The organism is Haloactinomyces albus (assembly GCF_031458135.1).
In the GTDB taxonomy this organism is placed as follows: domain Bacteria; phylum Actinomycetota; class Actinomycetes; order Mycobacteriales; family Pseudonocardiaceae; genus Haloactinomyces; species Haloactinomyces albus.
Map to the genome: position 1 here is coordinate 2,237,123 of NZ_JAVDXW010000001.1, position 115,343 is coordinate 2,352,465.

The following is a 115,343-nucleotide window of genomic DNA, read 5'->3' on the forward strand; positions in this document are numbered from 1 at the left end:
CTCGGCGTCCTGGTGCAGTGTCTGCAATCGCGCTACCGAGGACTCGAGTTCCCGGATCTCGTCCCGATTGCGACGGCAGAGTTCGTTGAGCCGGGCGACGTCGGCGGCAGCCGCGTCTCGTTGTTCGGTGATCTCCTCCGCGTGCACGCCGAATCCCGAGGCGGCACGCTGCACCAGCCGCAGCTCGGCATCGAGCAGCACCGCAGCCGCGGGCAGCTGCGGTAGTTGGCGATCCGAGGCCAAGCCCAGCAAGTAGGTGTGCGGGACGCCCTGACGTATCGACCAGGAGCCCGAGTCCTGCTGGTGCAGAGTCTGCAATCGCACACCGTCGACGGCGGTGTCCGGGTCACCGGGATCGGCGGGAGTCATCAGCGAACCGACCGCGACGTTCTGCTTCACCATCGCCACGTGCCGGAAGAAGTCCTCCAGTAACGACTCGAACTGCGGTCCGGCGAGTTCCTTGACGTGGAAGGGATTCTCGTTGCCCTGCTGATCGTGGTAAACCGCCGTATCCGGGGTGCTCGCGATGAGCAGGCCGCCATGGGCCAGTCGTGCACGCACCAGCCGTAGTACGGCCGCATGATCGGCGACGTGCTCGATCGCCTCGAAACACACGATCACGTCGAACGGCACGACCTCGGCGAGCAGTTCGGGGTCGGTGACCGAACCGGTGCGAAAGCTCAGATTGCGGCCACCGTAGTTGTGGTCGGCGTGCTCGACGGTATCGGCGTCGATGTCCACCCCGACGACCTCGGCGGCTTCGGCAGCCAGCATCGAAGCGCCGTATCCCTCACCACTGCCCAGATCGAGCACTCGCTTGCCCCGGACGAAACGAGCCGCCATCGCGTAACGGTGATAGTGCTCGTAGATGACCTGAGCATCGTCGGCCCACGGCACGCAGCGTTCTCCGGTCCAGTCGATCAATCGCTGCCGGTCGCGCCCGGTGCGGCCGCTGCTGTCGTTCATCCGGTCCCTCTTGGCACAGCCGTAGCCGACGCTTGTGCGTCACTGCACGCTCTCAGTACAGACTACCGCTATCGACCAGGGGATTTGTGCTGAAGCAACCCGAACGAAAGCCGTGCGGATGAAAGGATCTTCATCCGCTTTTCATCTCCGGGCACTCCCGGCCGGGACAGAGTGGGAGTTGTCCAGGAGGTGAGGAGAGCATGTCGGCTTCCCGAATCGCGTTGCTGATCGCAGCGGTGGCACTGCCGATCGCGGTGGTCCTCGGTAGCTATGCGGTCACCAGTGGCCCACGTCCACCGCAGGTCCCCACCGAGGTACGGGTCGGCGTCTCCGCCGGCCCCGATCCGTCCCCACCCTCATCCGGCGATCCCACGACATCCGCGCCGACTCCCCCGGGTGGCATCCCACCACCGCCTCCCGCCGATGATGACGGCGAGAGCGACAGGGACGACAAGGACGACGGGGACGACCGCGACGGCAACGAGCGCGATGACGACTGACCGGCAACGGGACGAGCGCACCGGCAGCGAACCGCACAGGCCACCTCGGCGGGGAACTCGGATTCCCGCCCGCGCCCAGATCATGGGATGGATGCTGCTGGTGCTGCTCGTGGTGCTGGTGGCCGTCGTCCTGCTCGTGCGGCAGTTCCTGCACACCGACGCGAGCAGCCAAGTGACCAGTGCGCTCGAACAGGAGGTTCAGGAGTTCGTCAACTTCGCCACGACCGGCCGCGATCCCGCGACGGGACAGTTGCTCACGGAACCGGCCGCACTGTTCGGCTCCTACCTGCAGCGCCAGTACCCGGACGACTCGGAAGTCCTCATCGGCACGTGGCGGAGCCCCACCGACCTGGAGTCACTGGCCCAGGCGCAGAACGCGCGCATCAAGGAGATCGCCAGAACTCCGGCACTGCTGCGCAAGGTCATCACCGCACCGGACCAGTTCGGCACCGTGGACACGCCCGCGGGCCCGATGCGCTGGGTCAAGGTCGGTGCCGTGGCACCACGGACGGCCAACGCCCCACCCGCGTGGTTCATCAGCGGCCACTTCACCGCCGGTGACACGGCCGAGGTCAACCGAATCGTCCGGACGCTACTGGTGGTCAGCGCACTCGGCGTGGTGCTCGCCGCAATCGCCTCGTGGGTGGTGGCCGGTGCGATTCTCGCGCCGGTGCGCCAGGTGCGGCGCACGGCCGCCGAGATCGGTGAGCGGGACCTCACCCGCCGCATCCCGGTCTCCGGCCGGGACGACATCGCGGCGCTGGCCGAACAGTTCAACGCGATGCTCGACCGTCTGCAGGAGGCGTTCGCCACCCAGCGGCAGTTCGTGGATGATGCCGGCCACGAGTTGCGCACCCCGATCACCATCGTGCGCGGCCACCTCGAACTGCTCGGCGACGACCCGGTCGAGCGCGCCGACACGATCCGGCTGTGCACCGACGAACTGGACCGGATGGCCCGCATCGTGGAGGACCTGCTGATGCTGGCCAAGGCCGATCGACCGGACTTCGTCACCCCGGAACCGGTGTCCCTGGCGGAGCTGACCAGCGACATCGACGCCAAGGTACGCACGCTCGCCGACCGGCGCTGGATGCTGGAGAACATCGGTGAGGGCGACGTAGCCGTCGACCAGCAGCGCCTGACCCAGGCGGTGGTGCAGCTCGCGCAGAACGCCGTGCAGCACACCGAAGAAGGTTCGACGATCCGCTTCGGTTCTTCGCTGAGCCTCGGCAGGATCAACCTGTGGATCACCGACCACGGCCCCGGAGTCGGACCGGAAGAGGTCGAGAAAATCTTCGAGCGCTTCGCCCACGGTGACAGTCGCGGCCGAGGTGGCGCGGGTCTCGGGCTGGCGATCGTCCGGGCCATCGCCGACGCCCACCACGGTCGCGTGCGCGTGCTGTCCGAACCGGGCAAGGGCGCGACCTTCGGTCTCGATCTGCCCATCGCGAGCAACCCGGACAAGGAGAGCACGGCATGAGCAAGGTGCTGATCGTCGAGGACGAGGCGCGCATCGCGGCGTTCGTGGAGAAGGGGCTGCGTGCCAACGGCTTCGCCCCGACAGTGGTCGCCGACGGCAACGCGGCGCTGAGGTCGGTGCTCACCGGGGACTTCGACCTGGTGGTGCTGGATCTCGGGCTGCCGGACATGGACGGTTTCGCCCTGCTGCGGACACTGCGCGAGAAAAGGCAGGGCGTGCCGGTGATCATCCTGACCGCGCGGGACACGGTCACCGACACGGTCGCCGGGCTGGAGGGAGGCGCCGACGACTACATGACCAAGCCGTTCCGGTTCGAGGAACTACTGGCGCGGATACGGCTGCGGCTGCGCCCGGCCGAGCGCACGCCGGAGGTGACGGTGCTCCGCGACGGTGATCTCTCCCTGGATCTGCGTACCCGCCGCGCGCAGGTGCCGGAGGCGACGGTGGATCTCACCGCGCGCGAGTTCGCCATGCTGGAGCTGTTCCTGCGCCACTCCGGTCAGGTGCTCTCCCGCGAGCAGATCCTGTCGCACGTGTGGGGCTACGACTTCGATCCCGGATCCAACGTCGTCGACGTCTACGTCCGGGCGCTGCGCCGCAAGATCGGCGGCGAACGCATCAACACCGTCCGCGGCATGGGCTACCGCCTCGGGAAGTGAGGCGCGGATGAGATCACCTCACCGCCCGGCGGCGTACCCCTGGGCACCGCGAGCATTGGCAGCCGCATGCAGCAGGCCGGTATCCGGATCGCGGGAGACGGCCGACAGCCGTCCGAGGGACCAGGGACCTGCATCGACGACGTCGTGACCGCGTCGCTCGAGTTCGGCGATGCGCCGCGCGCCGAGCCGCGACTCCACCATCAACCGGCCCGGCTGCCACGTGCGCGGATAGAACGAGAGCGGAAACGCACGGGAGTGCCAAGCGGGGGCATCGATCGCCGCCTGCAGGTCCAGCCCGCCGTGCACATGGGCGAGCCAGAAGCACAGCTGCCACTGGTCCTGCTGATCCCCACCGGGAGTACCGAAGGCGAGCACCGGTGTGCCCTCCCGCAGCACCAGCGAGGGGCTGAGTGTGCTGCGGGGCCGCCTGCCCGGCACGAGCGAATTCGGCAGTCCCTCCTCCAGCCAGCACATCTGCGCACGAGTTCCCAGGCAGAACCCCAACTCCGGAATCGCCGGTGACGACTGCAGCCATCCACCGGACGGGGTCGCCGAAACCATGTTTCCCCAGCGGTCCACGACATCGAGGTGCACCGTGTCGCCCCGGCTCTCCCCGGTCGGTGACACGGTCGGTTCACCGAGACCGACACCGCTCGGGTCCTCGGGACCACCGGCGCCCCGCCCTTCGTCGACGAACGCGGGGAGCCGCACACCGCGACCCCCGGGAGAACCCGGCCGCAACCGTAGCGACGCGTCCTCGCCGATCAGCTCGCGACGGGAGTCGGCATAGGCACGCGACAGGAGGTCCTCCGCGACGCCCGACTCGGCGGAATCGCCGTACCACGCCTCCCGGTCGGCGAAAGCCAGCTTGGCCGCCTCCACCGCCACGTGCACCGTGTCGGCGTCGGGCAGACCGTCGACACAGGAGATCCGGTCGCTCATGCCCTCCAAAAGGCGCAACTGCTGCGCCAGGACCGGTCCCTGCGACCACACCCCGAACTTCGCCAGCGTCCGGTCCTCCGGTAGGTCCACCGTCACCGGGTCCTCGTAGCTCGCACGGAACCCGGCCATGTCCTGTCCGGTGATCAACCCGGCATGGTCCCGTCCGGAGTTGTCCCGTACGGGTGTCCGCACAAACCTCTCGACGGCCTCGGCGACAAAGCCCTGTGACCAGGCACGACGTGCGGCGTCGATCCGTGCCTGGCGGTCACCGCCCGCCGCGTCGGCCTCGGCGAGCAAGCGTTCCCAGGTATCGGCCAACGTGGGGTTGCGCAGGAGGGTTCCGGGACGTGGAGCGGCCCCCTCGGTCAGCCACAACGCCGCAGAAGTCGGCCAGTGCTCGGTGAACATCCCACGCACCGTGTCGAGGGTGGTACTGATGCGCTCGACGACGGGGAAGCCGGTGCGCGCGTATCCGATCGCATGGGTGAGGACCTCGCGCAGCGTTTTCGTGCCGTGGTCGCGGAGCAGGGTCAGCCAGGCGTCCCACGCCCCCGGGACGGTGGCCGGAAGCAGACCACTGCCCGGAACGAGATCCAGCCCCGACTCGTCCCGCAGCCGCGGGATGGTGGCGGCTGCGGGAACGGGTCCCTGCCCGCTCAACGCGCGCGGGCGCGGATCACCTGCCGCGGCGAACAGGATGGGGACCTCTCCCCCCGGGCCGTTGAGGTGGGGCTCGACGACCTGGAGCACGAATCCGGCGGCGGTCGCGGCGTCGAAGGCGTTCCCCCCGTCCTCCAGGACGGCCATTCCGGCGGCGGAGGCGAGCCAGTGGGTCGTGGCGACCATGCCGTGCGTACCGGCCAGTTCCGGACGGGTGGTGAACATCCCGACCACCCTAAGGTGTCCATCCCCACGGGCGAACCCCTGTGGACAGGGATCCGGTCGCGGATATGCGCATCACCGCCCGGCCCGGTCGGGCGGATCCGTCGAGCCGGGTGGGCCGGTGCGGTGCTGCTGTGCCGCGGTGCGCTCGACCACGGATATCACCCGTTTCCCGGCCGTGACTACACGGTGATCGGCCGTTTAGGCTCACTGTCCGTGGAACAGCGACGTCTGGGCGAATCCGGTCTGGTGGTCAGTGCCGTCGGTCTCGGCTGCAACAATCTCGGCAGGCCGGGCACGGCGACCGAATCCCTCGCAGGTGCCCGAGCGGTGGTGGATCGGGCGCTGGAGTCGGGGATCACCTTCTTCGATGCGGCCGACGTGTACGGGGCTCCGCGTGGGCGCAGTGAGGAACTGCTCGGGCAGGCACTGTCCGGCAAACGTGAGCACGCCGTGATCGCCACGAAGTTCGGCATGGACATGCAGGGCGCCAACGGCCCCGACTTCGCCGCCCGCGGCTCCCGCCGCTACGTGCGCCGTGCCGTCGAGTCCTCGCTACGACGTCTGGGCACCGACTGGATCGATCTGTACCAGCTCCACCGCCCGGACCCCATGACTCCGCTGGAAGAGACCCTGTCGGTGCTCAACGATCTCGTACGCGAGGGCAAGATCCGCTACGTCGGGCACTGCAACCTGGCCGGATGGCAGACCGCCGACGCGGCGTGGACGGCCACCTCGGCCGGGCTGACCACCCCGGTCTCCGCGCAGAACCACTACTCCCTGCTGGAACGGGAAGCCGAGCGGGAGGTGATCCCCGCGTGCACCCGGTTCGGCGTCGGGATCATCCCGTACTTCCCGCTGGCCAACGGCTTACTGACCGGCAAGTACCGGAAGGGGCAGGAGCCACCGTCGGGCAGCAGGCTTTCGGGGCGTGACCGGTTGCTCGCCGACGCGCCGTGGGACCGCATCGAGCACCTGCGGGCGTTCGCGGACAAGCGCGGGCTGTCGATGATCGCGGTGGCGATCGGCTGGTTGGCGGCACAGCCCTCCGTCGGGTCGGTGATCACCGGTGCGACCTCGCCGGAACAGGTGGAGTCGAACGCACGTGCCGGGCAGTGGCGCCCGTCGGCGGCCGATCTCGACGAGATCGACATGATCTGCCCCCCGACGCGGCGATGAGCGGGATCGAGCAATTTCTCGCGAAATTTCCCTCCCGGCCCGGCGCGATCGCAGGTCGCGTCACAGGTCGCCGACGTAGGGTACCCGGTGCTCCGCCTCCGTGGTCATCCAGCGACGAATCGCCAGCGTCGCACGGACATCGTCCTCGTTGTACTGCAGCAGACGCCGCCGCTGCGACTCGCTCGGCGCAGCCCCGTCCAGCCCCACCGCGTCGCGATACCAGCGCATCGAGTTCTCGCCGCCGGCCTCGGCATCACGCCAGGAAAAGCCCGCGTTCGGAGCGATCACCTTCAGTCCCCTACCGTTCGGACACAGAAATTGGTCACGCACCGTAGCGAACAGGTCCACCCATTCGTCGGAATCGATGAACTCGCGGACCTCGTCCACGGTGGGGATACCGGGCTTACCCGCGAATCTCTCCGCCGAGGCGAGCATCCAGCGATTTTCGGCGAGCTCGTTGTAGCAGTAGGCACGGAAGCTCAAACCACGGTCATGGGCGCGGTCACGCACCGCGGTGAACCAGGACCAGAACTCGGCGAACGAGCGGGCCTCGTCGTCGGAGGGCAACGGATCCCACGTGGCGAAGCTTCGGTACCCCTCGGCCTCGTCGAAACCGCTGTCCGTGGCGGTGTCCGTCCGGGACAACCAGCACCCCCACAGGTAGGCACCGGAGTCGGCATAGCTTTCCATGTCGACATCGATCTCGACATCCGCCCGGGGGACGTCGAGGTGCGGGACGCGGCGCACCAAGGACAGATCCCGCAGCCACGCCTTGGCCAGCAGCACCGCATCCGAAGTCCTGGTGGCGGCCAACGGCAGCGCTTCGGCCACGTCCGGCGTCACCTCCGCGAGTTCGTCCACGGTGGAAACACCGGCGCGGCGCAGCAACACGGCATCCTCCCCACGCACCACCAGGCTCACGTCCCTGGTCGCGTGCAGCTCCTGCGCACAAACCGGCCACCACGGGCAGCCCTTGCAATCCGAGATCCGGGAAGGCCGCGCGAGCGGTTCGGCTTCCGATGCCGCCGCACCGGCCACGGCAAGGCGATCGGCGAAACGCTCGTCGTACTCGGACAGCACACTGCGCCCACCGGACCAGCTCGGTGCTTGCAGGTCATGCCAGAGCACCACATCGGCGTCCGCGCCGATGACCCCGCCGACCACCCGACCGGAGGCGCTCATGCCGCATGCCTGCAACAGCCGCACGCTGTGCGCCAATCGGAGCTGGTCACGAGACTGTGCGCGCCCCTTGCGCAGCGGATCCACCCGCGCCGATTCCGGCAACGGATCCGTCAGCGGTGACGTCCGCGCTCCGCGACCGGGGTCCGTCACCTTGTGGCGCACCACGAGGAGCGGCACGTAGCCGTCGGCACTTCGGACGAGCACGTCGACCGCACCACGGCGGCCACCCGTGGTATCGCAGGGCAACTGGGCTCCCGAGATGTAGGGCGCCGCGGCGCGCATGGCCGCCAGCGTCGCGCGCTCACGGCTGTGCACGCTCGCGTCCCGGGGAATCTCCGTCCAGTCCGACCCCAGCAGCCGACCGAGCTTGTCCGCGAGGGCACGGCGGTGTTCGGCAGCGTCGGCGATGCGCTGCTCGACCCCGGGGTCCGGCGGGGCCTTCGGCACCGCACGCACCGTCGGCTCGTGCTCGAGATGCACGCGTCGACGGCAACGCGTCACCACACCCCCGTCCAGCAGCACCTCGGAACCCACACTGGCAGGGTATGTCCTCGGTTCGGCTCCCGCGCCGGTCACCCCGGTCACCACCGCCTCACGTGCGGCCAATGTCACACGGATTGTTCCTGCCCGTGGTCGCTGTTGTCGTGCCGATCGGCGTAACGCTCTAGACTGATCACACGAGAGCCCAAGCACGTGGCCCGAATAGCCTGCCGGAGGTGTTCGCTGCGATGGCACGTTCCGTGAAGAAGCAAGCGGGCAAGCAGGACCCCGCCACACCCCAGCCCACCTCGTCACGCGAGCACCGCAAGGACGTGAAGAAGACGGCCAAGGCCGAACAGAAGGCGGCAAAGACGCGGGCAAGCACCGAGCAGAAGTCGGCAAAGGCCACGGCGAAGGCCGCGAAGAAAACGGCGAAAGCCCAGAAGAAGGGCGAGTACGGCCGTATCACACCGGGAAACACGAAAAAGATTCTCGGGATACTCAAGATCGCAGGACCGGCCATCGCCCCCTTCGCGGCGAAGGCCGCCTTCACCGCACGGGACGGCTACGATCGGATGCGAGCTCGCCGGATCGGCATCCCCGTCGAGGATCTGGGACGTTTTTCGGGCAGGGGCGCCGCCCTGCACGCGCGCATCGCCGGGGACGCCGATGCACTGCACGATCTGCGGATGAAAGCAGGCGGGCAGGGCGGCAACGGTGATTCCGCGGCCCGGCAGGTGGGCGTCGAACAGTTCACCGACCGTGCCGAGCAACGACTCAGCCAGCTCACCAGCGCAGTCCGTGCCGCGGAACGGATGCCGGGCAACCGCCGCAGGGCCGCCCACCGCGCGGTGGCAGGCGAACTCGACCGTATCGAGGCTGACCTCCTGCACCGTCTCGAGCTGTAGCAACACGCTCGCTCACCGGCACGGCGCAACCACACGCTCCTGCCCGTGGTGGGATTGCGGGAAAGGCCGAAAACCCCACCACGGGCCAATCGAACACGCCTCAGTTCCGCCCGGAGAGACTCGAGTCACTCTCGACACCGCCGGACCGATCGGTGACCTCGCCGTTGTCCCCGTTCTCCGAGGTACCGCCGTCCTCCGAGGTACCGCCGTCCTCCGAGGTGTTCGAGGTATCCGAGGTATCGCCGCCCTCCTCGGTGCTCTCCGCCTGGGAGATGTCCAGCTGGAACTCACCGGCGTGCTCCTCGGTGCCCTGCACCACGGCCGCCTCGAGAACCTCGGCGCCCTTGTTCACACGCAGGGTGATCGGGTCGTTGCGCAGGTCCTTCATCATCGCGAAGCACATCAGGACCATCACGACGGTGAACGGCAGCGCGCCGATGAACGTGAGGTTCTGGATACCCGTCAGGGCTTCGTCCCCGCCGCCTCCGATCACGAGCATGATCGCGGCGACCGCACCGGTGGCGGCACCCCAGAAGATGACGACCGGCCGACTCGGTTCGATGGAGCCACGCTGGGACAGGGTGCCCATGACGACCGACCCCGCGTCGGCGCCGGAGACGAAGAAGATCGCCACCAGGATCATCACCAGAACGGAAGTGATCATGGTCAGCGGAAGTTCGGCGAGCATGTCGAACGTCTGAGCCTGCGGGTTTCCCTCGCCGAAGACATCGATCCCGTTGCGCTGCAGGCCGATCGCCGCGCCGCCGAAGATGGCGAACCAGATCAGGCTGACCACGCTCGGCACCAGCAGCACACCGCCGACGAATTGGCGGATCGTCCGGCCCCTGCTGATGCGAGCGATGAACATCCCGACGAACGGCGTCCAGGAGATCCACCACGCCCAGTAGAAGATGGTCCAGCCCTGCAGCCACTCGTTCATCTCCTCGCCACCGGTGGCACCGGAGCGCGAGGCCATGATCCCGAAATGGCTGAGGTAGCTGCCGACCGAGGTGGGGATCAGGTTCAGCATGAACACGGTCGGGCCGACCAGGAACACGAACAGCGCCAGTAGCGCGGCCAGCACCATGTTGATGTTCGACAGGTACTGGATGCCCCGAGCGATACCGGATACGGCCGAAGCGATGAAGCAGATCGTCAGTACGACGATGATCAGGACCAGGATGATCGTGCCTGCACCGCTGATCCAGCCGGCCTCTCGCATGCCGGTGCGGATCTGCAGAGTACCGATGCCCAGGGAGGCCGCCGATCCGAACAACGTGGCGAACAGGGCGAGGATGTCGATCAGCTTACCGATCGGGCCCTCGGCGTTGCGCTTGCCGATCAGCGGGATGAACACCGCGCTGATGAGCTGCTTGCGACCCTTGCGGAAGGCGTTGTAGGCGATCGCCAGACCGGCCACCGCGTAGATCGCCCACGGGTGCAGCGTCCAGTGGAACAGCGAGGTCGCCATCGCGGTACGAACGGCCTGATCCGTCGCGTTGGGTGCGACGACAGGATCACCATCGGGACCGGGGACCGTGGGCACCGACCCCGGTGGGGGCTCCACGAAGTGCGAGAGCGGTTCGCTCACACCGAAGAACATGAGACCGATACCCATGCCGGCACTGAACATCATCGCGATCCAGGAAACCGTCCGAAACTCCGGTTTCTCGTCATCGGCCCCCAGCGGAATTCGGCCGAACCGACTGAATGCCAGATACAGGGCAAACAGGACAAACCCCGTGGCGGACAGGACGAAAAACCAGCCCACATTCGTGATCAACCACGTCAGTGCACCCGACGCGAAGTTGCTCAGCGAATCCGTCGCGATCCCACCCCAGGCAACGAGGGCGAACATGATCGCCGCGACGGTCCCGAAGACCACCCAGTCGGTGGGCTGGCGTACTTCCGATTCCGGAGTGGCCTGGCTACCCGGATCGGGCACCGAGTCGTCTCCGCTTCTTTGCTCTTGCGAGGTATCTGTCGACACAGGTATCGGCGCCGACTGTCGCGACGCCCCCTCCTCTCCAGTCTTCGGTTACGGCAACCCCGATCGCCCTGCGGCAAGTATCACTCGCGCCACATTCATGCCGAGCGTTTCCGGATGCCTGCAACCCGTAAACCGTGACCCATTCGAAGGAGTACGGCAAACCTGCCTGTGCTCAGCGTGGTTGAATCAACACTCGGGCTCACTCCATGGGTAGACTCCGTTCTCGGCGGTTCCCGGCGCAGGGTTCCCGGCGCAGTGCCTTTCGCAGGCTCCGCGGCATCGCGCTCATCACCACCGCACAGCACTCCGGTCAACGCTCTCACGGGCAATGCATCGGCAGGAGCGAATTCCGAACATCAGAGCGAGAAATTCTCACATTGTGGGAGAGCTCGTCCTGTCGCCGAGCGGTCATCAACATTCGGTGAGCTGTTCCACCGAGCGCGTCCCGGCGAACCGAGTCGAGTCAGCAAGCCCCGGCAGCACGAGCGCCCCGCTCGGATCCACGCGACCCCGTGTCCGCACACGGTCGGTGCCACCGCGCCGTGCACTCCGTCCGCACCGATACACCGGTCCTCATCGGTACGGAGCCCACTGTGTGTGGACATCGCCCCGGCGCATCGAGCGCAACCGGCGTCGGAGCTCGCCGCGAAGCCGCGGATTGCTTCGCAAAATCGGCAGCACACTGACTGTGATCTTGAGCTCTCGCAAGTCACGCAATACCGCAAAGCCCGGCCAGTTGGTGATGTCGAAGCCATAGGCCTCGGTCAACTGCCGGTATGCCTCCGAGGAGTGCCCCAGCCGCAGGTATCCCACAGCCATCGGCGTCAGGTCCCATTCGGGCGGCCCCGCCGACAATGAATCCAGGTCACACAGCACCGGGCCGTCCGGTCCCGCGATGAGGTTGCCCAAATGCGCGTCCCCGTGCACCGCGCTGCGGGGCATGGGAAACGTGAGATCGGACAAGCGCCGCTCGACATCGTCGCAGCGCTGCTCCAGGAAATCGCGGTCCTGCGGATCGAGTTCCTCGGCGTCCCGAAGCCTGCGCCGGACATCGGACATCGGCTGCCACTCCGGCAGCGCGGGTGGCAGCGGCAACCGATGCACCTGCCGCAGGAGCATGCCCAGCTCCCGCCCGCTGGGGGTGCGCCCGGAATCATCGACCGCCTCCCACAGCGTCGCCAGATGGTCACCGGTCCGCACCGGCTGCTCGACATCGGGCAGCAGCCGAACAGCGGGCACACCTTGATCGGCCAACCACCGCGCCGCCTCGACGACGTTCTCGGCACGGTAAGCAAACGACGGTGCCAGCACGATACGGACGACCACCGGGTGTTCACGCAGCAGGAACACACCGTTGTTGACGAAGCGCAGCAGTCGGGCGCCACGGTGATCGAGCCCGACCGAGGCGCACACCTCGGCCAGCGCCTCGGCGAGTTTCGGCCGGGTGTAACGCCCGTCCTGCACGGGACTTGTTCGGGAAGTCATGTTCGTGGGTGCTCGCGGCGGTCCTACTAGATCTCGCGGGACTCGCGGAACCGGAGCACTTCCTCCGAAAAGTCGCGTGCCTCCGAGTTCGTCCGGTGCTTGCCCGCTTCCACCTGCAACGGATACAGCCTGTCCGGTACCCGGGCGGATTTGACGTTGGCGCCGAACTCCAGAGCCCGCCTGCCGACCTTGATGCCCTCCTGGACGTCACCGGCACGAATGTGGTTGGTGGCCTGCAGGCTCAACCCGAATACGTGCGTGCGCTGCATCTCGGCACCGTAGGCCTGGTTGCACTTGATCGTTTCCGCCACGGCCATCGGGGCGTAGCGCTCCGGGTGGAATTCCGCGAGGGCGTCGTGGGCCGAGCCCGCCATGCCGTGCAGGTCGTTCTCATCGAAAAACCGCACCCATTCCGGAGCCTCGGACATATCCGCCCGGGCGAATTCGTCCTTGGTCCGGCCGAGCATTTTCTGGACCTGGTCGGGCCTGTCGAGCATCCCGTATGCCCATCCCTCGTTGGCGCACATGACCGCCACCGTCAGGGCCGACCCCGAGTCCTGGGCCGCGATCTGACCGAGCTGGAACAGCTTCAGCGCCTCGTTGGGCTGGTGATAATGCAGATACACCCGTCCCATCCGGTACAGCACGCTGGCGGCCAGGCTGTCGTCGTCGGCCTGCTTGGCAAAGTCCAGCGCCTTTCCGAAATGGCCACGCGCGGGGTCCATCAGACCGGTATCGAAGGAAGTCCACCCGGCGAGGCTGTGCATATCGGCCAGCGAAACGAACAGCTTCTGCCGGACCTGATCGCTGGCGTCGGCGCCCAGTAATTGCTGTGCCCAGGAAAGCTGTGCGATCACCGCGTCCCGGCACGTGCCTCCGCCATAGCGGTAATCGAGGTCACGCAATGCCTTGGTCGCGGCCTGTATCTGCTGCACGTCGGCCATGCCGATGCGCGAGGGCGCGGGTGTCTGCACACTGCTGGGCAACCAACCGCCTTCCTCCGCTCCGAAGACGGACGCTCCCATAGCGACCGCCGCAGCATGGGACAGAAACTTCCGACGCTTCACCGTCTCGTCCTCCTCAGCCTGGGAGTCGCTCGGGGAATCCGCGACTCTCACTGCCGTCGCCCCGTCATAGGCGAGGCCCATGTACCCCCTCGGTACGCCGAGCCCGTCGGCGATGCGGGCCAACACGTCATAAGCCATGACCTGGCGGCCCTTGAGGATCTCCGAGACCTCGGACTGCGACTGACCCGTTGCCGCCGCGATCTGGCGCTGGGAAACACCGTTGCGACGCAGCAGCTTGTAAATGTCGCTGATGTTTCTGCTGGCCAGCGCGTCACGCATTTCCCGACCGTTCCAGATGTCGGGTGTAACGAGCGAGCCGCTCGAACCGATGGTGTTCATAAGGACCCCTTTACGCTTTTCGGGCGTCGATCGCAGAGTAAAACCCCGTCCGCAAGCCGGTGAAGCACCTATCAGCAGAGGTGATCGGCGGGGCATAACTCCACCGACCGCTCGTCGGCACGGTTTGTCCGGTCGTCGCGTTCTCTCTAGCCAGACCGGGAGCACGGATTCCAATCTAGTCATCGGCAAGCAACCGAGCACGGAGAGGAATCCGCACAGTGAACTCCTTCGAGCAGGCGTACGGCGAGACCGACGCGAAAACCGGATTCCACCCGGTTCCTCGCACGGTCGAGCTCTCGACCGTTCCCGCCCGGAGGCGCCGCTGGTGGCGGATCAACCGCCGAGACGTGCGGACCACGTACCGGCTCTCCTCGCCGTGCTGCTCAACCGGGACAGGGTGGTTCTCGCCGGGCCGCCCGGTAAAGCCGTGGTGCCGCCGGATCGCACAGCCGACCGGTTTGTTTCGGCGCCACGGCACGCCGATGATCAGGCGAGAAAGTGACGGTAACGCAAAGATGGACGAGATATTGGGGCAGGTGCTGCGCAGCGCGGTATGGGAGCGGCTCGATGTTCTGACCGAGCTCGCGGATCGCGCGGACGCCCCGTCCCTCCTCTCCGTAGCGCGCTCCGAGCTGCCTCGGCTCACCGATGGATGGCGAGCGCTGCTGACCGCTCACGAGCCCGACGACCGGGGCCACTGCCCGGAGTGCTCGACACGCTGGCGCCAGCAGAAAGCACCGTGTTCGGTGTGGCGTTCGGCCTACGAGCATCTGGTGGCCGGTGGCCTCGCCCCCCGTCCCGCACGACACCTGCGCCCGGCGCATGCGCTGCGCCCGGCGACGCCGGTGTCGTAAAGCGGCGGCCTCGGTTCCGGACCGCACATCCCCGACCCGGAATCAGACCGAGGAACCGCCCGGTGACCGGCGATCGGCATGCCGTGACCCCCGACCGCGGCAAGGCCCATCGCCGGTCACCCCCGACCGGTGATCCGCCGGAGATACGTTCGACCGGCAAGCCCGGAACAATTCCACAGTGAGCGTTCTCGACGGGATGGCTCTGCTTTCCGCTGCCGTCGCGGTGTGGCCGTCGTGACCGCGATCTCCAGACTTCCGCGGGCCGGTGCTGACGTTACTCCCCTCCCCCGACCGGTATCGGCCTGCGGATTCCACCTCTCCGATGTCCGTTTTCCCCGAGCCGAGTGGACATCGGAGGTTGGACGGCCCCGAGTGCCCGTTTCCCCGGGCGGGCACTCGGGGTCCTTGTACCGGCGTTGTGCGTTTCCCGCACGAAATCGCACAACGCAGCAGGCCGCACGAGCCACTACTTTCGGCGGAGACGAGCACGGGCGGCGAATTCCTCGTCCAGTCGCATCCCGCCGATTCGATCCCCGCCGATTTGCTCCGCTGAGGAGCAGAGACGAGTGTACTGGGCGGGAACCATCATCCACGGTTGCCTGCGTCCCAGCAGCGGGGAATACACCGGCACGAACCCCTGATCGATGAGTGAGACGGCGAAGTCGACCGCGACGTGCCCACGCTGATCGAGCGTCCCCGTGCCCTGCCAGGGCAGCAACCCCGAACCACCGAGGTAGGTGAAACCGCACTTGCCCGGGGCCGCCGCGTTGACCGTGAGCCGAACACGGTCGGGAAACAGGTCGTCATAACCGAGTGCCTCGTCGGTGCGCAACGTGGCCAGATAGCGAATCACGTTGTGCCAAGCTCGGCGTAGCACCGCCGTCCTCGCCTGCCGGACCTCGAGCGAGACACCACCGTCGGTGAGGTTGTAGATATCGGCGTAGACCAGGCGCGACCACGCGAGTCGATCCACGGTGCCGGGTGCGGGAACGGGCACCGAGTACACCATGGACATCAATATCTCCCGGAACATGCCGAGTGATCGCGCGAGCAACGCGGCGTTCGGACCGCTCACTGCGCACGCGAATTCGGTAACGGCGTCCAGGGTGCGCAGTGGTTTGTCGGTGATGTCGAAATGACGCAGCGCGGTGTTGAGCAGGTGGCGATGCCGCATGAACAGCGCCGTGCGCTCCCTCTCCAGGCCCGCACCTCGCCGTTGCCCGGCCACCGCGTCGATCTCGGTGATCGACGTGCATCCGTCCATACCGGCGAGTTCCAGATACTGGCGAAGTTTTCCGCAGTAGGCACCGGTGGCCGAAGCCGGTCGAGGCCGGAAGTGGCGTCCGTCGGTGAGGATGTTGAAGTGCAACCCCGGTGGGTACACCCACCGCACCGCGCTCTGGAGTTCCCGGAGCCGGACCAGCGCGCCGAGCTCGGCGAGGTCCGGCAGCGGGCCGAAGGCCTTCAGCCGGCTGAGGGACTGTTTGATGGGGAAACCGAGCAGCACCACCTCGATCGGGCTGCCTCGCTCCAGAAACGGGGCAGCATCACGGTGCATGTCCGTCACCCGGTAATTCGACCGGGATCCCTTCAGGAACTGCTTGCGCGTGAACAGGTGGTGCAGTTGTCGCACCGTACGGTCTCGTTCTTCGACGTCGGCCGGAATCCCGGATTCGGCCGGTGACTCGGAACCGGACGTGAATTTCGTGCGCGCCCGCCGTGCCGCGCGCTCGGCCGAGCGATCGGTGTCGGCCACCAGAGCATCCACGATGGCCAGCGATTCGTCCGCCGTCAGGTGAACCGCCCACCGCTGGGCCGAGCGATTGCTGCGAAGGGCGGGAACCTGTACCTCTTCCAAGGAGTGCGCATGGGACAGCGTGGCCGTGCGGTGTTCCGAGGCCGCCGTCCCGGCACGTGGCCGGGGCGAGGTTTCGAAGGTGGCGATCACCGGCGCTGCGTCGGCGGCCGACTGATCCGACCTGCGCGCGGTCGCCATCCCGGGGATCTCCACCGCGACGGCCAGCGCTCCGGAAAATTCCTCGGTCATCGCGAGGCGGTGGGCGGGTCTGTCGTCGAACACGGCGACGAGGTCGATGTCGTCGAGTGTGCGGAGCAGCTGCGCCTTCAGTTCCGAGCTCGACCGGGAATGGTCGTCGGGCATGCACAGCAGCTCGGCATCCGGTACACCGGCCGTGTCCAGCACCTCCCGGGTGTATCCGCGAACATGCCCGCGACGACCGGTGCAGAAAACGACCCGGCCACCGGCATCGTGCACATCCCACACGAACCGTGCGAGGCCCGCGTTGACGGTGTCGGTCCGCAACTGCTCCCCCGGCTGTGCGAAAGCCCGGAAGAACTCGGTGTGGACCCGTCGCCAGTTCACCGCCGGGTACTTCGCGGCCAGTCCGCTGATCTCGACGAAGTTGCACCAGGCCGAACGCACATAGGCCGGGAGCACGGACAGCGATGTCGGCTGTGCCAATTCCTCGATCCCGTTCGGCGCGCCCGCACGAGGACCGGAGACCGCCCGTGCGGCATCGAGAGTGCGCTGCAGCGGGACGATCCCGCACAGGTCCAGGTCGATGACCACGGTGGGCTTCGGCCGCTGCGGTTCCCAGCGGCGGAGACGGGTGCGTTCCTGCACGGTGTGCAGTACCCGTTTGAGGATCTCGTCCTGCTCGGTGGGCACGGTGTGGACGAAACACTGCAGGGGATGCTCGCCGGAGAGCACGTCGGCGGTGTGTGCCTCCAGATGCCGCAGTTCCTCGGCGATCACCCGGTTGACGCCCGCACGCACTGCGGCTTCCGAGTAGTCCCCGCCCGGGGTCCTGCCTGCCGGGGTGCTGCCTGCCGGGGTGCTGCCTGCCGAAAGACTCCCGTCCGGGGAACTGCGGAATCCGGCACTGAGCGTGTCGAGTGTGTCGGCGAGCGCCCGAACACCCTCCCGCACCTCGGCGGCACCGAGTCGGCCCGCCTGGCGTACTCGCGCGTGTTCCGTGACCACGATCCTGCCGGTGGCCTGCAGTTCCGGCGAGAGTTCGAATCCGATGCCGTGCCCGTGCAGCGCGAGCAACCCGATGTGATGGTTGTCCAGGGCGAGCCGGAACGCGCGCAGCGGTGGCCGGATGAAGTGTTCGAGGAAGTAGGCGAGTTCGTCCTCCCGATGCTCGAACCGGTTTCGCAGAACCTGGTGCAGCAGGCCCCGCGCCAGGCCGGGAACCGGATTGATCAGGTCGGGCAAGCCGACCGCGATCGTGCCGCCGGGATAGCCCGGATGTGGCGGGGCAGGTGGGGAATGCGTGCGGGATTCCGGCGGTGTCGCGGGCGCGAATCGCGTCGCGCAATGCATGCGCAGGAGGGAATCGGTCTCCACGGCAGCGGCGAAACGCGACCACTCGTCGGACGGCACCCGCCACGTCCCGCCGTGCGTTTCCGTGCCGGTACCCACCACTCCGGTGTCCATCACCCCGGTACTCGTCACCTCGATGGCTGCCGTGCCGGGTAATCGCCCCTGCAGTGAGCGGGCAAGGTGATCCAGCCAGCCCTGATCGTAGCTACGCCGTGTTCGCCGTAGCCGGATCAGCATCCGGTACAGGTCCGACCAGGTGGGTTCGGAGCCGAGTGGTATCCCGGTTCCGGTGCCGTCCCCGGAGAGGAACACCCGACCGGAGTGACGTATCAGCCGCAACCCGTAGTCACCATTGCGCAGGAGTGCGTTGCCCACATCGAGTCCGAGGGGATTCGTCCCGGCAGGCACCACCGGCGAGCCGGATCGGAAACCGTTGTATCTGCTGCTGCGCACGGAGGAGTTTTCGTACTTGCCCACGTCCGGTTCACGGCGCAGGCCCAGCTCCGTGCATGGTTCGATGGGATGTGACCTCAATGCTGCGGTGCCGCCGAGTCGAGACGGGTCATCCTGCGACGGCGAAGCGTGGACGGACTCCTCACCGATGCCTCGCGTGGTCCGGGCGAAGCGAGCTCCACATCCGACCGGGCACGAGAACCGGCCACACGGCCTGCGGGAGGACGAGCCGCGATACCCGGAGTCGGTGCCCACAAGGGAAGCACAACATGGAAAGGGCCGGAAAAACGAGAGTCGACACGGAGGTGACTCACAATGACGTCGAAAACCCGGATCACGCACACCTTGATCACGCTAGATAGCTACCATGCGCGCGGGCAATGTGACAGTACGCATGTGATGCGATGATCATCTCACCCGAGCGAGAAAGATCTTTCTCGACCAGGTGACCCGCTGCCGTGGCGGCACTCCGCGCTCGCGCGGGGAGCCCGCTCGAACGAACAACCCGACCGGCTGACACACGCTCGGCCGCTCCAGGCAGCACGCTTTCGGTATTCGGGCGAAACTGGAGAGAACGCGGCATGCTTGACGGTCCACGAGCTTTCGGGCTCACGGTCCGGCGGTACACGAGCCCGAACTTGCGCGAAAACACCGGTTCGTGAGCGTCCGACTCGCCCCGCCAAGCACGTCCCCAGTGATACAGCACGGTCGTGGTCCTTCACGATGGACCTCGGACACGATCAAGGAGTCACCTTGCCCACCGAAGTAGCCCCCCTGCGACGCAAGCCTGTTCAGCAGCGCAGTGCCCAGCGCGTCGAGAAGATGCTGGAGGCCTGTGGCCGGCTCATCGACGAGGTGGGCTACGACGGATTAACGACAACGCTCATCGCCGAACGAGCAGGCGTCGCGGTCGGCTCGCTGTATCAGTTCTTCCCGGACAAGCGGGCCGTCGTGCAAGAGCTGACGTTGCGCAATCTGGACCGGTTCGTGCAGAGCGTGTCCGACCGGTTCGAGCGGTCCGAGCTCGTGCACTGGTGGGACGCGGTCGACACGGTCTTCGACGTGTACATGACGATGCATCGCGAGGTTCCCGCCTTCAGCCGCCTGCACTTCGGCGATGTGGTCGATCTGCGGCTGCTCGACGACAGCAAGGACAACAACGCGGTCATCGCCGACAAGCTCATCGAACTGATCGCCGAGCAGTTCGGGATGAGCTCCGCAGAACTGAGTCTTCCCCTGTCGGTGGCGGTCGAAGCCGCCGACGCGGTACTGCATCTGGCGTTTCGGCGCGACCCTGCCGGCGATCCCGCGCTGGTGGCCGAGGCGCGCGAGCTGGTGCGGGGGTACTTGTCGAGCCGGATCCCCGAAGGTCATCCGAAGGACTTGCCCGCGCCCCGGTAGCAAGCCTTCTCGGCCACGTCGATGCTGGTGGGGATGCCCCGAGAGGCAATCGATCTCGACATCCACGCCATGCGCAGCGGCGATGCCCTCGAGTGGCGCGGTGGACGTCTCTCGCATCCGTTCGCGGGCCGTGTCCGAGAACGTGCGCACGGTGGCTTCGAAGGTCGCGGTTTCCGGGATGACGGTCGAGGAACTCGCCGGCCACGGCGAATCGACGTCGGCGCCGGTTTCGACTCGTTTACCACTGGACAGGCGACTGAACGAACTCGTCGGGCGTGGGGTGAACGCGGTCCGCCCCCGCAGCCTGTGGGCCGGGGCCGACATCGACCCCGGCCTCATGAGCGGCCGCGAGATGTGCGATCGGTTCGCAGCGGCCCTGCGGAAAACCGCCTAAGCGGTACCCGGCTGATCTTGCTGCCGAACCTGCGCCTGCACGGCGTCGGCGATCGGGGTATCCCCGTTGACCAGTTCCAGGGCACGGTGTGCCGTATTCGGCTCGTCCAGGAGTGCGACGAGCACGGCGGCGACGTCGGCACGCGTCACCTCCGCTCGGCCGACCGAATCACCGAGCGTGATCCTGCCGGTGGCGGGATCGTCGGTCAGCCGTCCCGGACGCAGGATCGTCCAATCGAGGTCGCGCGCCCGCAGGTCCTCTTCGGCGGCTCGCTTGGCATCGAGGTAGGCACCGAACACCTCGCCGACATCCGGTGGATTCGGCTGCGCGGTCCCCATCGAGCCGACCTGCAGAAACCTGCGCACCCCCGCGCGTTCGCACGCCTGAGCCAGCAGGACCGAACCCGCACGGTCCACTGTGTCCTTGCGTGAAACACCGCTGCCGGGACCTGCGCCTGCGGCGAAGACGGCCGCATCCGCTCCCGGCAGGTAGCCCGCGAGCGCATCGGCGTCGAGGTCTTCCAGGTCGGCCACCACCGGCGCGACACCATCGGAGTTCAGGTCCTCGGCCTGCTCGGGGTCGCGAATCAATCCGGCCACCGAATCACCCCGGCGCGCCAGCAACCGCCCGAACTCGCGTGCGATCTTGCCGTGCGCGCCCGCCACCACTACTCGCATATGGCCAGCGTATAAGGAGGTCTTTCCGGACGCCGTGTCGGTGGCGGTCAGCGACGGCTGTCAGTGGCGGCTGGGCGCCGGAGCCTCACAGGCGAGCAGTTGCTCGTAGGCGACCTCGCTGACCCAGCGGGACACGGCGGTGGGCTCGGCGGGCGGTGCATCCTCGAAGGACCGTCCCTCCAGTTCCACCCGCACACCCTCGGCATCGGCGCTCAGCACCGCCACACCGAACTGGCGGGCACGGATCAGGCAGTTCGAGACGAAGTCCCGGGCGTCGCTGACGGACCTCGGCACCACGATCGCGGTGCTGGTGAATCGGGCGAATGGGACGGCCGCCGTCAGTGCGCTGCGCCAATGGCGTGCGGGAGCGAGCACACCGGTCACTCGCGCCGCAGGCGGCGGCACCCGGTCGATCATCTCCGGCCACACCCAGGTGGCGACCTCGGCGCGATCGAGCACGGGCGCACTGCCCACACACAGACGTTCGGCATGCGCATCCGGCACCAGCTCGGCGACCGGCACCACGCGACGGCCGAGCAGTTTCATCGGTGACAGAACACTGCCCGGCCAGCCCAATGGCTCCACGGCCAATTCGGCGAGTTCGCCGACGGATGCGGGCAGTTCGAGCGAGGGCTGGATCTGAGTGGTACACAGGCGGACGTCGTTGTTGATCACGGCACGTCCCGGCGTTGCGGTCACTGTTGTGCGCCTCCTCGGTACACGGTTGCTCCCACAGCGCGGCGTCGGCTTCGACAACCGCCGTCGACGGCGAGCGGCACTGCTGCCGGGGAGCATTGATCTGCGCTGGAGGCCCGCTGCCGGGCCTCGCTGCGGCACGATCCGACTAAAACAGCTTCACGTCGGTTCCTCCCCGTTCAACAGGCACTTCTGCGATCGGCGGCCATGAGGCGTCGGTGGCCGGTCGACGAGCGGTTCACGGACTTCGGTCCGGCGATGCGCCATTCAGGTGATCCATGTGGGGCAACGGCACGGTCGGCGCCAGAAACGCGCGAACGGCGATCTCTGCTGGTGCATGGTCATCAGCACTTCGGAGCCGGGCCGCACTTACCAAAAAGACGGTGTGGAGTTCACAGCGGAATTCCACACCGTCCGGGCTCTACGCCGGGCGCGTGTCGAGCGATGACCAACGGTCACCAACCCGGCAGAGGCACGGTCGGCGCCTACGTTCGCCACTTTAGCGCAATGCGCTACCGGGTGGCAGCCGTACAACGCATGGAGCTAAGGCGATCGAAACCACGACTCCGGCTCGGCTGCTGCCCACCGCCGACGCGGTGCTCAGTCCGACCGGTGGCGAAGTCGACCTGTCAGGCAGAGAAGGCGAGGTCGATGGTGAACGGCTTCGGACGGGGCAACAGCCGGTGGCGGCCAACGTATTCGGGCTCGCAGGGGTCCCCATCCGGCCAATCCCCATTCGACCAGTCGCCGTCCGGCCAGTCGATCTCTTCGGGATCCGGTTCCCGCACGGTCGGCCTCGCCGCAGGCAAACGGATTTCGGCTCGAACATCACGGGCTCGGGCATCGTGCCGGAGCGGTGACTCGAATTCCGGGCCAGCGGGCTCGTGGAGTTGCCAGACGCTCAAAGCTCCTGGTCCAGCGTCGGCATGCTGGCCGTGACCACCGCGCAGCGGGATGACACCGGCCACAGCGGTCAGGACAGCGACCGCTCCAAGCATCGACACGACACCGAATCCGGGTGGCGCGATCATGGCGAGCAGAGCTTGCGGACTCATCGCGTCCACCGCTCGGCGTGCTCGCGGGCCAAGCGTTCGCGCGCATGGCGCGCCTCGCGGTCGCGCTCCACGCGCGCATCGCGACGAGTGCATGCCTCGGCCATGCAGACATCGCAGGTCGGTGCCAGCCAGTCCACTTCGGCGAGCTCGACCAGCGTGACCTGCTCACCGCACACCGTGTCCCGTTCCTGACCGGGACGGGGACGCCGGTCCGGCGAGAACGCGTGCCGCTGCCCCTCGACCGGCTGCCACCACACCACCGGGCCTTCCCACTCCACACCGCCATACATCGAAACCACTCCCATCGCGTTCGCCGTTGCCGGAAGACGGCGGTCCCGGTCGGGGGTCGGGGGCGCACACCAGGACCGCCGCCAACGGAAGGATATAAGTGGAATGATCCACTTATCTACTACACGAACGAGTGATCCAGTCTTGATGGCAGAGTCAGAAACTGCGATGTTCATATTCGATCTCCGGCTGATCTCTGGAAGGAACATCGATGAGCGCTCCCACCCCACCTGTGGCGCGGTTGCAACTTGGTCAACTACTCCGCGAGCTCCGGGAGGCCGCCGGTAGAGCACGTGAGGACACGGCGATAAAGCTGGAGTGCAAGACCCCGAAGATCAGCAAAATCGAAACCGGTAGAGCCACGATCGGTCCGGGCGATGCACGCCTGCTGATCGAGCTCTATGACGCGGATGCACAGACCGCCGAGACAGTCCTGCAGCTCGCACGGCAGGCACGCAAGCGCGCACCAGTGCGTGTACCGGACTGGGCACAGCGATTCGTGGCGATGGAAAGCATCTCCTCTGCAATTCGCATCTACGAAGCAGAGTTGATACCGGGCTTACTGCAAACCGAGGAGTACACCCGCGCCGTCACCAAGGCGTTCGACCCTGAACGGGACACCGCCGAGGTAGAGCGCTTGGTCGAAGTCCGTGCCGAACGCCAAGCACTTCTGAACAGCGAAGCCCCACCGCATCTGTGGACTGTCATCAATGAAGCCGTGATTCGCAGACCCGTGGGAGGCGCAGAAATCATGCATAAGCAGCTCCTGCGACTGCGCGAGCTCGCCGACCTCCCCAGGGTCACACTGCAGGTATTGCCATTCACAGCAGGTGCACACGCAGCGATGGGCTCCTCTTTCCACCTGCTGCAGATGCGCGACCCCTCGGAAGCCAAGGTGATCTACACCGAGGACCTGGCCAGCTCCGATTACCTTGATGGACCCGCCCAGATCGAGCGATATAGCCTGGTGTTCGACCGGTTGCAGGTCGCCGCCCTCGGTGAGACCGAGACGGCCGCGATGCTCGACCGGGCGATCCGAGACGGCACGTAACGACAAGAGGTGCGGCATGTCCACGCCCGATCTCTCCCGTGCGAGGTGGCGCAAGTCCACCCGCAGCAACGGCAACGGCGGAGCCTGCGTGGAGGTCGCAGTGACTCCGCGAATCGTGGGTGTGCGCGACACCAAGGATCGCGGCGGCGGCACCCTCGCCTTCGACCGCCGGACTTGGGCCTCTTTCCTGGGCACGCTCAAAGCTTCCTGACGGTGGGGGTTGAAGTTTTAGGGAAAACTTCAACCGCCGCCCCCGTCAGCGGGTCCGCGGTGAACCGTGCTCACCGACCCAGCGGTACCGATGTTCCGGGCGACCTGCCGAGCCGTACCGCATCCGCAGTTCGACGGTGCCGATCGTGGCCAGGTGATCGAGATACCGCCGCGCGCTGACGCGCGAGAGCCCTGCCCTGCTGCCGAGTTCGACCGCGGACAGGTCCGTGTCCGCCGCACGCAGCGTGTCCACCACCAGTTGCGCCGTGACCTGCGACAGCCCCTTCGGCAGACTCGCGGGCGCAGCCGTGGTCTCCTGGGCGCGAAGCAACCCGTAGACGCGGTCGACATCGGACTGCTCGGCCTCGGTCACGGAATCGAGCGCGCTTCTGGCCTCCGCATACCGCTGCAGACGGTCCCGCAGCTCGCTGAAGGGGAACGGCTTCAACAGGTAGTGCACGGCACCCGTCTGCATGGATGCCTGCACCGTCTCCGCATCACGCATCGCCGTGATCACGAGGACATCCAGCGCGTGGGCCGCACCGCGCAGTCGCCGTAGCACCGTCACCCCGGATTCGTCCGGCAGGTAGATGTCCAGCAGCACCAGATCGGGCCGCAACTCCTCCACCATCTCCAGCGCATTCCGCGCGGTGTGCGCCATCCCGACGGATTCGAACCCGTCCAGGGTCTCGACGAGCTTGTGGTGGTTGTGCGCCACCCGAACGTCATCGTCGACCACGAGTACGCGGATCACCTACACACCTCCGGTGATCATCGGCCGGTGTTGACCGGAACCGGCGCGCCCGGGACCTTCCCCGTCCGAGACCCCGTCCGAGACCCCGTCCGGGTCCGCACGATCCTCGGCCACCGGCAACAGCGCGGTGAACACGGCACCCTCGTCATTGTCGGCACGCACCCATCCACCACGGTTACGACAGGTCTGCCGCACCAGTGCCAGCCCCAGACCACCGGTCCCGCCCTGCTGGGCGACCTTGGTGGTGAAACCGGCCCGGAACACCTCCTCCACGAGCTCCGGCGTGATTCCCGAGCCGGAGTCCCTGACCTCGATCAGGTTCGCCGCCATCCCTTCCTCCTGAACCGGACGCACCGACACGCGCACCCAGCCCTGTCCGGGAGACAGCGAGTCCACGGCGTTGTCGACCAGGTTGCCCACCACCAGAATGAGGTCCTCCCGAGCGGTCGTGCCCGGCAACGCACCGAGATCGGTCTCCGGGGCCAGGACGAGCTCGGCATCCCGCTCGCCCGCGGCGGCCGATTTCGCCAGCAGCAGTGCGGCGACGGCGGGGTCGCGCACCCGCGTGGTGAGCTGCTCGGTGAACCGAGCGCGTGTCGCACTGAGTTCGTCGACGAAGGCCCGCGCCTCCTCGTACTCGCCGAGTTCGAGAAGACCGGCGATGGTGTGGATCCGGTTGGAGAACTCGTGTGCCTGGGCGCGCAGCGCATCGGTCGTCGTCCGCGCACCGTCCAGCTCCCGGGCGAGCTGGTCGAGCTGAGTACGGTCACGCAGGGTAACCACCGAACCACCGTCCCGCTTGTCCACACGCACCGGCATCCGGTTCAACGCCAGCACCCGGCCCCCACGCAGCACGATCTGGTCCGCGCCGTCGGCCTGCCCCGCGAGAACATCGTGCAGCCGCTCGGGAAGGCCGAGTTCCTCGAGGTCGCGGCCCTCGACATCGTCGGGCAGGCCGAGCAGTCTGCGGGCCTCGTCGTTGACCAGCGTGATGCGGCCGGACGGATCACAGGCGACCACCCCCTCCTTGAGCGCGTGCAGCATGGCCATCCGGTGCTCGACCAGCGTGCCGATCTCGTCGGCGGCGAGTCCGAAGGTCTGCCGCCGCATCCGCCGGAAAATCAGGTAGGTGCCCGCCGCGCCGACTCCGACCAGCACCACCACGGCACCGACCAGCGCAGGCAGCGTCTCCCACACCTCGTCGGCGACGTCGGCCACGGGGACACCCACCGATACCACGCCGATCACCTCGCCCGAGGTGTCGAGTACGGGAGTCTTCGCCCGCATCGAGCGACCCGTCGTGCCCGTCTGCACCCCCGTCCACGGCCTGCCCGACAACGCGATCGAGGCGTCGGTCGACAGTCGTCCGCCGATCCTGGCGGGAACCGGATGCGAGTAGCGGATCTGACGTTCATTGGCGACGACGACGAAGGAAGCGCCGGTGGCGCGGCGAATCCGCTCGGCCAGCGGAGCGATCGTACGCGCGGGACGCGGATCGTCGAAGGCCTCCCGGATGGCGGGCATGGTGGCCACCGACTCCGCGATCGCCAGCACCCGCTGGGCGTACTGCTCGTCGAGCTGGACACGAGTCTGACGCCACCAGAACACGCCGCTGGCCACGAGCGCAATCACGACGAGGACCAGTTGCAGCGCGAAGAACTGCCCCGCCAGCGACAGCCGACGTGCCCTCCGGTTCCGGTCCGGCACCTGTATCCGGTCGTCAACGATGAGACTCACTCTCCTCCCGGTCGCCACGAGAGTGTGCAACGGGAGACCCCCACAACGTCCAGTGCCCACCCAGAACCGGTCGATCCCCCGTGACCACAACGACCATTACTGCAACTTATGAACACCACGTTCCCCCCGATCGGGTGTGACCCACATCCTGTGGCGCACAGCTCACGGCGGGCTGTCGACGATCGACACGCAGGGAAGGTTCATGAGAGGACGACTGAGCACCATCCTGGCCGCGCTCCTCGGTGTGGTCCTCGTGGGCGCGGCGGTCGCCGACGCCCGTGCGACGGCCGAGAGCGGCACCGGGCCGCGGGACAAGCTGCACCTCATCGCACCGGCCTCCCCCGGTGGCGGTTGGGACACCCTGATCCGGGAGTTTCAGACCGCGGTCGGCGAGCACAACCTGTCCGACACCACCGAAGTACTCAACATCCCCGGCGCAGGCGGCACGATCGGTCTGTCCCGCCTGTCCGGTCAAGCCGGCCGCGGCAACACGCTGATGGCCACCGGTGCCGTCATGATGGGCTCGATCGAGACCACCGAATCGCAGGTCACACTCCGCGATGTCACTCCCATCGCGCGGCTGGCCGACGACTACAGCGCCGTGGTCGTTCCCGCCGACTCGCCGTACCGGACGGTGCGGGACCTCTTCGCGGCATGGCGTGCCGACCCCGCATCGGTCATCGTCGGCGGTGGCTCGGCAGGGGGCACCGACCACCTGCTCACCGGGATGCTCATGGAAGCGGCCGGAGTCGACACCGGCAAGCTCAACTACATCGCCTATCCCGGCGGCGGTGAAGTGGTCGCCGGTCTGCTCAGCGGCGATCTCGACGTCGGAGTCTCCAGTTATGCGGAGTTCGCGGGTCAGATCAAATCCGGTGAGCTGCGCGCGCTGGGCCTGTCCTCCCCCGAACCGCTGGAGGGCGTGAACGTGCCCACCTTCCGGGAGCAGGGAGTCGACGTAGCGCTGGCCAACTGGCGCGGCCTGATCGCGCCACCCGGCATCAGCACCGCGCAGCGCGCCGAACTGGAGAAGATCGCCCGGCAGGTCCACGCCACCCCGCAGTGGCAGAGCGCACTACGCCGCAACGGCTGGAAGGACACCTTCCGAACCGGTGCCGAATTCAGGCGGTTCATCGACACCGAAACCGAACGCATCGCGCGGATCAGTAAGGAGCTGGGGCTGTCATGACCACCTCGCTGCACGAATCCGGACCGAGGACGGACAAACCCACCGATAACGGGGCCCGGTTCCTGCGGGCGGGACGCAGCGAGTTGCTCGTAGCCGCGCTCGTGGCGGGCATCGGTGTGTTCCTGCTGGTGGCGACCGTCCGCATGGATGTGTCCTCGTCCGTCAGTTACCTCGGGCCGCGGTTCTTCCCCGCCGTGGTCGGCACGCTGCTGCTGGCACTGGGCGTGCTGCTCGGCGTGCAGGTGTTCCTCCGCACCCGGCCCGGGCGGGAAACCGCCGAGCACGAGTCCGGGTCCGCTCCCGAGGGAAGCGACTGGAAGCCGCTGGGAATCACCCTGGCGACCCTGGCCGCGCACGTACTGCTGTTGAAAACAGCCGGATGGATCATCGCGGGAGCGCTGCTGTTCTGGGGAGTGTCCTACGCCCTCGGTGGCAGGCGCGTGCTGCGCGATCTGGGGATCTCCGTTGTCGTCTCCTCGGCCGTACAGGTCGCCTTCTCCGCGGGGCTCGGCCTGGTACTGCCGCCCGGAATCCTGGTTGGGGTGTTGTGAGTGGATACTCTGTCCCTGCTCATCGGGGGCTTCAGCGAAGCGCTGACCCCCATGAACCTGCTCTGGAGCCTGGTCGGGGTGGTGCTCGGCACCGTCGTCGGCGTGCTGCCCGGGCTGGGCACCGCCATGGCCATCGCACTGCTCGTGCCGGTCACCTTCCAGCTGGACCCCACCGGTGCCTTCATCATGTTCGCCGGGGTCTACTTCGGCGGCCAGTTCGGTGCGGCCACCACCGCGATCCTGCTCAACACCCCCGGTCAGAGCTCGTCGATGGCCACCGCGTTCGAGGGCTACCCGATGGCCAGGAACCGCCGGGCACCACAGGCACTGGCAACGGCGGTGATCGGCTCCTTCCTGGCCAGCGTCGTCGCGGTGACACTGGTGGTGTTCTTCTCCCCCGTCATGGTGCAACTGGCGGTCGGGTTCGGTCCGGCGGAGTACTTCGCGCTCACGGTGCTGGCGTTCCTGGCCACGTCCGGGGTGGTCTCCGGTGATGTGCTGCGCGGGGTGAGTGCGCTGGGCATCGGTCTGGCACTGGCCCTGGTGGGCATCGACGAACAGACCGGGACGGTGCGCTTCGCGTTCGGCACCACCCAGTTGTTCGGCGGTATCAGCATCGTCGTGGTCACCGTCGGGCTGCTCGCGATCGGCGAAGTACTGCACATGGCCGCCCGGTCGCGGAGCAACCCGGCCACCGAGACGATCACCTCCGGAACGCCCTGGCTGAATCGCCGCGACCTGGGACGGTCCTGGCTGCCCTGGCTCCGTGGTACGGCGGTGGGAGTTCCGTTCGGAGTGATCCCCGCAGGCGGTGCCGAGATCCCGACGTTCCTGTCCTACGGCATGGAGAAGTCGCTGGCCGCTCGTCGCGGAAGCAGCGAGTTCGGCCGGGGAGCCATCGAGGGAGTGGCCGGCCCGGAGGCCGCCAACAACGCGACGACGGCAACCTCCCTGGTTCCGCTGCTCAGCCTCGGCCTGCCCACCTCGGCCACAGCCGCGATCATGCTCGGTGCCTTCCAGCAGTACGGGATACGGCCGGGCCCGCTGCTGTTCACCCAGGAAGCCGATCTCGTCTGGGCACTGCTGGCCAGCCTGTTCATCGGCAGCGTGATCCTGCTGGTGCTGAACCTGCCATTCGCACCGGTATGGGCGAAGCTGCTGCGGATTCCGCGGAACTACCTGTACGCGGGCATCGTCGTGTTCGCGACGCTGGGCGTCTACACGGCGAGGTCGGCGCTGTCCGATGTGGTGCTGCTGTACCTCGTCGGTGCGCTCGGATTCCTGCTGCGCCGCTACGGATTCCCGATCGCCCCGGTGCTGATCGGCGTCATTCTGGGTCCGCTGGCCGAAACCTCACTGCGGCGCGCGATGGCCATGGGACAGGGCGATGTGGGCATCCTGTTCAGCAGCCCCTACACGCTGGGACTGTACGCGATCATGGTCGCGGCGGCGGTGGCCATGATCATCACCCGCACGCGCAAGCGCCGCATCAGCACGTGACGAGGTGGGGCCGACCCGGCCTACTGCGCCGCAGGCTGCTCGGCCTGCGGCGCCTCCTCGCCGACGTGCAGGGGCCGTCCCGCACCGAGGGCGGCAACCGATCCGGACAGGCACACCATCAGCAGCAGGCACAGCGGCACGATCCAGCCACCGCTGACGTCGTGCAGCACCCCCACCAGCAGCGGCCCCAGCGCCGCGAGCAGGTAACCGACGGCCTGCGCCATGCCGGACAGGCGCGAGGCGGTCGCCGCGTCCCCGGCGCGTAGACCGATCACGCTCAGGGCCAGGCCGAACAGCGCTCCCATCCCGAATCCGAGCACCACCGACGCCAGCCAGGTCCACGACAGCGGCGCCACGAAGATCCCGAGCAGTCCCACCGCCGTCAGTGCGAGCAAGCCGATCGCGGGCAACCGCTGATCCGTCCGCCGCCCGACCAGCAGCGGCAGGCACATCGCACCGACCGCCTGCACCAATGTGGACAGCGACAACGCCAGGCCTGCCGCCGTCGCGCCCAGTCCCCTGTCCTGGAGGAGAGTCGGCATCCAGCCGAAGACCACGTAAGCCAGCAGGGACTGCAGCCCCATGAACGCCGTGACCTGCCAGGCCAGCGGACTGCGCACCAGACTGCCCGCCGACGAGCTCGGCACCGCCGAGCCGTTCCGGGAACGTCCCGGTGCCGAACGGCCCAGCGCCGAACGCCACTGAGGCAGCCACACCAGGCCGGTCACCACCCCCAGTCCCGCCAGGACCACCAGCGGTACTCGCCAGTTTCCACCCGCCGCCTGCATGATCGGTACCGCCGTGGCTGCCGCGATACTGCTGCCGAGCGTCAGGAACACCGTGTACAGGGAGGTGACCTGAGTTACCCGGTTCGGGAACTCCCGCTTGATCAGGGCAGGCAGCGCCACATTCGCGATCCCGACAGCAGCACCGACCACGATCGTGCCGCCGAACAGCGTCGCGACACTCGGTCCCGCTCTGAGGAGGCTTCCCACCACCAGCAACGGGACGCACACCGCGATGACACCCTCATCACCCCAGCGGCTCCGCAGCGGCGGGGCGGCGAGCGCGAACACCCCCAGACACACCACCGGCAGCGTCGGCAGGAGACCGGCCAGTGTCGTCGACATGTCCAGGTCGGCGGCGATGTCGGGCAACAACGCGCCCGGGGCCGTGAACGGCGGACGCATGTTCAACGCCAGTACCGCAATGGCCACCAGAAGCCATACCCCGCGACGCCGCATCCCCAAGCGATTCACGCCGACCTCCCGTCGTCCGCCCACCGATCGCCGCGTTCCGGTCCGGCGATCCCGTGCCTCGGTCCGCACCATATGCCGCCGACGACAAGCAGGGCCGCTCCTCCCACGAAGCGAACACGAAAACGACAACAGTGCGGGCCCCACCATCGGCAGGACCCGCACGGGAGAGAACTGCTGGGGCCGACCGCACAGCGCGCGGTGCTATCGGCGGCAGCCCCGAATCACCGCGCCGCGGCCCCGAGTCCGTGATCGGACTTTTCGAGTCCACGCACCAGCTCATCCGTCGTTAACAGCCGGGCGCAGCGTTCGGCCATGTACTCCAGCGCCATGCGGTGGTACTCGGCGGAGAAATCCGCCATGGCATCGGCGACGACGAACGGTTGGATATCCTTCGTGAAGGCGTCGCAGGCCGTCATCAGGCAACCGACATGAGCGTACACACCGCAGATGACCAGTTGATCGCGCCCGCCACGCAGCATGATGCCCTCCAGGTCGGACCGGGCGAACGCGCTGTAGCGCCACTTGGTGAGTACCGTGTCCTCCGCGCGTGGGGTCAGCTCACCCACGATGGCGCGCTGTTGCGGCTCGTCACCCATCCCCGGGCCCCAGACGTCGAGCAGCAGGCCACGTTGTTCCCGCGTCATGTTACCCGGTTGTGCCGTGTACACGACGGGAACTCCCACATCGATCGCCGTGCGGCGGACCTCGTCGCTGTTGTCCACGAGGTCGGTCCTCGGGGACGTGCCCGGTGCGAAGAAATCGACGAAGTAGTTCTGCATGTCGTGGATCAGCACCACGGCGCGTCGCGGATCCACACGCCAGTCGACCCTGCATTCCGGAAGCTCGTCGGTCACCGGCATGCCATAGGGTGTGATCATCGGGATGCTCATTACTGCCTCCTTGTCTCCGGCACGGCGGAATCACCGCGTGCCGTCATGCTCCGAGCGCGGCCCCACCGTCGACGCAGAGTTCTTGCATGGTGATGTGCGAGGCCTCGGACGAGACCAGAAACGCCACTGCGTGCGCGATATCGCTTCCCTGACCGAGCTTGCGCAGCGGAATCCCGACCCGGTAAGCGCAGGGCGAGCCGTCGAGCGTTCCCACTCGGTCGTCATCGCTGTGCCACATCGACCGCAGCATGCCGGTATCCGTCGAACCGGGGGCCACCACGTTGCAGCGGACCCCGGTCGCTGCCAGCTCCAGTCCGAGAGCCTTGGTGAACGAGACGGAGGCGGCTTTGGAAGCCCCGTAGGCCGCCATGTTCATCCGGGGCACGGCGGCGGCATTCGAGGCCACGGTAACGACCGCACCGTCACCGCGAGCCGACATTCGGCGCCCCACCGAACGGCAACAGTGGAAGACGCCCGTCGTATTGACGGCGAACAACGTCTCCCAATCCGAGTCGGACATCTCCACAACGGGCCCCGTACGCAACACCCCGGCGACATTGACGAGGATGTCGACGGGACCGACCGTGCGTTCCAGCCGCTCCACGAACTCTTCGACCGCAAAGCCGTCCGTCACGTCGAGCGGCTCGCCACATACATCGTGACCTTCGTCCCGCAACTGCTTGACCGCGACATCCAGTGCCTCGCCGTCCCGGTCCACGAGTGCGAGAGCCACGCCCCGCTCGGCGAGCTCACGGGCGACTGCCGCACCGATTCCGTGTGCAGCACCGGTGACCAGCGCCAGTCTTCCCGGTGGACTGCCTGATTCCATTGCTCGCCTCCTTGTCTGCCGGCACCCCACACGGCCGTGCGGAGAGATCGGTCGAACGGATCAGCAGCTCGCCCACTGCTCCAGCAGCAGGTGGGCTTGCTCGGGATTCAGCCGGGGATCGCACAGCGTGGTGTAGTGGCGGTACAGATCCTGCTCACCCTCGATGGGGCCGCCGACGCACTCGGTGACCTCATCGGCGGCTACCTCCAGGTGCAGACCGGCGGGGTGCGAGCCGTGAGTGCGCAGGACGGCCTTGGCCGCGAGCGCCTCGGTGCTGATGTCGTCGAGGTAGCGGGTCTTCACACCGTCGGCTGTCTTGGTCGTGTTTCCGTGCATCGGGTCGACCAGCCACACCACGCGGTGGCCGCTCTCGTTCACGGCATCGACGACGGGGGGCAGGGTCTGCTCGACGGCGTCCCGGCCCATCCGGCAGATCATGGTCAGTCTGCCCGGGAGACGGTCCGGGTCGAGCACTTCGCACAGTCGGACGACGTCCGCCGGAGTGGCGCTGGGGCCGATCTTGCAGCCGATCGGGTTGGCCACCGCCGCCAGCAGCCGTACCTGGGCGGCATCCGGTTGCCGGGTGCGCTCACCGATCCACGGCAGGTGGGTCGAACCGAGGTAGCGGACACCTGTCGCGGAGTCGGTCCTGACGAGGTTCGACTCGTAGTCCATGACGAGTGCTTCGTGACTCGACCAGGGGCCATCGGGAACCAGCGAGTCCCGGCGATGCCGATGTTGCCGCAGCCACTCCATGGTCTTGGCACTCGCTTCGTAGGCCCAGACCATCCGTCGAGGGTCATGGTGGCGTGCCGCGGCGGTTGGCGTCTCCGAGTTGACGAGGTGGCCGCGGAAAACCGGGAGTTCCACTCCCTCGTGCCACTCCGTGTCCGACGACCGTGGCTTGGCGAACTGACCACCGAACCGGCCGACCCGAACCACGTCCAGGGCCGTACGCTGCCGCAGCGCATCGGACAGTGAATCCAGTGTGGCGAGTTTCTCCGCCATGTGCGGCGCGGTGCACTCGCCGAAGTTCTCCGCACAGTCACCGATTTGGAGCAGTTGTTCGCGCCCTGCCTCCACCCGCGATAATCGGGCCCGCAGAGCCTCCGCTTCCGACAGGGTCACCAGTGGTTGCTCGCCGGCAAGCCGTGTGGTGGCGGCCGACCACCCGGGGTGACCGCGCCAGGTGGGCTGCTGCTCCGCCGGCAAATTTTCCCACACATCGATCTCTGTGGCCGGACCGGCAGTCTCGATCCGTTCTGTAAGTGGGCTGTTCATCCGGACTTCCCCAATAAGGTGTGGTGTGCATCGTTGGCGCCATGCCGGGTGAAGGTTGCTGCGATCATCTCGCTGAGCACTGCAGGCCCGTCATAAGTGAGCAGTGATTCCGGGTGAAACTGGACCGAACGGAACCACGGTCCACGCAGGGAGTGGATCTCGCCTGTCCCCGGTTCGCGGGTGGCACGCACCGTCTGTCCGATCGAGGGCACGTGGAACAGGTCCCGATCCGACCGGGCGGCGAAGGTGTTGTAAAAACCGACGCGCTCCATTTTGCCGAACAAGTCGATCTCGCGCTGTACGCCCTGGTTCGGGTGCTCCCGTCGGACGAGTTCCAACCCGAGCAACGATGCGAGCACCTGGTGGCCCAGGCACACCGAAAGCATGGGCACCTCTTCGGCCAGAAGCCCCCGAGTGATCTTGCGCAGCGTGGCTATCTTCGTATCGCCTGCATCTCGCGGATCACCCGGTCCTGGGCCGACCACGGCGAGGTCGTAGTCCCCGATCTCGACCGGGCCCTCGTGATACGGGCGGATGGTTACCTCGAGGCCCAGCGACCGGAGCTGATCGCCGAGCATCGCGGTGAAGGTGTCCTCCGCATCGACGAGAACCGCACGCAGACCGACCAGGTTCGGCTGGGTCCGGGTACGCCGCCACGGTTCCTCGAACCAGTAAGGTGCCAACGTCCGGTTGCGCCGCCGCAGAGCGGCGCGCACTTCCACGTGATCGGCAAGCGGCACGCGAAGGGCCGGGTTCGTACCGGCACGAGTCGGGGAGCCGGCCGGGGTCCCCGCCACGCCGATCGCATCCAGCACGCCGGCGGCCTTCGCCCACGTCTCGGCCACTTCGGAGTGCGGCTCGGAGTCGCGGACCAGGGTCGCACCCACTCCGATGTCGAGTTCGCCATCCGGGGTGATGTCCGCAGTACGAATGAGGATCGAGGAATCCAGTGTGCGCCTGCCCCGGTCGTCCCGTCCGAACAGCGCGGCCACACCGCTGTAGTATCCGCGTGCTCCGGGCTCATGCCGTGCAATCACACGGAAGGCGTTCTCGAGTGGACTTCCGGTCACGGTGGGGGCGAACAGGGTACGGCGCAGGATTTCCCGGACATCGAGACTGCTCGTACCGTCCAGGTGATACTCGGTGTGCGCCAAGCGCGCCATCTCCTTCAGGTAAGGCCCCGCCACACGTCCGCCGGATTCGCAGATTCCGGCCATCATCTTCAGTTCCTCGTCCACGACCATGCTGAGTTCGTCGGATTCCTTGCTGTCGGCGAGGAAGCGCACGGCCCCGGATACGCTGGGACCCTCGGTCCCGTAGCGGTAGGTCCCGCTGATGGGGTTCATCGTCAGCGTCCTGTCGGACAGACTGACGTGCCGTTCCGGACTCGCACCGACGAAGGTGCGTGTTCCGAGATGTGCGAGGAAAGTCCAGTATGCGCCGAGCTCGCTGTTCAGCAGCTTGCGGAACAGCGCGAGAGCCGACGAGGCCGTATAGCCCGGGATCGTCGCGGTGAAGGAGCGTTTGATCACGAAATTCGAACCCGAACCGCGACCGATCTCCTCCTCGAGCACGCGGCGGACCACCTCGGCGTACGAGTCGTCATCGATGTCGAAACCCGCGTCGACCAGCTCGGGTTCCTCGTCGGGGAGGCGTGCCATCAGCTCCTCCCCGGGAACCGTGCCGTGGTCATCGACCCGCAGCGCGACGATCGGTTCACCATCGTCGTGGCAGGTGAAACCGCGCTCGGTCACCTGCCGGTACGGCAGGAACGCGAGCAGGTCGTGGTCCGTACTCCCGGGACGTGCCGGCATCGAGGCCGGCGGGAGCTCCAGATCGGCGATCGCTTCGGCCGTCGTGGTCTCCCCGGTGAGTACCTCGACGTCGCCACCCGAGGAGCCCGGCCGATGCAGCAGCGCGAATGCGGGTGGGTCGTCACCCAGGATCCGTTCCAAATGATTCGTACCGTGCAATTCTGGTTGAAGCATGCCCTTCCTTCCGAGAATATTTCGGACACGTTCGTTTCCCCGTAAGCGGTGCGGCGGTTTGCGCGAGGCCGAGCACCGAGGCGACCGCACGATCGAAACATCGCACTGCCGCGATTTTTGAAACCTCGAAGCAGCCGGTTCCGCTTGCCGAGGCGTAATCGGTTCCTCTCGTATTCCTACTCAAGAGTGAATCGCCGAGAGCCGTCGCAGCATCACGTCTTCGCGTGATACTCATGCACGCGCCACCTCACGTGCTCGAGCGTCGCCCCGGCGGACCGGGCCGACTTCCGCATAGCCTCGTCACACCGCACAGACGTCCATAGTGGATCCAATCGATCCACTGAGCGCGTGCTGCGCAGGTCCGGCCGCCGAACCGCCGACGAATCGGAAAGATCCCGTGAACCAGTGATGCCTCTCGAAAGAGTGACGTTGCATGCTCGTCACAGCCGATCCGGACGACACCGGGGGGGACACGGCGGGACCCCGAACGAATGTGGACCTATCGACAACCGCGTTCCCCGGCTACTCCGATATACGCGACCGAGACACTGTGGTGACCGAGTCATGGAAATCGTGGTTCAGAAGTACGGCGGAAGTTCACTCGCGACACTGGATAAGGTCCGGCGAATCGCCGAGGGCGTCGCCGAACGCCACAGGAGGAGCGGACCACTCGTCGTTGTCGTGTCCGCACGCGGCAAGACCACCGACGAACTGCTGCGCCTGGCCCGTGAAACGGGTGGCGGTGCGGCCGGACGCGAGACCGATCAGCTCCTGGCCACCGGCGAGGCCGCCAGTGCGGCGCTGATGGCCATGGCGCTCGGCGCCTTGCGAATTCCCGCCACCTCACTGACCGGTGAGCAGGCCGCGATCACCACGAACGGTCCGCACGGGGCAGGAAGCGTCCGCCAGATCGATACGGACCGTATATCCGGCCTTCTGAAGGAGGGCCAGACCGTGGTGGTCGCCGGTTTCCACGGCATCAACGACGGTGGAGACGTCGTGACTCTGGGCAGAGGCGGCTCCGACACCAGCGCGGTGGCGCTGGCCGCGGCACTGCAGGCCCACTGCTGTGAGATCTACACCGACGTGGCCGGGGTCCACACCTGTGACCCGCGGATCGTGCCGACGGCACGGGTCCTTCCCGAAATCGAGATGGGCGTGATGGCCGAGATGGCGTTCACCGGCGCGAACGTCCTGCACCCCCGCTCCGTCGAACTGGCCGGGGCGCACAACGTCACGCTGCGTGTTCGCGATTCATTCTCCGACCATCCGGGAACGACGATTCTGAAGGGAACCGAATCCGAAATGCTCGAATCCGATGACGCGGTCACGGCCGTGACACACGACCTCGACGTGGCGCGCGTGCTCATCCACGCGGACAACACCGCCGTCAGGAACTCTCCCGGGGTCGATTTCGCGACCAATCTGCTGTCCGTACTGGCCGAGCACGGCACCGCGGCGGACCTCATCGCGCGGTCCGGCCCCAACGAGGACGAGTTCCGGATGGGCTTCACGATGCGCTCCAGCGAGTACCCCGACATCGAGGAGTCGCTTCGGAGCGCGGTAACGCGGATGGGCGGTGTGGTCCGGATCGACGACAACGTCGCCAAGGTCTCGCTGGTCGGCCTGGGACTGCTCAGCCGTCCGCAGGGAACCGCCCGGATGCTCGCCGCGCTGTCGGCGGCGGGAATCAACCCGAGCTGGGTTTCGAACTCGCAGCTACGAACGTCCGTCATCATCCCGCTCAGCCGGGTGGTCCAGGCTCTCGAACTGCTCCATGACGAGTTCGGCCTGGACCAGGAACCGGAACCGAACACGCTGGCCGTGGCTTGAACAGCTACTCCGGCGAATCGGTCGGACACACAACGAGAGAGGAAGAATACGGTGACACGGAATTCATTCGCCCGCGACCTGCGCGTCCGCCGGCTTTTTCGGCGCAGCGACGACAACCTCATGATCGTTCCACTCGATCACTCGATGGCCGACGGACCGATCACCACGGGGACCGGCCTCGACCGTCTCGTCGGTCAGATGGCCCATAACGACGTCGACGCCGTGGTATTACACAAAGGACGGATACGACACGTGGATCACGGGTGGTTCGCGCATACCTCGCTCATCGTCCACCTCAGCGCGAGCACCGCCCACGCCTCCGACCCCGACAGCAAGTACCTGGTAGCCGGAGTCGAGGAGTCATTGCGGCTCGGCGCCGACGCGGTCAGCGTGCATGTAAACCTCGGCTCCGACGACGAGCGGACGCAGATCGCGGACATGGCTGCCGTCGCCGAGGCGTGCGACCGGTGGAACCTACCGCTGCTGGCCATGATCTACCCGCGCGGTCCCCGGGTCGTGGACCCCCGCGATCCGGACATGGTCGCGCACGCGGCGAGTCTCGCCGCCGACCTGGGCGTGGACATCGTCAAGACGATGCATGTCGGATCGGCCGACAAGATGGCCGAGATCGTCGACTCTTGTCCCATCCCGATCGTCGTGGCCGGCGGACCGAAGGCCGCGACCACCGGACACATGCTGTCCTACATCGACGAGGTGATGAGCTCGGGCATCGCCGGGGTGGCCATGGGCCGCAACATCTTCCAGGCCGACGACCCGGGATCCATGGCCAAACTGGTGGCCGACCGGGTCCACAGCGCAACGCCTTCCAGCGTCTCCTCCCATAACGGGAAGCTCACCGTCGCGGTGGGCTGAACCCGTCCGCTCCGCCCGCCCACGCAGGAAAACACACAAGGAGAACACTCGTCATGAAACTCTGCTGGCTCGATGTGCGCCACAACCCCGACGCCAAGGACGCGATCCTGGAGGAGGCCCTGCACCAGCGGGTCGATGGTGTACTCACCTCTTCGGTCGACGACCTGACGGGGTTGCCCCCGACCGTGACCAAGGTGCTGTTCCCGTCCGATGAGAACCTTCCGGAAGGTCTCGAAGCGGCCGACGTGGTCATCGTGCGACCGTCCGTGCACGGCGAGCCCGCTTCCCTGGCCGCGAAGTATCCGGACGTCGACTTCGGGCGCTACGTCGAGATCACCGACTCCGATTCGCTCGAGCTCGCCTCCCAGTCCGCACGGACGGAGCGCTGGAGCGTGCTGTGGTTCCGGGACCCGACCAAGATCCCCCTGGAGATCGTGCTGGCCGCCGCCGACGCGGCCTCGGGCAGCATCGTCACCGAGGTCGCCGACGTCGAGGAGGCCGAGATCGTCTTCGGCGTGCTGGAACACGGCTCCGACGGGGTCCTCATGGCACCGCGAGAGATCGGTGACGCCACCAAGCTCAAGGCTGCGGCCGAGTCCCGGCCCGCCGATCTCGACCTGGCCGAGCTGGAGGTGACCGGCATCGAGCACATCGGCATGGGCGAGCGCGCCTGTATCGACACCTGCAGCCACTTCCACGACGACGAAGGAATCCTGGTCGGTTCGCACTCGCAGGGCATGATCCTGTGCTCCAGCGAGACGCACCCGTTGCCGTACATGCCCACGCGTCCGTTCCGGGTCAACGCCGGGGCTCTGCACTCGTACACGACCTCGGCCAACGAGCGCACCAACTACCTCAGCGAGCTGCACTCCGGCAGCAAGGTGCTGGCGGTCGACTCCAAGGGCCAGACCCGCACCGTGGTCGTCGGACGGATGAAACTCGAGACCCGCCCGCTTCTGTCGATCAATGCGGTGTCCACGGACGGTCGAGAGGTCAATCTGATCGTGCAGGACGACTGGCACGTGCGGGTACTCGGGCCGGGCGGGGTGGTGCTCAACGTGACCGAGCTGGAGGCGGGCACGAAGGTGCTCGGTTACCTGCCCACCGAGAAGCGCCACGTCGGTTATCCGATCAACGAGTTCTGCATCGAGAAGTAACAACACGTCCCGGTGCCGACATCGGTCGGCACCGGGACTCACCACCCGGCCGTGCCGCCGACGACCACCGGCGGCACGGCCGGGTTTTCGTCGTGCAGAACACCGGTACGGGGCCATGTCACCTCGGTTCGCACCCGGGGCAGGGCCGGTGTGAGCGATGTGGTGTCGATGCTGGACAGCACCCCGACACGTCCTGACACTCCAATCGCGAACAGCTCCGCGCACACGACGACCACCCGAGGACAGCAGACGTGGGTCGGCAGCTTTTCGGTGATCCGTCGGGGCCTGTGTGTGCTGCTTCGGCAGGCGTCTTCCCGGAGTTGCCAGGCGTCTTCCCGGAGTTGCGGAGTGGCGGATCAACGAGCTCGCCGGAAACCCGTACTCGCTCTGCATGCAGGGCACCGGGTATCGCCACGAAAGGCCCACCCCGGCAGGGGGTGGGCCAACGCCATACCGCAAGGTGCCGACTCACGGAACGCTTTGCGAGCGGCCGTAGCACCTGGACGGTTGCCCCGGAACGCCGGTGTCACCCACCGGTGGGCTCGACGACGAGGCTCCAAGGCGAGCATCGCGGGCCGTGACCGGCTGAGCGGTCACGGCCCGCGGCGCGAATCACCACCGGTTCATCCGGACCTGCGCAGCCGGTCATCACGCAGGAAGCCGAGAATCAGGACCGCGGCCACCGCCAGGTGCATCAGCACCAGGACCGCACGGGTGGCCGCCGAGACCTCCGGCGAGGCCAGCGGGAGGAACGAGACCGCGAGCAGCACGACTGCGGCGATTGTCCATATCATCTTCGCCTTGCCGGTGAACCGCTCGAGCAGGACGAGAAACGCCCAAGCCGCCAGCGAGGCCACGGCCGAGGAGAGAAGTACCGGAACCAGGGTGATCTCCATCGGACTCCCGGACTGCGGGACCACGAGTTCCAGATCGCCCACCGGAACGGCGAGAGCCCAGATCACCGCAGGGACGATGACAGCGGTGACCACGGCGGCCGCGCGTGTGCCGTGCGGAGACCGAATCGATTTCACGGAAACCGCCTGAGTCGTGTCACTCATGATTTTCTCCTTTTTCAACAGTTCGCCGACAAAAACGCGTGGAGGGCGTATACCGCCTTTGCGGGTACACCACGGCGAATCCTGCATCAACGTGAAAGTCTGCCACCGGAACAAACACCGGATGGCCGAACCGATTCTCGAACACGCATTCCCGGCGCAACGAAAAATCCTGAAACCACCCCGGAGGGCGGTTGACAATATCCACTTTGAATCTGACACTTCACACCGTGTGCAGTACAAGACTACACACCATGTGAAGATCAATGCAAGGGAGGTCCGTCATGAGGCCCGCCCCCGGTCCGTGCAACGCACGCAGCCGCCGCACCCGCGCCGCGCTTCTGGCCGCCACACAGTCACTGCTCGACGAGGTCGGGGTCGAGGCGACGACGATGAGCGCGATCGCCGAACGCGCGAACGTGACCCGCCGGACGACCTACCTCCATTTCCACTCGCGCGCCGAACTGATCACGACCCTGTTCGACCAGATGCGTGTGGCGGAGGGGGGACCACCGGCTGTTCACGCCGTCTGGCAGGCGCCCGACGCGACCACCGCCCTGGCCGAGTGGACGCGTCGGATGGCCCACTACCACTCCCGGCTGATCGCGCTGATCCGCGCGATGGAGCAGGTGCGCTCTCTCGGCACGGACGCGGCACACGACGCCGACTCCGTGGCCGCTCCCCAGCGAATCGCCTGCGACCGGCTCGCGCTTCGGCTCGACGACGAGGATGTTCTCGCTCCACCGTGGACCGTGCAGAACACGGCGGACTTCCTGTGGTCACTGGCTTCCGCGAGACTGTTCGAAGCATTGACGATCGACCGGGGATGGTCGCGGGATCGCTACGCCCAGCTCCTCAGTGCTCTGCTGCGCTCGGCCTTCGTCTCCGGAGAGACGACCCCTGCACCTTCCCCGGAGCATGTGTCCCGAATACGTGATGCCCCGGACGCAGGACAAGGGCGACGCACAGCGACCGAGCCGCCGCCCGGCCACCGAGGAACCGACGAAGGGAAGCCATAGTGTCAGCCAACAGCGGAACCCTGCCCGTACTGCAAGCATCGCGCAATGCAGGAAGCCGGGCGATGCGGATGTGGAACCGGGTCCACGTCGATCTCCTTGCCCGTTACCGCCGTGAAGGTGACGTCGGCGAACTCGTCACCACAGCCGCGGTCGTCGGCGCCGTGCTGGCGACCGCAGTCCGTACCCGGGCGGGCGGCGGCTGTGGGTCGGAACCGCAAGGAGCGCGCCGAACCCTGCAACGTGTTCGCACCCTTCTGAGCAGCTACCACAGCAACCGTGAGTCCGCGGAGAAACTGGTCCGCGACGCCGTGCGACTGGCTTCGCTGGTCGCGGTCCTGGCCGGCCACGACCGGCACGCACGATCCCCCGACGCGACCAGCGAACGAGGTGCCTGACGACCGCACCCGGCACCGGCCCGGCGATTCGGCCGCCCACCCGGGCACGCCGGTGGCCCGCACGAGCACCGTGCGGGCCACCGGGCGGAATGTCCTTCGGAAGGGTCACCATCGAGGACCGGCTCACCGACTGCCTGCGCGGGGATCGCGAAACAATCCCCCACGGGACGGGCTCAGCCCTCCACCACGTCCTCGGCGGAGGGTTCCAGCCCCTCGGCCCCGGTCACCTCGCGCCAGACCTCGAAGCCTTCCTTGAACAGCGCTACACCGGCGAGTGGAATCAGGATCTCCAGCGCCTCCAGGATCTCCTGCGAGGTGATGCCCATGCCCAGGGCGATGCGAATGTGCGTCTCCAGGTCGTCGCGGCTACCGCGAACGGCCACCAGGCAGAGAATGAAGAGCAGTTCCTTGGTGTTCTTGTCGAGCTCGCGGTCGGCGAGCACAGTTCCGCGCACCAGGTCGTCGGTCGCCACGAGCACGTCGTAGTCGTGCTTGGCCATGACCTTGTGGAAGTCGAGGACGAAACCCCGCCCCTGTGCGATCTTGTCGATGTATTCCTGCGCTCCCATACTTTCCTCTCACTCGTGAATAACGGTGCCGACGACATGTCCCGCCAACGGCGCTTCCCCCGAAGCTATTTGCTCGTAATGCCGGATTCGATCGCGTATTCACAGGATTACTTCAGTGCCGGAGCACCGCCCGCACCGAGGCGGGCAGAACAATCCGCACCACCGGAAACCACATCGAATCCGACGCACACGTAAACACGCGATACCGGCAGCGCTACGGAGCGAGCACACTCGAATCCGTGGTTTTGTGCCGCCTGTCCGAACGTCCCGGATCGAGCGGGCCACGATCCGCACCCTCGCCACCGGTCACGTGCGAGGGTCTCTCGCCATGAACTGCAGTCAGGAGGAACGGTATGTCGGACAACGGCAAGGTGATCAAGCTCGTCGCGAAGCCGGTCAGGCGCGATGTGTTCAAAAACGGCAGCTCGGAGGCCAACCTCGGCGATCGAAGCATGTTCACGCACGCCCTCTACCTCGATGAGAAGGAGGTCGGATTCGACGGTGGCGCCTGCACGGTGGTTCGCATGGAGGACGACGGCCGGTACTACATTCTCTGCAACGTCAGCATGATGCTGCCGGACGGGACCATCGCCTTCCAGACGTTCGTGGAGGAATCGTTCCCGCCACCACCGTTCTACGCCGCCATCACCGGAGGTACCGGCGCCTACAAAGGTGCCCGCGGCGAGATGCACATCGATCCTGCCAGCCCCGAGACCCACTACTACACCATCTACTTGGACGGTACCGACGACTGACGGCACTTCGGCCACCACCGTGCCCACCATGAGAGAACCGGCCCGCCGACTTCCCGGCGGGCCGGTTCTCTCGCTTCCCGTTCGAGGTGCGCCGGACGGCGCTGCGGGGTGTGCGATCGGCATGACCGCGCACCCCGCAACCGATGTGTTCAGACCTCGGCTTCCACGCCGGGCACGATGTTGTGATTGACGCGGAACAGGTTCTCCGGATCGTACGCTCGTTTGACGCGCAGCAGCTTGCGGTAATCCTCGGTTCCGTACGCGGCGCGTATATGCTGCGCAGTCACATCGTCGGCTCCGAGGAAATTGAGCAGAACCCCGCCTGTACTCCACGGCGCCATCCGGTCCACAGTCGCCTGTGCGTGGTCGCGCACCTCGTCCACATCGACGGCCGTGGCCGGACCCGCCGTGTACAGCAGGAAACGTGCATCCCTGTTGCCCACCGCGTTGGGCGTCCGCGGCTCCCGTCCGAGCGCCCCACCGAGGTGACGCAGCTCCACCAGGCGCATGGGACACGTGCTGTCGGGGCCGACCATGTGCAGCAACGCATCGACGGCGTCCTCGTCGAGTTCCCGGAGGCAACTGCTCCGCTCCAGCAAGGGGAACGGCTCGACGGGATCACTGTGGATGCCGTCCGTGCTCGTGTAGGGGACATCGGCAACGGTGTCGAGAACGGTGGCGGCAGCGTCGCGCAGTGGACGGATCAACCGCTCACCCTCCTCGGCCGTTCCGTCGTGGGCGATACGGACATGAACGACGAATCGACCCCGCAGCTCATCCGGAAGCTCGGCTCCCCACGGGAACCTGATCAAAGCCAGTGACGACGTCATGGCCTCAGGTACCGTGCGGGTCCACCGACGATAGGCGTTCAGAACCTCCTTGGCATCGCTGCCGCGGAAGTACAGTCCTCCCGCGTAAAGCCGGGTGACCGGGAACAGGTCGATCTCCATGGAGGTGATCACGCCGAAATTGCCCTTGCCGCCACGCAACGCCCAGAAAAGGTCCGCGTACTGCTCCGGCGTGACCTGCCGGAGCGTTCCGTGCGCCGTCACGATATCGATACTGCGGACGTGATCGGCAGCGTAACCGAAGCCGCGGCCCAGCAGGCCCAGTCCACCACCGAGGGTGTAGCCGACCGCCCCGACCGACGACGACGATCCGCTCAGCGGTGCGAGCCCGAACGCCGATGCCTCGTGGATCACGCGGTCCCAGGTGGCTCCCGCTTCCAGTCGGGCGACGCGCTGATGCGGATCGATGCGCACCCCCTGCATCCGGCGCGTGTTGATCAGTACCGATCCGTCGGCGGATACCGCCGTACTGTGTCCCGTGTTGAGCACGCTCACGGGCGTCTCGTGCCTCGTGGCAAACGCGACGGCGGACATGACATCCGCCGGACCGCTCGCTCGAACGACAACGGCCGGATGATGCTCCAGCACGAGATTGTATCCGGAACTCGCCTCCTCGTAGCCGGCATCACCAGCGAGAAGCACCTCTCCCCGCACGTGTGGAGCCAGTTCGTCGTGCACGGTCGCACCGAATCCGCGTCGCCGGTCCGCCCCGACCGCTCGCGATTCCGCGGCGGGGACCGATGGCACGGGCGTCGAAGGCGCCCGGTCGTGACGCACACCGACGCGCTGGTCCCGAGCGGCCCGCGCCAACAGGCTCTCCTGCCCATCCCCACGTGTGCCTGTATCAACACTCGACGTCGCCGCGGTCGTCAGCACTGCACTCGTCATCACGGCCGATCCCTTCCTTTCTGCGGGTTCTCGTTGGCCTGCGGCAAAATCCGGCCGGTACCGACGGAACAACCACGCCCGAAAACCGCGGCGCGGAGCATCCGTGTTCCTTCCCCGGCCCCGCTGCGCGCCTGCCGTGCTCTCTCGTCGGCGCAATGGCAGGCTCATGCGGTGGCGGACCACGCGGCCCGCTCGGCAGCATCCAGTTCCGGATAGACAGGACACTCGCGGACGATCTCGAACGACGAGAAGGTGTCCCACCGGCGCTGGGCCCGCAACCACTCGGTCAGCGGGTTGAGGTCGCTCCAGAAGTCACCACTGAGCATCTGCGCGAACCATCTGTCACCCTCCACGGCAAAACCCTGCTCCTGCAGGTATTTTCCGAGTTTGTACTCGGACTCGTAGTAGGCTGAGATCAAGCGCGTGTAGGAATCGTATCCGGTCTTGTAGAGATCCGAGTACGCCTGCCGCAGTTCTTCTTGCCGGTACGGCTCGTCCAGGGCGGCGTCCACGGTTCTGGCGGCCTCTCTGCCGGTGACCATGGCGAGGAAGGCGCCCCCGGAGAAGATCGGATCGATGAAACTACCCGCGTCTCCCGCCATGATCCAACCGGGGCCGCTGAGCACGTCCGAGTAGTAGCAGTAGTCGGTCTCCACCTGCGTCCGTGGATCGGGGATCGTTGCGGTTACGCGCTGCCGGATCCGGGGCACCCGCTCCAGATGCTGTTCGAGCACCTCGGTGGGGCTGTTGCCCGCACGCAGTACCGACGAAGGCATCACCGCACCGATGCTGATCGTATCCGGCCAGATCGGTATCGCCCACACCCAGCCGTCCTCGTGCCCGCCGATCTGGATGTCTCCAGTGCATGCGGGATTGTTCCGTTCGTCCAGGCCCCGGTAGTGACGGTACACGGCGACATTACGCAGCCAGCTGATCTCCTGGCGCGTCCTGAAGTGCTGTGCGGTCTTGCTCGCCCGGCCCCCCGCGTCGAGCACCCATCCGGCGCGCACGGTGCGCGACTGCCCGTCGACCTCGTAACGTACCCCGTTGACCCGACCATCGTCATCGAGCAACAAGTCACGAACCAAGGCATTCTCGATCAGGTGTGCACCCCTGTCGCGCGCCTTGCGGGCGAGGAAACCGTCGAAGTGCCCGCGTTCGACCTGGAACGTGGATGCCTGACGCCCCGCACCCTGGTCGGAGAAATCCGTGCGCCGGAATTCACCGCTCGCGGTGATGAACTCCGCACCGGTCTTGACCGGATACCCCTGCGCGGCCACCTCATCGTAGAGCCCCATCTGCCGGAGCAGTTCCGCGGAATAGGTCAGTTGCGATTCGCCGATATGGAACCGCGGCAACGTGCGCCGCTCCAGGAAAAGTACCGACCGGCCCGCTTCGGCCAAGTGAATCGCGGCGGTCGAGCCTGCCGGACCGGAACCGATGACCACGGCGTCGACCACATCGGGAAAAGTGTCGTTGTAAGTGTGCACGGCGGTTTTCCTCCTTGCTTGTTTTCCCTTCACGCACTGCGCGAGAATCCACTCAACGAGTGGTTGCCGGTTCGACTGCTTCGTCACCGGTCTCTTCCGCTTCCACCGGAGCCGTACCGGCCTCGGACCCGGCCATCACTCCGGAGATCGGCCGCGAACCGGGATGCTCACCCACGCTCTCCGCCGCACCGTTCTTCGAACGGTCGCGCACGGAAGCGCTGTATACGGGCATCGCGGCTGCGGTGGTCACCACCGCGACGAGAACCAGGATCGAGAACAGGCCGTCCCCGATTATCCCGTATCCGAGTCCGACATTGATAAAGATCAGAATCATCAGGCCCCGGGCGTTCATAAGCCCGCCCATGGCCGACGAGTCACGCCACGAGACACCGTTCCAGCGGGCCACCAGCATGCATCCCAGGTACTTTCCCGCGAACGCGAGCACCACAATGGTGATCAGCGGTATGATCAACTCCGCACTGCCGAGACCGGCAAGTTGGGTATTGAGCCCGGAGAACACGAAAAACACCGGCAGAAACAGGATCAAATTCATATCGGTCAACCTTTCCTGTAAACGCTGCCGCAGGACCGGCGAATTCGGCACGGACATACCGGCGATGAAACCGCCGAATATCGAGTGAATGCCGATCATGTTGGTGAACCAGCCGCTGGCGACGACGACCAGCAGGATGATCGCCATCTGACCATGCGCTACCCGCCCCGTCCGCTCGACGATGCGCGCCACCGGCTCGAGAAGGCGTCGACCGATCGTCAGCATGAACACCGCGAACGCCGCCGCGCCGATGATGGTGCCCGTCGCCCCGCCCGGGTTGCCTGCCTCGGCGACCGCGATGATCACCGCGAGCATCGCCCATGCCACGGCATCGTCGACGGCGGCGGCCAGCACGGTCATCGTTCCGAACGGGGTACTGGTCAGGCCCCAGTCCTGCAGCATCCTCGCGAGCATGGGGAACGCGGTGATGGAAAGCGCTCCGCCGAGCAGCAGTACGAACTCCGGCATGGTCGAGCCGTCAGTGGCGAGCTGGTCGAAAAACACCACGGCGGCGCCCGCACCCAGCAGGAAGGGGGGAATGATCCCGCCCAAGGCGACCGAGGTCGAGCGCCGAACCGAGCGCCGGTCCACCGTCGAATGATCGACCCCGGACCCCACCAGGAACATGAAGAACGTGAGGCCTATCGTACTCAATACATACAGGACGTCCTTGACGTCCTCCGGGAATATGGTGCTCTGTATTTGTGGGAAGAAAGCACCGAGAACCGAGGGCCCCAGCACGACACCTGCCACCATCTCACCGACCACTCTCGGTTGGCCGACGCGCCGGGCCATCACTCCGAACAGTGTGGTCGCGACAAGAATAACGACAAGAGCGGCCACCACACCGGTCGCCAGGGACAGATTCGAATGCACCGTACGATCTCCTGTTCATCTTGACGTCACCGTGGCCGGCAGCAAGCCCATGAGGAATCGGATACATCCGGCGGATCCGGATGATCCTGCACAGAGTGTGCAGTGACCGCCCGGGAAAGGACATGGCGTAATCGCGCGATCCGGCAACCGCAACGGGTGACCACATAACGGCGAACTACCTGGAAACGCCTCTTGCCGCGTCGCTCAACGAGCGGCGACAAATTACTCGCCGGATAAATCCGCATGATCCTGGAAAACCAGGGTCGCCACCGCTACCATGTCCCGTAACACCGATATCCCGGAATGGAGTGATCCGACGTGAGCGTGTTCTCCACGTCCGAACTGGCCTACTTGGAGGAGGGAAACCGGCTGGGGCGCCTCGCCACCGTTGACGCCGCGGGTCGGCCCCACGTCGTGCCCGTAGGATGGAATTACAATCCCAACACCGACACCATCGATATCGGCGGACGCGACTTTTCGAATACCAAGAAATTTCGCAACGTTCGCGAGTCCCCCAACGTGGCGTTCGTCGTGGACGATGTCCCACCACCGTGGAATCCGCGATGCGTCCAGGTCCGGGGGACGGGCGAAGCGCTGGACAGTGCCACTTGGCCCGACGGCAGCGCCCGGGACGCGATTATCCGCATCACTCCGCACAAGGTCGTGAGCTGGGGGCTCGACTCGGTCGACGGCCACTGACGATCCCGTCGAGCGGGCTGCCCGGCGTGAGTACCGGGCAGCCCGCTTCCGGTCATTCCTCGGTCGCGGGCAGCAGCAACAGCTCGATGCGGATGCTGATCTCGTTGCCCAGCAGCGTCTTCTCACCCCACGGCATGTTCTGGGTGACTCCGAATTCGTTGCGGTCCAGTTCGGTCTCTCCGGCCACGACGAGTGCCTCTGCCTCGGCCAGCGGGTAGTACCCCCTGCCCAGCTGCTGCAACCGCAGGGTGACCGCACGAGTCACACCGTGCGCCGTGAGCTCGCCGAGCAGCTCACCGGTTTCCCGGCCGGGATCGAGCCGCAACGCGGTACTCCGAAAGGTGATCTCCGGATAAGTGTCGGTATCCAGGAACCCTTCACCCCGGACGTGGCCGTCCCGCATCTCGCTGCCCGTGTCGATACTCGCGGCATCGATGATGGCACCGACCGTGGCATCCGGTGTCGACTCGTCGTAGGTGACAGTGGCCTGCTTGAGGTTGAAGTGTCCCGAAACCGTTCCGAAAAAGTTGCGGATGCGGAAGGTCACGCTGCTGTGGTTCAGGTCGGCCGCCCAGGAGGCGACGGTCGCGGTGACAGGGACTTCCTCGGATGTCGTGGTCATGTTGGTTCCCCTCTCGATAATCTTGACGTTTCGGTGGGTGCGCCGAAACGGCGGCACCACTCGGCTATTTCGGCGTGCACTCCAGCAGCGAGGCACCCCACTTGCCGTTTCCTACACGTTTGGTCGTCATTCCGGCTTCCGCCGCGAGTTGCGCGTATTCGTCCAGAGTGCGCTCCTTTCCACCGAAATAGACCAGCATGTGCAGGTCCAGGTAGGTGAATTGTCGGTCGTTGGCACCGCCGTTCAGGACCATCTCGCTGATGAGTACTCGACCCGCTGTACCTGCAGCCTCCGCGCAGCGCCGCAGGATCGCGACCGCGTTGGCGTCGTCCCAGTCGTGCAGGATCTTGCACAGCACATACACGTCACCACCGGACGGCAACGGTTCGAAGAAGTTCGCGCCGACCACGTCGCAGCGCTCGGACAATCCCGCCCGGGTGAGCACGTCACGCGCACCCTCGGCTGTCGCGGGAAGATCGACGATGGTGCCCCGCATGTGCGGGTTGGCACGCAGTACCTGGGCGACCAGTGTTCCCGTACCGCCACCGACGTCGACGACGTGCTCGAACTCGCTCCACTCGTATTCGGACTCGATCCCCGAATCAGCCGAGTTCGCGGCCATCATCTCGGCGAATCGGGCGACCCGGTCCGGATCCGAGTCGAGGTCCTCCCAGAACGGCTGCCCGTACATCCGTTCGAACGAAGGTCCCCCGGTGCGAATCGAGTCGAGCAGGTGGATAAAGGACAGGTCACCGCGCCCGACCGGTCCGTTGAGGTCGAATCTGTCCCGCAAGCGAGCGGGATGGTCCCGCAGCAGCAAGCCGGCCATGTCGGTCAGGGCATACCGATCGGTTTCGGGTTCAGCGAAGACCCCGCGCGCGATCAGATACCGTAGCAACCGGCGTAACGCGTCGGGGTTCGAATCCGACGCAGCCGCGAGCTCACGCAGGTGCGTCGTGCCCGCCGCGATGTGGTCGGCCAGCGCGAGCGTGGCTGCCGTACGCACCGCCACCGGTGCCATCATGTCGGCGAGCTGCATCAGCGGTGCGATCTCGCTGAACTTCACCGTGGTGGCGGCGTCGCCCTTCTCGTCACTGTCGGATCGTAGCTGCGCATGGTCGGCGGACTCGGATGTAACGGACACTGCGACTCCCCTCCGGGGTAGTAGGCGTTCGAATGTCGATGGACACCGCTCCCGTACCGGGGGCGGTCGACGGGATTCACGGGTTCGACGGTGCGCTCGCAAGGCCGGCCGGGTTGTCCTTCACCGCGCTTTCGGCGTCGTAACCGTAGAGCCATGCCCGGCTTCGGGGATCGGCGTTCTCGGACAGCACCCGGTCACGGTGACGCTGCTCCGTGCCGTCGGGCAGGTGCAGCATCTCGGTATTGTCGCGGGAGATCCGATGCACCTGATTCGTGCGATCCTTCCGGACCTCGGCATAGTGCAGGAGGGCTTCCGCAGTGGTGTGCGGAGAAGCTTGTTCCAGGCACGCCGCGAGTGCCATCGCGTCCTCGATCGCCTGGTTCGCCCCCTGCGCCATGAACGGAAGCATCGGGTGGGCGGCATCCCCCATGATCGTGCTGCGGCGGGTGCTCCAACTCTCCGCGGTATCCCGATCGTGCAAGGCCCAGCGGCCCACCGTGGGAGCGGCTTCGATGATGTGGCGGACCTGCTCGTGCCAGCCATCGTAAGCCCCGAGCAGCTCCGCCACGTCGCCCTCGGCCGACCAGGACTCCACACCACGGTCCGTTGCCGGGGCGGTGGCCGCGAAGCTGATCTGCTTCCCGCCGGAGATCGGATAGCAAACACAGTGCCGATTCGGGCCCAGCCACATCAGGACCCTCGGGTCATCGTCGAACAGCGGCATCCGCTCGGCCGGTATGACACCGCGGTAGATGGTCTGACCGGAGAATCGCGGGGCGTCGGCGACGAGATTGCCTCTGACCACCGAATGGATGCCATCGGCACCGACGACGACGTCAGCCACCCTCGTCGTTCCGTCCTCGAAGAACAATTCGACGTGTTCCGGGGACTCCTCGATCGCCACGCACCGCTTCCCGAGACGAACCGTCTCGACCGGCAGGCTCTCCAGCAGCACATGGTGCAGGTCGGCGCGATGCACGACGTAGTACGGTGCGCCGAAGAACTCCTCGGATCGTCCACCGAGCGGCATCCGACGCAGCACGCTGCCGTCCTGCCAGCGCCGCATCTCGAGCGCCTCCGCCCGGATCGCCACCTCGCCAAGATCGTTCGCGAGACCGAGTCGGTGCAACAGGTTGGCCGCGTTGGGCGCGATCTGGATGCCTGCACCAACCTCGCGCAGCAGACGTGTCTGTTCGAAGACCTCACACCGCACGCCCGCGCGCGCGAGTGCCGAGGCGGCGGTCAGGCCCGCGATCCCGGCGCCCACAATGGCAATTCGCATCTCGTTGTTTCGCATCGCTGTCCTCGTAGAATGCTTCGGCGGGCTCAGTAGTAGAGCAACGCCTTCGTCCAGTCCTCGCCGGCACCGAACAGATTTCGCGGCTTCACCACGTCATGAATGCGAGTGAGCGACTCGGTCGGGATCAATGTCCCGGAATCGACTCCCCGGACATCGCACTCCACTCCCAACTCCCGTTCGATCGCGGCTGCCAACTCGGCGCAGGCCGCATCCCTGTGCTGCGGCCCGACCTCGATTTCCACCCGCAGCCGGTCCGGGTCCGCCTTCGCCCGCCAGAACCACACCTCGCGCTCAGCGGGCAGTCCGAACACCAGCTCTTCCAGCCGGTGCTGAGTGACCTCGGTGTCCCCGACACGGTGCCCGAACGCCGCGCGCCCCAACACGCGAACGGTCGGCAGGTTCCATCCGCAAGCGCAATCCCGGTAGGAGATTTCGACGTCGTCTTCGAGGTTGTACCGCAGCAAGGGCATTGCCTCCCGGAACAGCGGAGTGACCACGAGCTGACCGCTGCCCGCGCGCTCGATCCTGCCGGTGCTCGGATCGAGGACCTCGAACAGGACGCGGTCGGCCCACAGGTGCAATGCTCCGGCGGGGCACTCGCCTGCGAGACTGCCCGTCTCGGTGGAGCCGTATTCTTCGATGACCGGCACGCCCCAGACCTCGCTGATGCGCGCGCGGCGTGCAGGGGTCAGGGGCTCACCCCCCACGAAAAGTGCTCGCAGTCCCGGGAAGTCCCGGTCCGGTGCGTATCCGTTCGCCCGAGCCGCCGCCGCCCACAGCAACGTCTCGGTCGGCATCGACCAGGTCAGCGACACGTCGAGGTCGTGCAGCACGCGCACCACCCGCGAGTACGGCATCGCGGACGAGCGATTGTCCCCGGGCACGACCGTAGCACCGTGCAGGCGCCCGCCCGCCTGGGCGAGATGACCAGTGATCATCAGTGCGTACGGGGTACGGACCAGAAAGGTGTCCTCGGATGATATTCCGATCCACTTGCGCGCGTAGCGTTCCGCGAGGTCTTCCCAGTCCTGCGCGGTGTAGTACGAGGGTGTCGGTTGACCTGCCGTACCACTGGACTCGTGGTAGGTGGCCAATTCCCGCCTCGGCACCGCGAGCATTCCGAAGGGATAGTTGTCCTTGAGGTCCTGCTTTTCGGTGATGGGCAACTCATCGAACTCCGCCACCGAAGACGGCACATCCGAACACAACCGAGAACGGTAGAACGGCGATCGGGCCGCGCGGTCAAGAATCCATGGAATCTGCTTTTCCTGGATCTCGGCCAACTCGTCCACATTTTTCCACTGGCCCAACTGCGGAAGCTCGGACTCCATCCGGCTCATCACGACTCCTCTCCGAGAATACGGTGGGCGTTTCCCCGGATAACCTCGTGCAGGCTCTCCGGATCGAGTTGCAGTGCCCGCACCTTGGCTAGTTCGACGTCGGGATGTTGAAGGGGATACTCCGTGCCGAACAACACTCGTCCGGCCCCGAGCCGATCCACAGCGGCACGTGCCACTTCCGTGTAGCACCCCGAGATCTCCGTGAAGACGTTGGATCGGGGGGTGATTCGGTTCAGCGAGTACAGATCCACCCCGACGAAGCCGCAGTGGCCGAGCACGAAGGTGACATCCGGGAATTTCTCCGCCAGCACGGCGAGGTCGCCTGCGGTGAAACCCGGGGCGCCGAGGCAGACGACGTAGACGGAGTGGCCGACCTCGGCGGCGATCTCGACCAGCGCGACGGTACGCTCGTCGGTCAGCGGCACCCCGTGGACGGCAGGGGAGAGTTCAAGCCCGCGGAACTCCGGCGCCCGCTCCCGGTAGTACTGCGGATCCCGGTGCGGGTTGGCGAAGAAGAAGGGAACGAGGCGGCCACCGGACCGTGTTCCCGCGGCCAGCACCGCATCATTGTCGGCATCGCCCCGGACGTGGCCACCCACCATGATCTGTTTGGCGAGGGTGTCGAGGTCGACGACCCCGCCGGAGCTGATCACCGCGCGACCGATTCCCGCGGAATCCATCGCAGCCAGCATCTTCTCGTACGCACCGGGGCGCGGTGCCAGGCGCGCATGGAAGTCGAAGACCGGTTTTCTGTCCATTGTAGGCTCTCAAGGGATCGGGTCCGAACGGAAATCGTCGGCTGTCTGCACCCGCTTCGGCGTGCCGACCTTGGTTTCTCGATGCTCCAAAGCCTGCGAGTTCGCGCCTCCGATTGGCATCACGTGTTCACGGGAGGTTTCGAAAATCCTGCACAGCCGGCTCGCACCACCCGGAAAATTCCGCGCGTTTCGACGTGCGCGTCCTGCCACAGCCGCCTGCCGACATGCCGGGACCGCTGGCCCCGCCCCGAATCCCGCAAAGACGTGACGCATTTTCCCGCGCCGATGAATCAGGCTGGAAAACCAGCACGACAACGTGAACGCGCCGGAGCAGCATCGACGCCGGATACGGACGGAGGAGCCACACCGCATGAACCAACAGGACGAGCAGGCGCGGGCCCACACCCAGGTCTTGGTGGTCGGGGCCGGGCCGGTCGGGGCCGTCACCGCCCTTGAGCTGGCCCGGCACGGAATTCACAGCATCCTCGTGGACCGCTCCCCCTTTCCCTCCCGGCATCCGAAGATGGACTACATCAACGGCCGGAGCATGGAACTGCTGCGCAGACTGGATCTCACCGCGGAGATACGCACGGGCGGGGTCGGCCCCGACCACCCCTTCAACTTCGTCTGGACCCGCGACTTCGACGAGCAACCGATCTCGGTGTGGAATTACTCCTCGGTGACCGAGCTGAACAGGCGTATCGAGGAGAGCAACGACGGCTCCATGCCATTGGAGGCCCACCAAAGATTGCAGGGTTCCCTCCTGGAGCAGATGCTGCGACGCCGTGTCCGGGAATGCGGTCTGGTCGACTTCCGCGAGGGTTGGTCCTTGCACGAGTTCGACCAGGACTCCTCGGGAATTCGTGCCAGGCTCGTCGATACCGAGCACCACACCGAGCACACCGTCAGCGCCCGCTACCTCGCGGCATGCGACGGGGCGAACAGCACAGTACGTGGGCAGCTCGGCATCCCCATGTCGCAGCTCGGACCGACCACGCAGCATCGCGACGTCTACTTCCGCAGCAGTGACCCCACCTTGCGCAAGCACGGCAGAGCATTTCTCACCATCGCAGCCGGTGGTCTCACCCTGGTCTCCCGGGACGAGCAGGACACCTGGACCGGAACGGTGCACCTCGCCGACGAGACGACCCGCTCCGTGGAACCCCTGACGCTCATGCGCGAAAATCTCGGAGTGGACTTCCGGGTGGACGAGGTACTCAGCATCGTCGAGTGGGAAGGCAGGCTCGGGGTTTCCGACGCCTATCGCAGCGGTTCGGTATTCCTCGCCGGTGACGCCGCTCACCAGTTCTACCCGACCGGCGGGCACGGCGCGAACACCGGGATCGGCGACGCGGTCGATCTTGGCTGGAAGCTTTCCGCTTGCTTGCGAGGGTGGGGCGGACCGGCCCTGTTGGACAGCTACGAGGACGAACGACGCCCCGTCGCCCTGTTCAACCGCGAGATGTGCGCCAATCTGCTCGAAGTGTGGCTTCGCTTCCCGAGGCTGGTCGCCAACGGAGCCTCTCGCGAGCACATTCAGGGCTTCCTCGAGCACGAGACCTACCAGATGGACAACCTCGGCATCCACTTCGGTTACCGCTACGACTCGTCACCGGTGATCCGTCACGAAGCCGGCCCCGCACCGGCGTGGTCATGGGCACGGATCATCCCCACGACCTGGCCTGGCGGGCGCGCCCCCTCGATCCGGCTGGCGAACGGAACGCCGGTGTTCGACCTGTTCGGTACTGAATTCACGCTCTGCGACATGTCCGGAACGAAGGCGGGCAAGGACATGGTCGAGGTGGCCGAACAGCGCGGCGTCCCGATCAAGCATCTTATCGTCGATGACGAAAATCTCCGTGCGCATTGGGAGCACGATCTCGTTCTCGTACGCCCGGACCAGCACGTGGCGTGGCGCGGCGATGTCGTTCCGGACGACCGGAGTGCCCTGCTCGACCTGGTTCGCGGCTGCTGAGGCAGCACTCGCGCATACTCCTGTTGGACCATCCGCTGCTACCCATCCTCGGTGTTTGCGAGGACTTGGCGGGTCAGCTCCACCCGGCTGGACACGCCGAGTTTGGTGAAGCTGTGCCGCAGGTGGCTATCCACCGTGTGCGGCGACAGGAACAAACGGGCGGCGACCTCGCGGTTGGTCAACCCGTCCGCGACCAGAAGCGCCACGCGAAGTTCCGATTCCGTCAAGCAGTTCCACCGCGAGGTACCGTGCAGAGCGGGCTTGCGCGGAATGTTCAGCTCGGTCAACCGCTCCTGGATGCGTGCGAGGTCCCGATGGGCACCGCTGATGCGCGCTATCTCGGAGGATTCCTCCAACAACTTGACCGCGCCCTGCCGGTTTCCGGCATCGAACTCGGCTGCGGCCGTGTCCTCGAGGGCCAGTGCCAGACCGAGCCGACGCGGGCCGCGTCGGAAAGCAGCCACCGCATCGCGCAGGGTGTTCAGATCCTGTTTTATCAGACCTTCCGCGTGCTTCGCCGCGCCCGCGAAGGAGCTCACCATCGGATTGCGGTCCGCCAGCGCCCGGCTGGTGTCCACCACGAGCTGTGCGCGTTTGCTGTCGCCCACCCGCTGGGCCAGGGACACGAGCGTCGCGCTCGCCCGCACGTCGAAGACCAGCAACAGCATCCGGTCGGGGAGACACCTGAAGATCTCGTCCAGGGTCCGCATCGCCGCTTCCGGTTTCCCGGCCGCGTCCTGCGCCAGGGCCATCGGCCACCCCAGGTCCTCCATCCCCCCTCCGATGCCATCGGTGACGAGTTTGCCCGCGCTGTCCAGATGTGCGTTGCCTGCCGCATCCTCGCCGCGCTGGATCGCGATGTAGGCCAGCAGCCCCAGCAACGGCACCATCAAGGCGTACGCGGCGAGCTGCTCGGCGAACCGGAGGCCGGCCTCGGCCTCCGCAGCCGCGTCGTCGAGCCGCCCGTTGGCGATGCGCAGGCGAGCCCGCTGGTAGTGCCACAGCGGCTGCGACCAAGCGGTACCCAACTCGCCGGCCTCCCGCTGCCCTATCTCGCACACCGCATCGGCTTCGGCGAGGCGGTCCATCGCGCCGAGGGCCGGTGCCAGCCACAGCCGGGGGTGCCGGTGCCGGACGTCGGAGGTCGTCCGGTCGGCCACCTGGACCGCCTCCCGCGCCAGTTCGACCGCATCCGCCAGTCTGCCCCTCGCGCGCAGCGTGACGGTACGCGCGACCATGCCGAAAACCATCGCCGCGAGGTCTCCCGCCGCCTCCGCGACTTCCTCGGCCTGTCGACTCGCGCTGTCGGCTCTGGCCAGATCATCGATGTAGAGCAATCCGTGCGCGTGGATCGCGAGCAACCGCGCACGGACGGCGTCGGGCACATCCGGGCGCGCGAGTGCCCGGCGGGTGTGCTCCACCACCTCGGCGTTGCGCCCGGCGTGTTTGAGGGCCTCCGCGAGCCCGAGCAGCAACCCCGATTCCGACTCGGCGGTCAGGCCGCCGCGTAATGTCCGCTTGGCGAGGTCCCGAGCCTCCCCGACCCGCCCCGCGCTGGCGAGCAGCCGTACCGCATCGGCGACCAGCTCCGGTCCGGCAGGATCCCGCTCGTCGAGCAGGTTGACCATGCGCAGGATGAGGTCGGCGGCACTGCTCGGTGCTCCTTCGGCCACCTTCTTGACCTCGTCCCGCATCGTCCCGACCATCTGGTGGTCGATGTGGCGTCCGCTCCGGACCAGGTGCTCCACGACCTCGATCGCGGAACGCCCCTCCTCCCGCACGACATCGGCCGCCTCCCGGTGCAGTACCGACAGCACCGGGCCGGGCAACTCGTCGTAAACCGCCTCACGGATCAGATCGTGCCGGAACACCAGGTTCGATCCCTGGTCGACCAAAGTCCCGCCCTCGATCGCTTCCTTGACCGCGGACAGCAGGCCGACCGCCGAAAAGCCCATCAGACGTGCCGCCTCATGGGCGGTGAACGGCCGGCTGAGTACGGCTCCCGCTTCCAGTAGCTTGCGCGCGTCCTCGGAGAGTTCGCGCAGCCGAGCCCCCACCGCGCTCACGAAATTCGCCGGGAGCGTGCCGCGGACGATCGTGGCCGTCCCGTCCGAAACGGCCAGTTGCCCCGCATCGGACAGCGTCGTCAATAACTCGCGCAGCAGGAAAGGATTGCCGCTGCAACGCGAGACCAGCGACAGCACCCCCGAATCGGGAATGGCCCCCAGCACGGTTTCACAGATCTGTGCGACGGCATCGTCATCCAACGGTTCGAGTGGCAGTAATCGAGTTCCCTGGTCAATCAGCCAATCGATGGCTTCTTGCGGAGGGCGGCGTCCCGATAATCGGCGTCGGGAAAGCAACCACACCACCGGTGAGGAGGACAGTCCCGGAACGAGAATGCGCAACGCGAACGCCGTCATCTCGTCCATCCATTGTGCGTCGTCGATCAGCACGAGCAGTGGCCGCTGCCGAGAGTGGTCCTCGAGTATCTCCCCGAGCCGATCCACTTGGCCGAACTGGCCTCGGTCCGTCGCGCTCGCGAAGGAGGAAACATCCAGACCGGGCGCACTTTCACCCTGCAAGCAGGTCAGCAGGGTACTGAACGGCGCCATACGGTCCAACTCGGTGGCCTGACCACCCGCGACGGACATTCCTCTGTGGATAGCTTCGGTACCGATGTGTCGGACGAGTCGGGTCTTGCCGATACCTGCAGCGCCTTCCACGCAGTAACTGCCACCGCTCCCCCCCAGTACCGCCTCGAGGGAACCGGATAATTCGGAAAGAATCCTGTTCCGGCCCACCAGTGCCGGATCATCCGAGCCCGAAGACAGGAATCGGCGCATCTATACCCCGCAAAAAAGAAATTTTCGGCTCGACGGCCGGAGCCAAAGACATCCCGAAAACAAGGGAGCGGACGCAGAGTTTAAATTTGGCGCGGTATTCACTTGAACCGTGACACCCCCAGTGCGACCAGGAAGGCAACTTCGCTTCGGACGATACCAGTTCGACATTCGGAAAACATTGTGACGTAGATCACAATCTGTGCTGACATGCTAAACGTCACCAGCATGACCCCAAATGCACACGAAAACTGGTGGCGTCATTCATGAATCCAGTGACCAGCAAAGACGGATTGCCGGGATGACACCGTCGCCGACGGGAATTTGACACTCCGCCGACGGACGGACATGAAAATGGCGCATGGTTGCGGCAATTGCCTCCATTTGGCGGTTTTTTCGGCCTCCGCGGCTTGATCGGTGGTGAGCCGGAGCAAGCGCAGGCAAGTATCGCGCGTTCACGGGATCGCCAGAAGTGCACACATTGTGTAGAAATGCCCAGGTGTCGCTACCACCCTCCGGCCACCGGGCCGGACGGCCAGGCTACGAGGGGTAGATATGTCTCTACACGTTCTGATCGCGGGCGCCGGTCTCGGCGGGCTCACCCTCGCCCACGGTCTCCGTAAAGCCGGGGTCGATGTCACCGTCTACGAGCGCGATCCCAGGCACGACTTCCGGCTGCAGGGATACCGCATCCACATCGACGCCCCCGGGCACACGGCCCTCGCCGAGTGCCTGCCGGAAGACCTGTACGAGCTCTACATCGCCACGTCCACCGCCACACCGGACAAGCAGGTCGCGATGTTCTTCGATCACCGGTTCGACAAGACCGGCGAGGGAGATGCCCGGGCGGGCGACTTCACCCCGGCACGGTCGCCCACCGCGGTCAACCGCCACACGTTGCGTCAGATCCTGCTCACCGGTTTGGACGGCGCGCTCCGCTTCGGACGGGAACTCGTCGGTTACGAGCAGACCGACGCAGGGGTACAAGCGCATTTCGCGGATGGCAGCGTGGCAAACGGTGACGTGCTCGTCGCGGCGGACGGCATCAATTCGGTGGTACGACATCAGCTCCTTCCGCACGCCGAGATCTGTGACACCGGCGTCCGTGCCATCACCGGTAAGACCACGATGGCAGCGCTCGAAGCCGACTTCCCCGAAGAACTGCACAACACCTTCACCGGCGTACACGGTCCGGACTACCGGACCCTGGCCATGGCCGAGTACCGCTCCCGCCGCCCACAGCAAGAGGCGGCGACGGAGCTGGTCCCCGATGCCCGGCTGGATCCGGTGCCCGACTACCTGATGTGGCTGCAACTCGCCCCCGTCGGTGATCTCCCCATTCGCGAGCAGGCTCTGTGGCGCACCGACTCGGCGACGTTGCACGGCATCGCTCTGGACATGCTGGACGGATGGCATCCCACGCTGCGGCGACTCGTCGAGCGTGCCGACAAACCGTCCACGTTCCCGCTGTCGGTCCGTGCCGTGCTGCCCGTGAATCCCTGGCAGACGAGCAATGTCACGCTGCTCGGCGACGCCATCCACGCGATGGCCCCGATCGGCGGTCGAGGTGCGAACACCGCCCTGTGCGATGCCGCATCACTCAGCGCAAAACTACGCGCGGCCGACCGTGGGCAGCTTTCGCTGTATCCGGCCATCGCCGAGTACGAATCCAGGATGCGCGAGCAGGGGCAGGAGGCCGTGATCGCCTCGTTGCACAAGTCCGGGCCGAGCCTGGGTGCCCGCTCACCGTACAGCCCGGAGCAGACCCGCACTGCTTCGTAACCACCCTCCCGATCGCCACGGCGACACTCCCCCAGAGGAGACCAGCATGCCCGAGCAGACCGTACCGAGCCCCTCGGCGCGATCACCCCTGGTCGGTACGAACTCTCCGGAGCGGCGCGAAAACCAGTGGGCGGTACTGGCCGTGGTGCTGGCCGGATTCTTCATGATCCTGCTGGACGGCACGATCATGAACGTCGCCATTCCGCCCATCCAGGAGGACATGTCGGCCAGTTACAGCGCGGCCCAATGGATGATGACCGGATACGCCCTGGCCTACGGGCTTCTGCTTATCCCCGCCGGTCGCCTCGGCGATCGGTTCGGACACAAGCGGCTGTTCCTCATCGGACTCGCGGGTTTCACCCTCGCCTCGGCGCTGTGCGGGCAGGCGAGCACAGCTCCGGAGATCATCACCTGGCGGATCGTGCAAGGAATCACCGCCGGAATGATGAATCCTGCGGTACTGGCGATGATCCAGGCGGCATTCCGACCGGCCGAACGGGGACGCGCGTTCGTCTGGTACGGCGCGGTCGCCGGAATCGCGGCCTCACTGGGACCGGTACTCGGCGGCTTGTTCATCTCGGTGGACCTCGGAGGATGGAGCTGGCGCCCGATCTTCCTGCTCAACGTCCCGATCGGACTGATCGTCCTGCTCGTTGCACTGAAAGTGCTGCCCGATTACCGGGGACGAGGCGGGTCGCTCGACCCGGTCGGTGCCGCCCTGCTCACCACCGTGCTGCTACTCGTGATCTACCCGCTGATCCAGGGGTACGAGCAGGGCTGGCCAAGCTGGGTCTTCGCCGCCCTCACCGCGTCCTTCCCGATGGGCGCGCTGTTCGTGGCCTGGCAACGCAGCCGGCTGCGCAGAGGGGCAGCACCGCTGATCGACATTCGATTGTTCCGCACACGATCGTTCGCGGCCGGTGTCGCTACTACTCTCACGCAGTTCATCGCGTTCGCCAGCCTGCAGTTCGCACTGTCGGCTTACTTGCAGCTCGGGCTCGGCAGCTCCGCCCTGGCCACCGGCCTGGTACTGCTGCCGTTCGCGGTCGGAACCTTCGTGGGGTCGTCGATATCCGCCTCGGCTGTCCGCCGTCTCGGCAGGAGAGCACTTCATCTGGGCAGTGGCCTGCTGCTGGTCGGCACCGCCGGTGTCCTCGCCACGATCGGTTATCTCGGCACCGATGTGAACGTACTGTGGCTGGCGCCGACGACGTTCGCCAGCGGTATCGGCGCGATGATGCTCGGTGCCCCATTGCTGGGGATGGCGCTCACCGACGTACCCGGCCAGGAAGCGGGCACGGCCGGTGGCGTCATCGCGACCGCGCAACGAGTCGGCCACGCGCTGGGGATCGCGATCGTCGGTACCGCGTTGTTCGGTTCGCTGCCACAGGCAGCACGACACTCGGCATCCTCGACACTGCACGTTGAGTACGGTCACGCCATCCAGATCGCCGGCTTGTTTTGCCTGGCTGCCTGCATCCTCACGTTCTTGCTCATCTTCCTCCTCCCGCACGCGCGGGGCGACTCCTCCACCACTGGTGACCGGTGATCGCGAACGGCGAAGCGCTTTCGGGCCTCGCGGGGGCACCGAATCTTCGGGGGCGGCGTCCCCGCACCGTGCGGCGGATGCTTCCGCGGGAACCGGTCGGCAGGAGAATCAGCGCGCGATGAGCTCGAAGGACACGGCGTGGTCGACACCGAACGACTCACCGGCCTGCGCCGTCGTACGTTCCAGGAAGTCACGAGCCATTCGCTCGGGCGACTGGTCGCTCAGCGCGGAGAGATAATTGCCGTGGGCGGCCAGCGAATCCACCGCCCGGTCCAGTGCGGCGGTCACTTCAACGGCATGTGACGGGTACGGTGAGCCGGCGATCGCCACCCAGCGCACGCCACCCCACGGTTGGAAACCTTCGTCGGAGGTCAGTTCCGGGAAGATCCAACGGTTGCCCGCATCGGCGACCGCATCCAGCACTGCTCGACCGACGGCCCGGTGATCGGCGCTGTTCCAAGCGCCGAAGCTCCAGGTGTCGTGGTGGTTGAGGGTCACCACGAGTTCCGGCCGATATCGCCGCACCTCGCGTGCGAGAGCACGCCGGAGAAGCAGCCCCTCCTCGATGACACCGTCACGGTGCCCCTCCAGGAACCGCACGTCGCGCACACCGACAATCCCCGCGCTCGCACGTTGCTCGTTCTCCCGGAGCGGGCCGGCCTGTTCGGGCGCCATCCCATCGATACCCGCCTCACCACGGGTCACCAGCAGATACGCGACATCACGTCCGGCATCCGTCCAAGTGGCCACCGAAGCCGCCGCGGCGAACTCCACATCGTCCGGGTGAGCGACGATCACCAGGGCTTGCCTCCAGTCTTCCGGCATCGGTTCGAGCTGTTCCGACATACTCAAGCCTTTCTGTGACGAAACGCGAATTCGGCCCGGCCTCGATTCATGAGACCGGGCCGAATCGGGTGTGTGTCAACGCCCCGCCTTGAGCGCAGCCGCGACTTCGGCAGAGCGACGGCCCTGATGGTGGGCGGAGTTCAGCTCCAGCTCGCCGGGCGCCCCGGTGCTGGAAACGTGCATCGCTCCGTACGGGTTACCCAGCTCGAACTGCACCGGATCGGTATAACCGGGAGGTACGATCATCCCGCCCCAGTGATAGAAGATGTTCGACAGCGACAACACGGTGCTTTCCACGCCACCGTGCTTGGTTCCGGTGGAGACGAAAACGCTGTAGACCTTGTCCGCCAGCTTGCCCTGCTGCCACAGCGGTCCCGTGGCATCGATGAACTGCTTGAGTTGCGCGGCCGGGGTGCCGTACCGGGTCGGCGTGCCGAACAGGACCGCGTCGGCCCATTCGAGATCGTCCTGGGCAGCTTCGGGAATGTCCTTGGTTCGATCGACATTGGCCTGCCACTCGGGGTTGCCGGCGATGGCCTCGGGGGGAGCGAGCTCGGCCACCCGGCGCATCCGCACCTCGGCGCCACCCTTCTCGGCTCCCGTGCTCACGGCTTCCGCCAGACGGTGGATATTCCCCGTCGAGCTGTAATAGATCACCGCTACCTTGACGGGCTCGGTCATTACTTCCTCCCACTGCGTATCCGGGTGATCGGAGAAGATCTCTTGCTATCCGGTGGAGTCCGGAACTTCCACCGGACTCCGGACGAGGCGACTTGTCGGTCAGCCCGGCCCCTCCGCACACGCCACAACCAGTTACCTCGCGGAATCTCCCGCGCGGAACATCTTGACCACCTTCCTCGCGCTTCACAGCGTGTGCACCTTGTAAACTACACATACTGTAAAGCGCATCGCAAGGAGGGCAGCATGTCGGAATCGGCCGGCAATCCGGGCAGCACCCGGCGGCAGCGGACCCGTACCGAACTGATGGCGGCCATGCGCGCGCTCATCGAGGAGCACGGCTTCCGGGCCGTGAGCATGGGGGCGGTGGCCGAGAAAGCAGGTGTCTCGCGGCGCACCGCCTACCTGCATTTCGCCTCTCGCAACGAGATGATCAGCGCCCTGTTCGACTACGTCACGGAACAGGAAGGACTGGCGGAATCGCTACAACCGGTTTGGCAGGCACCCGACGCCGTCACAGCACTCGACGAATGGGCACGACACCTCGCTCGGTACCACCCACGCGTCCTCGCCGTCGACCGCGCGCTCGACTCTGTACGACGAATCGACGAGACGGTCGCGCAACATCGCGAGCAGGTGTCCGGGGATCAGCAGCAAGCCGGCCACAGGCTGGCCCAGCGACTCCACCAAGAGAACCGGCTGGCACCGCCCTGGACCGTCACGACCGCGTCGGACATGATCTGGGCACTGATGTCCTCCGATGTGATCGAGCGGCTGATCGTGGAGCGCGAGTGGCCCCCCGCGCACTTCGCGGAGCACCTCGCCGCACTGTTCAGGGCCACTTTCGTCACCGATCCCCTGCCCGACGAGGGCACGAGTCTCGGGAGCGCCGCCCGGACGGGATAGCTGCGATGCCCGACGGGGCTCAAGCCGTTCGGCTTGGGACAGGAATCGGCCACCGGAGTCGCAGGCGGTGGGCTGGAGAGCCTCTCCCGCTTCCGGGGAATGTCTCTCCGGAAGCGGGACTTCTCAGACGAGCCACGGCACCGACTCACCTCCCGGTGAGGGAAACCTCACCCATCGCGCCGTGCCCCGGCAACTCGCCGACTCGAGCAGACCGCAACAAAAATACCCGGCGGATCCTCGGGGAACCGCCGGGTATTGAAGTGGGCGAGGAGGGAGTTGAACCCTCACGTCCTTCCGGACACACGGACCTGAACCGTGCGCGTCTGCCTTTCCGCCACTCGCCCGTGGCTGCCGGATCAAGCCTACCCTGTTCGGATTCGGCCTTCACCAGGGGGTCGGTCAACTCGATCCGATCGCTGTGGACCCGACCGTCGGGCAATCGCCGGAGCTCAATCGCCGAAACGATCTCTCCCGTAACCGACCTCGGGCAGTCTAGCACGCACTCCACATGCGATTTCACCAGGGGGCGCAGCGGGTTGGGAACTGGTCGGTGTAACAGCCCGTTGCCCCAGATACGATGGGAGGCAGGAGTCGTATGTGTGGAGGGGATTGCCGTGGGCCTCGTGCAGCGCTTCGAGCGCAGGCTCGAAGGCATCGTCGGTAACAGCTTCGCGCGCGTGTTCGGCGGTAGAGTCGTGCCGCAGGAAATGGCTCAGGGACTGCAGCGGGAAGCCGACCTGCAGGTCCAGGAGTTGGCCGGTGGCCGACTGCTCGCCTGTAATCACTACACGGTGCAACTCAGCCCCACCGACCACGACCGGCTCGCCGGAGAGGAGGAACAGCGGGTTACCGACCTTCTCGCCGACTGCGTTCAGGAGCATCTCACCGAGCAGGGGTGGGACACATATGGTGACGTCGTAGTCTCCCTGGAGCGCTCTGAGACGCTGCACACGGGACAGTTCCAAATCAGATCGTCCGTCGACCCCGACGTAAGCCGACGGCAGGTAACACCTCGTACCGCAGGAGATCGACCCATGAGCCAGCCACCAGGCCAGTATCCCCAGGGGGATCCGTACGCCCAGCAGGGGCAGTACGGCTATGACCAGGGCTACGGCCAAGGCCAGTACGGGCAGGACCCCAACTACGGCTACGGTCAGCAGCCTCAGGGCTACGGCCAGCCCGGTTACGACCCCTACGGCCAGCAGCCGGGATATGGCCAGGGACCCGCCTACGGTCAGCCGCCCCCGGGATACGACCAGGGCTACGGACAGCCGCAGGCACCGGGCTACGGCCAGCAGCCCGGCGGCGCCTACCCGCAGTCCGGCGGGTTCCCCGACCAGGGCTACGGCCAGCAGCCACCCCAGGGCTACGCCCAGCCGGGCTACGACCCCTACGGCCAGCAGCCACCGGGATACGCACCCGGGCAGGGCTACGGCCAACAACCCCAGGGCTACGGCCAACCCGGCTACGACCCCTACGGCCAGCAGCCCGGCGGCGCCTACCCGCAGTCCGGCGGGTTCCCCGACCAGGGCTACGGCCAGCAGCCACCCCAGGGCTACGCCCAGCCGGGCTACGACCCCTACGGCCAGCAGCCACCGGGATACGCACCCGGGCAGGGCTACGGCCAACAACCCCAGGGCTACGGCCAACCCGGCTACGACCCCTACGGCCAGCAGCCCGGCGGCGCCTACCCGCCGAGTGCGCCGGGTGGCTATCCGGACGCCATGCCGCGGCAGCTCACTGCCACACTGCAGCTCGACGACGGCTCCAACCGTTCGTACACGCTCCAGCACGGCAGCAACGTGGTCGGCCGGGGGCAGGAAGGGCAGTTCCGGCTTCCCGACACCGGTGTGTCCCGCAAGCACATCGAGATCCAGTGGGACGGACAGGCCGCGATGCTGGCCGACCTCGGTTCGACGAACGGCACCACGGTCAACGGCACTCCGGTGCAGACTTGGCAATTGGCGGACGGTGATGTGATCCGCGTCGGTCATTCCTCCCTGGTGTTCCGCAGCCAGGGCTGAATCCGGCCGTCCTGCAGCCGACTACACAGGTAGGAGCGTTCACAACAGGTGTCCGAGCTGGTGATTCAGCTGGCCAGAGCAGGGTTTCTCGCCCTGCTCTGGCTCTTCGTGCTGGCCGCGCTGCGCGTGGTGCGTTCCGACCTGAACTCGGCGTCCGGCATGCGAGTATCGATGCCGGGTGCAGGCAGGTTCTCGGGGAGGGGTGGTCCGGCCAAAAGCGGTAAACCCTCCCGCAACAAGTCCAAGACGCCCCGGCAACTGGTGGTCACCGACGGTGCGCTCTCGGGCACACGCATCTCCCTGGAGGGCCGGCCGATCATGATCGGCCGCGCCGACGACTCCACTCTGGTCCTCGACGACGATTACGCGTCGACACGGCACGCGAAATTGTCCCTCCGGGGAACGGACTGGTACGTGGAGGACCTAGGCTCCACTAATGGCACATACCTCGATCGGGCGAAGGTCACGGGGCCGACCAAGGTCCCACTCGGCGTTCCGATCCGAATCGGCAAGACGGTGATCGAGCTGCGCTCATGACCCTCGTCCTTCACTACGCAGCCCGCAGCGACCGTGGCCTGGTGCGTTCCAACAACCAGGACTCGGTCTATGCCGGCCCACGACTCCTCGCCCTCGCCGATGGCATGGGTGGCCATGCCGCAGGCGAGGTCGCCAGCAAGGTCGTCATCGCAGCGCTCGCGCCGCTCGACGACGACGAACCGGGAGACGATCTGCTCGGGCACCTGCACGATGCGATGATCTCCGGCAACAGTGCGATCTCCGAACTGGTCGCCAGTGACCCCGATCTGGACGGTATGGGCACCACCCTCACAGCGGTGCTCTTCGCGGGCAGCAAGCTGGGACTGGTGCACATCGGTGACTCCCGGGCCTACCAGGTCCGCGATGGCGAACTCTCCCAGATCACCCACGACGACACCTTCGTACAGTCGCTGATCGACGAGGGCCGCATCACCGAGGAGGAAGCCGCCAACCACCCGCAGCGCTCACTGCTGCTCCGCGCGCTCACCGGCCACGAGGTCGAGCCGAGCCTTGCCGTACGCGAGGCGAGATCCGGTGACCGGTACCTACTGTGCTCCGACGGTTTGTCCAGCGTCGTCAGCGAGGAGACCATCGCGGAGGCACTGCGGATCAGCGATCCGCAGCAGTGTGCCGACCGGATGATCGAACTCGCTCTCAAGGGCGGCGGACCGGACAACGTCACGGTCATCGTCGCCGATGTGGTCGACGTCGAATTCGGCAACGACGCACCGATCGTGGCCGGTGCGGCAGGCACCGGTGGGGAGGAGGACCGGCCGCAGCCGGACTCCGCGGCGGCACGGGCTTCGGCAGCCACCATGCCGAAACCCTCACCGCAACGGCCGGATCCGACAGCCCCTCCCCCCGAACCCCCGCCGCGGCGCCGATGGTTACGTTCCCTGCTGATCACCGGTGCGGTGGTGGCCGTGCTGGCCGGACTCGTCTTCGCCGGTCGCTGGTGGGTGTTCAGCCAGTACTTCATCGGTGTCAACAAGGCCGACGACGTGGTGATCTTCCAAGGCGTGCAGGGCAGCATGCTGGGACTGTCACTGAACCGGCAGGTGGCGGGCTCCTGTCCCGCCGGAGCGGCGGCGGACTGCCGACCGATCAGCATCAATGACCTGCAGGAAGCTCAGCGTCCCGACGTGCGCAACGGGATCACCGACCTCCGGGGCCTACAGGGGGCGAAGGAGGCCATGCTCCGACTGCGCATGACGGCACTGTTGCCGGAGTGCGACAAGTCCGAGCCGAAAACAACGCGGTCGTCCGAGGCTCCCGGCACCTCCCCCACCGCTCCGTCGGCATCGCCCCCGCCGAACCCGACACAGCAGGAGACCTCCGCTCGGACAGCTCCGAAACCCACCTCCTCGTCCAGTGGCACGCCGCTGGGTGAGGAGACACAGCGGCCCGGTGTCACCTGTCGGACGGTGAGCTGATGTCACAGCCGGTCGCCACCGACGGTGCCGACAGGTCCTCCGGCGACGCAGCACCGGCTCCGCGGGAATCCACTCGGCGCGGCATCGAGCTGCTCATGCTCGTCTTCGCCGCCTGCATTGTCACGGCGGCACTGGTGCTGGTCGCCATCAACCAGCAGGAGCAGCTCACCCCGCAGGTGCTGTACTACGGAGGCGCGTTCCTCGCGCTCTTCGGTGCCGCACACTTCGCCGTGCGCCGCTGGGCACCGTATGCCGATCCGCTGATCCTGCCGCTGGTGGCGCTGATCAACGGCATCGGTCTGGTGGTCATTCACCGCATCGACCTCGGCAACGCCACCGAGGGCATAGAGGGCTGGAGCCCCGCCGCGCCCTCGCAGGTCATGTACACGGCCATCGCGCTGGTGCTGTTCGTGCTGGTGCTCATCTTCGTCAAAGACCACCGAACCCTGGCCAAGTACAGCTACATCTGCGGGCTGGGCGGCCTGGTCGCGCTCGCGCTTCCCGCGGTACTGCCCAGCACCATCGCACCGCCGGTCAACGGTGCGAAGCTCTGGATCTACATCGGACCGCTGTCCTTCCAGCCCGCCGAGGTCGCCAAGATCCTGCTGCTGATCTTCTTCGCGTCGTTCCTGGTGTCCAAGCGCGAACTGTTCACCACGGCGGGGCGCCGCTTCCTGGGCATCGACTTCCCCCGAGCCCGCGACCTCGCCCCGGTGCTGGTGGCCTGGGCGCTGTCCATCGGCATCGTGGTGCTGGAACGCGACCTGGGTACCTCCCTGCTGTTCTTCGGCATCGTGCTGGTGATGATCTACATCGCCACGGAACGAGCCGTGTGGATCGCCATCGGACTGAGCCTGTTCGCGGCGGGCTGCTTGCTCGCCTACTCACTGTTCGGGCACGTGCAGGAACGCGTGAACGTCTGGCTCAACCCGATGACCAGTGGTGATAGCGGCTACCAACTCCGAGAAGCACTGTTCGGCATGGCCACCGGCGGCCTCTTCGGTTCCGGACTCGGCGGCGGCAGGCCGGCGATCGTGCCCCACGCCGAAAGCGACTTCATCATCGCCTCGGTGGCCGAAGAGCTCGGTCTCCTCGGGCTGGCCGCGCTGCTCCTGGTGTACCTGCTGCTGATGGCGCGGGGCTTGCGCAGTGGTCTGGCCGTGCGGGACTCGTTCGGTAAGCTGCTGGCGGGCGGCCTGTCCTTCGCCATGGCGCTACAGGTGTTCGTGGTGGCCGGTGGCGTCACCGGTCTGATTCCGCTGACCGGACTGACCACGCCATTCCTGGCCGCGGGGGGGTCCTCGCTGGTCGGCAACTACGTGCTGGTCGCCCTGCTCCTGCGAATCTCCGATGCCTCGCGTCGCCCACAGGTACCGAGCAAACCGAAGCCGAAGCAGGCTCCGATCGCCGAGGCACATACCGAACTGGTGGAGCGTCCCCGATGAACAAGCCGCTGCGGCGAGTGGCGCTGGCCATGATGTCGATGGTCGTCCTGCTCCTGGCCAACGCCACCTACGTGCAGGTGATCAGAGCCGAGGAGCTGAGCAGCAATTCGCGCAACAGCCGGATGCTTTTTCAGGAGTACTCCACCCCACGCGGACAGATCACCGCGGGCGGGAAACTGCTCGCCAAGTCGGTACCGACCAACGACAACCTCAAGTACCTGCGCACCTACCCGAACGGTCCGCTGTACGCGCCCGTGACCGGCTACTACTCGTTCGTCTACGGATCGAAGGGCATCGAGTCCGCCAAGAACAAGGTGCTCAACGGTACCGCCGACTCGCTCGCGTTCACCCGCCTGTCCGACCTCATCATGGGCCGCGAGCAGCAGGGCGGCAACGTCGAGCTGACGATCGACCCGGCGATGCAGCAGGCCGCTTACGAGCAGCTCACGAGCAAGGGCCTGCAGGGATCGGTGGTCGCGCTGAACCCGCAGAACGGCGCGATCCTGGCGATGGCCAACTCGCCCTCCTACGATCCCAACCGCCTGGCCAGCCACAGCAGGAAGCAGCAGACGCAGGCCCATCAGGAGCTGCTCAACGCCGAGAGCGGTCCGCTGATCAATCGGGCGATCTCGCGGATCTATCCACCCGGCTCCACGTTCAAGCTGATCACCGCCGCAGCCGCACTGGAGACCGGCAAGTACGACTCCGACACGCAGGTCACCGCCAAATCCTCGATCCCACTGCCGAAAACCACCAGCGCGCGGCTGCCCAACTACGGCAACAACACCTGCGGCACCCTGCCGACCGCGCCGTTGTGGGAAGCCATGGCGCGGTCGTGCAACACCGCGTTCGCCAAGGTCGCCGGTGCCGTCGGCGAGGAGAAGCTCCGCGAGGAGGCCCAGGACTTCGGTTTCGGCAAAAACCTGAACATCCCCATGAAGGTGGCGAAGTCCGACCTCGGGAAGATCTCGGGCCCGGCGGCGCTGTACCAGAGCGGCATCGGACAGCGCGATGTGCGTGTCACCCCGATGCAGAACGCCATGATGGCCGCCGCGATCGCCAACGACGGCACGCTCATGAAGCCGTATCTGGTCGAAAAGACCACGGCTCCGGACATGTCGGTGCTGGCGGATCACGACCCGCAGCAGCTGAGCAAGCCCGTCTCCCCCGAGATCGCGCACACCATCCGGGACATGATGATCAAGTCCGAGCAGTATTCCGGTGACACGGGTAAGATCACGGGAGTCCAGATCGCCTCCAAGACGGGCACCGCCCAGCACGGCGAGGGCACCGACCCACACGGCTGGTACGTGGCTTTCGCCCCTGCCGAGAACCCCGAGATCGCCGTCGCGGTGATCGTGGAGGACGGTGGGAACATGGGCGCCGACGCCACCGGCGGAAAGATCGCCGGGCCGATCGGCCGCGCCGTGATCCGAGCAGGTATGCAGGGGGGTGGCTGACCCGTGCCGACCTCCGGCCATCTTCTCGCCGAGCGCTACCGGCTCGATCAACGCATCGCCGTCGGTGGTATGGGCGAGGTCTGGCAAGCCGTGGACGTACGACTCGACCGCACCGTGGCCGTCAAGGTTCTCAAAGCCGAACTGTGCGGCGACGCGGAGTTCCTGCATCGCTTCCGCACCGAAGCCCGCACGACCGCCTCGCTGAACCATCCGGGCATCGCGGCCGTCCACGACTACGGCGAAACCGCCGCGACCCCGGACGGTCCGGAGGACACCGCCTACCTGGTGATGGAACTCGTCGAAGGCGAGCCACTGGCCGCGATCCTCGCCAGGGAGGGGCGAATCACCAGCGAGCACACCCTGGAAATGCTGGAGCAGGCGGGCAACGCGCTCCAGGCCGCGCACGGACGCAGCCTGGTGCACCGCGATGTCAAACCGGGAAATATCCTCGTCACCCCGACCGGAACGATCAAAATCACCGACTTCGGAATCGCCAAGGCCGCCGACGCAGCCCCGGTGACCCGGTCCGGAACGGTCATGGGTACTGCGCACTACATTTCACCGGAGCAGGCTCTGGGCAACGACGCGACACCGGCCAGCGATGTCTACTCGCTTGCGGTCGTGGGCTACGAATGCCTGATGGGGCACCGGCCGTTCCTGTCCGACAACGCGGTCACGGTCGCGATGATGCATATCCGCGAGGTCGCTCCACTGCTGCCGCCGGACGTGCCCCGGAACGTACGTGCCCTCATCGAGGCGACCCTGGTCAAGGATCCTCGTTATCGCTACAGCGGCGGCGGTGAGTTCGCGAACGCGGTGAGCAGCGTGCGTGCGGGTGGCCCGTTGCCCGCACCGGCCGCGCTCACCGTGCCACCTCAGCAACAACGACAAACGCAGCAGAGCACGGCCGCACACAATACGGGGATATCTCGGCCTCCCGGCGGAGGACCGGGCACAGCACAGACCCCGCCGCCCGCGGGGGGAGTGCCGCCCAATCCTTCGGTCAGCGCTCCCGCAGCTCCCGCATCGGGGCATCCCTCGGTCGGAGCCGTCGGGGCCGGAGTGCCTCCTGTAGGAAGTGGGATGCAGCGCACGGGCGCCTATCCATCCGGAGTATTCCCACCTCCGACACCACCCCCGACACCACCCCCGGCACCGCCGGACCGCGCGAACCGTATCGGTTTGTGGGTGTTCCTCGCGGTGGTGATCATCGTGGTACTGATCGTCGGCAGCGTGGCGACCTGGCGAGTCGCCACGCAGAGCAGCCCGTCACCGAGACCGGCCGCCACCGACCGCTCGACGAGGAGCCTCGCCGAGGGAAACTCACGCAACGACCATGCCGGTGTGAGATTCGTCGGCATGGATTCCGGAGCACGTTTGGGTCAGACTGCCCTACGGCATCCTGGATCGGGACGGGCTGCGCCCCAGCGCAGCAGCGCCGGACAGCCCACAACGAGCCGGAAGACAACACACGCCAAGGAAGTCGGGGGAACCGCGCACCGTGCACCCGCTGGGCGACGAGAAGTCACAGGACCTCGGCTGCCACGGGACTACGGGTCGGCATGATGGGACGACCGTGGACAAGGATCGGGACTACGCAGCGATGAGCTCACCACGACTTCTCTCCGACCGCTACGAGATCGGAGACACACTCGGCTACGGCGGTATGTCGGAGGTGCACAGTGGCCGCGACATCCGGCTCGGCCGGGACGTGGCGGTGAAGGTGCTGCGGGCCGACCTCGCTCGTGACCCCACATTCCAGCTTCGCTTCCGCCGTGAGGCGCAGAACGCGGCCGCGCTGAACCATCCCGCGATCGTGGCGGTCTACGACACCGGTGAAACCGAGTCCGAGAACGGGCCACTGCCCTACATCGTGATGGAGTACGTCAACGGGCGGACCCTTCGGGACATCGTCAAGGCGGAAGGGCCGCTCGCGCCCCGCCGGGCGATGGAGGTCATGGCCGATGCCTCGGCGGCACTGGACTTCAGCCACCGGCACGGCATCGTGCACCGCGACGTCAAACCCGCCAACATCATGATCACCGACTCCGGTGCGGTGAAGGTGATGGATTTCGGCATCGCCAGGGCCGTCGCCGACGGGCAGGCCGCGGTGACCCAAACCGCCGCCGTGATCGGCACCGCGCAGTACCTGTCACCGGAGCAGGCCCGCGGGGAGACCGTGGACGCCCGCAGTGACGTTTACGCCGCGGGCTGCGTGCTGTTCGAGTTGCTCACCGGGGACCCCCCGTTCACGGGAGACTCCCCGGTGGCTGTGGCCTACCAGCACGTGCGGGAGGACCCCAGCAAGCCGTCCGAACACAACGAGCAGGTCCCGGCCTCGCTGGATGCCGTGATCCTCAAGGCACTGAGCAAGAACCCCGACAACCGCTACGAGTCGGCCGCCGACATGCGCACCGACCTGGTGCGTGTGTTGTCCGGTCAGCGTCCGCAGGCGCCGATGGTCATGTCCGCCGAAGAACGCACCTCGATGATGACGGGGTCCACCACGGCCCAGGTGACCGAGACGCGGCAGCACTGGCCGGAGGAAATCGCCCGGCCCAGCGAAGCGGACGAAGCGAACGAGACGGACGAACAGCACCGCAGACGCCGCAGGCGCTGGACGATCGGGCTGGTCACCGCGCTGTGTCTCGGCGTTTTCGCCCTGGCGGCGTGGCTGACCACGATCATGACGGCCGAACCTGCGGGGCCGAAGCAGATCACGCTCGACAACTACGACGGGCAGAGGATCGCAGTCGCACGTCAGGCGGCCAGCCAAGCCGGGTTTCAGGTCATGGTCCGCACGCAGGCGTCGTCGGCCGCCGACCAGGGGCGGGTCGTCCGGCAGACCCCACAGCCGAACCGGCAATACGACATCGGGACCAAGCTCTTCCTGTACAAGGGGACCGGCCCGAAACAGATCGACGTGCCCGACCTCACCGGCATGACGATGGGGGAGGCACAGAAGACACTCGGCAACGTCGGACTCGCGCTCAACGTCACTCCGAAGAAGAAGGAAGTCACCGACTCCAGCAAGGTCGGCACGATCCTGAACCAGAGCAAGACGGGGCGGGTGGACAAGGGCACCATGATCACCGTCACCGTCGGCAAGGCGATCGAGAAGAAAAACGTGCCCAACGTCGTCGGCCGGAGTCTCGAGAGGGCGACCAGCACACTGGAATCGGCCGGGTTCACCGTCACGAGCCAACAGACGGACTCCCCTAAACCGCAGGGCACAGTGATTTCACAGGAGCCGTCGGCCGGATCGAGTGCGCGGCCGGGCAGTGAGGTCGCACTCACCGTCTCCAACGGTTCGCAGATCACCGTGCCCGAGCTCAGGAGCATGTCGGCGTCCGAGGCCGAGAAAGCCCTGAAGGAGGCCGGCTGGAACGGTGATCTCGACACCGAGAAGAGGGTGACGCACGATCGCTCCCTGGACGAGAAGGTGGTCGGCAGTTCGCCCGAGGCAGGATCAACGATCGGTAAGGACGAGTCGATCACGCTCTACATCGGTGACTACGAGCGCTCGTCGGACTCCCCGCCTTCCGATGAACTGATCCCCTCCTTCGACTAGACGGTGCCCGACTGATCCTGTCCTGGGTGAGTTGGGAGACGCCGCAGAGCCTCGCGGCGTGGGGACGGCTTCCGCGGGAGCCGTCCCCACGCACTTTTGCGAAGGTGTTCTAGAGTGACCAGCATGACGCCGGTGACTCACGAACACGTCTCGGGCACGGTCGAGCGGTACCTCCAGCGGCTCGATGCCGGAGATGTACCGGGGGTACTGGCCCTGTTCGCCACCGACGGTGTGGTGTCCTCACCGATGCAGGGCGAGATTCCCGCCAGGGAGTTCTACCCGGAACTCGCGGCGACCCTGCAGCGCGCGACGATCACCGCTCAGGAACTGTTCGTCTCCACCGACGATCCGCGACGTGCCGCCGTCCGGTTCCGCTACGACTGGACGGCCGGAGCCGAGACGCCACCGAGTTTCGACTGCATCGACGTCATCACCGTCGACGACGACGGACTGATCGCCGAGTTGCGTTTCGTCTACGACACCCACCCGCTGCGAGTGGCCTGGCAGTCCGCCCTCGACCGGCTGCGCTGAAACGGCAGTGCTCCTGGCGCGATTACCGTAGAGCGCCCGCGGCGACCTCGCGCATGCCGCGTTCGAGTTCGGCGACGGTGTGCTCATCGGCCGGATAGCCGGCATCGGTCATCCAGTTCGCCAGCATCCGATGCCCGCCCTCGGTCAGAACCGACTCGGGGTGGAACTGCACCCCCTCCAACGGCAGCCGACGATGCCGCATCCCCATCACGATCCCGGACTCGGTACGGCCGGTGACCTCGAACTCGCCGGGCACCGTGTCCGCACGGACGATCAGCGAGTGATAGCGCGTGGCGATGAACGGCTGCGGCAGGCCTGCGAACACACCACCACCGGCATGGTCGATCTCACTGGTTTTGCCGTGCAGCAGCTCCGGGGCCTGCTCGACGGTGCCGCCCCAGGCCGCGCCCAGCGCCTGGTGGCCCAGGCACACTCCGAGCATGGGTTTGCGCTGCTGTGCACAGTTCTCGACGAGCTCCATCGAGCGGCCCGCACGCTGCGGCGTGCCCGGGCCGGGACTGAGCAACACACCGTCCGCTTCGGCAACTTCGGCGTCGGTGACCACATCGTTGCGGCGCACGACGCAGTCGGCGCCCAACTGGGCGAGGTACTGCACCAGGTTGTAGACGAAGCTGTCGTAATTGTCGACCACCAGTACGCGCACGCCGACAGCCTACGTGTTCCGTCTCCGCGTTCGCCGCCACGCCCGGCCGCCACACGTCACGCCCGGTTTCGTGCGCAGCACCTCCGGCACCGACCGCCGACCTTCGCTCACGATCCCGCCGTGGGATCGGTGAACGGAAGGGCGGGTTCGATCCACGGGAAGACCACGAACAGCAGAAGCGCCACCACCGCCGCACCCAGCAACACCGCCTCGACGAACTTGACGGCGACCGTTCCCGGCAGCTTTCGCCAGATCCAGGCGTACATTCACTCCTCCCCCTGCTCCGACTGCTCCAACTCCGGCGGCCGCAGCTGCGGACGCGACGGCACCTTCGGGTAGCGCTTGGTCAACACACCGTGGACGATCAGACGTTTCTCCGCCGAAAAGCGCGGGTGGCAGGTGGTCAGCGTGATCAACCGGGTCCGTCGCTCGGGAGGCACCCCGGCATCCGGCTTACCCGGCACGGGCAGGATGACCTCCCCCCGGTCGGGCTGCACGATGCGCCTGCCGACCACTCCCCGGTACGGCCCCCCGATCGGAGCCACCCCCGTACATCGTTGCGCCGCACCATCGGCCGGGGGTGCCGGGTCCGGAGTTTCCGCCCCCGGAGAGGGGTCTCCTCCTCGAGAGGCCCAGCCGGCCACCTCGTCCCGCATGGGCAGGACGCGGTAGACATACCACTGCGATGCGGTCTCGACGACGAGGGCATCACAGGAATCCAGCAGGTTGAGGTCGCCGAACGGCGCTCCCCTCCCGATCCGATGGCCCGCGACCGCGAAGTTGCCGCGCTCTCCCGGCAGCGCCGTATCCATGTAGTGCCCCGGCCCGGTCGCCAGGGTATCCTGATCGGTGCCCTGCATGATGGTGTACCGATAGTCCGGCCCGAAGGACGGGATGTACAGCTGTGCGAACCCCCGGCCTGCCTTCGGTTTCTCCGGTGACTGCCGGGGTGGTGTGTTCTCCCAGCGATGGTGCAACCGCTTGGTGGCCTCGGTCTGCTTGCGAGCCGAGAACCAGTTCGTGACGTATACCTCGTAGACCACGAAGAGGAGAATGACGATGCCGAGCGTCATCACCACCTCACCGACCACGCGCGTGGCGGAACGGACACGCTCTCCTCGCCGACCCGGCGGCGCCGCGGGGGATTCGGGCGAACCCACGAAGCTCCCTTCTCCAGGATGCGTGGCCCGGGTGGTTCGATTGCCGCTGTGATTACGTTAACGTGTGGGGTGAAGACGATACGATCTCTCCGAAGCAGCCCTCCAAAGCAGCCCCGCCACCCGGCGGATTGCACCACCCGGCGAGGACACCATGCCCAAGTCCAAGGTCCGCAAGAAGGATTCCTCCACCCCACCCGTCGACCGGCACACACCGGTGAAGGCGAAGTCGGCCGGACCGTCACATCCGATCTACGTCGGCGTGATGCTGGGCATGATGCTGCTGGGACTGCTCTGGCTGGTGGTCAACTACCTGGCAGGCCCGAAAATCCCGTTCATGGCCGAGCTCGGAGCGTGGAACTTCGCGATCGGATTCGCATTCATGATCATCGGGCTGCTCATGACCATGCGTTGGCGCTAGCCGCACCTGTCCACATCCGGCATCGAAACACACGCGTGTAAGTTATCCCCACTGGGGACAACCTTGTGGATAACTCGAAAAACACCTGGGTACGGATGTGATACTGGGGCTGTGAAATCCGACTCCGTCTCCCGCGCATGGTCGACTCCGGCGGCTCTCGCCGGTTTCGGATGGGTTCTCACCATCGCCGCGGTGCTATGGTGGCTGGGCACGCCGGACGCCACCGACCGTCTCTTCGTGGGCATCCTCGTACTCGTGCTCGCTGCCGTGTCGGCCTACGCCAGTCTCGTACGGCCCCGGCTGGAAGCCGATACCGACGGTGTCACCGTGCGATCTCTGCGTGGAACCCACAGCTGGCCCTGGCAACAGGTACGGGTGCTGGTGCGACACAACCAGCGCTTCGGGCGCACTGTCGAGACACTCGAGCTGGAGGTTCCCGAGCAACATCGCGCAGGCGGGCTGATCGTCCTCACCAAGCTCGAACTCGGCGCGGACGCACGCGATGTCGCCGACCAACTCGGCCGTATTCGCCCGTGACGGCGTCCACCCGGCAGCCGCACACACCCGATCGCCCGCGTGGGCGCGTGTCACACGACATTGCCGAGCTGGAGATCACGGGTGACCAGCACGGCCACCAGCACCACCAGCAGCCCCGCAAGCGCACCGAACTGCCACACGGTACGACGCGAGGCAGGGGCGTACAGCAGCGCGGCCGTCGAAGCCAGCCCGAGCACGAGACCCCCGAGATGCCCGAGGAGGGAAATCCCCGGGATGCTCAAGGTCAACACGATGTTGATACCGATGATCATCAGGATCGGCCGCAGGTTCAACTTCAGCCGGAACGCCGCGACGGCGATACCGCCCATCAACCCGTACACCGCACCGGAGGCACCGGCGACCGGGTTGATCAACCCACCGAACAGGAACACGGCCGTACTCCCGCCCAGCAGCGACAGCAGGTAGACCGAGGCGAATCGGATTCGGCCCAGGACCATCTCCAGATCCCGGCCGATGATCCACAACGCCACCATGTTGACCAGCAGGTGGAGCAGGCCGATATGCAGGAACCCGGAAGTGAGCAACCGCCACCACTGGCCATCGGCCACCGGGAGAGGCCACAGCGACCACCACTGGAACAGGCTCGACCGGAAGTTCTCCATCGGATTGCCCGCCTGCAGCGAGGTGAGCGCGTGCACCAGCACGTTGATCGCGATGAGCACCGGCACGACCACCGGTTTGGTCGACAACCGCGCCCCGGCGACGGTCACGGGATGCCGCATTCCCCGCTTCCCCTCGCCGATGCAGTCGACGCACTGATACCCGACGGACGCTTCGCGGAGGCACTCCGGGCACATCGGGCGTTCACAGCGCACACAGCGAAGCCCCGTCGGCCGGTCGGGATGGCGCACGCATCCCGGCATTTGCGGCGACGCTCCCTGCGGATCCGCCGGTTGGCCGGGTGGAACAGTCACGTCAGGATTCGCCGCCGCGGTTCACCGTGACCTTTTCGATCACGATGTCGTTGACCGGGCGGTCCTGCTGACCGGTGGCGGTGTGCGCGATTGCGTCCACCACATCGCGGGACTCCTGGTCCGCCACTTCACCGAAGATCGAGTGCTTGTAGTTCAGCCAGCTCGTCGGAGCCACCGAGATGAAAAACTGCGAGCCATTGGTATTCGGACCCGCGTTGGCCATCGCCAGCAGATAGGGCCGGTCGAACTGCAGTTCCGGATGGAATTCGTCGGCGAACTGATACCCGGGGCCACCCCTGCCGGTGCCCGTCGGATCCCCGGTCTGAATCATGAAGCCGTCGATGACCCGGTGAAAGATCACCCCGTCGTAGAACGGCCCCGAACGCTCACCTCTCGCGTTCGGTTCGCTGTATTCGATGGTTCCCTCGGCGAGACCCACGAAATTGGCGACGGTCTTGGGCGCCTGGTTCGGGAAGAGATTGACGCGGATGTCCCCCTGCGTTGTCTGCAGGGTCGCGGTCAATGTCGTCCCAACGAGCGATCCGTTGTCTTCAGCCACCACTCCATCCTGCCATCAACAGGCGAGATCCCGGTGTGAGGGTGCAGTATGGAAGGTGATCGTCATGCACTGCGGGGACCACAACGTTGTCGCGCGGTGGCAGGCCCGGTTGTAGCCGCAGCCGGGAGGAGGCACGAACGACCGGTGAACAACCGGCCAAGGAGGCAGACGATGGACGAGGTGAAGGCCATGTCCCGAGCGGGCGAGAACGTCGGCAAGGCGGTGGGTACCGGAGTGCGCTCCGCACGCCACAGCGCCGCCCGTGCGAGCAAGGCGGGCATGGAGATCTCCCGGCAGGCTGCCCTGCTCGCCGAGCAGGAACTCGCCAGCCGCGGTATCAACACCGAAGACCTGCAGGAACGGCTCATGCAGCGAGCCACCGGCATGTCCCGCAAGGAACTGGCCGCCAAGAGCAAGAAAGCTCGCAAGGACTGGGACAAAAAGACCGCCAAGTCGCGTAAGCAACTGGCCAAGAACACCAAGGCCGCTCGCAAGGAGCTGGCGGGCCGAATCTCCCCGCCGGAGCCGCAGAAGGGCCGCCGGAAGTGGCCGTGGGTTCTGCTGGCCCTGGTCGGTCTGGGTACAGCAGCCGCAGCCGTACTGATGCGCCGTCCGGAGGAACTGCCCATCGCCGAGGCCGAGCACGGCCGATTCCCGCTGCACGACCACAACGGCCAGCATGCGACCAACGGCTCGGCCGAACCGGCGCGGGGAGACGGCCAGGTGAGCGGCGAGCCCACTGCCCTGCGGTCCGACCAGGAACGCTGAATCACCCAGCGGGGAGAGGTCCGGACGATGCCATGATCGTCCGGACCCTACCCGCGATCCTGCTGCCGTCCCTGGCGCTATGCTGCAGCGAGCCGGCCCTGCCCGAGAAATGTGCCCCACGAGCACAAGGCAGCGTGCCATGCTGACCGTATGAGCGAGATCGGTCCCGATGCGAGTTACGACATCCACGCATCAGTGCACGTTGAGGCAACACCGCACGAGGTGTACGCAGTTGCCAGCGATATCACGCGGATGGGCGAGTGGAGCCCGGAGACCGAGGGCTGTGAATGGGTCAGTGGACGCCCGGGAGTCCTCGGCTCCCGATTCCACGGCCACAACCGGGTCGGAGCCGACACGTGGACCACGGAGTGCGAGGTCGTGGCAGCGGAGCCGGGACGCCGATTCGCGTGGGCGGTACTGAGCACAGCAGCGGACAACCGAACCTCGGTGTGGTCCTTCGAGATCGCCTCCAACGGTTACCGCTGCCTGCTGACTCAGCGATACATCATGCGCAGCATGCCCGAAGGTCTGCGCCGGATCATGGCCGAACTACCCGCCGAGAAAGCCGAGACGTTCCTGGCCGATCGCCGGACCCAGTTGCAGCTCGCTCTGCAACAGACCGTCGAGGGCATCAAGAAGGCCGCCGAAAACCGCTGAGACGCGCTCGGCGGGTTTGCTCGCCGAGCATGGACGGTGCGCTTCCCCGGAAGCGGGTCGACTCGATCCGTATCCGGGGAACCCTGCCGACCATGAAAAGGGACCAGGTCGCGTGACCTGGTCCTTTCGGGTGGAGACGAGGGGAATCGAACCCCTAACCCCCGCCTTGCAAAAGCGGTGCTCTGCCGATTGAGCTACGTCCCCGCCTGCAATGCTTGCCGCACTGCGGCAACAGAACATTCGAGAAACTGCATTGTTTGACTTCACCGAGATTCGTCCGGACCGGCCGACAGGCCGGGTGGCAACGAAGCTCGAAGCCGCGCTGAGCCGTTCCCGACTCAGGCCTCCGCCGTGGCCTCACGCCAAAGATCGGCCTCGGCCTTGGCTGCACGGTTACGCCGAACGACAAGCAGGACAGCACCGGCAACAGCAGCCAGAATGAACAGCTTCTTCACTTCGGTCGCCTCCTACTCGAAATGACATCCCGTGCCGCTACACAGTAACGAATCGGCACGGGGGACAGTGGGCCTAGAAGGACTTGAACCTTCGACCTCTTCGTTATCAGCAAAGCGCTCTAACCGTCTGAGCTATAGGCCCGTCGTGCACCACAAACATTACATGATCCGCCGAGCTGTTCCAAACCGGGGGGACCGTGAGGGCTGTCACCCGCGCTTTGCGGGCTTTGCCCCCACGGGTACCGGACTCACTCCCGCTCGGACAACGTCACTTCGACTCCACCTGCGAAGTCGGCGGCCACGTTGTAGATGAACGCCGCCACCGTGGCCAAGGCCGTCATCAGCACGATGTTGACCGCCCCGATGATCGAGGCAGCACCGAATACGCGTCCCGCACTGATCAACGGCTCACCGACCGTGTTCTCCGGCTGCGTGAGTTCACTGAACGTGCCGTTGAGCTGTTCCCACACGCCCATGCCGCCCAGGACTCCGTAGAGCACCGCGACAGCGATCATCCACACGAAGAACATCGCCACGCTGAGCACCAGCGCGAGCTTCAACACCGACCACGGGTCGAGCCTCTTGAGCTGCAGGCTCGCGCGACGGGGCCCACGGCTCGGGCGGCGGGCCCCGCTCGCCGGAGCCGAGGACGACGAGCGCCCCGGTCCACTCCCCGTGAACGACACGGTGGTGCGCTCGGCATGGGAGGCTTCGCCGGACTCCGAAGCGGCCGCGGCCTCCGAGTCCGGCTGCAGCGGTTGTCCCATGTCCCGCAGCGGATGCGGAATCGCCTGAGTGTCCTCCGCATCCGGGTTCGACGTGTCCTGCGTTTCCCGATGGGCGGTTTCCGCCTGCGCGCCACCCGCCCCGGAGGTGAAAGCCCTCGACTCGGTTGCCGAGACACTCGATCCCGAACGGGTTTCCTGCGCTGCCTCGAATTCCGTGGCCCCTGCCCCGGAGCCGGCCGCTCCGGGGCTCGTCGTCGACGAAACACTCGATTCCGCGACACCGGAAGTCCGCTGCCACGGCGGTGGCGTCCCGGTACCGTCCGGGAACTCACCGCTGCGACTCTGCGGTTCCCCGCCATCGGACTCACCGGAGGCCTCGGACCCCGCGGCACTGTCGGAATCACCGACCTCGCCTGCTGCCGTGGACGCCGCCGTACTGTCCCTCGATCTGCTGCTGTCCGCAGCGGAACCCTTGGCCTGCGTCCCGGCCGAGTTGTCGTCGACTGCCTGCGTCATGACCGAGGTCGGATCCGCATCCTGCCGGGAATGCTCGTCCGAACTCTGCGGCTTATCGGGAGGTGTCACGAGCGATCCTTCACTGATCGTCGACGGCGGCGTAGCGGTCGTGGCGTGGCTGTGCTGCCAACCACCCCACTACTTTCGTTGCTCCGGTCCGGCGGCATCGGGGTCGACCGCCTCGTCGGCGTTGCGCGCGACGGCAACCACAGAGGTGCCTTCCCCGAGATCCATCAGGCGAACTCCCTTCGTTTGCCTGCCGGCCTTGCGCACCTCCTTGGCGGTGGTTCGGATGACCCCACCCTGGGAAGTGATCGCGTAGAGCTCATCGTCCAGTTCGACGATAAGCGCTGACACCAGCCTGCCACGCTTGCGGTCATACTGAAGGGTGAGAACTCCCTTCCCGCCACGGCCCTGCACCGGATAATCATCGATCGGGGTGCGCTTGGCATAGCCACCATCGGTCGCCACCAGCACATACCGGTCGGACCGGACCACACCCATGGACAGCAGCTCGTCACCGGAGTTGAATCGCATTCCCAGCACCCCGGAGGTCGCCCGCCCCATCGGCCGCAGCGCCTCGTCGGTGGCGTGGAAGCGGATCGACTGCCCCTCCGCGGACACGAGCAACAGGTCGTCCTCCGGCGAGCAGAGCACAGCGCCCACGAGCTCGTCGTCGTCCTTCAGATTGATCCCGATCAGACCACCCGACCGGTTGGAATCGAAGTCGGTGAGCTTCGTCTTCTTGACCAGGCCGTTCTTCGTGGCCAGCACCAGATACGGCGACGCCGTGTAGTCCTTGATCTGCATCACCTGGGCGATGTGCTCGTCCGGCTGGAACGCGAGCAGATTCGCCACATGCTGGCCGCGTGCGGTGCGGTTGGCCTCCGGCAGCTCGTAGGCCTTCGCCCGGTACACCCGGCCCTTGTTGGTGAAGAACAGGATCCAGTCGTGGGTGGAGCACACGAAGAAGTGCGACACGATGTCGTCCTGCTTCAGCGCCGCGCCCTGCACGCCCTTGCCGCCGCGCTTCTGCGCCCGGTACAGATCGGTGCGCGTCCGCTTGGCATAGCCCGTTCGAGTGATGGTGACGACGACGTCCTCGTCGGCGATGAGGTCCTCCATCGAGACCTCACCCTCATACGGCACGATCTTCGTGCGGCGCTCCTGGCCGTGCTTGCTGACGATCTCCATGAGCTCGTCGCGGATGATCCGCCGCTGCCGCTCCGGCTTGTCCAGGATGTCGGTGAGGTCGGCGATCTGCTCCTCGAGCTCGGCCAGGTTGTCGAGGGTCTTCTGCCGCTCCAGAGCAGCCAGCTTGCGCAGCTGCATCTCCAGGATCGCATTGGCCTGGGTCTCGTCCACCTCGAGCAGTTCGATCAGCCCGGTGCGGGCGTCGTCGACCGTCGGTGACCGGCGGATCAGTGCGATCACCTCGTCCAGCGCGTCGAGCGCCTTGACCAGACCACGCAGGACGTGCGCGCGTTCCTCGGCCTTGCGCAGCCGGTAACGGGTGCGTCGGACGATGACGTCGACCTGGTGCTTGACGTAGTACCGGACCACCTGGTCGAGACGCAGCGTGCGCGGCACCCCCTCGACCAGGGCCAGCATGTTCACCCCGAAGGTGGTCTGCAGCTGGGTGTGCTTGTAGAGGTTGTTGAGCACCACCTTCGGGATCGCATCCTTCTTCAGGGTGAAGACGATCCGCATACCGCGGCGGCTGTTGGACTCGTCGGCGATATCCGAGATCCCCGAGAGCTTGCCGTCGCGGTGCATCGTTGCGATGTTCTCGATGAGGTTGTCCGGGTTGACCTGGTACGGCAACTCGGTGACCACCAGCGAGGTACGTCCCTTGGCGTCGTCCTCGACATCGACCACCGCACGCATCCGGATCGACCCTCGGCCCGTGCGATAGGCATCGGCGATCGGATTGGTGCCCAGGATGAGCCCCGAGGTCGGAAAGTCCGGTCCCTTGATCCGCTCGATCATCGCCTCGAGCAGCTCGTCGTCGGTGGCCTCCGGATGCTCCAGCGCCCACACGACACCGTCGGCGACCTCGCGCAGGTTGTGCGGCGGGATGTTGGTCGCCATCCCGACCGCGATCCCGCCACCACCGTTGACCAGCAGGTTCGGGATACGCGCGGGGAGGACGTCGGGTTCCTGGGTCCGACCGTCGTAGTTGTCGGAGAACTCGACGGTGTCCTCGTCGATGTCGGCGAGCATGCTCATCGCCAACGGTTCCAGCCGCGACTCGGTGTTGTGACTGACGAACCCATTGGTGATGAACGAGTGGTCATCACTGTCGACCCGCAGGCTGTACACCGGCTGCACACCGGCATCGGTCACCGACTCGACCTCGGCGTAGTAATAGCGCCCGTCCACCAGCGGTTCGACGACGTCGAGAACTTCACTGTTGGTGATGTTCGCCACGATCTCGTCGCGGTTGGTCTCCCACCGCTCGATGCGGTCCACATCGTGGCGACGCAGCCAGTCCCGCTCGGTCCCGCGGTTCGCCCCGTGCTCACGGACATACTCACCGACAAACGGCACGTGATCCTTGCTCATCGAGCGGCTCTTGGTGGGAACCGCGTCGAGGATCTCTGTGAGCTCGCGCTGCTTGACATTGTCGAAGCCGACCCGGTTGGCGAACAGCCGAGCGTCCCGCCGGTTGGTGATGACGACCTTGTACTCGCCCTCGGCGTACTCGCTGATCGCGGAAACGATGCCGAACTCCAGCAGGAGCTGCTGGACCTCCTTGGCCAACTGCGGGCTGTGGGTGGAGTAAGAGATCTGCACCGTGTTGCGTGGAAGACCGGAACACGACCCGTCCCCGGTGAACAAGCCCACCAGGAAGGCTTGCTTGGTGCTCTTGTCACCGAGCCAGACGAATTCCGGAACGTGCTTGTCCAGGCTCCGCTCGCCGACCATGCTGCCGAGAACACTGTTACGAAGCGCGGACAAGTCCTGGACATCGAGCTCATGGATCGTCGAACCGGACTCGATCTGCCTGGAGTGGACGTACCGGGAACCACCCACGACCGCGTCGTACAGATTTACGACATAACGGAAGAACTCCGCATCGGTGTTGTTGAATCCGGCACGCCCCTCCGAGACAAACCCTTCGCTGACGAAAGCCCCCGCCAGCATCGCCTTGTCCCAGTCACGTTCATCGATGAGAGCGACGTCCTCGGGTGCCTCCGTACGCTGCAGGACAACGCGGTCGCCGGGCTGGATTTCCTCCAGCAGCTTCCACAGCAGAGTGGGCACACCGAGCACCTTGGTCAGGCACAGCACGGGGTGGTTGTGTGTGCCGGCGAGCTCGTAGCCGCCGGTGGTGCGCAGCTTCAGCGTTTCGTGCTCGCCGGAGTGGAACAGTTTCTCCGCGCGGACCGGATCGCCGTTACGGCCGAGGACCTTGAGGTCGATGTCGTGGTCGCTGTTCGGCTGCGCCTCCGGCACGATGCCGCCGATCCGGACCGACGAACCGTCGGCCAGTTTCACCCGAGTATCTCCGGAGACGCAGTACCGCATCGCGGCGGCCGGGTCGTTGCCCGGCGAGCCGAAGTTGCCCTGGCCGTCGATGAGCTGGTGCCGCATGGACCAGGGCTGGGCCAGGCGCACCAGGGTGTCGTAGATCGCCGAGTCACCGTGCGGGTGGTAGTTACCCATCACCTCGCCGACGACGCGGGAGCACTTGACGTAGGAGCGATCCGGGCGGAATCCCGAGTCGTACATCGCGTAGAGCACGCGGCGATGCACCGGCTTGAGCCCGTCGCGCACGTCGGGCAGTGCCCGGGCGACGATCACGCTCATCGCGTAGTCGATGTAGGAGTTCTGCATCTCCTGTTGGATGTCGACCGGCTCGGTGCGACCGCCCTCCGGAGGCAGAGTTTCAGTCATGCCGTCCTTCTTCGTAGTGCGGAGCGGGCCGCGCGTGGCGGCCCGGCGAATGGTCTGGGGTCACAGGGCCTCGACGGGTCAGACGTCGAGGAAACGAACGCCCTTGGCGTTGCGGGTGATAAACGAGCGGCGCGCCTCGACGTCCTCGCCCATGAGCACGCTGAACAGTTCGTCGGCTGTGGCCGCGTCGTCCATCGTGACCTGCATGAGCAGGCGGCTGTCCGGGTCCATCGTGGTCTCCCACAGCTCGGGGGCGTTCATCTCGCCGAGACCCTTGTAGCGCTGGATGCCCTCTTCCTTGGGCAGCTTCTTGCCCTCGGCGGCGCCCTGCTCCAGCATCGCGTCGCGCTCGCGATCGCTGTAGACGTACTGCGGCTCGCCGCGCGGCCACTTGATCTTGTAGAGCGGGGGGCTGGCCAGGAACACGTGACCGTTCTCGATCAGTGGCCGCATGAACCGGAACAGCAGCGTGAGCAGCAGTGTGCGGATGTGCTGGCCGTCGACGTCGGCATCGGCCATCAGCACGATCTTGTTGTACCGCAGTTTCGACAGGTCGAACTCGTCGTGAATGCCGGTACCCAGCGCCGTGATGATCGACTGGACCTCGGCGTTCTTGAGGACCTTGTCGATCCGGGACTTCTCCACGTTGATGATCTTGCCGCGGAGCGGCAGGATCGCCTGGTACCGCGACTCGCGCCCTTCCTTGGCCGAACCGCCTGCCGAGTCTCCCTCGACGATGTAGAGCTCGCACTCCTCGGGGTTGTTGGACTGGCAGTCCTTGAGCTTGCCGGGGAGGCCGCCGATGTCCATCGCGGACTTGCGACGTACGAGGTCCTTGGCCTTGCGCGCCGCCTGCCGCGCCTGTGCCGATGAGACCGCCTTGTTGATGATGGTCTTCGCCTCGGTCGGGTTGCGTTCGAACCAGTCGTTGAGCCACTCGAACGCCGTGGTCTGCACGAAGGACTTCACCTCGGTGTTGCCGAGCTTGGTCTTCGTCTGTCCCTCGAACTGGGGTTCGGAGACCTTCACCGACACGATCGCCGCGAGTCCCTCGCGGACGTCGTCACCGGTGAGGCTGGAGTCCTTGTCCTTGAGAAGCTTCTTCTCCTTGGCGTAGGCGTTGACCACCCTGGTCAGCGCCGCTCGGAAGCCTTCCTCGTGCGTACCGCCCTCGTGGGTGTTGATCGTGTTCGCGAAGGTGTAGACCGACTGCTGGTAGCCGTTGTTCCACTGCATCGCGATCTCGGCCTCGTGGCCGTTGCCGGAGGCGCTGAAGCTGACGACCTTCTTGTGGATGGGCTCCTTGGTGTGGTTGATGTGGGTGACGAAGTCCTCGAGGCCTCCCGGGTAGTGAAAGGTCCGTTCGGTCGAGCGTGCGGTCTGGCCGGAGGCGTCCTCTCCGGACTCGTCCTCCTCGTCGGCGCGCTCGTCGCGCAGCACGATGGTCAGTCCCTTGTTCAGGAACGCCATCTCCTGCAGGCGGCGCGCGACGGTCTCGGCGTTGTAGCGGGTGGTTTCGAAGATGTTCGGATCCGCCCAGAACACGATGCTCGTGCCGGTCTTCTTGGTGGCCTCGCCCTTCTTGGGGGGATGCACCGGTTTGGAGTCCTCGTAGCGCTGACGCCACACGTGGCCGTCGCGGTGGATCTCCGCCTCCAGGACGGAGGAGAGCGCGTTGACGACGGAAACCCCCACACCGTGCAGACCGCCGGAGACCGCGTACGAGTCACCGCCGAACTTGCCGCCCGCGTGCAGCATGGTCAGCACGACCTCGAGTGTCGGCTTCTTTTCCACCGGATGCTGGTCGACCGGGATGCCGCGGCCGTCGTCGGACACCCGGACGCCGCCATCGGCGAGCAGAGTCACGCTGACTTGGCTCGCATGCCCGGCCATGGCTTCGTCGACCGAGTTGTCCACAACCTCCCACACCAGGTGGTGCAAGCCGCGTTCGCCGGTCGAACCGATGTACATACCGGGGCGCTTGCGGACGGCCTCAAGGCCTTCGAGAACGGTGATGGAGGAAGCGCTGTAGTCGTTCTTCTGTGCTGCCACGGGCCTCGGTGTCTCCTAGAGCCAGATTGCCTGTCCGATAACCATTCTACTGGTCCCCTCGTTCAGAAGCGGGCCAAGGACCCTCCTGGATTGCTCACAGAGCCAATAAAACGGATCAGGATGGGTTTTCAGGGGTCGCGAACCGTCTGCGGCGTGCTCGATGGCCACCGTGGGGTTCTTTGTTCAGCCGTAGGTGTCGCGGGGGCCACGGCCGGGGATGTGCCGGGGGCCGTAGCGCCAGCTCGGCGCTGCAGGTCCCTGCACCTTGATCCGGCGGACCACGTCTTTGCCAAGGGCATCGGCGATGCGCTGAAGGATCTGGCGCTGCAGCAACCGGAGCTGCGTGGCCCAGGCGGTCGATTCGGCCTGCACGGTGAGTTCCCCCTCCTGCAGGGCCACCGGCTTGGTGTGCTCGGCGATCTCATCGCCCACCAGAGCCGCCCATCCACCGAAGATTCGCCCTCCGGCCAGGCGTTCCGCCCAGCCGTGGTCGGCAGCGATCCGGGAGGCGACGCGTCCCAGTGGCTGGGGGTCGCGGTCGTCGGTTCCGGCTCCGGACCAGCCGCGTCTGCGCCGGGCTTTCGTACTCGTCGTCTTTTTCCGCGGCCTGCCACGGCCACGTGCTTTCGTTTGCTCCCGAGCGGCCTGCAGTGCCGCGCGCGCCAGGTCCGCTCCCCGGAGTGTGGAGTCCTGCGGAAGCGAAGAGTCGTCCGGCGCGGACTCACCAGCGGGCTTCGACGAGTTCTCGGTGACCGAGTTGTCCACATTATCCACAGAGTTATCCCCAGTCGTGTGGCGGTTGTCCTCCTCGGGGAGGACGGATGTGCTGCCTGCCACTGTTCGTGGCTGCGAGTGTCGAGGGGCCTGCTGGGACGGAGGCCGGGGATTCCTGCCACGAACCGGCGGGGATTCATTCGACACGCTGTACCTCACCGTCGCCCACATCGAATCGGACACCGGACAGCTCCTCGGGCACGTCCTCGGGCACGGCCGCCGTCACCAGAACCTGCTCGGCACCCGCGACCAGTTCGGCCAGTCGTGCCCGTCGCCTGCTGTCGAGCTCGGCGAAGACGTCGTCGAGCACCAGCACCGGTTCCGCGCCATCCGCTGCCAACAGGTGGTAAGAAGCCAGCCGCAACGCCAGTGCGAGCGACCATGATTCGCCGTGGCTGGCATACCCCTTCGCCGGGGCCTCGCCGAGCACGAGGTCGAGATCGTCACGATGCGGCCCCACGAGGGAAACGCCGCGTTCGAGCTCCTGCGAGCGCACCTGCTCCAGTTCCGACAGCAGCGCGGATTCCAGCGCCTTGCGGCCTTCCTCGGTACCGGCACGCGTACCGTGGGGCGGTCCGAACCCTTCGGGGAGGGAGTCACCGAAACTGCTGCGGTAACTCACCCGAGCGACACGCCCGGAGGGCCCCTCTCCCGGTTGTTGTCCGTCCGGCGCCCCCGTTGCGGCCACGCTCGCATACGACCGGGTCACATGCGGCGCGAGATCCGCGACCAGGTCGAGCCGGCCCGCCAGCAGGTCGGCACCGTGGCGGGCCAGATGCCCGTCCCATACCTCCAGAGTGCGCAGGTCATCCGAAACCGACTTGCCCTTGCGTGCCGCTCCCGCGGATTTCAGCAGTGCGTTGCGCTGCTTGAGCACCCGCTCGTAGTCGGTACGTACCCCCGCGTAGCGCGGTGTGCGGGAGACCAACAGGTCGTCGAGGAAGCGGCGTCGCTCGCTCGGATCCCCCCGCACCATGACCAGGTCTTCCGGTGCGAACAGAACGGTGCGCAGGATGCCCAGTACGTCCCGGGGGCGGGACGCTGCACCACGGTTGATCCGGGCCCGGTTCGCCCGCCCTGCGGCGATCTCGATCTCCACCAGCAACTCCCGCCCCGCGTGGACGACCGTGGCCCGCACCACCGCCCGCTGGGCGCCGTGGCGCACCAGGGGCGCATCGGTGGCGACGCGGTGCGAACCGAGCGTGGCGACGTAGCCGAGTGCTTCGACGAGATTCGTTTTGCCCTGCCCGTTCGCTCCGATCAGCACACTCGGTCCCGGTGCGAACGCGAGGTCGGCGTGCTGCCAGGAGCGGAAATCGGTCAATTGTAAGTGGCGGACGTACACGGATCAGTCGTCGCTGGACCGGACGGAGTGGCCACCGAACTGATTGCGCAACGCCGCCACCGCCTTCATCGCGGGCGAGTCCTCTTGACGTGAGGCGAACCGGGCGAACAGGGCCGAGGTGATCGCCGGAGTCGGCACCGCGTTGTTGATCGACTCCTCGATGGTCCAGCGTCCCTCACCGGAGTCGCTGACGTAGCCCTGCAGCTCCTCGAGCTCCGGATCCTCTTCCAGGGCACGAACCAGCAGGTCCAGCAGCCAGGAACGTACGACGGTACCTTCGGTCCACGCCTTGATCGTCGCGGGCACGTCGGTGACGACGTCGGAAGCGGCCAACAGCTCGAAGCCCTCGGCGTAGGCCTGCATCAGGCCGTACTCGATGCCGTTGTGCACCATCTTGGCGTAGTGGCCCGCACCGACCGGGCCGGCGTGGGCGAAGCCCTTCTCCCGTTCGCCGTCGGGGCGCAATGCGTCGAAGATCGGCATTGCCCGTTCGATGTCCTCGGAGTCGCCTCCGGCCATCAGGCCATAGCCGTTCTCCGCGCCCCACACACCTCCGGAAACCCCGACGTCGACGTACTTGATGCCTTTTTCCGCGAGCAAGGCGGCGTTCGTCTGATCGTCGGTGAAACGCGAGTTTCCACCCTCGATCACCAGGTCACCCGTATCGAGCTCATCACTCAGCTCCTCGATGGCCCGGCGGGTCGGATCGCCATGCGGAATCATGAGCCACACCACGCGGGGCCCTCGTAGCTCCCGCACCAGGTCGGCGATCGAGGGGGTATCACTGACCTCCGGATTGCGGTCGTAGCCCACGACCTCGTGCCCGGCTGCGTGCAGTCGGGCACGCATGTTGAAACCCATCTTGCCCAAACCGATGAGACCGAGTTGCACCGGAACTCCTTGGCTACTGTTCGGGGATTGCGGCTACCGGCGAAGGGTGCTGTTCGCCCCACTGGCCGGCAACTCAGCCGGGCATCCGGACCGGCATCAGCAGGTAGAGGTACCCCTCGCTCACCGAACCATCCTGCCCGACCGGCTTGAGGAGTGCGGGACGGCTGGATGTGGTGAACAGCATCTGAGCGCGATCGGTCTTCAGCGCCCCGAGCCCGTCGAGCAGATAGCCGGGGTTGAAGGCGATCGTCAGCGGGTCGCCCGAGAACTCGACGGCCAGTTCTTCCTCCGCGCTGCCTTCGTCATCGCCCCCTGCCGTCAGCCGCAGCCCGGATTCCGAGAACTCCAGGCGCACCTGAGTGCCTCGTTCGGCGACCAGCGACACTCGCTTGATGGCATCCACCAGTGGGTTGACATCGATGATCGTGCTCGCCGAGGTCTCCGAAGGCAGCAACTGGCGATATTTCGGGAACTCCGCATCGAGGAGCCGACTGGTGTTGCGGCGGCTGGGGCCGGACAGGCCGAGCAGGCCGTCACCCGAGGCAAGCGAGATTTCGACCTTGCTGTCCGCGCTCCCCAGGGTCTTGGCCGAGTCCGCCAGGGTCTTGGCCGGTACGAGCACCGATGTATCGGTCACCGCACCACTCGGTTCCCAGGCGAACTCGCGCATGGCCAACCGGAAACGGTCCGTGGCCACCATCGTCAACCGGTCCTCGTTGATCTCGATCCGGACGCCGGTGAGCATCGGCAGCGTCTCGTCCTTGCCCGCGGCGACCGCGACCTGGGCGACGGCTTCGCTGAACAGGTCACCGGCAACGGAACCGGCATGTTCGGGCATGCCGGGCAGTTGCGGGTAGTCCTCCACCGGCATCGTGGGGAGGCTGAACCGGGAGCTTCCGCAGGTGATGCTGACCCGGTTGCCGTCCACGGTGATCTCGACGGGGCGCGATGGCAACGCTTTGGTGATGTCCGCGAGCAGCCTGCCGGAGACCAGGGTGCGCCCGGTCGACTCGATCGTGGCTTCGACCCCGACCTGGGCGGAGACTTCGTAGTCGAATCCCGAGATGGTCAGGGTGTCCTCGGAACTCGCGTCGAGTAGCACCCCACCCAGGACCGGAACCGGTGGCCGTGACGGGACGCTGCGTGCGACCCAGGCGACGGCGTCGGCGAGACCGTCACGTTCCACGCGGATCTTCATGGGAGTCCTTTCGATTCCAGCCGCTGGTGGCTTGCTGGACACGTCTTGCTGGGGGTACTTCGGTGGAGCGAAGAGCTCGTGCTCGCCTGTGGGCCATCGTAGGTGCGATTCGGCACCGGTGATGGCATCCCGGCCGTCAGACCGCCGACCGGGTACGGGGAGTTCCACCGTAGAGCCTGCGATGTGAGCGCGTCATCCGGGTCCCGGCTTCGGTACGGGGTGTCGTTCGGCCGTGGCGGGATGTTCCTTCACTTGTCCACTGCCCCTTCTTTTTTCTTTTTTCCCAAAAAGAAGAGAAAAAACAGCCGTAGTAGTAGGGGCTGTGGACGCTGGGGATAAGTCGACTTTGCGCTGGTCGCAGGTGTGCATGGTTGTGGAGCCCACTGTGGGTAACTTGTGGATCATTGAGCTTGCCTGTGGACAACTTGGCTTGTGGATAAAACCATCCCCAAGATCCACTGATCTATCCACAGTCCATCCCCAGGCTGACCCCAGGTTATCCCCAGGTCTTGTGGGTGGATCAAGATCCCTCGAACGGGTTGTGGACAACTCTGTGGACAACTTGTGGGCAACTGATGCCCTTCCTGTGGGCAAGTCCGGCTTCGTTGTGTACAGCTTGTGGTTGATTTTTGGGGTACCGCAGCGCAGCCTTGGGGACGAGTTTTGCTGTGGACAACTCGGGTTACCGGCGAGTTGCCGACCGCAGACAATGCGGTAATTCACAATCGGGTAGATCTCAGGAGTTCCGTGACGCTCCGTATTCCCGTCGTGCTGGTGCTTGCTGCGCGTCCGTTTCGTGTCGGTTCATATCGGATGCGTGCACCCTGTGAGGTCCGAAGCGATCCGATCGATCCGACGGGTGCGACCGGAGGTGCCACCCGGATGCGGCCGGATCCTTCTGTGTCACCGGGGTGCTCGCATGCGGGTGGGTCAGCGGAAAGGTGTGAGCCGCAGGATGCGCGGGTGCGCTCAGGCCAGCGAGGACTGCTGCTTGATACGAGCGGTCAGTTCCTGGACCTGGTCGTAGACGCGGCGGCGCTCGGCCATCCCATTGCGGATCTTCTTGTCCGCGTGCATGACCGTCGTGTGGTCCCGGCCGCCGAAGCTCTGTCCGATCTTCGGCAGCGACGAGTCGGTGAGCTCCCGGCACAGGTACATGGCGATCTGCCGAGCTTGGGCCAGCGCTTTCGTTTTGCCCGGACCGCACAGATCGTCCACGGTGACCTCGAAGAACTCGGCGGTGACCGCCATGATCGTGCCCGCGGTGATCTCCGGGGTATGCGAGTCCGGAATGAGATCACGCAGCACGATCTCGGCCAGCTGCACGTCCACGGGCTGCTGATTCAGCGAGGCGAACGCGGTGACCCGGATCAGGGCACCCTCCAGCTCGCGGATGTTGCGCTCGATCCGCGCCGCGATGAACTCCAGCACCTCGGCGGGTGCGGCCATCCGGTCCTGCGCGGCCTTCTTCCGCAGAATCGCGATCCGGGTTTCCAGCTCCGGTGGCTGGATGTCGGTGATCAGGCCCCACTCGAAGCGGGTGCGCAGCCGATCCTCCAGCGTGTGCAGACTCTTCGGTGGGCGATCGGAGGACACCACGATCTGCTTGTTGGAGTTGTGCAGTGTGTTGAAGGTATGGAAGAACTCCTCCTGAGTCCCTTCCTTGCCCTCCAGGAACTGGATGTCGTCGACCAGCAGCACATCGACGTCGCGGTAGCGGCGCTGGAAGGCGACCTGCCGGTCGTCGCGCAACGAGTTGATGAAGTCGTTGGTGAACTCCTCGGTGGAGACGTACCGCACGCGCATCCCCGGGAACAGGCGTTGCGCGTAGTGCCCCACCGCGTGCAGCAGGTGTGTTTTGCCCAGCCCGGACTCTCCCCAGATGAACAGCGGGTTGTATGCGCGGGCAGGCGCCTCCGCGCCGGCCACGGCCGCGGCATGGGCGAAGCGGTTGGAGGCACCGATCACGAACGTGTCGAAGGTGTACTTCGCGTTGAGACGTGTCTGCGAGGTCGGCGGTGCGTGCTTCGGCGCGGTGAACGGCTGTCCCTGCTGGGTTTCGGGTTGGTTTCCGCCCCCGAAGGTCGGCCAAATCTCGTTGGCGGTGTTGAGCGCCTCGCCTTCCTCCTCGTCGTCCGGTTCGACCTCACCGGCTGCGTCGGCCGTACTCGCGGAGTTCCCCGGGGGTGTGCTTCCCCGGCCCGTGCTCTCCGAGGTCGATCCTCGATGATCGTAGCCGGTCGGGCTGCTGTGCTGTGGCGAGTAGGCTGCGAAGAGGTCGGGCTCCTCCCCGCTGCCGGGTATCTGTTGTCCTGCGGTCGATGCCGTGGGGAGTGAACCGCTGATCGAGCCGGTATGTGCGGTGTTGCCGTAGGTTTCCGGCCGGTGGTCGTCAGGGGGCTGCTCGTGTGTCCGATACTCCGGGTTCCAGGGGTCCGCACCCCGATAATCGGGACTCCCGTCGCCCGATGGCCTCTCGTCGGGGGGGCGCATGCCAGGGGCTCTGTCGTAGCGTCCGCTCGGGGAGGAAGTCGCGGGATACGGCGAGGTCCCGTAGGGAGCTTCGGTGTATTCGAACTCACCCGGTCGGTCGGCGGTCGGGTTCTGCTCGACCTGCGGGTCGGCTCCGGGAGCCTGCTGCTGGGTGACCGGCCGGGTCGGGGCCGGAACGGTGGTGTCCACCTTGACGGCCAGGGATACGGAACGGCCGAGCCTGCGGGAGAGCGCATCGGTGATCGGATCCCGGAGCGCACGTTCGATCGCTTCCTTCGCGAAGTCGCTCGGAGCGGCCAACAGAGCGGTACCGTCCAGCAGTCCGATCGGGCGTGTCACTCGCATCCACGCGCGTTGCTGAGGCGAGAGCGTGCCCGAGGACAGCTCGTGAACCACCTCGTCCCAGACCCGCTCGAGATCGGTTTGGTGGTCGGACACCGCTGCACTCCCCTCCCCTCATCGGCACGTGACCCGCGTGCCCTGGCGCCCGCACGAATCACAGGACCTACACGGTTGTCGAGGCAGCTCCGGGTGGCCGCTTTTCGGGTGGCCGTTGTCGAGATACGTATCCACAGAGTTGTCCACAACTGTGCACGAAGGTACGACAGGGCAACGTGGTGGGACGTCCTGGGGCCCACAGTGCCGTACCAGTCGAGGTCGGAACCGTTACGGTGGATCCTTGTGGTTGTTCTGCGTCGGCGGAACGGCCGACGGCTGACGAGTCGACAGCCGGTGAGTCGACAGCCGGTGAATCGAGCGTTTGGCAGACGGGCAGGTTAACAAGCGGGTCTCGTGCCCTTCAAGGTGGTGTCGCTCGAGGAGCATGATCGGCCTGCCGACAGCGCTTTCGCAGAGTGGTTCCTCGGGACGTGCGGGGTGGTTCCGAGACCCCGGTTTGGAATCGCCGATTGCTCCTGCGTACCCTCGTATGGTCCCCCGCTGCAGAAGCGGGCATGCGGTTGCGCTTGGTTTCCGATGGTGTTCAGGCGCTGTGTGTCATGCCGCATCGGCGTGGCACACGTACTCTTCCTGCCGGGCTTGTCCCGGCCACGGTGATGAGTCGCGACCGCAACCTGTCGGCGGGGACACCTGACCGAGCCACTGTGGCCATTGTGTGCCTGTAGTAACCGGGAGATCCGACCGTGAGCAAGGGCAAGCGCACCTTCCAGCCGAACAATCGTAAGCGGGCCAAGACCCACGGGTTCCGGCTGCGCATGCGCACCCGGGCCGGCCGCGCGATCGTGGCCGCTCGCCGTCGCAGGGGTCGTAAGCAGTTGACCGCCTGAGCACTGACGATCGTGCTTCCTGCGGCTGCCCGGCTGACCCGAAGCCAGGACTTCAGTCTGGTGGTCCGTCGAGGTCGCCGAGCCGGGCGATCGCGTCTGGTGGTGCACGTGCTGACGCAGCCGGGTGGAACCGAGGCTGCTCCGGCACGTGCCACTGAATGCTGTTCGGATGGTGCATCGCTCCGAAACGGCGGTGCACATCGGTCCGGCACAGCCTCGGCCACCGAAGCGGCACCCATCCGGGAACGAGACGAATCGCCCCGGGTGGGTTTTGTCGTGAGCAAGGCCGTCGGCAACGCGGTGATGCGCCACCGGGTTGCACGACGCCTTCGGCACCTCATGCGTGAACGCCTCGGCGGGCTTCCTCCTGGCACACTGGTTGTGGTGCGAGCTCTGCCCCCGGCGGCCGGTGCGACCAGTCGCGATTTGGGGAGGGACCTCGACTCCGCATTCCGCAAGCTGCGGGTGTCCACTGCGTCCGAGGGGCTCCCGCCGACGGAAAACACATGATGGCAGAGCAAGACCCACCCGTCGAGAACTATCGCGACACCGCGCAACGCCCGGGACCGGTTGCCCGGCTCCTGCTGCTGCCCATCCGGATCTACCGCGCGGTGATCTCGCCGCTGCTCCCCCCGACTTGCCGGTTCTATCCGAGCTGCAGTGCCTACGCGGTGGAAGCACTGACGGTGCACGGAGCATTTCGCGGTAGCAGGCTGACCCTGTGGCGTCTATTGCGCTGCGGCCCCTGGCACCCCGGCGGGCTTGATCCCGTACCACCCCGGCGGAGGTCATCCCGGCGGGGATCGCCCGATCGGGGGACGACCGGGCAGGATTCCACGGGACGGGATTCCACGGGGCAGGACGGGTCCGGCAACACCCAGAACCCCCGACCGTACGCCGAGGAGTAGTTCAGTGCTGGACTTCATCAATTATCCGGTTTCGGCGATCCTGTGGTTCTGGCACACGGTCTTCGGCTACATCCTCGACCCGGCGAGTGGCTACGCCTGGGCCCTCTCGGTCGTTTTCCTGGTATTCAGCTTGCGTGCGCTGCTGTTCAAGCCGTTCGTGCACCAGGTGCGCTCGATGAAGAAGATGCAGGAGTTCGCCCCGCAGATTCGCGAGCTGCAGAACAAGTATCGCGATGACCGGCAGCGGATGGCCCAGGAGCTGCAGAAGTTGCAGGCCGAGGAGGGATTCAATCCGGCCGGTGGCTGCCTGCCGATGTTGGTGCAGGTGCCGGTGTTCATCGGTCTGTTCCAGGTACTCAACGGGTTCAAGCCGGATGCACCGTCGAACTTCGTGTTCGACCGTGCCGATGTCCTCTCGTTCGTGGAAGCCGACTTGTTCGGTGCCAACCTGGCGAACACGATCAGTCAATCGTCTCAGGTGCTCGCCAAGTTCGGCACCGACCGCATGTCCATGATCATGGTGGGTGTGCCGCTGATGATCGCGGCGGCCATTGCGACTCACTTCACGGCACGGCACTCGGTGCAGCGCCAGGTCCCGGACCAGAACGCGAACTCGCAGACCGCGCTCATGAATCGCATGACGCTGTGGCTGTTTCCGATGTTCGCACTCGTCGGGGGACCGTTCCTGCCGCTGGCGATCCTGCTCTACTGGCTGGCCAACAACTTCTGGACACTGGCTCAGCAACGAATCGTTTTTCGCAGGATCGACCGTGAGGAAGCCGAGCGTGCGGTGGCCGCACCTGCGGTGGTCGAGTCGACCGCCGAGTCGGGTGACGTGGTCACGCAGGCCGGTCCGGCGGAGCGTATGAGCAATGACCAACCCGGTGAAGTACCCGGAGTGACCGAAGACCGTTCTCGTGACGGGGATGCCTCGGGGGAGTCCCGATGAACCCCTCGCGAATCCCTGGAGAGGAGACACCCAGTGTCCGAAACCGTGCAGGAATCCGGCCAGGATGCAGAGGTTCCGGCAGACGAGACCGTGACCGACACCGAGATGACCCTTGTCCAGGAAGGTGATGTCGCGGGTGACTATTTGGAGAAACTGCTCGACCTGCTCGACTACGACGGCGACATCGACCTCGATGTGGAAGCGGGACGAGCGATCGTCAGCATCGATGGCGGTGGAGATCTCGAGAAACTCGTCGGTCAGCGCGGAGAGGTTCTCGAGGCTCTGCAGGAGCTGACACGGCTGGCGGTACAGCAGGAGACCGGTGAGCGGAGTCGCTTGATGCTCGATGTCGCCGGTTGGCGCGCGAGCCGGCGTGCGGAGCTGAGTAAGCTGGGTCGCACCACTGCCGAGAGCGTGCTCGAAACGGGCGAGGAGACACGGCTGCGTCCGATGACTCCGTTCGAGCGCAAGATCGTACACGACGCGGTGGCCGAGGTTGCCGGGGTGCACAGCGAAAGCGAGGGCGAATCCCCGGACCGGAAGGTCGTCGTGTACCGGGTGGAGTGACTCGGGAGATCGCTGTGGAAGCTGCCCTCATGGTCCCGGGTGACCAGGGGGCAGCTTTTTTGGCTCGGATTCCGTTTCACGTGAAACACGCACTTCCGGCCGGTGTTTGCAGTGGCTGCTGCGGGCTAGGGTCCTTCTCGGGGCACGGGGATACGGGAGTTTCACGTGAAACGGCTCCAGGGAGGGTGAGTTGAGTGGATGACCGCGCGGAGGAACGGACTCCGGAACTCGGGCAGGAGGCCAAGCAGCGGGTTTTCGGTGAGCACCTCCCCTTGGCGGAGCGTTTCGCGGAGATGCTCACCGAGCATGGTGTTCGGCGTGGTTTGATCGGACCTCGTGAGGTCGATCGACTGTGGGAAAGACATTTGCTGAACTCGGCGGTGATTGCGGAGTTGCTGACACCGCAGAGTGGGGTTCTCGACGTAGGCTCCGGGGCGGGACTCCCGGGAATCCCATTGGCAATCGCACGCCCGGATATACGGTTCACGCTGCTCGAGCCGATGGCTCGGCGGGTGGCTTGGTTGCAGGAGGTCGTCACCGAGTTGGCACTGACCGCCGAGGTGGTGCGCGGGCGCGCCGAGGAGGCTCCGGTACGGGAGCAATGTGCGCAGCAGGACGCCGTGATCGCTCGTGCTGTCGCACCGATGGAGCGCCTTGCCGGGTGGTGCCTGCCTCTGGTGCGTCCGGGTGGCCGGTTGCTCGCCTTGAAGGGTTCCAGTGCGTCGGAGGAACTTGCTCGGGACCGCACCGCGATCGAGCATGTCGGCGGCGGCCGTCAGGAGGTGATCTCCTGTGGCGATGGAGTACTCGCGGTACCTACCAACGTCGTGGTGGTGGAACGGACATCCGAGGCCTCGCCGCGGTCCGGATCCGTTCGTCGTCGCGGCGGTAAGCGTCGGACAAGGAAGGATCGTTGACGCATGAATCCGGAGTCGAACGGAACGGATCACGTTTCACGTGAAACCAGGGGACGCGCGGTCGGTGGCATGCGGTTCCCCTCAGCGGGATCGAGTGAGGGCGGGCAGTCGAGCGGAATCAGCGCGGAGGGCTTCGGCTGGACTCCGATCATGGAGGAAGCCGAACGTGCCACTCGGGTACTGCATCCGGAGACGATCCAACTTCCCCGCCCCGACCATCGGCGGATCCTGACCGTCGCCAACCAGAAGGGCGGGGTCGGCAAGACGACGAGCACGGTGAACCTTGCCGCGGCCCTGGCCCTTCAGGGCCTCAAGGTGCTCGTCATCGATCTTGACCCGCAGGGCAATGCGAGTACCGCACTCGGTGTGGAGCATCGCTCCAGCGTCCCCTCGGTGTACGAGGTGCTCCTGGGGGAAATCGGCATCGCCGATGCGGCCGCGGAGAGCACCCAGTCGCAGAATCTCTTCTGTGTTCCGGCCACCATCGACCTCGCCGGTTCGGAAATCGAGTTGGTCACGATGGTCGCCCGGGAGGCCCGTCTGAAGGAGGCACTTCGCAGCGAAGTGCTGGACGGGTTCGATGTGGATTACGTCTTCATCGATTGTCCGCCGTCGCTCGGGCTGCTCACGGTGAATGCGATGGTGGCTGCGGACGAGGTGGTCATCCCGATCCAGTGCGAGTACTACGCACTCGAGGGGCTCGGCCAGCTGCTGAGCAATATCGAACTCGTGCAGTCGCATCTGAATCCGGCGTTGACGGTGTCCACGATCCTGCTGACCATGTACGACGGCCGGACCAAACTCGCCGATCAGGTCACCAGCGAGGTGCGTGAGCATTTCGGTGAGCTCGCCCTGCGGACGGTGATCCCGCGCAGCGTCAAGATCTCCGAGGCACCCGGGTTCGGGCAGACCGTGCTGACCTATGACCCGGGGTCACGTGGTTCCATGAGTTACCTCGATGCGGCGCGTGAGATTGCCGAACGAGGTTCGGAGGGGAAGACGGCATGACGGAGCGTCGAGGTGGTCTGGGCCGAGGGCTGGCCGCGTTGATTCCGAGCGCGCCCCAGGCGGAGGGTGCCGAGGAGGTTTCCGCACGGGCAGCCGCATGGTCGGCCGCGTCGCAGGCGGATACCGGGGTTTCGAGCGACCCTCCGGCGGAATCGCGGCAGGAGGAGCACCGTTCGATCAAGGCCGAGGAGGACTCGGTTTCACGTGAAACGGACGGCGTGGTGGCCGGTGCGGTCTACCGCGAAATCAGCATTGCGGCGATTACGCCGAATCCACGCCAGCCCCGTCAGGTATTCGACGAGGATGCGCTCGCCGAACTGGAGCACTCCATCGGTGAGTTCGGGCTGATGCAGCCGATCGTCGTGCGTGCCGTGGCCCGTGACCAGTACGAGCTGATCATGGGAGAACGGCGGTGGCGTGCCGCGCAGCGAGCGGGGCTGGAAGTCCTTCCTGCCATCGTTCGGCAGACCCGGCAGGACGATGCACTGCTGCGGGATGCATTGCTGGAGAACATCCATCGAGTGCAGCTCAATCCTCTGGAGGAGGCTTCCGCTTACCAGCAATTGCTGGACGAGTTCGACGTGACCCACGATGAACTCGCCGACCGGATCGGCCGTAGCCGTCCGGTCATCACGAACACCATCCGGTTGCTGCGGCTTCCCCTGCCCGTGCAGAGACGGGTCGCAGCGGGAGTCCTTTCCGCCGGGCACGCCCGAGCTTTGTTGACTCTGGAGGATCCGAACGGACAGGAGGAACTTGCCTCCCGGATCATCGCCGAGGGCCTGTCGGTACGGGCGACCGAGGAGGCGGTAACCCTGCAGAAGGGCGCGGAAACCGCGAAACCGAATTCGTCACCGCGTAAGCAGATGGAGATCCCAGGAGCTGAGCGGCTGGCGGAAAAGCTCTCCGACCAGTGGGACACCAAGGTCAAGGTCGAGTCCGGGCGGCGCAAAGGACGCATCGTGGTCGAGTTCGGCTCGGCGGATGATCTCGAACGTCTGGCCGAGTTGATGTTGGAAAATCCGGCCGAAAATTCCCCCGAGATCGGCGACCGGCTGACATGACCCTCTTTCGTCACGGTGACACTGAGGTGTTCGGCGCGTTGGGATGTTTCACGTGAAACCCGAGGGTCATGCCGTTCCCGGGCGGGAACCTTCGTGATCCGGGCGAGGGCTCCGGGTGGGCTGCTCCTTCCGGAGCGACGTGGCCGGAGTTCGCTCTCAGTGCTCGCGGGTGATGGCTCGTTCGATGAGTCCGGCGAAGACGGTTCCCAAGGAACGATCGGCGGCATCGATGGCCATGGGGAAGAGCGAGGTCTCGGTCATGCCCGGGGATACGTTCACTTCGAGAAAATGCACGGTGCCGTTGTGATCGATGATCGCGTCGGTCCGGGACACATCACGCAATCCGAGCAGCCGGTGCGCCGCCACCGCAAGCTCTCCTGCTCTGGTGGCGGTCTCCGTATCCAGTTCGGCAGGAGCCTGATAACTCGTCAGGCCCGCAGTGTAGCGAGCGGCGTAATCGTAGACCCCGTCGGCGGCTTCGATCCGCACGGCCGGGAGAGCCTCCGGCCCGTCCTTGCCGTCGACGACACCGATGGCCACCTCGGTGCCCTCGACGAACTGCTCGACAAGCACGGTGTCGCCATAGGACAGCGCACCGACCATCGCAGAGGGGAGTTCGGCGGCGTCGCGTACCACTCTGGCGCCGAGAGCGGAACCACCCTGGTCGGGTTTGAGCATCAGCGGCAGTCCCAGCTTCGCCACCAGTGCATCGAGTACCGGCTGCGCTCCGAGCTCCCGGAAGGTCGAGTGGGGCAGGACGACCCAATCCGGTGTGGCAAGTCCGGCACGGGCGATCTCGGCCTTCGCCGTGGGCTTGTCCCATGCCCGGCGGCAGGCTCGCGGGTCGGTGCCGACATAAGGAGTCCCGAGCATCTCGAGAATCGACTGGACCGCGCCGTTCTCACCTTCTCCACCGTGCAACGCGATGACGACGGCGTCCGGGCGCTCGTTCCGGAGACGATCCAACAGCCGGTTGTCGGCGTCCCACTCGGTCACGGTCACGTCCGCAGCACGCAGCGCTGCCGACAACCGGCGCCCGGAGCGCAACGACACCTCACGCTCATGCGAGAGCCCGCCCGACAGTACGGCAACCCAACGATCGGACACTTCGGCGTCAACACCCCTGAAACGTAGTAGTCCACTGTGTCCCGCACCGAGGGGAGACACAGTGGACTGATCGGACAGTCGCGAAAAGTCTGGTTTCGATACGAGAAGACCTCGTTCGGCGACGGATGTTACGCCGTGTCCGGCGACGGTGCCTGTGGACCCGAAGCAGGGCGCCTGCCCGCGGAACCGAACGTGCGTACGAGGTCGAGCTCGTCGGTGATGGTGTTGGCCAACCGCCGGACGCCCTCGTGAATGCGTTCGGGGGTGGGATAGCAGAACGACAACCGCATCTGGCGATGACCGAACTCACCGGAGTAGAAGCCCGTCCCCGAGGCGTAGGCGACGCGTTGCGTCACCGCACGGGGCAGCATCTCCTTGGCATCCACTCCCTCGGGGGCGGTGAACCAGACGTAGAAGCCGCCGTCGGGATGGGTCCAATCGCACCCTGCGGGCATGTGCTGCTCGAGAGCGCTCAGCATGGCGTCACGGCGTTCGCGGTACTGCTCCTGAAAGACCTTGACCTGCCCCTGCCAGTCATGCGTGCTCAGATACCGCGAGACGATCATCTGGTTCAGCGTGGGCGGGCACAGGGTGGCGGACTCGGCGGCGAGTACGAGTTTCTCGCGGACCGCATGTGGCGCAAGAACCCACCCGACCCGCAGACCGGAAGCGAAGATCTTGGAGAACGACCCCAGATACACCACGTTGTCCGGGTCCTGCGAGCGCAGCGCCGGATAGGTCTGGCCGTCGAAGCCGAGCAGCCCGTACGGGTTGTCCTCCAGCACCAGGATGCCGTGCTGGGCGCAGATATCGAGCACTTCCGCGCGACGCTCGACGGCCAGGGTGACCCCGGCAGGGTTGTGGAAGTTCGGGATCGTGTACAGGAATTTGATCCGCTTGCCCTGGCGGGTGACGTTGTCGATCGTCTCCCGCAGTGCATCCGGTCGCAAGCCATCGTCGTCCATCGCCACGTGCACGATGTCGGTTTGGTAGGCCGCGAATGAACCGAGGGCACCGACGAAGGACGGCCCTTCGGCGAGCACGACATCACCGGGATCGCAGAAGATCCGGGTGACCATGTCCATCGCCATCTGGGAACCGACCGTGACCATCACGTCGTCCGGATGAGCCGAAATGCCCTCCAGCGCCATGATCTCGCAGATCTGCTCGCGCAGTTGCGGGACACCCTGTGCGGACCCGTACTGGAGGGCGGACTGACCGTCGACGGAAACGAGCCGCGCCACCTCCTCGGACAGCGAGTCCAGCGGCAACGCGGCCAAATTGGGCATGCCGCCTGCCAATGACACGACTTCGGGCCTGCTGGCGACCGAGAAGAGAGCACGGATTTCGGAGGCCGTCATCCCTGCCGTGCGCTGTGCGTAGCGCTGGGTGTGCGCATCGAGGCTGTAGACCGGCGAGGCCGAGTGGCCCTGCGGGGCCTGCCCGGACCGGGCTTCTCCCTGCGAGACTTGCTGGTCCGGCGTCGTGGGGCCGGTATCGCTCGGCTGAGTTCCGTGATCGGACATTCCGCGCTCCCGGGTTCGGTGGTGCGCCGTGGCGGCGACCGGAGCTGCCATGGCCACGGTGATTCGTCGATTCTATCCGTGTCATCGCGTGACGTTCACGTCCGTGTAACGGGTGCCTCACACACTCGGCAGCAGAAGTAACGGATCTCACTCTTTCGTGGGACCTCGGTGCGGTGAGGTTGCTTCCGCGCTGGGCGACGGCAGCTTATTCTGACTTCATCGCGAGGGGTGTGCGGGTGTTCCCCGATGGCCGGGAGATCTCGATTGCCGGGAGGTCAGGTGTCGCGACGCGTAGCAGGTGTCACGCTGGACGACCTCGATGGACTGCCCCCGAAGTGCCGTCGATGCGTTTTCTGGGAACTCGCACCGCACGTTCGGAAGCAGGCCGAGGAGTTCGGTCAGACGGCCCTGGAGAAGGAAGCCTGGGTCTCCAGCGTCCTCCTGGAGTGGGGTTCCTGCGGCCGCGTCCTCTCCGTGGACGGTGTCACAGCCGGATACGCCTTCTACGCCCCTCCTGCTGCCGTGCCCGGTGCGGCGACTTTCCCGAGCGCCCCGGTCAGTGCGGATGCCATCCTGCTGACCGCACTGCGGGTGACCGAAGAGTTCGAGCACGGTGGCTTGGGGCGGGTACTTGTGCAGAGTGTCGCCAAGGACCTCACCCGCCGTGGTGTCGCGGCGATCGAAGCCTTCGGTGATCTGCAGGAAAACTCCGCTGGATGCGTGATCCCCGCGGGTTTCCTGCAGCAGGTCGGCTTCAAGACGGTGCGCAGGCACCCGAGGTGGCCCCGGTTGCGGCTGGAGCTGCGGACGGCGATCTCCTGGAAGGAAGATGTCGAGGCGGCTCTGGAGCGGCTGCTCGGCTCGGTGTCGATGCATACCGCGGAGCCTGCTTTCGGCCGCACCTGAAGAAGGTTCCGGGGCTCAGGCCCCTTCGGCGCGGGCCAGCTCGTGGCGGAGTAGATCGTCGAAGGTGAAGGTGCCGGTCGGCTGGTCGTCCTTGCCGAGCAGGTAGAGGCGCTTTACCGCGACCAGCAGGCCTTCGGCGATCACATCCCGGAATGCGGGGTCGAGCAGCCGGTGCCTGTCCTCGGGGTTGGTCAGGTACCCGGCTTCGATACGTACGGCAGGCATCTTCGTCAATCGCAGTACCTCCCAGGTCTTGGGATGGGTACGGCAATCACGCATACCCGTGCGCGCGACGATCTCGCGCTGCAGGAACCCGGCCAGTGCCTCCCCCACGTTGGAGGTGGTGCCGTTGCCGGTACCGAAGTGAAAGCTGGCCACGCCCTGTGCCAGGGACGAGGGGTTGGCATCCATGTGTAAGGACAGGAACAGATCGGCTCCCGCCTCGTTGGCGAACGCCGCACGATCGGCATCGGACGGGCACGCATTGGGGCCTCGGGAAATCAGTGCCTCCATGCCGGTGGCAACCATGCGTCCCTCGACGCGCCGCGCGAAGTCCCACGCCAGGTCGGCTTCGGAGAGCCCACCGGTGACCGCTCCGCGATCATGGCCACCGTGACCCGGGTCGATGACGATACGTTTGCCGCGCAGGCGCGGCCCCGATCGGCGCACCTTCTCCTGCTCGCGCAGATACACGGGCCTGCCACCGCGCACCTTCGGAGCGAGCTGCTTGAGGGCGCGCAGCGTACCCGGCCCGCAGATGCCGTCCGGGTTGAGCCCGTAGTCCCGCTGGAAGCTGCGAAGCGCCTGCTCGGTTTCCTGACCGAAGATCCCGTCCGGACGACCCGCATCGTAGCCGAGCTCGAGTAGCCGCTCCTGCAACGCGAACACGTCGTCACCGCTGACCGGTTTGGAAACGAGGTAGGCCAGTGAACGGTCCCCGAGTCGCCAGCGAGCGTCGGTCAACGCACGATAGGTGGCCGGTCCGACGACTCCGTCGGTGATGAGTCCTCGTTGCTGTTGGAAAGCCCGAACGGCCTGTTCCACCGCCGCGTCGTATGTGACGGGTCCGGGTTGACCGTTCGGCGCCGGTAGCAGGTCCAGGGCAGCGAGAATGTTCCTGATCTCGGAAACGGCCGGACCTACGTCACCGCGGTGGAGCAGCTGCATGCACTCCTCGCTCGATTCAGGCGCCGGTGCCGACCGGCGCGAGGGACGATGGTTACCCCCCGGTATCCATTTCTGACGCACGATGGTGTTCGTGAAGTTATTGTGCCTTGCCGACCTTTTCTCGGCTCTTTGGGCCACAAGATCAGGAAAGGGGTGCACAATGCGCGATCCCACCGTCTCCGGTGTCTACCAAGACGGTGGGATCGCGCTGATCGGTTGCATCGCGGGGCCGGGATTGTTCGTGGAAGTTCGCTGCACGTGGTCGCACTGATCATCACTGATCGCTCGTGCCTCGCGCCGCAGCCCGGCCCACAGGAGGATTCAGATCACAGGTAGTCGGACAGGTCGTCCAACAACTGAGCCTTCGGCTTGGCGCCGACGATCTGCTTGACCGGCTCGCCACCGGAGAACAGCAGCATGGTCGGGACCGACATCACCTGGTAGTCGCGGGCGACACTGGGGTTCTGGTCGATGTCGAGCTTGGCGATCGTGATCTTGTCCTGGTGCTCGTCGGCGATCTCCTCCAGTACCGGCGCGACCATCTTGCACGGGCCGCACCAGGTGGCCCAGAAGTCGACCAGGACGGGCCTGTCGCTGCTGAGAACGTCGTTGCTGAAGGAATCGGCATCCACGGTGACGGGTTTGCCTGCCATGTTCATCTCCCTTGTTGATCGCGGTTGGCGAGAGGAGCCCGATCCGGGGCGGATCAGCCTGCGGTGACGGTTTCGGTGTCGGCTGCGGGGCCGTACCCGCCGCCGACGTGCTCGGGAGCGACATCCGCGATGCCGGATGCCTCCTGCTCGGCGAGCCAACGCTCGGCGTCGATGGCCGCGGAGCATCCCGTACCGGCAGCCGTGACGGCCTGCCGATAGGTCTTGTCCACCAGGTCGCCCGCGGCGAAAACGCCGGGCACGCCGGTGTGGGTGGAAGGTTGATCGACCAGCACGTATCCCTCTTCGTCGAGGGAGACCTGGTCGCGGACAAGTTGGCTACGCGGATCGTGTCCGATGGCGACGAACATGCCCGACACCGGGAGTTCGGACGTCTCACCGGTGACCGTGTCACGCAGGGTCAGGCCGGATACCGTGCCCTCACCGTGCACCTCGTCCACGGTGGCGTTGGTGCGCCACTTGATCTTCTCGTTGTTGCGCGCGCGCTCCAGCATGATCTTGGAGGCTCGGAACTCCTCCCGGCGGTGGATGATCGTGACCGATCGGGCGAAGCGAGTGAGGAACGTGGCCTCCTCCATCGCCGAGTCACCACCGCCGACCACCGCGATGTCCTGGTCGCGGAAGAAGAAGCCATCGCAGGTCGCGCACGAGGACACACCGCGGCCGAGCAGCCGGTCCTCGCCGGGTACGCCCACATAGCGAGCGGCCGAGCCCATCGCGAGGACGACGGCCTTGGCCCGGTACTGAACGCCATTGGCGGTGACGGTCTTGGTATCGCCGGTGAGATCGAGCTCATCGACGTCTTCCGTCCTGAGCTCGGCACCGAAACGCTGTGCCTGGGCACGGAACTGCTCCATGAGTTCGGGGCCCATGATTCCGTCCCGGAAGCCGGGATAGTTCTCCACATCCGTGGTGTTCATGAGCTCCCCACCGAACTGGGTGCCCTCGAAGACCAGTGGTTCGAGCTCGGCCCGCGCGGCGTACACCGCTGCGGTGTAGCCGGCCGGGCCGGAGCCCACGATGATGAGGTTCCGGAGGTCGCCAGTCACCGCGCCCCTTCCCTAATGATGTGCCCGTGGTCGTGTTCGTGCGCGGGCGTGGCTGCCCGCGCGCATTCCGGTCAACGCGATCCTAGGCCTCTGTTGTTCCCGATCCGGCGCTGCGTTGCTCGGACCACTCGATCGTTCGGGGCGAGGGGATGGATCGCCGTGGCAGGGAGTGGCGAGGAAGCCACTCGGCGACGTCGGCGGACGGGATTACCCGCCGAAAGTGGTGTCGGCGATGGTGGCGGAACGACCGGGTCCGCAGTCGGGGCCCACGGCCAGCAGCCGGAACTCACCGATTCTCCCGGTCGACAGGATCAGCAACTGGGCGGACTTGCCGTTGAGGGTGACCGCACGAGCTCCGAGCGGTTTCCCGCCGTCGTCCACCCCGTTGGCCCGCAGACAACCGATGAGCTGCTTCGGGGCGGACAGTCCGGTGTACTGCTCGCTTCCGAGTACTTCCGCGAACTGTTCGCCGCTCAGCGCCAGGTTGTTGCCCCGTAGTGCCAGGGGCGCCGGTTGTGCGGGGGTGGAACCGGACGTTGCCGCCGAGTGCGGCTCGGCAGCCAGGGGTTGTTCGTCGGTGGGTCCGTTCCCGGGTGACGCAACCACGATCACGGCACCGACCATCGCCGCGGCAACGGCCACCGGCCCCACCGTCCACCCGAGTCCGCGGTCCCGGCCCGTCCTGCTGTTGATCCTGCTGTGGCCGCCTTTGCCGGTGATCCTTCTGCCGAGACCGGTTTTCGCCGGGCCGGGTTCGGCCCGCTCCCGTTCGGCCCGCTCCCGTTCGGCCCGCTCCCGTTCGACAGGGCGTTGCCGGGACGCCGCCGCCTCCTGCAGTGCCGCTTCGATCCGCTCGGTGACGTCGTCGGGGATCGCCGGTGACGGCAGGGTACGCAGCTCCGCGCTCGTGGTCTCCAGCGCCGACAGGACCTCCCGCGCTTGCGAGTCGGTTCGCACCTGCGCGTGCACTGCGTCCTGTGTCTCCTGATCGAGTAACTCCGCGTGGAAGTCGGCCAGTAATTCCGGGGACCACGGTGGGTCCTGCGGCGCTTCCGAGTGCCGGTCCGCACCACTCATCGCCCCTCCCGTCGGCGTGCGACCATCGCGTTCCCTGGGACGTTCGCATCCGCACTCGGGTTCCGCAGCTGGCCCAGGAGTTGGGCAAGCTTGATCCGGCCTCGTGCGCAGCGGCTTTTCACGGTCCCCTCCGCCGTGTTCAGCATCACCGCTGCTTCCGAGACCGGGTACCCCTCGACGTCGACGAGCACGATCGCGACACGCTGATCATCGCTGAGCTGCCCGAGTGCCTCCTGCACCAGCATCCGGGTGTCCTGATCCGCGATCGCATCGTGCGTGGACGCGGGTTCGCCGGAGCCCGTTTCGGGCAGCGGAACGGTCGCTCTCGCCTGCCGCCGACGGATGCGGTCCAGACAGGCGTTGACCACGATCCGGTGCAGCCACGTGGTGACCTGTGATTCGGCCCGGAAGGACGCGGCGTTGCGAAATGCCGAGAGCATGGCGTCCTGCAGGGCGTCGGCGGCTTCCTCGTGGTCGCGCATGGTGCGCAGCGCCACTGCCCACAGCCGGTCCCGGTGCCGGCGGAAGAGTTCGGAGAACGCGTGGGGATCTCCGTTGGTGTGCGCCGCGATGAGGTCGGAATCCGAACTGACGGGGACAGACACGGTCACGCACTCTACTGATCATGGCGCACGACACATCCGCCAGATCGGCGCTGGGGAAGAGGAGTGAAGTTTCGGGGGAAAACTTCACCCGGTCACGGTGATTTCGTCGATCCGTGAGCTGTAGCGGTCGTCCTGGGAAAGCTTGGTGATCCAGACGAGTACGTGGGAGGTCGGTTCGGCGGCCTTGACGGGAATCCGCGTGGTGGCGGCTTGGACGGTCCCCGTTCCGATGACCTTGCTGGATTCCAGTGTCGGCGAGGTACTCGATGCGGCACGGATCTCCACCCTGGTGCCCTGACTGGGTGAGTCGATCGCGACCTCGGTGATCGTCGTCGGTTTCTCCAACGTGAGCAACAGGCCGATGCCGTTTTTGAAGCCGGTGCCGAGCTGACCGTTGTAGCTGTCGGTGTTCCAGTGGGTGGCGGGGTCACCGTCGTGGACCAGCCCGACCTCCTCGCGGTTGTCCCTGTCCTGTTCGGTGACGAACACGTCCGCTTCGGTGATCGCCACCGGCTCCGGGCGTGCGGGTGGCGGTTGCGCGGGTTGCCGTTGCTTGTCGGTGCTGTCCGGCTGCAGAACCACCGACGGTCCCGAGCTTCCGGTCGGCCCGGCGAACAGACCCACGAGACCGGCGGTGACCCAGCCGAGCACCACCAGGGTTGCCACCGTCAGCACAGTGACACCGATCGTCAGTTTCCTGCGGCGGCTGCTGTCGGGCTTCGGGTCCTCGGTGTGCCAAACCTCGTTTTCACGGGTATCGCTGCCTGCCGGAGCGGGCTGCATCACGGTACTCGTCGACTCGGCGTTGGCGTACTGTTCCAGGACACGCAGTACGGCCGCCCCGGTGCGCACGCCTCCGGTGGTACCGGTGGATTCCGGACTGCCGAGTGCGCGGACGGCGACCGTGGACAGCTCGAGCGGCACGGTGGGGCGCAGGGTGCGTGGCAGGACGAGAGCGCCGTCGGCATCGGTCGGTGCCTGCGGCACCGATTCCGGACCGCCGGGAAGTGCCCAGTAGCCGGTCAGCAGCAGATACAGCGTGGCCCCCAGACCACGTACATCCTCCCCGGAACTCGCGTGCGGCAGCGGCCCGGGGAAGGCCATCCGGATCTCGCCTTCGGGAGTCACCCTGATCCGTTGTGGGTGATCCGCACCGAGTACCAGCCCCGCGTGGTGTGCGGCTTCGACCGCGGCGGCGAGTGGCTGCAGCAGCGCGGCCGCCGTGCCCGAGGACAGCGAACCCTCCGTGGTGAGCTCGAGCAGGTCGGTACCGCGCGTCCACTCGGCGATCACGATCCCGAGTACGCACTCGGGGTCTCCCGGGGACTGCGTGACCACATCGAGCACACGCGCGACGCCGACGTGGTTGAAGGTGCTCGCGTGCATCGCGCGTTCCAGCGACCGGCGTGCGTTCGCGGCCTGGTCGGCATCGGCACGATCGCCCACCAGGATGGTCAGAGCGACATCGCGGCCGAGTACTCCGTCCTTGGCACGCCACAATCGGGCATGGCAGCGCGTGTCCGCACCGACCTGGGTGAGAAGCCGGTAGCGGCCGTGATCCAGCACGGCACCGGGTACCAGCCCCTGATCGTGCGAGCCATCACCTCCGGCGGCTTTGTCGTCTCCCGGGCTCACCTGTTCGGTCGGCTTACCGCTCACCTGCCCTCTCCCGCTCCTTCCGGTCTTGTGGGATGCCTGTCGGGGCTGTTGCCGGAGGCTGTTACTCGAGGTCGCTGCTGGGGATTGCTGTCGGGGTCGCTGCTGGGGTTGCTGATGGGGGTTGCTGCTGGAAAGGCTCGGGCGCCCATCCCCACGGAAAAGTCTCCCCGCCCGAGACTACGTGACGTGGAGATCAGCGGCGACGAAGCAGACCGGTGATCCGCCCGATCGCGGGTTCCAGTTCGGAAACCCGGAGCATCCACATCACGCCGAAGATGGCGCCGAGTCCGATGGTCCCGCCGATGAGCAGTTGCAGCCACCCGGTCCCGGCGCTCGCCGGTCCGGGGACCAGCCCGTCGACCCAGGCGCTGATCAGCCAGGCCAGCACGCCCCCGGACACCGACGCCGCCAGCGTCTTGCCCAGGGTGATCAGAAAACGCCCGCTGCCCAGCGATCCGAGGTGGCGACGCAGCCAGACCTCGCCGACCAGCCAGCCGACGACGAAGGTGAACGAATTGGTGAAAGTCAGGCCGAACAGGACGTCCTGCGGTGGCAGTGTGGTCGCCACGACGATCGCCATCAGCAGCTTGACGGCGGTCATCACGACCATGATCAGGGTGGGGGTCCGGGCGTCCTTCATCGCGTAGAACGCCCGCATCTGCATCATCGTGATCGCGTACGGCAGTACCCCGAAGGCCGAGACGGCCAGTGCGGTGCCGATCTGGTCGATCGAGCCGGTGCCGCTCTTGATGGAGAACAGCGCGAGCGCGATCGGCGTGCCGAGTGCGGTCATCACGGCGCTGATCGGCAGCAGGGATACGGTCGACAACCGGTTTCCCAGCGAGAGATCGTCGATCATCCGCTGGTGGTCCTGATCGGCCGCCGCCGCACTCATCCGGGGCAGGATGGCGGTCATCACCGAGAAGCCGATCACGCCGTAGGGCAGCTGCAGCAGCATCCACACGTAGTTGTAGATCGACCACGAGCCGGGGTCCGCGGCGGTGGCGACTTTGGTGAGCGCGATGAGGCCGATCTGGCTGACTCCGACATAGGCGAGCATCCACAGGGCCAGTCCGCCGAACTCGGACAACCGGGAGTCCCAGCCCCACCGCCATCGGAACCGGAACCCCGTCTTACGCAGCGCGGGGAGCTGGATGCAGGCCTGCGCCACGATACCGCAGGTCACACCGATTCCCAGGGTCAGCAGGTGCGTGTCGGTCATGCGGACCGGATCGAGCGTCAGCTCGCCGGGGATCCGGATGTAGATCGCCAGCGTGGCCAGGATGACGATGTTGTTCATCACCGGCGCCCACGCAGGCGGACCGAAAACCTGCTTGGACTGCAGGATCGCGCTGACCAGGGCGCTTACGCCGTAGAAGAAGATCTGCGGCAGCAGCAGGTAGGCAAAGGCGGTGGTCAGCTCCGTGGTCGCGCCGTCGGAGTCCCCGATGAAGATCATGGCCAGCACCGGCGCGGCGATGACCGAAAGCACCGTGCCGATCCCGAGGAACACGGTGGCCAGTGACAGCAGCCGCTGGATGTAGGCCTGGCCCTCGTCGGAATCCGATTTCTGGGCGCGCACCAGCACCGGCACGATCACGCTGGTCAGCACGCCACCGATGAGCAGCTCGAAGATGCTGGTCGGCAGCGTGTTGGCCACGGTGAACGAATCGTTGATGACGCCGAAGCTGACGGCGTAGGCGAGGATGAGCTTCCAGCCGAAGCCGGTGATGCGGCTGACGAGTGTGGCGATGGCCATCGACCCGCTGGCCTTGAGTAACGACGGTTTGCCTCGGCCCGTCCCAGCCGGGCCTGAATCGTCGGCTCCGGCCCCGTCGGATTCGGAATCGTCGAGGCTCGGCGCAACCGGCGTGATGACCCGGGTTTGCTCGGCCGCCTGCTCGACCCCCGGCTCGGTGGTGGGTGGTTCACCGGCCACGGCGGGGATCGGTTGGGTCGGGTCGGTGTATCCCACCTGCGTCGCGAGGGGAGAGGCCCGGGACGCAGCGGCGTACCCGAGCGGCACCGTCGAATAAGCCTCGGAGTCGCTGCCACCTCCTGCGTCGGTGTTTCGGTTCACCACGTCAATCCTTACTCTCCGGATCCCATGCTCACCCTTACGTGCCCCCGACCAGGGTCTCAGTTCGTATCTTGGTCACGTTCAGTGGTGGCGCCGTGCTCGGTGTCCGGACGCTCCTGGTTGCTGTCCGCAGCATCGGCGTCCTCGGCAGCAGTTCTCGGAGCAGCCGATTCCGGTCCGGAAGACGCGGAGCCCCCCTCCATCGGTTGCTTCTCCTCGGGGCGATCGTCGATTTCCCCGGCGCTCCGGTTGTCGTCAGCCACGTTCGCACGGTTGGCGCGTGCCCGGCGAACGAGGCGCCGTGCCGAGAGCAGGACGAGCAGTGCGGCACCGATGACGGTGATCAACAGCGGCATCGTGCCGTAGGCGTTCGATTCCATCTGGATGCGCCTGGTGGAGCCGAGCTGGGTGCCCCCCTCGGTACGAATGGTGATGTCGACGCTGAATTTGCCCGAGCGGTTCACCTCGGTGTCCAGCCAGAACTGGCGACTCCCGCGCGCGGGAATCTTGAGCAGGCCGAGGTCGGTG

General features: G+C 66.3%; 100 protein-coding genes and 3 tRNA genes (2 of these 103 running past the window's edge). 45 read left to right on the top strand and 58 right to left on the bottom strand.

Going from position 1 to position 115,343, the window contains the following annotated elements; all coding sequences use genetic code 11:
• Positions 1–966: the 5' end (the start) of a glycosyltransferase gene (locus JOF55_RS10550; protein WP_310273022.1), read on the bottom strand. 2,226 nt of this gene lie to the left of the window's left edge; only the first 966 of its 3,192 coding nucleotides appear in the window; the start codon lies at positions 964–966; the stop codon falls past the left edge of the window.
• 200 nt (positions 967–1,166) lie between these two features.
• Here JOF55_RS10550 and JOF55_RS10555 point away from each other — a divergent pair, with 200 nt between their 5' ends.
• Genes JOF55_RS10555 through JOF55_RS10565 form a run of 3 tightly spaced genes read left to right on the top strand, consistent with a single transcriptional unit; the run spans position 1,167 to position 3,605 of the window.
• Complete coding sequence (locus JOF55_RS10555; protein ID WP_310273023.1) at positions 1,167–1,466, top strand: hypothetical protein; 300 nt, start codon at positions 1,167–1,169, stop codon at positions 1,464–1,466.
• Positions 1,456–2,946, top strand: coding sequence for a sensor histidine kinase (locus JOF55_RS10560; RefSeq protein ID WP_310273024.1), 1,491 nt, complete (start codon positions 1,456–1,458; stop codon positions 2,944–2,946). Before JOF55_RS10555 ends, JOF55_RS10560 begins: the two co-directional genes overlap by 11 nt.
• The gene (locus JOF55_RS10565; RefSeq protein WP_310273025.1) at positions 2,943–3,605 is read left to right on the top strand and encodes a response regulator transcription factor; all 663 of its coding nucleotides are present in this window, start codon (positions 2,943–2,945) and stop codon (positions 3,603–3,605) included. The genes JOF55_RS10560 and JOF55_RS10565 overlap by 4 nt, the downstream gene beginning before the upstream one ends.
• Before the next feature lie 18 nt (positions 3,606–3,623).
• On the opposite strand, the gene JOF55_RS10570 is transcribed toward JOF55_RS10565, so the two are convergent.
• Positions 3,624–5,432, bottom strand: coding sequence for a gamma-glutamyltransferase family protein (locus JOF55_RS10570; protein WP_310273026.1), 1,809 nt, complete (start codon positions 5,430–5,432; stop codon positions 3,624–3,626).
• A gap of 213 nt (positions 5,433–5,645) precedes the next feature.
• Between JOF55_RS10570 and JOF55_RS10575 the strand changes: the two genes are divergently transcribed.
• Positions 5,646–6,608 carry an aldo/keto reductase gene (locus JOF55_RS10575; RefSeq protein WP_310273028.1) on the top strand — a complete coding sequence of 321 codons (963 nt, stop codon included), beginning with the start codon at positions 5,646–5,648 and terminating at the stop codon, positions 6,606–6,608.
• 60 nt (positions 6,609–6,668) lie between these two features.
• Here JOF55_RS10575 and JOF55_RS10580 read toward each other — a convergent pair whose 3' ends face one another.
• Complete coding sequence (locus tag JOF55_RS10580) at positions 6,669–8,324, bottom strand: TM0106 family RecB-like putative nuclease (protein ID WP_374727446.1); 1,656 nt, start codon at positions 8,322–8,324, stop codon at positions 6,669–6,671.
• A gap of 194 nt (positions 8,325–8,518) precedes the next feature.
• Between JOF55_RS10580 and JOF55_RS10585 the strand changes: the two genes are divergently transcribed.
• Positions 8,519–9,178 (top strand): DUF6474 family protein, encoded by a 660-nt coding sequence (locus JOF55_RS10585; protein WP_310273031.1) that lies wholly within the window; start codon positions 8,519–8,521, stop codon positions 9,176–9,178.
• A gap of 100 nt (positions 9,179–9,278) precedes the next feature.
• Here JOF55_RS10585 and JOF55_RS10590 read toward each other — a convergent pair whose 3' ends face one another.
• The 3 genes from JOF55_RS10590 to JOF55_RS10600 all read right to left on the bottom strand — a co-directional run bounded on the left by JOF55_RS10590 (position 9,279) and on the right by JOF55_RS10600 (position 14,059).
• A complete protein-coding gene (locus JOF55_RS10590; RefSeq protein WP_374727447.1) occupies positions 9,279–11,036 on the bottom strand; it encodes a BCCT family transporter in 1,758 nt (585 codons plus the stop codon).
• Positions 11,037–11,741: 705 nt separating this feature from the next.
• A complete protein-coding gene (locus JOF55_RS10595) occupies positions 11,742–12,653 on the bottom strand; it encodes a phosphotransferase family protein (protein WP_310273033.1) in 912 nt (303 codons plus the stop codon).
• A 26-nt stretch (positions 12,654–12,679) separates the two neighbouring features.
• Complete coding sequence (locus JOF55_RS10600; protein WP_310273034.1) at positions 12,680–14,059, bottom strand: NsdA family TPR-like regulatory protein; 1,380 nt, start codon at positions 14,057–14,059, stop codon at positions 12,680–12,682.
• A 515-nt stretch (positions 14,060–14,574) separates the two neighbouring features.
• Here JOF55_RS10600 and JOF55_RS10605 point away from each other — a divergent pair.
• Entirely contained in the window at positions 14,575–14,913 is a 339-nt protein-coding gene (locus tag JOF55_RS10605) for a hypothetical protein (protein ID WP_310273036.1), read from the top strand.
• A gap of 466 nt (positions 14,914–15,379) precedes the next feature.
• Here JOF55_RS10605 and JOF55_RS10610 read toward each other — a convergent pair whose 3' ends face one another.
• Positions 15,380–18,739 (bottom strand): L-tyrosine/L-tryptophan isonitrile synthase family protein, encoded by a 3,360-nt coding sequence (locus JOF55_RS10610; RefSeq protein WP_310273038.1) that lies wholly within the window; start codon positions 18,737–18,739, stop codon positions 15,380–15,382.
• 729 nt (positions 18,740–19,468) lie between these two features.
• Between JOF55_RS10610 and JOF55_RS10615 the strand changes: the two genes are divergently transcribed.
• Both JOF55_RS10615 and JOF55_RS10620 read left to right on the top strand, forming a co-directional pair.
• Positions 19,469–20,116: a TetR/AcrR family transcriptional regulator gene (locus tag JOF55_RS10615; RefSeq protein WP_310273039.1), complete on the top strand. Its 648-nt coding sequence runs from the start codon at positions 19,469–19,471 to the stop codon at positions 20,114–20,116.
• Positions 20,117–20,267: 151 nt separating this feature from the next.
• The gene (locus JOF55_RS10620) at positions 20,268–20,510 is read left to right on the top strand and encodes a hypothetical protein (RefSeq protein ID WP_310273040.1); all 243 of its coding nucleotides are present in this window, start codon (positions 20,268–20,270) and stop codon (positions 20,508–20,510) included.
• Here JOF55_RS10620 and JOF55_RS10625 read toward each other — a convergent pair.
• From JOF55_RS10625 to JOF55_RS10640, 4 genes are all read right to left on the bottom strand, one after another.
• A complete protein-coding gene (locus JOF55_RS10625; RefSeq protein ID WP_310273041.1) occupies positions 20,507–21,187 on the bottom strand; it encodes an SDR family oxidoreductase in 681 nt (226 codons plus the stop codon). The two genes, JOF55_RS10620 and JOF55_RS10625, sit on opposite strands and share 4 nt — an antisense overlap.
• A 60-nt stretch (positions 21,188–21,247) precedes the next feature.
• Positions 21,248–21,886 (bottom strand): hypothetical protein, encoded by a 639-nt coding sequence (locus JOF55_RS10630; protein WP_310273043.1) that lies wholly within the window; start codon positions 21,884–21,886, stop codon positions 21,248–21,250.
• A 626-nt stretch (positions 21,887–22,512) separates the two neighbouring features.
• The gene (locus JOF55_RS10635; RefSeq protein ID WP_310273045.1) at positions 22,513–22,938 is read right to left on the bottom strand and encodes a hypothetical protein; all 426 of its coding nucleotides are present in this window, start codon (positions 22,936–22,938) and stop codon (positions 22,513–22,515) included.
• Positions 22,935–23,228: an HC3 family zinc finger protein gene (locus JOF55_RS10640; protein WP_310273047.1), complete on the bottom strand. Its 294-nt coding sequence runs from the start codon at positions 23,226–23,228 to the stop codon at positions 22,935–22,937. Before JOF55_RS10640 ends, JOF55_RS10635 begins: the two co-directional genes overlap by 4 nt.
• Before the next feature lie 209 nt (positions 23,229–23,437).
• Here JOF55_RS10640 and JOF55_RS10645 point away from each other — a divergent pair, with 209 nt between their 5' ends.
• Positions 23,438–24,277, top strand: coding sequence for a helix-turn-helix domain-containing protein (locus JOF55_RS10645; RefSeq protein WP_310273049.1), 840 nt, complete (start codon positions 23,438–23,440; stop codon positions 24,275–24,277).
• A 16-nt stretch (positions 24,278–24,293) separates the two neighbouring features.
• Complete coding sequence (locus tag JOF55_RS10650; RefSeq protein ID WP_310273050.1) at positions 24,294–24,488, top strand: DUF397 domain-containing protein; 195 nt, start codon at positions 24,294–24,296, stop codon at positions 24,486–24,488.
• Positions 24,489–24,533: 45 nt separating this feature from the next.
• Here the strand turns inward: JOF55_RS10650 and JOF55_RS10655 are convergent, their stop codons facing one another.
• Complete coding sequence (locus JOF55_RS10655) at positions 24,534–25,241, bottom strand: response regulator (RefSeq protein WP_310273052.1); 708 nt, start codon at positions 25,239–25,241, stop codon at positions 24,534–24,536.
• Positions 25,242–26,978: an ATP-binding protein gene (locus JOF55_RS10660; RefSeq protein WP_310273053.1), complete on the bottom strand. Its 1,737-nt coding sequence runs from the start codon at positions 26,976–26,978 to the stop codon at positions 25,242–25,244.
• Positions 26,979–27,180: 202 nt separating this feature from the next.
• Between JOF55_RS10660 and JOF55_RS10665 the strand changes: the two genes are divergently transcribed.
• Genes JOF55_RS10665 through JOF55_RS10675 form a run of 3 tightly spaced genes read left to right on the top strand, consistent with a single transcriptional unit; the run spans position 27,181 to position 30,218 of the window.
• The gene (locus tag JOF55_RS10665) at positions 27,181–28,167 is read left to right on the top strand and encodes a Bug family tripartite tricarboxylate transporter substrate binding protein (RefSeq protein ID WP_310273054.1); all 987 of its coding nucleotides are present in this window, start codon (positions 27,181–27,183) and stop codon (positions 28,165–28,167) included.
• Positions 28,164–28,718 (top strand): tripartite tricarboxylate transporter TctB family protein, encoded by a 555-nt coding sequence (locus JOF55_RS10670; protein ID WP_310273056.1) that lies wholly within the window; start codon positions 28,164–28,166, stop codon positions 28,716–28,718. The genes JOF55_RS10665 and JOF55_RS10670 overlap by 4 nt, the downstream gene beginning before the upstream one ends.
• The gene (locus JOF55_RS10675; protein WP_310273057.1) at positions 28,719–30,218 is read left to right on the top strand and encodes a tripartite tricarboxylate transporter permease; all 1,500 of its coding nucleotides are present in this window, start codon (positions 28,719–28,721) and stop codon (positions 30,216–30,218) included.
• Positions 30,219–30,238: 20 nt separating this feature from the next.
• Here JOF55_RS10675 and JOF55_RS10680 read toward each other — a convergent pair whose 3' ends face one another.
• From JOF55_RS10680 to JOF55_RS10700, 5 genes are all read right to left on the bottom strand, one after another.
• A complete protein-coding gene (locus JOF55_RS10680) occupies positions 30,239–31,477 on the bottom strand; it encodes a CynX/NimT family MFS transporter (protein WP_310273058.1) in 1,239 nt (412 codons plus the stop codon).
• Positions 31,478–31,698: 221 nt separating this feature from the next.
• Positions 31,699–32,367, bottom strand: a complete 669-nt coding sequence (locus tag JOF55_RS10685; protein ID WP_310273059.1) for an isochorismatase family protein — start codon at positions 32,365–32,367, stop codon at positions 31,699–31,701.
• Between the two features lie 43 nt (positions 32,368–32,410).
• Positions 32,411–33,196, bottom strand: a complete 786-nt coding sequence (locus tag JOF55_RS10690) for a 2,3-dihydro-2,3-dihydroxybenzoate dehydrogenase (protein WP_310273061.1) — start codon at positions 33,194–33,196, stop codon at positions 32,411–32,413.
• Between the two features lie 60 nt (positions 33,197–33,256).
• Positions 33,257–34,477 carry a 3-deoxy-7-phosphoheptulonate synthase gene (locus tag JOF55_RS10695; RefSeq protein WP_310273063.1) on the bottom strand — a complete coding sequence of 407 codons (1,221 nt, stop codon included), beginning with the start codon at positions 34,475–34,477 and terminating at the stop codon, positions 33,257–33,259.
• A complete protein-coding gene (locus JOF55_RS10700; protein WP_310273064.1) occupies positions 34,474–36,465 on the bottom strand; it encodes an anthranilate synthase family protein in 1,992 nt (663 codons plus the stop codon). Before JOF55_RS10700 ends, JOF55_RS10695 begins: the two co-directional genes overlap by 4 nt.
• A gap of 564 nt (positions 36,466–37,029) precedes the next feature.
• On the opposite strand from JOF55_RS10700, the gene JOF55_RS10705 reads away from it, so the two are divergent.
• From JOF55_RS10705 to JOF55_RS10715, 3 genes are read left to right on the top strand one after another with little or no spacing between them, the layout of a single operon-like run.
• Positions 37,030–38,298: an aspartate kinase gene (locus JOF55_RS10705; protein ID WP_310273066.1), complete on the top strand. Its 1,269-nt coding sequence runs from the start codon at positions 37,030–37,032 to the stop codon at positions 38,296–38,298.
• Between the two features lie 51 nt (positions 38,299–38,349).
• On the top strand, positions 38,350–39,171 hold the full coding sequence (locus JOF55_RS10710; RefSeq protein WP_310273067.1) for a 2-amino-3,7-dideoxy-D-threo-hept-6-ulosonate synthase: 822 nt from the start codon (positions 38,350–38,352) through the stop codon (positions 39,169–39,171).
• Positions 39,172–39,224: 53 nt separating this feature from the next.
• On the top strand, positions 39,225–40,328 hold the full coding sequence (locus JOF55_RS10715; protein ID WP_310273068.1) for a 3-dehydroquinate synthase II family protein: 1,104 nt from the start codon (positions 39,225–39,227) through the stop codon (positions 40,326–40,328).
• Positions 40,329–40,951: 623 nt separating this feature from the next.
• On the opposite strand, the gene JOF55_RS10720 is transcribed toward JOF55_RS10715, so the two are convergent.
• Positions 40,952–41,386 (bottom strand): DUF6069 family protein, encoded by a 435-nt coding sequence (locus tag JOF55_RS10720; RefSeq protein ID WP_310273069.1) that lies wholly within the window; start codon positions 41,384–41,386, stop codon positions 40,952–40,954.
• Between the two features lie 281 nt (positions 41,387–41,667).
• Here JOF55_RS10720 and JOF55_RS10725 point away from each other — a divergent pair, with 281 nt between their 5' ends.
• Positions 41,668–42,402: a TetR/AcrR family transcriptional regulator gene (locus tag JOF55_RS10725; protein WP_310273071.1), complete on the top strand. Its 735-nt coding sequence runs from the start codon at positions 41,668–41,670 to the stop codon at positions 42,400–42,402.
• Positions 42,402–42,797 carry a hypothetical protein gene (locus JOF55_RS10730; protein WP_310273073.1) on the top strand — a complete coding sequence of 132 codons (396 nt, stop codon included), beginning with the start codon at positions 42,402–42,404 and terminating at the stop codon, positions 42,795–42,797. Before JOF55_RS10725 ends, JOF55_RS10730 begins: the two co-directional genes overlap by 1 nt.
• Before the next feature lie 173 nt (positions 42,798–42,970).
• Here JOF55_RS10730 and JOF55_RS10735 read toward each other — a convergent pair whose 3' ends face one another.
• On the bottom strand, positions 42,971–43,366 hold the full coding sequence (locus tag JOF55_RS10735; protein WP_310273076.1) for a carboxymuconolactone decarboxylase family protein: 396 nt from the start codon (positions 43,364–43,366) through the stop codon (positions 42,971–42,973).
• 353 nt (positions 43,367–43,719) lie between these two features.
• On the opposite strand from JOF55_RS10735, the gene JOF55_RS10740 reads away from it, so the two are divergent.
• Positions 43,720–44,121 (top strand): allene oxide cyclase barrel-like domain-containing protein, encoded by a 402-nt coding sequence (locus JOF55_RS10740; protein ID WP_310273078.1) that lies wholly within the window; start codon positions 43,720–43,722, stop codon positions 44,119–44,121.
• Between the two features lie 149 nt (positions 44,122–44,270).
• Here JOF55_RS10740 and JOF55_RS10745 read toward each other — a convergent pair whose 3' ends face one another.
• The 3 genes from JOF55_RS10745 to JOF55_RS10755 form a co-directional block, all read right to left on the bottom strand.
• Positions 44,271–45,779: an FAD-binding oxidoreductase gene (locus JOF55_RS10745; protein WP_310273081.1), complete on the bottom strand. Its 1,509-nt coding sequence runs from the start codon at positions 45,777–45,779 to the stop codon at positions 44,271–44,273.
• Positions 45,780–46,021: 242 nt separating this feature from the next.
• On the bottom strand, positions 46,022–47,347 hold the full coding sequence (locus tag JOF55_RS10750; RefSeq protein WP_310273083.1) for an NAD(P)/FAD-dependent oxidoreductase: 1,326 nt from the start codon (positions 47,345–47,347) through the stop codon (positions 46,022–46,024).
• A gap of 52 nt (positions 47,348–47,399) precedes the next feature.
• A complete protein-coding gene (locus JOF55_RS10755) occupies positions 47,400–48,776 on the bottom strand; it encodes a cation:proton antiporter (protein ID WP_310273085.1) in 1,377 nt (458 codons plus the stop codon).
• 318 nt (positions 48,777–49,094) lie between these two features.
• On the opposite strand from JOF55_RS10755, the gene JOF55_RS10760 reads away from it, so the two are divergent.
• Entirely contained in the window at positions 49,095–49,475 is a 381-nt protein-coding gene (locus JOF55_RS10760) for a PPOX class F420-dependent oxidoreductase (protein WP_310273086.1), read from the top strand.
• Between the two features lie 52 nt (positions 49,476–49,527).
• On the opposite strand, the gene JOF55_RS10765 is transcribed toward JOF55_RS10760, so the two are convergent.
• The 5 genes from JOF55_RS10765 to JOF55_RS10785 form a co-directional block, all read right to left on the bottom strand.
• Positions 49,528–50,097: a YceI family protein gene (locus tag JOF55_RS10765; protein WP_310273087.1), complete on the bottom strand. Its 570-nt coding sequence runs from the start codon at positions 50,095–50,097 to the stop codon at positions 49,528–49,530.
• A 64-nt stretch (positions 50,098–50,161) separates the two neighbouring features.
• Positions 50,162–51,241 (bottom strand): methyltransferase, encoded by a 1,080-nt coding sequence (locus JOF55_RS10770; protein WP_310273089.1) that lies wholly within the window; start codon positions 51,239–51,241, stop codon positions 50,162–50,164.
• A gap of 76 nt (positions 51,242–51,317) precedes the next feature.
• Positions 51,318–52,538, bottom strand: a complete 1,221-nt coding sequence (locus JOF55_RS10775; protein ID WP_310273091.1) for an FAD-dependent monooxygenase — start codon at positions 52,536–52,538, stop codon at positions 51,318–51,320.
• A 29-nt stretch (positions 52,539–52,567) separates the two neighbouring features.
• Positions 52,568–53,872, bottom strand: a complete 1,305-nt coding sequence (locus JOF55_RS10780; RefSeq protein ID WP_374727448.1) for a phenylacetate--CoA ligase family protein — start codon at positions 53,870–53,872, stop codon at positions 52,568–52,570.
• 8 nt (positions 53,873–53,880) lie between these two features.
• Entirely contained in the window at positions 53,881–54,639 is a 759-nt protein-coding gene (locus tag JOF55_RS10785) for an amidohydrolase family protein (protein ID WP_310273094.1), read from the bottom strand.
• 370 nt (positions 54,640–55,009) lie between these two features.
• Here JOF55_RS10785 and JOF55_RS10790 point away from each other — a divergent pair, with 370 nt between their 5' ends.
• Entirely contained in the window at positions 55,010–56,614 is a 1,605-nt protein-coding gene (locus tag JOF55_RS10790) for an FAD-dependent monooxygenase (RefSeq protein WP_310273096.1), read from the top strand.
• 38 nt (positions 56,615–56,652) lie between these two features.
• Here the strand turns inward: JOF55_RS10790 and JOF55_RS10795 are convergent, their stop codons facing one another.
• Positions 56,653–59,460, bottom strand: coding sequence for an ATP-binding protein (locus JOF55_RS10795; protein ID WP_310273098.1), 2,808 nt, complete (start codon positions 59,458–59,460; stop codon positions 56,653–56,655).
• 552 nt (positions 59,461–60,012) lie between these two features.
• Here JOF55_RS10795 and JOF55_RS10800 point away from each other — a divergent pair.
• Entirely contained in the window at positions 60,013–61,239 is a 1,227-nt protein-coding gene (locus tag JOF55_RS10800) for an FAD-dependent oxidoreductase (RefSeq protein ID WP_310273100.1), read from the top strand.
• 46 nt (positions 61,240–61,285) lie between these two features.
• Positions 61,286–62,788 carry an MFS transporter gene (locus JOF55_RS10805; protein ID WP_310273102.1) on the top strand — a complete coding sequence of 501 codons (1,503 nt, stop codon included), beginning with the start codon at positions 61,286–61,288 and terminating at the stop codon, positions 62,786–62,788.
• Positions 62,789–62,896: 108 nt separating this feature from the next.
• Here JOF55_RS10805 and JOF55_RS10810 read toward each other — a convergent pair whose 3' ends face one another.
• Complete coding sequence (locus JOF55_RS10810) at positions 62,897–63,634, bottom strand: PIG-L deacetylase family protein (protein ID WP_310273106.1); 738 nt, start codon at positions 63,632–63,634, stop codon at positions 62,897–62,899.
• Positions 63,635–63,709: 75 nt separating this feature from the next.
• Entirely contained in the window at positions 63,710–64,315 is a 606-nt protein-coding gene (wrbA, locus tag JOF55_RS10815; protein ID WP_310273111.1) for an NAD(P)H:quinone oxidoreductase, read from the bottom strand.
• 243 nt (positions 64,316–64,558) lie between these two features.
• Here wrbA and JOF55_RS10820 point away from each other — a divergent pair, with 243 nt between their 5' ends.
• On the top strand, positions 64,559–65,218 hold the full coding sequence (locus tag JOF55_RS10820) for a TetR/AcrR family transcriptional regulator (protein ID WP_310273113.1): 660 nt from the start codon (positions 64,559–64,561) through the stop codon (positions 65,216–65,218).
• A gap of 261 nt (positions 65,219–65,479) precedes the next feature.
• On the opposite strand, the gene JOF55_RS10825 is transcribed toward JOF55_RS10820, so the two are convergent.
• Positions 65,480–65,562, bottom strand: a tRNA-Leu gene (locus tag JOF55_RS10825).
• A 270-nt stretch (positions 65,563–65,832) separates the two neighbouring features.
• Between JOF55_RS10825 and JOF55_RS10830 the strand changes: the two genes are divergently transcribed.
• The 8 genes from JOF55_RS10830 to JOF55_RS10865 all read left to right on the top strand — a co-directional run bounded on the left by JOF55_RS10830 (position 65,833) and on the right by JOF55_RS10865 (position 76,219).
• On the top strand, positions 65,833–67,242 hold the full coding sequence (locus tag JOF55_RS10830) for an FhaA domain-containing protein (RefSeq protein ID WP_374727449.1): 1,410 nt from the start codon (positions 65,833–65,835) through the stop codon (positions 67,240–67,242).
• 48 nt (positions 67,243–67,290) lie between these two features.
• Positions 67,291–67,779, top strand: a complete 489-nt coding sequence (locus tag JOF55_RS10835) for an FHA domain-containing protein FhaB/FipA (protein WP_310273119.1) — start codon at positions 67,291–67,293, stop codon at positions 67,777–67,779.
• Positions 67,776–69,212 carry a PP2C family protein-serine/threonine phosphatase gene (locus JOF55_RS10840; RefSeq protein ID WP_310273120.1) on the top strand — a complete coding sequence of 479 codons (1,437 nt, stop codon included), beginning with the start codon at positions 67,776–67,778 and terminating at the stop codon, positions 69,210–69,212. Before JOF55_RS10835 ends, JOF55_RS10840 begins: the two co-directional genes overlap by 4 nt.
• On the top strand, positions 69,212–70,657 hold the full coding sequence (locus JOF55_RS10845) for an FtsW/RodA/SpoVE family cell cycle protein (RefSeq protein WP_310273122.1): 1,446 nt from the start codon (positions 69,212–69,214) through the stop codon (positions 70,655–70,657). Before JOF55_RS10840 ends, JOF55_RS10845 begins: the two co-directional genes overlap by 1 nt.
• Entirely contained in the window at positions 70,654–72,117 is a 1,464-nt protein-coding gene (locus JOF55_RS10850; protein WP_310273124.1) for a peptidoglycan D,D-transpeptidase FtsI family protein, read from the top strand. Before JOF55_RS10845 ends, JOF55_RS10850 begins: the two co-directional genes overlap by 4 nt.
• 3 nt (positions 72,118–72,120) lie before the next feature.
• Complete coding sequence (locus tag JOF55_RS10855) at positions 72,121–73,683, top strand: serine/threonine-protein kinase (protein WP_310273126.1); 1,563 nt, start codon at positions 72,121–72,123, stop codon at positions 73,681–73,683.
• A 37-nt stretch (positions 73,684–73,720) separates the two neighbouring features.
• A complete protein-coding gene (gene pknB, locus JOF55_RS10860; RefSeq protein WP_374727450.1) occupies positions 73,721–75,688 on the top strand; it encodes a Stk1 family PASTA domain-containing Ser/Thr kinase in 1,968 nt (655 codons plus the stop codon).
• A gap of 123 nt (positions 75,689–75,811) precedes the next feature.
• A complete protein-coding gene (locus JOF55_RS10865) occupies positions 75,812–76,219 on the top strand; it encodes a nuclear transport factor 2 family protein (RefSeq protein WP_310273129.1) in 408 nt (135 codons plus the stop codon).
• A 22-nt stretch (positions 76,220–76,241) separates the two neighbouring features.
• Here the strand turns inward: JOF55_RS10865 and JOF55_RS10870 are convergent, their stop codons facing one another.
• From JOF55_RS10870 to JOF55_RS10880, 3 genes are all read right to left on the bottom strand, one after another.
• On the bottom strand, positions 76,242–76,883 hold the full coding sequence (locus JOF55_RS10870; RefSeq protein ID WP_310273130.1) for an aminodeoxychorismate/anthranilate synthase component II: 642 nt from the start codon (positions 76,881–76,883) through the stop codon (positions 76,242–76,244).
• A 107-nt stretch (positions 76,884–76,990) separates the two neighbouring features.
• Positions 76,991–77,149 (bottom strand): hypothetical protein, encoded by a 159-nt coding sequence (locus tag JOF55_RS10875; protein WP_310273132.1) that lies wholly within the window; start codon positions 77,147–77,149, stop codon positions 76,991–76,993.
• Positions 77,150–78,043 (bottom strand): class E sortase, encoded by an 894-nt coding sequence (locus JOF55_RS10880; RefSeq protein WP_310273134.1) that lies wholly within the window; start codon positions 78,041–78,043, stop codon positions 77,150–77,152.
• Positions 78,044–78,194: 151 nt separating this feature from the next.
• On the opposite strand from JOF55_RS10880, the gene crgA reads away from it, so the two are divergent.
• Together crgA and JOF55_RS10890 are read left to right on the top strand one after the other, a co-directional pair.
• A complete protein-coding gene (gene crgA / locus JOF55_RS10885; RefSeq protein ID WP_310273135.1) occupies positions 78,195–78,461 on the top strand; it encodes a cell division protein CrgA in 267 nt (88 codons plus the stop codon).
• A 111-nt stretch (positions 78,462–78,572) separates the two neighbouring features.
• Entirely contained in the window at positions 78,573–78,998 is a 426-nt protein-coding gene (locus JOF55_RS10890) for a PH domain-containing protein (RefSeq protein WP_310273136.1), read from the top strand.
• Positions 78,999–79,048: 50 nt separating this feature from the next.
• Here JOF55_RS10890 and JOF55_RS10895 read toward each other — a convergent pair whose 3' ends face one another.
• Together JOF55_RS10895 and JOF55_RS10900 are read right to left on the bottom strand one after the other, a co-directional pair.
• A complete protein-coding gene (locus JOF55_RS10895; protein WP_310273138.1) occupies positions 79,049–79,741 on the bottom strand; it encodes a rhomboid family intramembrane serine protease in 693 nt (230 codons plus the stop codon).
• A gap of 193 nt (positions 79,742–79,934) precedes the next feature.
• Entirely contained in the window at positions 79,935–80,492 is a 558-nt protein-coding gene (locus tag JOF55_RS10900) for a peptidylprolyl isomerase (protein ID WP_374727265.1), read from the bottom strand.
• Positions 80,493–80,663: 171 nt separating this feature from the next.
• Between JOF55_RS10900 and JOF55_RS10905 the strand changes: the two genes are divergently transcribed.
• Positions 80,664–81,260, top strand: a complete 597-nt coding sequence (locus tag JOF55_RS10905) for a hypothetical protein (protein ID WP_310273140.1) — start codon at positions 80,664–80,666, stop codon at positions 81,258–81,260.
• Positions 81,261–81,410: 150 nt separating this feature from the next.
• A complete protein-coding gene (locus JOF55_RS10910; RefSeq protein WP_310273142.1) occupies positions 81,411–81,917 on the top strand; it encodes an SRPBCC family protein in 507 nt (168 codons plus the stop codon).
• 131 nt (positions 81,918–82,048) lie between these two features.
• On the opposite strand, the gene JOF55_RS10915 is transcribed toward JOF55_RS10910, so the two are convergent.
• The 11 genes from JOF55_RS10915 to dnaA all read right to left on the bottom strand — a co-directional run bounded on the left by JOF55_RS10915 (position 82,049) and on the right by dnaA (position 96,707).
• Positions 82,049–82,121: transfer RNA gene (locus JOF55_RS10915), tRNA-Ala, on the bottom strand.
• Between the two features lie 134 nt (positions 82,122–82,255).
• Positions 82,256–82,372 (bottom strand): DLW-39 family protein, encoded by a 117-nt coding sequence (locus tag JOF55_RS10920; RefSeq protein WP_310273144.1) that lies wholly within the window; start codon positions 82,370–82,372, stop codon positions 82,256–82,258.
• A gap of 68 nt (positions 82,373–82,440) precedes the next feature.
• A tRNA-Ile gene (locus JOF55_RS10925) sits at positions 82,441–82,514 on the bottom strand.
• 106 nt (positions 82,515–82,620) lie between these two features.
• Positions 82,621–83,685, bottom strand: coding sequence for a DUF3566 domain-containing protein (locus JOF55_RS10930; RefSeq protein ID WP_310273146.1), 1,065 nt, complete (start codon positions 83,683–83,685; stop codon positions 82,621–82,623).
• Positions 83,686–83,754: 69 nt separating this feature from the next.
• Complete coding sequence (gene gyrA, locus JOF55_RS10935; RefSeq protein ID WP_310273148.1) at positions 83,755–87,516, bottom strand: intein-containing DNA gyrase subunit A; 3,762 nt, start codon at positions 87,514–87,516, stop codon at positions 83,755–83,757.
• A 78-nt stretch (positions 87,517–87,594) separates the two neighbouring features.
• Positions 87,595–89,568, bottom strand: a complete 1,974-nt coding sequence (gene gyrB / locus JOF55_RS10940; RefSeq protein WP_310273150.1) for a DNA topoisomerase (ATP-hydrolyzing) subunit B — start codon at positions 89,566–89,568, stop codon at positions 87,595–87,597.
• 183 nt (positions 89,569–89,751) lie between these two features.
• The gene (locus JOF55_RS10945; protein ID WP_374727451.1) at positions 89,752–90,333 is read right to left on the bottom strand and encodes a DciA family protein; all 582 of its coding nucleotides are present in this window, start codon (positions 90,331–90,333) and stop codon (positions 89,752–89,754) included.
• Between the two features lie 145 nt (positions 90,334–90,478).
• On the bottom strand, positions 90,479–91,687 hold the full coding sequence (recF, locus tag JOF55_RS10950) for a DNA replication/repair protein RecF (protein ID WP_310273154.1): 1,209 nt from the start codon (positions 91,685–91,687) through the stop codon (positions 90,479–90,481).
• A gap of 3 nt (positions 91,688–91,690) precedes the next feature.
• Positions 91,691–92,578, bottom strand: a complete 888-nt coding sequence (gnd, locus tag JOF55_RS10955; RefSeq protein ID WP_310273156.1) for a phosphogluconate dehydrogenase (NAD(+)-dependent, decarboxylating) — start codon at positions 92,576–92,578, stop codon at positions 91,691–91,693.
• A 73-nt stretch (positions 92,579–92,651) separates the two neighbouring features.
• A complete protein-coding gene (gene dnaN, locus JOF55_RS10960) occupies positions 92,652–93,776 on the bottom strand; it encodes a DNA polymerase III subunit beta (protein ID WP_310273158.1) in 1,125 nt (374 codons plus the stop codon).
• A gap of 969 nt (positions 93,777–94,745) precedes the next feature.
• The gene (gene dnaA, locus JOF55_RS10965) at positions 94,746–96,707 is read right to left on the bottom strand and encodes a chromosomal replication initiator protein DnaA (protein ID WP_310273161.1); all 1,962 of its coding nucleotides are present in this window, start codon (positions 96,705–96,707) and stop codon (positions 94,746–94,748) included.
• 704 nt (positions 96,708–97,411) lie between these two features.
• Here dnaA and rpmH point away from each other — a divergent pair.
• The 8 genes from rpmH to JOF55_RS11005 all read left to right on the top strand — a co-directional run bounded on the left by rpmH (position 97,412) and on the right by JOF55_RS11005 (position 102,968).
• The gene (gene rpmH, locus JOF55_RS10970) at positions 97,412–97,555 is read left to right on the top strand and encodes a 50S ribosomal protein L34 (protein WP_310273163.1); all 144 of its coding nucleotides are present in this window, start codon (positions 97,412–97,414) and stop codon (positions 97,553–97,555) included.
• A 12-nt stretch (positions 97,556–97,567) separates the two neighbouring features.
• Positions 97,568–98,065, top strand: coding sequence for a ribonuclease P protein component (gene rnpA / locus JOF55_RS10975; protein ID WP_310273165.1), 498 nt, complete (start codon positions 97,568–97,570; stop codon positions 98,063–98,065).
• Positions 98,065–98,463 (top strand): membrane protein insertion efficiency factor YidD, encoded by a 399-nt coding sequence (gene yidD / locus JOF55_RS10980; RefSeq protein ID WP_374727452.1) that lies wholly within the window; start codon positions 98,065–98,067, stop codon positions 98,461–98,463. The genes rnpA and yidD overlap by 1 nt, the downstream gene beginning before the upstream one ends.
• A gap of 4 nt (positions 98,464–98,467) precedes the next feature.
• Positions 98,468–99,412, top strand: coding sequence for a membrane protein insertase YidC (yidC, locus tag JOF55_RS10985; protein ID WP_310273168.1), 945 nt, complete (start codon positions 98,468–98,470; stop codon positions 99,410–99,412).
• A gap of 33 nt (positions 99,413–99,445) precedes the next feature.
• On the top strand, positions 99,446–99,979 hold the full coding sequence (locus tag JOF55_RS10990) for a Jag family protein (RefSeq protein WP_310273170.1): 534 nt from the start codon (positions 99,446–99,448) through the stop codon (positions 99,977–99,979).
• Between the two features lie 194 nt (positions 99,980–100,173).
• Entirely contained in the window at positions 100,174–100,896 is a 723-nt protein-coding gene (gene rsmG, locus JOF55_RS10995; protein WP_310273172.1) for a 16S rRNA (guanine(527)-N(7))-methyltransferase RsmG, read from the top strand.
• A gap of 3 nt (positions 100,897–100,899) precedes the next feature.
• A complete protein-coding gene (locus tag JOF55_RS11000; RefSeq protein ID WP_310273174.1) occupies positions 100,900–101,904 on the top strand; it encodes a ParA family protein in 1,005 nt (334 codons plus the stop codon).
• On the top strand, positions 101,901–102,968 hold the full coding sequence (locus tag JOF55_RS11005) for a ParB/RepB/Spo0J family partition protein (RefSeq protein WP_310273176.1): 1,068 nt from the start codon (positions 101,901–101,903) through the stop codon (positions 102,966–102,968). Before JOF55_RS11000 ends, JOF55_RS11005 begins: the two co-directional genes overlap by 4 nt.
• A 156-nt stretch (positions 102,969–103,124) precedes the next feature.
• Here JOF55_RS11005 and JOF55_RS11010 read toward each other — a convergent pair whose 3' ends face one another.
• Together JOF55_RS11010 and JOF55_RS11015 are read right to left on the bottom strand one after the other, a co-directional pair.
• Entirely contained in the window at positions 103,125–104,075 is a 951-nt protein-coding gene (locus tag JOF55_RS11010) for a D-alanine--D-alanine ligase family protein (protein WP_374727266.1), read from the bottom strand.
• 128 nt (positions 104,076–104,203) lie between these two features.
• Positions 104,204–105,601 carry an aminotransferase-like domain-containing protein gene (locus JOF55_RS11015; protein ID WP_310273180.1) on the bottom strand — a complete coding sequence of 466 codons (1,398 nt, stop codon included), beginning with the start codon at positions 105,599–105,601 and terminating at the stop codon, positions 104,204–104,206.
• Between the two features lie 279 nt (positions 105,602–105,880).
• Between JOF55_RS11015 and JOF55_RS11020 the strand changes: the two genes are divergently transcribed.
• Positions 105,881–106,507, top strand: a complete 627-nt coding sequence (locus JOF55_RS11020; RefSeq protein WP_310273182.1) for a GNAT family N-acetyltransferase — start codon at positions 105,881–105,883, stop codon at positions 106,505–106,507.
• Between the two features lie 15 nt (positions 106,508–106,522).
• Here JOF55_RS11020 and JOF55_RS11025 read toward each other — a convergent pair whose 3' ends face one another.
• The 8 genes from JOF55_RS11025 to JOF55_RS11060 form a co-directional block, all read right to left on the bottom strand.
• Positions 106,523–107,674, bottom strand: coding sequence for an N-acetylmuramoyl-L-alanine amidase (locus JOF55_RS11025; protein WP_310273184.1), 1,152 nt, complete (start codon positions 107,672–107,674; stop codon positions 106,523–106,525).
• A 326-nt stretch (positions 107,675–108,000) separates the two neighbouring features.
• On the bottom strand, positions 108,001–108,327 hold the full coding sequence (gene trxA, locus JOF55_RS11030) for a thioredoxin (protein ID WP_310273186.1): 327 nt from the start codon (positions 108,325–108,327) through the stop codon (positions 108,001–108,003).
• A gap of 53 nt (positions 108,328–108,380) precedes the next feature.
• Positions 108,381–109,394, bottom strand: coding sequence for a thioredoxin-disulfide reductase (gene trxB / locus JOF55_RS11035; RefSeq protein ID WP_310273188.1), 1,014 nt, complete (start codon positions 109,392–109,394; stop codon positions 108,381–108,383).
• A gap of 207 nt (positions 109,395–109,601) precedes the next feature.
• Positions 109,602–110,471, bottom strand: coding sequence for an RsmA family anti-sigma factor (locus JOF55_RS11040; protein WP_310273190.1), 870 nt, complete (start codon positions 110,469–110,471; stop codon positions 109,602–109,604).
• Positions 110,468–111,076, bottom strand: coding sequence for an RNA polymerase sigma factor SigM (gene sigM / locus JOF55_RS11045; protein WP_310273192.1), 609 nt, complete (start codon positions 111,074–111,076; stop codon positions 110,468–110,470). Before sigM ends, JOF55_RS11040 begins: the two co-directional genes overlap by 4 nt.
• A gap of 84 nt (positions 111,077–111,160) precedes the next feature.
• Positions 111,161–112,735 carry a protein kinase family protein gene (locus JOF55_RS11050; protein ID WP_310273194.1) on the bottom strand — a complete coding sequence of 525 codons (1,575 nt, stop codon included), beginning with the start codon at positions 112,733–112,735 and terminating at the stop codon, positions 111,161–111,163.
• Between the two features lie 193 nt (positions 112,736–112,928).
• The gene (murJ, locus tag JOF55_RS11055) at positions 112,929–114,815 is read right to left on the bottom strand and encodes a murein biosynthesis integral membrane protein MurJ (RefSeq protein ID WP_310273196.1); all 1,887 of its coding nucleotides are present in this window, start codon (positions 114,813–114,815) and stop codon (positions 112,929–112,931) included.
• Positions 114,816–114,874: 59 nt separating this feature from the next.
• A protein-coding gene (locus tag JOF55_RS11060) for a DUF6049 family protein (RefSeq protein WP_374727267.1) crosses the window boundary here: on the bottom strand, positions 114,875–115,343 show its 3' end. Its footprint extends 2,015 nt past the window's final position; 469 of the gene's 2,484 nt are visible here — the last part of the coding sequence; the start codon falls outside the window, past its right edge — the gene reads right to left on this strand; it ends in the stop codon at positions 114,875–114,877.

Coding starts and splice junctions, on each gene's coding strand:
- JOF55_RS10555 (WP_310273023.1), top strand. CDS start 1,167: ATGTCGGCTTCCCGAATCGCGTTGCTGATCGCAGCGGTGGCACTGCCG.
- JOF55_RS10560 (WP_310273024.1), top strand. CDS start 1,456: ATGACGACTGACCGGCAACGGGACGAGCGCACCGGCAGCGAACCGCAC.
- JOF55_RS10565 (WP_310273025.1), top strand. CDS start 2,943: ATGAGCAAGGTGCTGATCGTCGAGGACGAGGCGCGCATCGCGGCGTTC.
- JOF55_RS10570 (WP_310273026.1), bottom strand. CDS start 5,432: ATGTTCACCACCCGTCCGGAACTGGCCGGTACGCACGGCATGGTCGCC.
- JOF55_RS10585 (WP_310273031.1), top strand. CDS start 8,519: ATGGCACGTTCCGTGAAGAAGCAAGCGGGCAAGCAGGACCCCGCCACA.
- JOF55_RS10590 (WP_374727447.1), bottom strand. CDS start 11,036: ATGTTCGCCCTCGTTGCCTGGGGTGGGATCGCGACGGATTCGCTGAGC.
- JOF55_RS10595 (WP_310273033.1), bottom strand. CDS start 12,653: ATGACTTCCCGAACAAGTCCCGTGCAGGACGGGCGTTACACCCGGCCG.
- JOF55_RS10600 (WP_310273034.1), bottom strand. CDS start 14,059: ATGAACACCATCGGTTCGAGCGGCTCGCTCGTTACACCCGACATCTGG.
- JOF55_RS10605 (WP_310273036.1), top strand. CDS start 14,575: ATGGACGAGATATTGGGGCAGGTGCTGCGCAGCGCGGTATGGGAGCGG.
- JOF55_RS10625 (WP_310273041.1), bottom strand. CDS start 21,187: ATGCGAGTAGTGGTGGCGGGCGCGCACGGCAAGATCGCACGCGAGTTC.
- JOF55_RS10635 (WP_310273045.1), bottom strand. CDS start 22,938: ATGAGTCCGCAAGCTCTGCTCGCCATGATCGCGCCACCCGGATTCGGT.
- JOF55_RS10640 (WP_310273047.1), bottom strand. CDS start 23,228: ATGTATGGCGGTGTGGAGTGGGAAGGCCCGGTGGTGTGGTGGCAGCCG.
- JOF55_RS10645 (WP_310273049.1), top strand. CDS start 23,438: ATGAGCGCTCCCACCCCACCTGTGGCGCGGTTGCAACTTGGTCAACTA.
- JOF55_RS10650 (WP_310273050.1), top strand. CDS start 24,294: ATGTCCACGCCCGATCTCTCCCGTGCGAGGTGGCGCAAGTCCACCCGC.
- JOF55_RS10665 (WP_310273054.1), top strand. CDS start 27,181: ATGAGAGGACGACTGAGCACCATCCTGGCCGCGCTCCTCGGTGTGGTC.
- JOF55_RS10670 (WP_310273056.1), top strand. CDS start 28,164: ATGACCACCTCGCTGCACGAATCCGGACCGAGGACGGACAAACCCACC.
- JOF55_RS10685 (WP_310273059.1), bottom strand. CDS start 32,367: ATGAGCATCCCGATGATCACACCCTATGGCATGCCGGTGACCGACGAG.
- JOF55_RS10690 (WP_310273061.1), bottom strand. CDS start 33,196: ATGGAATCAGGCAGTCCACCGGGAAGACTGGCGCTGGTCACCGGTGCT.
- JOF55_RS10695 (WP_310273063.1), bottom strand. CDS start 34,477: ATGAACAGCCCACTTACAGAACGGATCGAGACTGCCGGTCCGGCCACA.
- JOF55_RS10700 (WP_310273064.1), bottom strand. CDS start 36,465: ATGCTTCAACCAGAATTGCACGGTACGAATCATTTGGAACGGATCCTG.
- JOF55_RS10705 (WP_310273066.1), top strand. CDS start 37,030: ATGGAAATCGTGGTTCAGAAGTACGGCGGAAGTTCACTCGCGACACTG.
- JOF55_RS10715 (WP_310273068.1), top strand. CDS start 39,225: ATGAAACTCTGCTGGCTCGATGTGCGCCACAACCCCGACGCCAAGGAC.
- JOF55_RS10720 (WP_310273069.1), bottom strand. CDS start 41,386: ATGAGTGACACGACTCAGGCGGTTTCCGTGAAATCGATTCGGTCTCCG.
- JOF55_RS10725 (WP_310273071.1), top strand. CDS start 41,668: ATGAGGCCCGCCCCCGGTCCGTGCAACGCACGCAGCCGCCGCACCCGC.
- JOF55_RS10735 (WP_310273076.1), bottom strand. CDS start 43,366: ATGGGAGCGCAGGAATACATCGACAAGATCGCACAGGGGCGGGGTTTC.
- JOF55_RS10740 (WP_310273078.1), top strand. CDS start 43,720: ATGTCGGACAACGGCAAGGTGATCAAGCTCGTCGCGAAGCCGGTCAGG.
- JOF55_RS10765 (WP_310273087.1), bottom strand. CDS start 50,097: ATGACCACGACATCCGAGGAAGTCCCTGTCACCGCGACCGTCGCCTCC.
- JOF55_RS10775 (WP_310273091.1), bottom strand. CDS start 52,538: ATGCGAAACAACGAGATGCGAATTGCCATTGTGGGCGCCGGGATCGCG.
- JOF55_RS10780 (WP_374727448.1), bottom strand. CDS start 53,872: ATGGAGTCCGAGCTTCCGCAGTTGGGCCAGTGGAAAAATGTGGACGAG.
- JOF55_RS10785 (WP_310273094.1), bottom strand. CDS start 54,639: ATGGACAGAAAACCGGTCTTCGACTTCCATGCGCGCCTGGCACCGCGC.
- JOF55_RS10790 (WP_310273096.1), top strand. CDS start 55,010: ATGAACCAACAGGACGAGCAGGCGCGGGCCCACACCCAGGTCTTGGTG.
- JOF55_RS10795 (WP_310273098.1), bottom strand. CDS start 59,460: ATGCGCCGATTCCTGTCTTCGGGCTCGGATGATCCGGCACTGGTGGGC.
- JOF55_RS10800 (WP_310273100.1), top strand. CDS start 60,013: ATGTCTCTACACGTTCTGATCGCGGGCGCCGGTCTCGGCGGGCTCACC.
- JOF55_RS10805 (WP_310273102.1), top strand. CDS start 61,286: ATGCCCGAGCAGACCGTACCGAGCCCCTCGGCGCGATCACCCCTGGTC.
- JOF55_RS10810 (WP_310273106.1), bottom strand. CDS start 63,634: ATGTCGGAACAGCTCGAACCGATGCCGGAAGACTGGAGGCAAGCCCTG.
- wrbA (WP_310273111.1), bottom strand. CDS start 64,315: ATGACCGAGCCCGTCAAGGTAGCGGTGATCTATTACAGCTCGACGGGG.
- JOF55_RS10820 (WP_310273113.1), top strand. CDS start 64,559: ATGTCGGAATCGGCCGGCAATCCGGGCAGCACCCGGCGGCAGCGGACC.
- JOF55_RS10840 (WP_310273120.1), top strand. CDS start 67,776: ATGACCCTCGTCCTTCACTACGCAGCCCGCAGCGACCGTGGCCTGGTG.
- JOF55_RS10845 (WP_310273122.1), top strand. CDS start 69,212: ATGTCACAGCCGGTCGCCACCGACGGTGCCGACAGGTCCTCCGGCGAC.
- JOF55_RS10850 (WP_310273124.1), top strand. CDS start 70,654: ATGAACAAGCCGCTGCGGCGAGTGGCGCTGGCCATGATGTCGATGGTC.
- pknB (WP_374727450.1), top strand. CDS start 73,721: ATGAGCTCACCACGACTTCTCTCCGACCGCTACGAGATCGGAGACACA.
- JOF55_RS10865 (WP_310273129.1), top strand. CDS start 75,812: ATGACGCCGGTGACTCACGAACACGTCTCGGGCACGGTCGAGCGGTAC.
- JOF55_RS10875 (WP_310273132.1), bottom strand. CDS start 77,149: ATGTACGCCTGGATCTGGCGAAAGCTGCCGGGAACGGTCGCCGTCAAG.
- crgA (WP_310273135.1), top strand. CDS start 78,195: ATGCCCAAGTCCAAGGTCCGCAAGAAGGATTCCTCCACCCCACCCGTC.
- JOF55_RS10895 (WP_310273138.1), bottom strand. CDS start 79,741: ATGCGGCATCCCGTGACCGTCGCCGGGGCGCGGTTGTCGACCAAACCG.
- JOF55_RS10905 (WP_310273140.1), top strand. CDS start 80,664: ATGGACGAGGTGAAGGCCATGTCCCGAGCGGGCGAGAACGTCGGCAAG.
- JOF55_RS10910 (WP_310273142.1), top strand. CDS start 81,411: ATGAGCGAGATCGGTCCCGATGCGAGTTACGACATCCACGCATCAGTG.
- gyrA (WP_310273148.1), bottom strand. CDS start 87,516: ATGACTGAAACTCTGCCTCCGGAGGGCGGTCGCACCGAGCCGGTCGAC.
- dnaN (WP_310273158.1), bottom strand. CDS start 93,776: ATGAAGATCCGCGTGGAACGTGACGGTCTCGCCGACGCCGTCGCCTGG.
- yidD (WP_374727452.1), top strand. CDS start 98,065: ATGGCAGAGCAAGACCCACCCGTCGAGAACTATCGCGACACCGCGCAA.
- JOF55_RS11000 (WP_310273174.1), top strand. CDS start 100,900: ATGAATCCGGAGTCGAACGGAACGGATCACGTTTCACGTGAAACCAGG.
- JOF55_RS11005 (WP_310273176.1), top strand. CDS start 101,901: ATGACGGAGCGTCGAGGTGGTCTGGGCCGAGGGCTGGCCGCGTTGATT.
- JOF55_RS11015 (WP_310273180.1), bottom strand. CDS start 105,601: ATGTCCGATCACGGAACTCAGCCGAGCGATACCGGCCCCACGACGCCG.
- JOF55_RS11025 (WP_310273184.1), bottom strand. CDS start 107,674: ATGCAGCTGCTCCACCGCGGTGACGTAGGTCCGGCCGTTTCCGAGATC.
- trxA (WP_310273186.1), bottom strand. CDS start 108,327: ATGGCAGGCAAACCCGTCACCGTGGATGCCGATTCCTTCAGCAACGAC.
- JOF55_RS11040 (WP_310273190.1), bottom strand. CDS start 110,471: ATGAGTGGTGCGGACCGGCACTCGGAAGCGCCGCAGGACCCACCGTGG.